At 71.0% G+C, this 111,851-nt stretch carries 109 protein-coding genes, 1 tRNA gene and 1 pseudogene (1 of these 111 only partly in view); 51 read left to right on the top strand and 60 right to left on the bottom strand.

Annotated features, from left to right (window positions below):
* Positions 1–254 carry the end of a DUF11 domain-containing protein gene (locus SSMG_RS20550; RefSeq protein WP_009079060.1) on the top strand. The gene continues 4,354 nt to the left of window position 1, outside the view, so the window shows 254 of its 4,608 coding nt (coding positions 4,355–4,608); the start codon falls outside the window, past its left edge; its stop codon occupies positions 252–254.
* Between the two features lie 91 nt (positions 255–345).
* Here SSMG_RS20550 and SSMG_RS20545 read toward each other — a convergent pair whose 3' ends face one another.
* From SSMG_RS20545 to SSMG_RS20530, 4 genes are all read right to left on the bottom strand, one after another.
* Positions 346–876, bottom strand: coding sequence for a hypothetical protein (locus SSMG_RS20545; RefSeq protein ID WP_037714318.1), 531 nt, complete (start codon positions 874–876; stop codon positions 346–348).
* Between the two features lie 94 nt (positions 877–970).
* On the bottom strand, positions 971–2,122 hold the full coding sequence (locus SSMG_RS20540; protein ID WP_009079056.1) for a sulfotransferase: 1,152 nt from the start codon (positions 2,120–2,122) through the stop codon (positions 971–973).
* A gap of 10 nt (positions 2,123–2,132) precedes the next feature.
* Positions 2,133–2,912, bottom strand: coding sequence for an SDR family oxidoreductase (locus SSMG_RS20535; protein WP_009079053.1), 780 nt, complete (start codon positions 2,910–2,912; stop codon positions 2,133–2,135).
* A gap of 4 nt (positions 2,913–2,916) precedes the next feature.
* Entirely contained in the window at positions 2,917–4,086 is a 1,170-nt protein-coding gene (locus SSMG_RS20530; RefSeq protein WP_037714316.1) for a DUF1214 domain-containing protein, read from the bottom strand.
* Positions 4,087–4,171: 85 nt separating this feature from the next.
* Here SSMG_RS20530 and SSMG_RS20525 point away from each other — a divergent pair, with 85 nt between their 5' ends.
* Positions 4,172–5,059 carry a helix-turn-helix domain-containing protein gene (locus SSMG_RS20525; protein ID WP_009079050.1) on the top strand — a complete coding sequence of 296 codons (888 nt, stop codon included), beginning with the start codon at positions 4,172–4,174 and terminating at the stop codon, positions 5,057–5,059.
* A 9-nt stretch (positions 5,060–5,068) separates the two neighbouring features.
* Here the strand turns inward: SSMG_RS20525 and SSMG_RS20520 are convergent, their stop codons facing one another.
* A complete protein-coding gene (locus SSMG_RS20520) occupies positions 5,069–5,542 on the bottom strand; it encodes a nuclear transport factor 2 family protein (protein WP_009079048.1) in 474 nt (157 codons plus the stop codon).
* A gap of 82 nt (positions 5,543–5,624) precedes the next feature.
* On the opposite strand from SSMG_RS20520, the gene cysD reads away from it, so the two are divergent.
* Positions 5,625–6,542 (top strand): sulfate adenylyltransferase subunit CysD, encoded by a 918-nt coding sequence (cysD, locus tag SSMG_RS20515; protein WP_009079046.1) that lies wholly within the window; start codon positions 5,625–5,627, stop codon positions 6,540–6,542.
* Positions 6,542–8,371: an adenylyl-sulfate kinase gene (gene cysC, locus SSMG_RS20510; RefSeq protein WP_037714313.1), complete on the top strand. Its 1,830-nt coding sequence runs from the start codon at positions 6,542–6,544 to the stop codon at positions 8,369–8,371. Before cysD ends, cysC begins: the two co-directional genes overlap by 1 nt.
* A 69-nt stretch (positions 8,372–8,440) precedes the next feature.
* Here the strand turns inward: cysC and SSMG_RS20505 are convergent, their stop codons facing one another.
* On the bottom strand, positions 8,441–9,022 hold the full coding sequence (locus tag SSMG_RS20505) for a hypothetical protein (protein WP_009079042.1): 582 nt from the start codon (positions 9,020–9,022) through the stop codon (positions 8,441–8,443).
* Between the two features lie 286 nt (positions 9,023–9,308).
* Here SSMG_RS20505 and SSMG_RS20500 point away from each other — a divergent pair, with 286 nt between their 5' ends.
* Together SSMG_RS20500 and SSMG_RS20495 are read left to right on the top strand one after the other, a co-directional pair.
* Positions 9,309–15,026 (top strand): type I polyketide synthase, encoded by a 5,718-nt coding sequence (locus SSMG_RS20500; protein ID WP_009079040.1) that lies wholly within the window; start codon positions 9,309–9,311, stop codon positions 15,024–15,026.
* Positions 15,023–16,231 (top strand): cytochrome P450, encoded by a 1,209-nt coding sequence (locus SSMG_RS20495; RefSeq protein ID WP_009079039.1) that lies wholly within the window; start codon positions 15,023–15,025, stop codon positions 16,229–16,231. The genes SSMG_RS20500 and SSMG_RS20495 overlap by 4 nt, the downstream gene beginning before the upstream one ends.
* Positions 16,232–16,244: 13 nt before the next feature.
* On the opposite strand, the gene SSMG_RS20490 is transcribed toward SSMG_RS20495, so the two are convergent.
* Genes SSMG_RS20490 through SSMG_RS20475 form a run of 4 tightly spaced genes read right to left on the bottom strand, consistent with a single transcriptional unit; the run spans position 16,245 to position 22,165 of the window.
* A complete protein-coding gene (locus SSMG_RS20490) occupies positions 16,245–17,426 on the bottom strand; it encodes an alkyl sulfatase dimerization domain-containing protein (protein ID WP_009079037.1) in 1,182 nt (393 codons plus the stop codon).
* Complete coding sequence (locus SSMG_RS20485) at positions 17,426–18,748, bottom strand: MFS transporter (protein ID WP_009079035.1); 1,323 nt, start codon at positions 18,746–18,748, stop codon at positions 17,426–17,428. Before SSMG_RS20485 ends, SSMG_RS20490 begins: the two co-directional genes overlap by 1 nt.
* 56 nt (positions 18,749–18,804) lie before the next feature.
* Positions 18,805–20,124, bottom strand: a complete 1,320-nt coding sequence (locus tag SSMG_RS20480) for an alkyl sulfatase dimerization domain-containing protein (protein WP_009079033.1) — start codon at positions 20,122–20,124, stop codon at positions 18,805–18,807.
* A complete protein-coding gene (locus tag SSMG_RS20475) occupies positions 20,117–22,165 on the bottom strand; it encodes an acetate--CoA ligase family protein (RefSeq protein WP_199785944.1) in 2,049 nt (682 codons plus the stop codon). Before SSMG_RS20475 ends, SSMG_RS20480 begins: the two co-directional genes overlap by 8 nt.
* Positions 22,166–22,245: 80 nt before the next feature.
* Here SSMG_RS20475 and SSMG_RS20470 point away from each other — a divergent pair, with 80 nt between their 5' ends.
* Positions 22,246–23,415 (top strand): helix-turn-helix domain-containing protein, encoded by a 1,170-nt coding sequence (locus SSMG_RS20470; RefSeq protein WP_009079032.1) that lies wholly within the window; start codon positions 22,246–22,248, stop codon positions 23,413–23,415.
* Here SSMG_RS20470 and SSMG_RS47045 read toward each other — a convergent pair whose 3' ends face one another.
* Positions 23,416–23,538: a hypothetical protein gene (locus SSMG_RS47045; RefSeq protein ID WP_255409760.1), complete on the bottom strand. Its 123-nt coding sequence runs from the start codon at positions 23,536–23,538 to the stop codon at positions 23,416–23,418.
* Between the two features lie 245 nt (positions 23,539–23,783).
* Positions 23,784–26,942 carry a BTAD domain-containing putative transcriptional regulator gene (locus SSMG_RS20465; RefSeq protein ID WP_009079027.1) on the bottom strand — a complete coding sequence of 1,053 codons (3,159 nt, stop codon included), beginning with the start codon at positions 26,940–26,942 and terminating at the stop codon, positions 23,784–23,786.
* A gap of 188 nt (positions 26,943–27,130) precedes the next feature.
* Here SSMG_RS20465 and SSMG_RS20460 point away from each other — a divergent pair, with 188 nt between their 5' ends.
* On the top strand, positions 27,131–28,336 hold the full coding sequence (locus SSMG_RS20460; RefSeq protein WP_037717608.1) for an MFS transporter: 1,206 nt from the start codon (positions 27,131–27,133) through the stop codon (positions 28,334–28,336).
* An 8-nt stretch (positions 28,337–28,344) separates the two neighbouring features.
* Positions 28,345–29,145: an alpha/beta fold hydrolase gene (locus SSMG_RS20455; protein ID WP_158688056.1), complete on the top strand. Its 801-nt coding sequence runs from the start codon at positions 28,345–28,347 to the stop codon at positions 29,143–29,145.
* Positions 29,146–29,352: 207 nt separating this feature from the next.
* Here the strand turns inward: SSMG_RS20455 and SSMG_RS20450 are convergent, their stop codons facing one another.
* The 9 genes from SSMG_RS20450 to SSMG_RS20410 are packed head-to-tail and all read right to left on the bottom strand — an operon-like array spanning position 29,353 to position 39,049.
* Positions 29,353–30,834, bottom strand: a complete 1,482-nt coding sequence (locus SSMG_RS20450) for an amidase family protein (protein WP_037714309.1) — start codon at positions 30,832–30,834, stop codon at positions 29,353–29,355.
* Positions 30,831–31,352, bottom strand: a complete 522-nt coding sequence (locus SSMG_RS20445) for a nuclear transport factor 2 family protein (RefSeq protein ID WP_050788235.1) — start codon at positions 31,350–31,352, stop codon at positions 30,831–30,833. Before SSMG_RS20445 ends, SSMG_RS20450 begins: the two co-directional genes overlap by 4 nt.
* Entirely contained in the window at positions 31,349–32,878 is a 1,530-nt protein-coding gene (locus SSMG_RS20440; RefSeq protein ID WP_009079020.1) for a cytosine permease, read from the bottom strand. The genes SSMG_RS20445 and SSMG_RS20440 overlap by 4 nt, the downstream gene beginning before the upstream one ends.
* A complete protein-coding gene (locus SSMG_RS20435; protein ID WP_009079018.1) occupies positions 32,875–34,185 on the bottom strand; it encodes an MFS transporter in 1,311 nt (436 codons plus the stop codon). The genes SSMG_RS20440 and SSMG_RS20435 overlap by 4 nt, the downstream gene beginning before the upstream one ends.
* Positions 34,182–35,000 carry an acetoacetate decarboxylase family protein gene (locus SSMG_RS20430; RefSeq protein ID WP_100266835.1) on the bottom strand — a complete coding sequence of 273 codons (819 nt, stop codon included), beginning with the start codon at positions 34,998–35,000 and terminating at the stop codon, positions 34,182–34,184. Before SSMG_RS20430 ends, SSMG_RS20435 begins: the two co-directional genes overlap by 4 nt.
* Positions 35,001–35,016: 16 nt before the next feature.
* Positions 35,017–36,000: an alpha-ketoacid dehydrogenase subunit beta gene (locus SSMG_RS20425; protein WP_009079014.1), complete on the bottom strand. Its 984-nt coding sequence runs from the start codon at positions 35,998–36,000 to the stop codon at positions 35,017–35,019.
* Positions 35,993–36,949: a thiamine pyrophosphate-dependent dehydrogenase E1 component subunit alpha gene (locus SSMG_RS20420; protein WP_009079012.1), complete on the bottom strand. Its 957-nt coding sequence runs from the start codon at positions 36,947–36,949 to the stop codon at positions 35,993–35,995. The genes SSMG_RS20425 and SSMG_RS20420 overlap by 8 nt, the downstream gene beginning before the upstream one ends.
* 38 nt (positions 36,950–36,987) lie before the next feature.
* Positions 36,988–37,809 (bottom strand): IclR family transcriptional regulator, encoded by an 822-nt coding sequence (locus tag SSMG_RS20415; RefSeq protein WP_009079011.1) that lies wholly within the window; start codon positions 37,807–37,809, stop codon positions 36,988–36,990.
* Positions 37,802–39,049: a M20 family metallopeptidase gene (locus SSMG_RS20410; RefSeq protein WP_009079009.1), complete on the bottom strand. Its 1,248-nt coding sequence runs from the start codon at positions 39,047–39,049 to the stop codon at positions 37,802–37,804. Before SSMG_RS20410 ends, SSMG_RS20415 begins: the two co-directional genes overlap by 8 nt.
* Positions 39,050–39,231: 182 nt before the next feature.
* Here SSMG_RS20410 and SSMG_RS20405 point away from each other — a divergent pair, with 182 nt between their 5' ends.
* Genes SSMG_RS20405 through SSMG_RS20395 form a run of 3 tightly spaced genes read left to right on the top strand, consistent with a single transcriptional unit; the run spans position 39,232 to position 42,004 of the window.
* Entirely contained in the window at positions 39,232–40,533 is a 1,302-nt protein-coding gene (locus tag SSMG_RS20405; RefSeq protein WP_009079007.1) for an aspartate aminotransferase family protein, read from the top strand.
* Complete coding sequence (locus SSMG_RS20400) at positions 40,533–40,937, top strand: RidA family protein (RefSeq protein ID WP_009079006.1); 405 nt, start codon at positions 40,533–40,535, stop codon at positions 40,935–40,937. Before SSMG_RS20405 ends, SSMG_RS20400 begins: the two co-directional genes overlap by 1 nt.
* Complete coding sequence (locus SSMG_RS20395) at positions 40,934–42,004, top strand: aminotransferase class V-fold PLP-dependent enzyme (RefSeq protein ID WP_009079004.1); 1,071 nt, start codon at positions 40,934–40,936, stop codon at positions 42,002–42,004. The genes SSMG_RS20400 and SSMG_RS20395 overlap by 4 nt, the downstream gene beginning before the upstream one ends.
* Before the next feature lie 9 nt (positions 42,005–42,013).
* On the opposite strand, the gene SSMG_RS20390 is transcribed toward SSMG_RS20395, so the two are convergent.
* Positions 42,014–43,960: a YhgE/Pip family protein gene (locus tag SSMG_RS20390; protein WP_009079002.1), complete on the bottom strand. Its 1,947-nt coding sequence runs from the start codon at positions 43,958–43,960 to the stop codon at positions 42,014–42,016.
* Positions 43,957–44,634: an ATP-binding cassette domain-containing protein gene (locus tag SSMG_RS20385; RefSeq protein ID WP_009079000.1), complete on the bottom strand. Its 678-nt coding sequence runs from the start codon at positions 44,632–44,634 to the stop codon at positions 43,957–43,959. The genes SSMG_RS20390 and SSMG_RS20385 overlap by 4 nt, the downstream gene beginning before the upstream one ends.
* A 114-nt stretch (positions 44,635–44,748) precedes the next feature.
* Here SSMG_RS20385 and SSMG_RS20380 point away from each other — a divergent pair, with 114 nt between their 5' ends.
* A complete protein-coding gene (locus SSMG_RS20380) occupies positions 44,749–45,147 on the top strand; it encodes a PQQ-binding-like beta-propeller repeat protein (RefSeq protein ID WP_009078998.1) in 399 nt (132 codons plus the stop codon).
* 186 nt (positions 45,148–45,333) lie between these two features.
* Here SSMG_RS20380 and SSMG_RS20375 read toward each other — a convergent pair whose 3' ends face one another.
* From SSMG_RS20375 to SSMG_RS20350, 7 genes are all read right to left on the bottom strand, one after another.
* Complete coding sequence (locus tag SSMG_RS20375) at positions 45,334–45,630, bottom strand: DUF1905 domain-containing protein (protein WP_037717599.1); 297 nt, start codon at positions 45,628–45,630, stop codon at positions 45,334–45,336.
* 55 nt (positions 45,631–45,685) lie between these two features.
* A complete protein-coding gene (locus SSMG_RS20370; protein ID WP_158688055.1) occupies positions 45,686–46,165 on the bottom strand; it encodes a hypothetical protein in 480 nt (159 codons plus the stop codon).
* Between the two features lie 44 nt (positions 46,166–46,209).
* The gene (locus SSMG_RS45460; protein WP_158688054.1) at positions 46,210–46,359 is read right to left on the bottom strand and encodes a hypothetical protein; all 150 of its coding nucleotides are present in this window, start codon (positions 46,357–46,359) and stop codon (positions 46,210–46,212) included.
* A gap of 79 nt (positions 46,360–46,438) precedes the next feature.
* Positions 46,439–46,924, bottom strand: coding sequence for a bacterioferritin (gene bfr, locus SSMG_RS20365; RefSeq protein WP_009078992.1), 486 nt, complete (start codon positions 46,922–46,924; stop codon positions 46,439–46,441).
* A gap of 78 nt (positions 46,925–47,002) precedes the next feature.
* Positions 47,003–47,191 carry a bacterioferritin-associated ferredoxin gene (locus SSMG_RS20360; RefSeq protein ID WP_037717597.1) on the bottom strand — a complete coding sequence of 63 codons (189 nt, stop codon included), beginning with the start codon at positions 47,189–47,191 and terminating at the stop codon, positions 47,003–47,005.
* A gap of 257 nt (positions 47,192–47,448) precedes the next feature.
* Entirely contained in the window at positions 47,449–48,261 is an 813-nt protein-coding gene (locus tag SSMG_RS20355; RefSeq protein WP_009078988.1) for an NAD(P)-dependent oxidoreductase, read from the bottom strand.
* Positions 48,262–48,319: 58 nt separating this feature from the next.
* The gene (locus tag SSMG_RS20350) at positions 48,320–48,895 is read right to left on the bottom strand and encodes a PadR family transcriptional regulator (RefSeq protein ID WP_009078986.1); all 576 of its coding nucleotides are present in this window, start codon (positions 48,893–48,895) and stop codon (positions 48,320–48,322) included.
* Positions 48,896–48,963: 68 nt separating this feature from the next.
* On the opposite strand from SSMG_RS20350, the gene SSMG_RS20345 reads away from it, so the two are divergent.
* Entirely contained in the window at positions 48,964–49,353 is a 390-nt protein-coding gene (locus SSMG_RS20345; RefSeq protein WP_009078984.1) for a nuclear transport factor 2 family protein, read from the top strand.
* Positions 49,350–50,108: an SGNH/GDSL hydrolase family protein gene (locus SSMG_RS20340; RefSeq protein WP_009078983.1), complete on the top strand. Its 759-nt coding sequence runs from the start codon at positions 49,350–49,352 to the stop codon at positions 50,106–50,108. Before SSMG_RS20345 ends, SSMG_RS20340 begins: the two co-directional genes overlap by 4 nt.
* A 57-nt stretch (positions 50,109–50,165) precedes the next feature.
* On the opposite strand, the gene SSMG_RS20335 is transcribed toward SSMG_RS20340, so the two are convergent.
* The 3 genes from SSMG_RS20335 to SSMG_RS20325 all read right to left on the bottom strand — a co-directional run bounded on the left by SSMG_RS20335 (position 50,166) and on the right by SSMG_RS20325 (position 53,198).
* Positions 50,166–50,525, bottom strand: a complete 360-nt coding sequence (locus tag SSMG_RS20335; RefSeq protein WP_050788233.1) for a hypothetical protein — start codon at positions 50,523–50,525, stop codon at positions 50,166–50,168.
* A 92-nt stretch (positions 50,526–50,617) separates the two neighbouring features.
* Positions 50,618–52,414: a gamma-glutamyltransferase gene (ggt, locus tag SSMG_RS20330; protein WP_009078977.1), complete on the bottom strand. Its 1,797-nt coding sequence runs from the start codon at positions 52,412–52,414 to the stop codon at positions 50,618–50,620.
* A gap of 148 nt (positions 52,415–52,562) precedes the next feature.
* Complete coding sequence (locus SSMG_RS20325; protein ID WP_199785943.1) at positions 52,563–53,198, bottom strand: TetR/AcrR family transcriptional regulator; 636 nt, start codon at positions 53,196–53,198, stop codon at positions 52,563–52,565.
* Positions 53,199–53,276: 78 nt separating this feature from the next.
* On the opposite strand from SSMG_RS20325, the gene SSMG_RS20320 reads away from it, so the two are divergent.
* Positions 53,277–56,462: a carboxyl transferase domain-containing protein gene (locus tag SSMG_RS20320; protein WP_037714306.1), complete on the top strand. Its 3,186-nt coding sequence runs from the start codon at positions 53,277–53,279 to the stop codon at positions 56,460–56,462.
* 14 nt (positions 56,463–56,476) lie between these two features.
* Positions 56,477–58,168, top strand: coding sequence for an AMP-binding protein (locus SSMG_RS20315; protein ID WP_009078971.1), 1,692 nt, complete (start codon positions 56,477–56,479; stop codon positions 58,166–58,168).
* A gap of 11 nt (positions 58,169–58,179) precedes the next feature.
* Here the strand turns inward: SSMG_RS20315 and SSMG_RS20310 are convergent, their stop codons facing one another.
* A complete protein-coding gene (locus tag SSMG_RS20310; protein ID WP_009078967.1) occupies positions 58,180–58,995 on the bottom strand; it encodes an MBL fold metallo-hydrolase in 816 nt (271 codons plus the stop codon).
* A gap of 37 nt (positions 58,996–59,032) precedes the next feature.
* Between SSMG_RS20310 and SSMG_RS20305 the strand changes: the two genes are divergently transcribed.
* Positions 59,033–59,602, top strand: a complete 570-nt coding sequence (locus tag SSMG_RS20305; protein WP_050788232.1) for a TetR/AcrR family transcriptional regulator — start codon at positions 59,033–59,035, stop codon at positions 59,600–59,602.
* A 268-nt stretch (positions 59,603–59,870) separates the two neighbouring features.
* Here the strand turns inward: SSMG_RS20305 and SSMG_RS20300 are convergent, their stop codons facing one another.
* From SSMG_RS20300 to SSMG_RS20290, 4 genes are read right to left on the bottom strand one after another with little or no spacing between them, the layout of a single operon-like run.
* A complete protein-coding gene (locus SSMG_RS20300) occupies positions 59,871–60,140 on the bottom strand; it encodes a metal-sensitive transcriptional regulator (protein ID WP_009078965.1) in 270 nt (89 codons plus the stop codon).
* 41 nt (positions 60,141–60,181) lie between these two features.
* Positions 60,182–60,349, bottom strand: a complete 168-nt coding sequence (locus SSMG_RS46255; protein ID WP_086024897.1) for a hypothetical protein — start codon at positions 60,347–60,349, stop codon at positions 60,182–60,184.
* A 2-nt stretch (positions 60,350–60,351) separates the two neighbouring features.
* Complete coding sequence (locus tag SSMG_RS20295; protein WP_009078962.1) at positions 60,352–60,936, bottom strand: hypothetical protein; 585 nt, start codon at positions 60,934–60,936, stop codon at positions 60,352–60,354.
* Entirely contained in the window at positions 60,933–61,286 is a 354-nt protein-coding gene (locus SSMG_RS20290) for a DUF302 domain-containing protein (RefSeq protein WP_050788453.1), read from the bottom strand. Before SSMG_RS20290 ends, SSMG_RS20295 begins: the two co-directional genes overlap by 4 nt.
* A gap of 222 nt (positions 61,287–61,508) precedes the next feature.
* Between SSMG_RS20290 and SSMG_RS47040 the strand changes: the two genes are divergently transcribed.
* Positions 61,509–61,853 carry a DUF1259 domain-containing protein gene (locus SSMG_RS47040; protein ID WP_009078958.1) on the top strand — a complete coding sequence of 115 codons (345 nt, stop codon included), beginning with the start codon at positions 61,509–61,511 and terminating at the stop codon, positions 61,851–61,853.
* Here the strand turns inward: SSMG_RS47040 and SSMG_RS20280 are convergent.
* The 4 genes from SSMG_RS20280 to SSMG_RS20265 all read right to left on the bottom strand — a co-directional run bounded on the left by SSMG_RS20280 (position 61,850) and on the right by SSMG_RS20265 (position 65,190).
* Complete coding sequence (locus SSMG_RS20280; RefSeq protein ID WP_009078956.1) at positions 61,850–62,860, bottom strand: YncE family protein; 1,011 nt, start codon at positions 62,858–62,860, stop codon at positions 61,850–61,852. The genes SSMG_RS47040 and SSMG_RS20280 overlap by 4 nt on opposite strands.
* A 396-nt stretch (positions 62,861–63,256) precedes the next feature.
* Positions 63,257–63,330: transfer RNA gene (locus tag SSMG_RS20275), tRNA-Pro, on the bottom strand.
* A gap of 202 nt (positions 63,331–63,532) precedes the next feature.
* Positions 63,533–64,303 (bottom strand): enoyl-CoA hydratase/isomerase family protein, encoded by a 771-nt coding sequence (locus tag SSMG_RS20270; RefSeq protein WP_037714302.1) that lies wholly within the window; start codon positions 64,301–64,303, stop codon positions 63,533–63,535.
* The gene (locus SSMG_RS20265) at positions 64,300–65,190 is read right to left on the bottom strand and encodes a PaaX family transcriptional regulator C-terminal domain-containing protein (protein WP_009078952.1); all 891 of its coding nucleotides are present in this window, start codon (positions 65,188–65,190) and stop codon (positions 64,300–64,302) included. The genes SSMG_RS20270 and SSMG_RS20265 overlap by 4 nt, the downstream gene beginning before the upstream one ends.
* Before the next feature lie 122 nt (positions 65,191–65,312).
* Between SSMG_RS20265 and SSMG_RS20260 the strand changes: the two genes are divergently transcribed.
* Entirely contained in the window at positions 65,313–66,950 is a 1,638-nt protein-coding gene (locus SSMG_RS20260) for an ABC-F family ATP-binding cassette domain-containing protein (RefSeq protein WP_009078950.1), read from the top strand.
* Between the two features lie 56 nt (positions 66,951–67,006).
* Here the strand turns inward: SSMG_RS20260 and SSMG_RS20255 are convergent, their stop codons facing one another.
* The gene (locus SSMG_RS20255; RefSeq protein ID WP_009078946.1) at positions 67,007–67,954 is read right to left on the bottom strand and encodes a methionyl-tRNA formyltransferase; all 948 of its coding nucleotides are present in this window, start codon (positions 67,952–67,954) and stop codon (positions 67,007–67,009) included.
* Positions 67,955–68,089: 135 nt separating this feature from the next.
* Here SSMG_RS20255 and SSMG_RS20250 point away from each other — a divergent pair, with 135 nt between their 5' ends.
* The gene (locus SSMG_RS20250) at positions 68,090–69,427 is read left to right on the top strand and encodes a lysine N(6)-hydroxylase/L-ornithine N(5)-oxygenase family protein (protein WP_009078944.1); all 1,338 of its coding nucleotides are present in this window, start codon (positions 68,090–68,092) and stop codon (positions 69,425–69,427) included.
* Between the two features lie 35 nt (positions 69,428–69,462).
* Positions 69,463–69,657, top strand: a pseudogene (locus SSMG_RS20245) (MbtH family protein); the annotation flags it as partial.
* A gap of 5 nt (positions 69,658–69,662) precedes the next feature.
* Here the strand turns inward: SSMG_RS20245 and SSMG_RS20240 are convergent.
* The 3 genes from SSMG_RS20240 to SSMG_RS20230 form a co-directional block, all read right to left on the bottom strand.
* Positions 69,663–71,423 (bottom strand): ABC transporter ATP-binding protein, encoded by a 1,761-nt coding sequence (locus SSMG_RS20240; RefSeq protein ID WP_009078940.1) that lies wholly within the window; start codon positions 71,421–71,423, stop codon positions 69,663–69,665.
* Positions 71,424–71,989: 566 nt separating this feature from the next.
* Positions 71,990–73,666 carry an ABC transporter ATP-binding protein gene (locus SSMG_RS20235; protein WP_009078938.1) on the bottom strand — a complete coding sequence of 559 codons (1,677 nt, stop codon included), beginning with the start codon at positions 73,664–73,666 and terminating at the stop codon, positions 71,990–71,992.
* 420 nt (positions 73,667–74,086) lie between these two features.
* Positions 74,087–74,974 carry a hypothetical protein gene (locus SSMG_RS20230; RefSeq protein ID WP_037714297.1) on the bottom strand — a complete coding sequence of 296 codons (888 nt, stop codon included), beginning with the start codon at positions 74,972–74,974 and terminating at the stop codon, positions 74,087–74,089.
* A 43-nt stretch (positions 74,975–75,017) separates the two neighbouring features.
* Here SSMG_RS20230 and SSMG_RS20225 point away from each other — a divergent pair, with 43 nt between their 5' ends.
* The 7 genes from SSMG_RS20225 (at position 75,018) to SSMG_RS20195 (ending at position 80,444) form a co-directional block, all read left to right on the top strand.
* Positions 75,018–75,518 (top strand): DinB family protein, encoded by a 501-nt coding sequence (locus tag SSMG_RS20225; protein ID WP_009078937.1) that lies wholly within the window; start codon positions 75,018–75,020, stop codon positions 75,516–75,518.
* Positions 75,519–75,542: 24 nt separating this feature from the next.
* Complete coding sequence (locus SSMG_RS20220; protein ID WP_037714295.1) at positions 75,543–76,253, top strand: MBL fold metallo-hydrolase; 711 nt, start codon at positions 75,543–75,545, stop codon at positions 76,251–76,253.
* Between the two features lie 72 nt (positions 76,254–76,325).
* Positions 76,326–76,487 carry a hypothetical protein gene (locus SSMG_RS45455; protein ID WP_158688052.1) on the top strand — a complete coding sequence of 54 codons (162 nt, stop codon included), beginning with the start codon at positions 76,326–76,328 and terminating at the stop codon, positions 76,485–76,487.
* A gap of 304 nt (positions 76,488–76,791) precedes the next feature.
* A complete protein-coding gene (locus tag SSMG_RS20210; protein ID WP_009078931.1) occupies positions 76,792–77,607 on the top strand; it encodes an ABC transporter permease in 816 nt (271 codons plus the stop codon).
* Positions 77,592–78,296 carry an ABC transporter ATP-binding protein gene (locus tag SSMG_RS20205; protein WP_009078930.1) on the top strand — a complete coding sequence of 235 codons (705 nt, stop codon included), beginning with the start codon at positions 77,592–77,594 and terminating at the stop codon, positions 78,294–78,296. Before SSMG_RS20210 ends, SSMG_RS20205 begins: the two co-directional genes overlap by 16 nt.
* Entirely contained in the window at positions 78,283–79,293 is a 1,011-nt protein-coding gene (locus tag SSMG_RS20200) for an ABC transporter substrate-binding protein (RefSeq protein WP_009078928.1), read from the top strand. Before SSMG_RS20205 ends, SSMG_RS20200 begins: the two co-directional genes overlap by 14 nt.
* Positions 79,290–80,444: an LLM class flavin-dependent oxidoreductase gene (locus SSMG_RS20195; protein ID WP_009078926.1), complete on the top strand. Its 1,155-nt coding sequence runs from the start codon at positions 79,290–79,292 to the stop codon at positions 80,442–80,444. Before SSMG_RS20200 ends, SSMG_RS20195 begins: the two co-directional genes overlap by 4 nt.
* A gap of 17 nt (positions 80,445–80,461) precedes the next feature.
* Here the strand turns inward: SSMG_RS20195 and SSMG_RS42505 are convergent, their stop codons facing one another.
* The 3 genes from SSMG_RS42505 to SSMG_RS43630 all read right to left on the bottom strand — a co-directional run bounded on the left by SSMG_RS42505 (position 80,462) and on the right by SSMG_RS43630 (position 83,542).
* Complete coding sequence (locus SSMG_RS42505) at positions 80,462–81,139, bottom strand: GntR family transcriptional regulator (protein WP_050788231.1); 678 nt, start codon at positions 81,137–81,139, stop codon at positions 80,462–80,464.
* 48 nt (positions 81,140–81,187) lie between these two features.
* Entirely contained in the window at positions 81,188–82,450 is a 1,263-nt protein-coding gene (locus SSMG_RS20185; RefSeq protein WP_050788230.1) for an alpha-hydroxy acid oxidase, read from the bottom strand.
* A gap of 141 nt (positions 82,451–82,591) precedes the next feature.
* Entirely contained in the window at positions 82,592–83,542 is a 951-nt protein-coding gene (locus SSMG_RS43630) for a LuxR C-terminal-related transcriptional regulator (RefSeq protein ID WP_009078920.1), read from the bottom strand.
* Positions 83,543–83,695: 153 nt separating this feature from the next.
* Between SSMG_RS43630 and SSMG_RS20175 the strand changes: the two genes are divergently transcribed.
* On the top strand, positions 83,696–85,141 hold the full coding sequence (locus SSMG_RS20175; RefSeq protein WP_009078918.1) for an amidase: 1,446 nt from the start codon (positions 83,696–83,698) through the stop codon (positions 85,139–85,141).
* Here SSMG_RS20175 and SSMG_RS20170 read toward each other — a convergent pair.
* Entirely contained in the window at positions 85,119–85,973 is an 855-nt protein-coding gene (locus SSMG_RS20170; protein ID WP_009078916.1) for an alpha/beta hydrolase, read from the bottom strand. The genes SSMG_RS20175 and SSMG_RS20170 overlap by 23 nt on opposite strands.
* On the bottom strand, positions 85,970–87,187 hold the full coding sequence (locus SSMG_RS20165) for an amidohydrolase family protein (protein ID WP_037714293.1): 1,218 nt from the start codon (positions 87,185–87,187) through the stop codon (positions 85,970–85,972). Before SSMG_RS20165 ends, SSMG_RS20170 begins: the two co-directional genes overlap by 4 nt.
* Positions 87,188–87,239: 52 nt before the next feature.
* On the opposite strand from SSMG_RS20165, the gene SSMG_RS20160 reads away from it, so the two are divergent.
* Positions 87,240–87,806, top strand: coding sequence for a TetR/AcrR family transcriptional regulator (locus tag SSMG_RS20160; RefSeq protein ID WP_009078913.1), 567 nt, complete (start codon positions 87,240–87,242; stop codon positions 87,804–87,806).
* Here SSMG_RS20160 and SSMG_RS20155 read toward each other — a convergent pair whose 3' ends face one another.
* A complete protein-coding gene (locus SSMG_RS20155) occupies positions 87,807–88,562 on the bottom strand; it encodes an IclR family transcriptional regulator (protein WP_037714291.1) in 756 nt (251 codons plus the stop codon). It lies immediately after the preceding gene.
* Positions 88,563–88,601: 39 nt separating this feature from the next.
* On the opposite strand from SSMG_RS20155, the gene SSMG_RS20150 reads away from it, so the two are divergent.
* Entirely contained in the window at positions 88,602–89,504 is a 903-nt protein-coding gene (locus tag SSMG_RS20150; RefSeq protein ID WP_009078908.1) for an acetaldehyde dehydrogenase (acetylating), read from the top strand.
* Positions 89,501–90,526, top strand: a complete 1,026-nt coding sequence (gene dmpG, locus SSMG_RS20145) for a 4-hydroxy-2-oxovalerate aldolase (RefSeq protein ID WP_009078906.1) — start codon at positions 89,501–89,503, stop codon at positions 90,524–90,526. Before SSMG_RS20150 ends, dmpG begins: the two co-directional genes overlap by 4 nt.
* Here dmpG and SSMG_RS20140 read toward each other — a convergent pair.
* Positions 90,520–91,125: a TetR/AcrR family transcriptional regulator gene (locus SSMG_RS20140; RefSeq protein ID WP_037714289.1), complete on the bottom strand. Its 606-nt coding sequence runs from the start codon at positions 91,123–91,125 to the stop codon at positions 90,520–90,522. The two genes, dmpG and SSMG_RS20140, sit on opposite strands and share 7 nt — an antisense overlap.
* A gap of 91 nt (positions 91,126–91,216) precedes the next feature.
* On the opposite strand from SSMG_RS20140, the gene SSMG_RS20135 reads away from it, so the two are divergent.
* The 5 genes from SSMG_RS20135 (at position 91,217) to SSMG_RS20115 (ending at position 96,787) form a co-directional block, all read left to right on the top strand.
* On the top strand, positions 91,217–92,143 hold the full coding sequence (locus tag SSMG_RS20135; RefSeq protein WP_037714286.1) for an oxygenase MpaB family protein: 927 nt from the start codon (positions 91,217–91,219) through the stop codon (positions 92,141–92,143).
* 67 nt (positions 92,144–92,210) lie between these two features.
* Entirely contained in the window at positions 92,211–93,236 is a 1,026-nt protein-coding gene (locus tag SSMG_RS20130) for an LLM class F420-dependent oxidoreductase (RefSeq protein WP_009078902.1), read from the top strand.
* Positions 93,237–93,421: 185 nt separating this feature from the next.
* On the top strand, positions 93,422–94,729 hold the full coding sequence (locus tag SSMG_RS20125) for an MFS transporter (protein ID WP_037714284.1): 1,308 nt from the start codon (positions 93,422–93,424) through the stop codon (positions 94,727–94,729).
* Entirely contained in the window at positions 94,726–96,141 is a 1,416-nt protein-coding gene (locus SSMG_RS20120; protein ID WP_009078899.1) for an aminotransferase class V-fold PLP-dependent enzyme, read from the top strand. Before SSMG_RS20125 ends, SSMG_RS20120 begins: the two co-directional genes overlap by 4 nt.
* Before the next feature lie 79 nt (positions 96,142–96,220).
* Positions 96,221–96,787: a hypothetical protein gene (locus tag SSMG_RS20115; protein WP_037714283.1), complete on the top strand. Its 567-nt coding sequence runs from the start codon at positions 96,221–96,223 to the stop codon at positions 96,785–96,787.
* Between the two features lie 11 nt (positions 96,788–96,798).
* On the opposite strand, the gene SSMG_RS20110 is transcribed toward SSMG_RS20115, so the two are convergent.
* Positions 96,799–98,487: an MFS transporter gene (locus tag SSMG_RS20110; protein WP_009078894.1), complete on the bottom strand. Its 1,689-nt coding sequence runs from the start codon at positions 98,485–98,487 to the stop codon at positions 96,799–96,801.
* Between the two features lie 133 nt (positions 98,488–98,620).
* Here SSMG_RS20110 and SSMG_RS20105 point away from each other — a divergent pair, with 133 nt between their 5' ends.
* Positions 98,621–99,682, top strand: a complete 1,062-nt coding sequence (locus SSMG_RS20105) for a zinc-binding dehydrogenase (protein WP_009078892.1) — start codon at positions 98,621–98,623, stop codon at positions 99,680–99,682.
* Between the two features lie 13 nt (positions 99,683–99,695).
* Here SSMG_RS20105 and SSMG_RS20100 read toward each other — a convergent pair whose 3' ends face one another.
* The 4 genes from SSMG_RS20100 to SSMG_RS20085 are packed head-to-tail and all read right to left on the bottom strand — an operon-like array spanning position 99,696 to position 102,446.
* Positions 99,696–100,790, bottom strand: a complete 1,095-nt coding sequence (locus SSMG_RS20100; RefSeq protein ID WP_009078891.1) for a GTP-binding protein — start codon at positions 100,788–100,790, stop codon at positions 99,696–99,698.
* Positions 100,787–100,945 (bottom strand): 50S ribosomal protein L32, encoded by a 159-nt coding sequence (rpmF, locus tag SSMG_RS20095; RefSeq protein WP_009078889.1) that lies wholly within the window; start codon positions 100,943–100,945, stop codon positions 100,787–100,789. Before rpmF ends, SSMG_RS20100 begins: the two co-directional genes overlap by 4 nt.
* Positions 100,945–101,208 (bottom strand): type B 50S ribosomal protein L31, encoded by a 264-nt coding sequence (locus SSMG_RS20090; protein ID WP_009078888.1) that lies wholly within the window; start codon positions 101,206–101,208, stop codon positions 100,945–100,947. The genes rpmF and SSMG_RS20090 overlap by 1 nt, the downstream gene beginning before the upstream one ends.
* Positions 101,205–102,446, bottom strand: a complete 1,242-nt coding sequence (locus SSMG_RS20085; protein ID WP_009078887.1) for a GTP-binding protein — start codon at positions 102,444–102,446, stop codon at positions 101,205–101,207. The genes SSMG_RS20090 and SSMG_RS20085 overlap by 4 nt, the downstream gene beginning before the upstream one ends.
* 78 nt (positions 102,447–102,524) lie before the next feature.
* Between SSMG_RS20085 and rpmB the strand changes: the two genes are divergently transcribed.
* The 8 genes from rpmB to SSMG_RS20045 all read left to right on the top strand — a co-directional run bounded on the left by rpmB (position 102,525) and on the right by SSMG_RS20045 (position 107,192).
* A complete protein-coding gene (rpmB, locus tag SSMG_RS20080) occupies positions 102,525–102,761 on the top strand; it encodes a 50S ribosomal protein L28 (protein ID WP_009078885.1) in 237 nt (78 codons plus the stop codon).
* Positions 102,762–102,929 carry a 50S ribosomal protein L33 gene (rpmG, locus tag SSMG_RS20075; RefSeq protein ID WP_009078884.1) on the top strand — a complete coding sequence of 56 codons (168 nt, stop codon included), beginning with the start codon at positions 102,762–102,764 and terminating at the stop codon, positions 102,927–102,929.
* A complete protein-coding gene (gene rpsN, locus SSMG_RS20070) occupies positions 102,929–103,234 on the top strand; it encodes a 30S ribosomal protein S14 (protein ID WP_009078881.1) in 306 nt (101 codons plus the stop codon). Before rpmG ends, rpsN begins: the two co-directional genes overlap by 1 nt.
* A gap of 5 nt (positions 103,235–103,239) precedes the next feature.
* Positions 103,240–103,476, top strand: a complete 237-nt coding sequence (rpsR, locus tag SSMG_RS20065; RefSeq protein ID WP_199785942.1) for a 30S ribosomal protein S18 — start codon at positions 103,240–103,242, stop codon at positions 103,474–103,476.
* A gap of 230 nt (positions 103,477–103,706) precedes the next feature.
* Positions 103,707–104,933, top strand: coding sequence for a uroporphyrinogen-III C-methyltransferase (gene cobA / locus SSMG_RS20060; RefSeq protein ID WP_009078879.1), 1,227 nt, complete (start codon positions 103,707–103,709; stop codon positions 104,931–104,933).
* Positions 104,934–104,971: 38 nt separating this feature from the next.
* Positions 104,972–105,730: a PIG-L deacetylase family protein gene (locus tag SSMG_RS20055; RefSeq protein ID WP_009078877.1), complete on the top strand. Its 759-nt coding sequence runs from the start codon at positions 104,972–104,974 to the stop codon at positions 105,728–105,730.
* A 53-nt stretch (positions 105,731–105,783) separates the two neighbouring features.
* On the top strand, positions 105,784–106,380 hold the full coding sequence (locus tag SSMG_RS20050; RefSeq protein ID WP_009078875.1) for a TetR/AcrR family transcriptional regulator: 597 nt from the start codon (positions 105,784–105,786) through the stop codon (positions 106,378–106,380).
* A 77-nt stretch (positions 106,381–106,457) separates the two neighbouring features.
* Positions 106,458–107,192 carry an SDR family NAD(P)-dependent oxidoreductase gene (locus SSMG_RS20045; RefSeq protein WP_009078873.1) on the top strand — a complete coding sequence of 245 codons (735 nt, stop codon included), beginning with the start codon at positions 106,458–106,460 and terminating at the stop codon, positions 107,190–107,192.
* 7 nt (positions 107,193–107,199) lie between these two features.
* Here the strand turns inward: SSMG_RS20045 and SSMG_RS20040 are convergent, their stop codons facing one another.
* A complete protein-coding gene (locus SSMG_RS20040; protein ID WP_009078871.1) occupies positions 107,200–108,096 on the bottom strand; it encodes an alpha/beta fold hydrolase in 897 nt (298 codons plus the stop codon).
* A 109-nt stretch (positions 108,097–108,205) separates the two neighbouring features.
* Here SSMG_RS20040 and SSMG_RS20035 point away from each other — a divergent pair, with 109 nt between their 5' ends.
* Together SSMG_RS20035 and SSMG_RS20030 are read left to right on the top strand one after the other, a co-directional pair.
* Positions 108,206–109,048 (top strand): crotonase/enoyl-CoA hydratase family protein, encoded by an 843-nt coding sequence (locus SSMG_RS20035; RefSeq protein ID WP_009078869.1) that lies wholly within the window; start codon positions 108,206–108,208, stop codon positions 109,046–109,048.
* A gap of 35 nt (positions 109,049–109,083) precedes the next feature.
* Entirely contained in the window at positions 109,084–110,790 is a 1,707-nt protein-coding gene (locus SSMG_RS20030) for an AMP-binding protein (RefSeq protein WP_009078867.1), read from the top strand.
* A gap of 21 nt (positions 110,791–110,811) precedes the next feature.
* Here the strand turns inward: SSMG_RS20030 and SSMG_RS44340 are convergent, their stop codons facing one another.
* Positions 110,812–111,042 (bottom strand): hypothetical protein, encoded by a 231-nt coding sequence (locus tag SSMG_RS44340; protein WP_037714276.1) that lies wholly within the window; start codon positions 111,040–111,042, stop codon positions 110,812–110,814.
* Between the two features lie 13 nt (positions 111,043–111,055).
* Between SSMG_RS44340 and SSMG_RS44335 the strand changes: the two genes are divergently transcribed.
* Both SSMG_RS44335 and SSMG_RS20015 read left to right on the top strand, forming a co-directional pair.
* Complete coding sequence (locus tag SSMG_RS44335) at positions 111,056–111,250, top strand: hypothetical protein (RefSeq protein WP_037714274.1); 195 nt, start codon at positions 111,056–111,058, stop codon at positions 111,248–111,250.
* Between the two features lie 351 nt (positions 111,251–111,601).
* Entirely contained in the window at positions 111,602–111,835 is a 234-nt protein-coding gene (locus SSMG_RS20015; protein WP_009078864.1) for a hypothetical protein, read from the top strand.
* Positions 111,836–111,851 lie beyond the last annotated feature (16 nt).

The following is a 111,851-nucleotide window of genomic DNA, read 5'->3' as shown; positions in this document are numbered from 1 at the left end:
TGGTCTCGCCGAATCCGGGGACCAACTGCGTCACCGGCGCCGAACCCGGCTGCGGCACGACCACTCCGGTGACCCCGCCGACCGGGCCGCCCGGAACTCCGCCGACCACTCCGCCGGGCGTCCCGCCGACCGGCCCGGGGCCGCTGGCCTCGACGGGCACGCCGCTCTGGAACCTCCTGCTCGGCTCAGTCTTCAGCTTGCTCACCGGCTTCGCGTTGCTGGTCGCCGCCCGGCGCAGGAGCCGGCGAAGCTGAAAAGCGTCGGCGGACCCGCCGTGAGGAAGGCAGGGTGCCGGGTTCGCCGTGGTGCGGCACGACGTCGTGCTCGGCGAGCTTCTGACCGGCCTCAGTTCGGCGGCTGCTGAGGACCTTCGCCGGGGGTGGCCTGAGGCGGCTGCGAGTACCCGGACTGCTGACCGGGATCCGCCTGCGGATAGCCAGGTTGCGGCTGCCCGGGCTGCGGATACCCCGGCTGGCCGTACCCGGTCTGCGGATACCCGGGCTGCCCGCCCGTCGGGTAGCCGCCCGGTGCGAAACCGGGCTGCGGGGCGCGGCCGCCCTTCGCCACCGCGAGCACGACCAGCAGCCACGACAGCACTTCGAGAAGGCCGAGCGGGATGCCCACGGCCAGGAAGATCGCCGACATCTCGTCGCTGCTCAGGTGATCCGACGCCATCCACGACGCGACGTTCGTCAGCATGAGCCGCCAGGCGATGTTCAGCGCCGTGGTGACCAGCATGACCACGAAGGCGGCCACCATCATCCCGGAGCCGCCCCGCGAACGTCGGCCGAGCGCGAGGATCAGGCCGAACAGCCCCACGATCAGCAGCAACGCCAGCGGGAGGACCTGGAGGATCGTGTTGGTGAAGGTCGTCATACCTGCTCTCCGCTCAAGGAAGGTCAGGCAGATCCTAGGGGGCGGGCCGACGCCCCGGGGCCGGTTCGCCGAAGACGCCGGTCTCGAAACGGCTTCAACTCGGGTGTGCCGCACCGAACCGCTCGTCGACCTCTTCGGCGGTCAGGCCGAAGTCGGCGAGGTCGTAGCGGTGCCTCGGTTTCGCGTCCCCGGTGCGGCTCCGCTCGTGCAGCACGGTCATCGCGTCGCGCGCTCGCGGGGTGAGGCCCAGTCCGAAATGCCGGTAGACCCCCTCGACGGTGCCGATCGGGTCGGCGACGAAGTCCTCGTACCGGACGTCGCAGAACTGCGCGGGATTGTGCCGGGCGCGAGCGGCCGCGAACCGTTCCGCGCCGCGGGCCCACAGGTCGAGCTGGCTGCGTCCGACGACCTCGCCGCGGAACGTGTCCGACCAGCCTTCCGAAGCCTGTTCGGTCAGGCTGCACACCGACGCGATGATCGTGCTGGGCGCGCGATGGGTCTGCACGACCAGCGCGTCCGGGTAGACCTCCAGCAGCGCGTCGAGGGCGAACAGGTGGCTGGGGTTCTTGAGCACCCAGCGGCGGCCGGCGTCGGGCAGCCCGATGAGCTGCAGGTTGCGCCGGTGCCTGCGGTAGGCGTCGGTCCAGTCCTGGCCGTCGAGCCAGCGCGAGTAGCCGGGCACGTGCGCGAGGCATTCGTACGACACGGATTTCATCGACTGCCGCAGCAGCTGCCAGCATTCCTCGACCTGGTCCGCCGACATGTGGTGCAGGCCCATGAACTCCGGATGCTCGACGTGGTGCTGCTCGTATCCGGCCTGGATCGCTTGGAAGACCGGGTTTTCCGGCCAGGTCTCGCGCGGCGGGCGCGGCTGCGGCATTTCGGTCAGCCATACCTCGAGGCCCTGGTGCGCCGGGTCTTCGGTGAGCAGCCGGTGCAGCGCCGTGGTGCCGGTGCGCGGCAGGCCGGTGACGAAGATCGGCCGCTCGATGGGGACATCGGCGTACTGCGGGTGCTGCTTCCACGAGGCTTCGCTCAGCAAGCGCGCGACCAGCGCCCCGCGCAGGAAAGCACGGTGGACTTTGTTGCCGTACGGGGTCAAATCGGCTTCATGGGTGTAGGAATCGAGCAGGACGCGCAAGCCTTCGAGGTGTTCGTCGCCGCCGAAATCGTCGAGGCCGGTGAGTTTCGCGGCGGACGCGTGGAGGTCTTCGACCGTGCCGACGCTGTCTCGTCCTGGACGCATGCTCTTCCCCTCAGTGGTGGTATTCGCCGGCGTTGACGTCGAGGCATTGCCCGGTGACGCAGCGGGCGAGCGCGGACGCGAGGAACACGACGGTGTCGGCGATCTCGTCCGGTTCCGGGAGGCGGCGCAGATCGATGGTCTCCGCCGTTTCCGCGTACACCTGTTCCGCGGGCACGCCGCGTTCCTTGGCCAGGTAAGCGAAATACCACTTGAGCGAGTCCGCCCAGATGTAGCCCGGCGCGACGGAGTTGACCCGGATCCCCTGCGGTCCGAGTTCCGACGCGAGGCTTTGCGCGAGCGCGAGCAGACTCGCCTTCGCCATTTTGTACGCGCCGAAAGTGCGTCGGGAATGCCGCAGCACCGCCGAATTGATCATTACGACCGAACCGGCGCTCTCGGCGAGCGCTGAGGTGCACAGCCGGGTCAGCCGGAGTGCGGCAAGCACGTTGGTTTCGAAGCCGGCGCGCACCGCGTCGAGATCGACGTCGGCGAGATCGGTGATCGGCGGAATCGCGAAAGCGTTGTTCACCAACGTGTCCAGCCGTCCGAACTCGCTCAGCGCGGTCTCGACGAGCTTGGTCGCCGAGGCGTCGTCGGTGATGTCGGCCGGCACCGGAACGGCGCGGCGGCCGAGTGCCTCGACCTCGGCGGCGACCTCGGCGAGCCGGGATTCGGTGCGGGCCGCGAGGACGACGTCGGCCCCGGCGGCGGCGGACCGCAACGCGATGGAGCGGCCCAATCCCGGGCCGATTCCGGACACGAGAACGACTTTGCCGGTCAGGAGGTCCATGGTTTCAGCCCAGCATCCTGGCCGCGACCGCGGCCTGTCGCGCGGCGATCCGCTGTGCCCATTCCTCCGGGGTCACGCGGGCCTCGGAGTGGTAGGGCAGCCGGCCGGGCAGTTCGTCGAACTTCACGACCTCGACCTCCGGCCCGTCGGCCGCGGTGAGTTCGCGGGAAAGCCGCTGCCAGCGGATCTGGACGTAGCCGCGGTCGTGCCCGGTGCGTTCGAGCCAGTTCGCGACGCCGGGGTCGCGTTCGCTGATCACGAACCGCAGCTTGCCGTCCGGGTCGGCCCGCGCCTGGTCGGCGGTGAGGCTGGTCTGGTGGTGCACGTAGTCGAGCGAGACATACCAGGTGCTGCCGAGCTGAATGCCCTGGTACGGCGCGTCCGAACGGGGCACGGTGACGATCATGACCTCGTCGTCGGCGAGTTCGTAATGCCCGGCCGAGGAGTACTGCGTGGGCAGGCCGCCGGGCGTGCTGCGCGGTTCGGTCATCGTGTTCACCGGCAGGTTCAAGTAGAACCACTTCGGGAAGGCGAGGAACGTCCGCAGCCGGCTGAGCAGGATTTTTCCGGTGACGCCGTACCGTTTCTCCATCGCGGTGCGGGTCAGCGCGGGCGGGGCCTGGCCGGTGGTGTCCGCGCAGCGAAGCTGGATCGTGCCGCGCCGTTCGGTGGCCCAGTCGCTGTAGACCTCGCGGACGACGAGCATCGACGACCCGGGGCCGAGCACGAAATAGCCGGGCCCGGGATCGGGTTTCGCCGGGCCGAAGCGGATCTCGAAGGAACCGTCGGCGGCGACGGGGATGTCGCGGTCGTCGAACGCGGTCACGCTGTCGGGCACCTCGACCGGCGTGTAGTCCCCGTTGAGGACCTGGAAGCTGAGGTCGGCGGTGGTGCCGCGGGTGCCGGTGACGACGTATTCGCGGTCCTCGCGGATGTTCGCGTTGAAGTACAGGGTGTCCGGGTTGTCCAGGCCCATTTTCGTGTACGGGCCGGTGGAGAGGGTGAAGTACGGGAAGTCCCGGTCGTAGGCCCACGCCGTCTGGACGGACGCCCGGATGCTGCCCGCGAGGTAGTCGTAGCCCTCGATCAGGTCCTGTTCGGTGCGCACGTGCGGGGCCTCGGCGATGATCTTTTCGGCTTCGGCGATCGCGCCGGCGAGCGGTTCGGTCAGCACCGGAGACTCCTCACTGGTCCAGATCTGTACCGGAGTGGTACGTTCGACGGGTACCGAGACTAGAACGCGTTCTAAGGACGGGTCAATGGCGGTATCCCGGCGCTCGCCGCCGACCGAACGGGTCGTGCGGTTGCTGGACTATTTCGCGGCGCGGCCGGGGCAGCGGTTCGGGCTGTCCGCGCTGGCCCGCGAACTGGGCCTGAGCAAGCCGACCTGCCTCGGCATCCTGACCGAGCTGACGGCGAGCGGATACGTGGTCCGCGACCCCCGGACCACGACGTATCGCCTGGGCCCGGCGACGATCGCGGCCGGACGCGCGGCGGCGGAAGGCTTCGGCGCCAGCGAGATCGCCCGTGCGCACCTGGAAGAGCTGAGCGCCCGGTACCAGGCGACGTGCACCGCGTCGGCGGTGGTGGACGGGCGCATCCTGATGCTGCAGAGCGCCGGGCCGGGCAAGGTGCGGCTCGGCGAGACGTATCCGTTCGCGCCGCCGGTCGGGCTGATGTACGTGCTGTGGGACGCCGACTCCGCCTTCGACGCCTGGCTCGCGACGCCGCCCGCGGTGCCGGTCCGGCTGGACGAGGCGTACCTGCGGCGGGTGGTCGCGGAGTGCCGGGAACACGGCTATCTGGTGGAAAGCCTGACGTCGGCGGGCCGCCGGCTCTACACGCTGATGGCGGGCGTGGCCGCGGGCGACCTGCCGCCCGAGGTGCGCGGGCTCGTCGGCGAGCTGGTGTCGAGCCTGGGGGAGCGGGTGTACCTCGGCGCGGACCTGGAACCGCGGAAGAAGCACGCGGTGAGCCTGCTGGCCGCCCCGACCGTCGACGCGTCGGGGCGGCAGGAACTGGTGCTGACGTTGTCCGTCGGGGAGCCGATCACCGGTGCGGAAATCGCCCGCCGGGGCGCGGCTTTGGCGGCCGTCGCGGACGCGGTGACGGCGGAGGCGGGCGGCGTCCGTCCTGCTCGGCGCTGACCGCCGGGGTCAGGCCGGCTGGCCCCACATGTTCGCGGTCAGCTTCCAGCCCGGCTGGTCCTTCATCGTGGCCAGCGTTTCGTACAGCCGTTCGTACCCCGTGCTGCTGATCCGCCACCCGCCGTCCTCGCGCCGGTACGTGTCCTCGTAGTACGCGGCGCCCTCGATCACCACCCGGTGCTCGGCGACGATCACCTTGTCCTGGAACAGCCACCGGCCGGTCGCGGTGTCGCCGTCGATCTCGATTTCCGGGTGCCCGGCGAAGTGCATTGTCGTGATGCCGGGGCCGACGGTGGTGCGCAGGAACTCCATGAGCGCGTCGCGGTTGTGGAAGTTCAGCGGTTCGCCGTAGGCGGGCGTGCCGTAGTGCACGCGGGCGTCGGCGGTCAGCGTCTCCGCCATCTCGTCCCAGCGCTTCAGGTCGAGGCACCGGAGGTAGCGGAATTTCACGCGGCGGATTTCTTCGAGCGCGGCCAGATCCATCCGTTCAGCGTCCTCCGCCGCTTGACCGAGCGCAAGAACCTGTTCTACTTTTCTGGTCTCGAACCTCGGAAGGGCGGATCCGATGGCGACCCAGGCACCCCCGGCGTACGAGCTGAGCCACCTCGGTGCGCTCGAAGCCGAAGCCGTGCACGTCTTCCGCGAGGTCGCGGCGACCTTCGAACGGCCGGTGCTGCTGTTCTCCGGCGGCAAAGACTCGATGGTGATGCTGCACGTCGCGGCGAAGGCGTTTTGGCCCGCGCCGCTGCCGTTCCCGGTGATGCACGTCGACACCGGGCACAATTTCGACGAGGTCATCCAGTTTCGTGACGAAGTCGTCGCGCGCTACGGCTTGCGATTGCTGGTCGCGAGCGTCCAGGACGACATCGACGCGGGGCGAGTCGTCGAAGACCCGAAGGCGGGCCGGAACCGGCTGCAGACGGCCACGCTGCTGCGCGGCATCCGCGAGAACGGCTTCGACGCGGTGTTCGGCGGCGCGCGACGCGACGAGGAGAAAGCCCGGGCCAAGGAACGCGTGTTCAGCTTCCGCGACGAGTTCGGGCAATGGGATCCGCGGCGGCAGCGTCCGGAACTGTGGAATCTCTACAACGGCAGGCATCGCAAGGGCGAGCACATCCGGGTGTTCCCGCTGTCGAACTGGACCGAGCTGGACATCTGGCAGTACGTCGAAGCGGAGGGCGTGACCCTGCCGTCGCTCTATTACGCGCACCGCCGGCCGGTGGTCCAGCGCGACGGAATGCTCCTCGCCGAAACCCGGTTCCTGACCGTGTCCGAGGGCGAAGTTCCTTATCCGGCAACGGTGCGCTTCCGCACGATCGGCGACGCGACTTGCACCGGGTGCGTCGAATCGACTGCTTCCTCGCCCGCGGAAGTAGTGGCCGAGGTCGCCGCGACGCGGGTCACCGAACGCGGCGCGACCCGGGCCGACGACCGGATTTCCGAGGCCGGGATGGAAGACCGCAAAAAGGAAGGCTACTTCTGATGGGCGGGGTTACGACGGTGCGGCTCGCGACCGCGGGCAGCGTGGACGACGGCAAATCGACCCTGATCGGCCGGTTGCTCTTCGATTCCAAGACGGTCTTCACCGATCAGCTCGAAGCGATCGAACGCACGAGCCGGGACCGCGGCGACGCGTACCCGGATCTTGCCCTGCTGACCGACGGGCTGCGCGCGGAACGCGAACAGGGCATCACCATCGACGTCGCGCACCGGTATTTCGCCACGCCGAAGCGGAAGTTCATCATCGCCGACACCCCGGGGCACGTGCAGTACACCCGGAACATGGTCACCGGAGCGTCCACTTCGGACGTCGCGCTGATCCTGGTCGACGCGCGCAAGGGCGTGCTCGAGCAGTCGCGCCGGCACGCGTTCCTGGCCAGTCTGCTGGGCATCCGGCACCTCGTGGTGTGCGTGAACAAAATGGATCTCGTCGGTTGGTCGCAGGAACGGTTCGAGGAAATCCGCGAGGAGTTCCGTCGCTTCGCGATGAAGTTGCAGACCCCGGATCTGACCTTCGTGCCGATGTCCGCGCTGCACGGCGACAACGTGGTGCACCGGGGCGCGAGCATGCCTTGGTACGAAGGCACTTCGCTGCTGCACCATCTGGAGCAGGTGCACGTGGCCTCCGATCGGAATCTGGTCGACGCGCGGTTTCCCGTGCAGTACGTGATTCGCGAGCACAGCCGGGATTTCCGCGGCTATGCCGGGACCGTGGCCGGTGGCGTGTTCAAGCCCGGCGACGAGGTGACCGTGCTGCCGTCCGGGTTCACCACGACTGTGCGCGCGATCTGGGGTCCCGGCGGGGTCGAGGTGCCCGAGGCGTTCGCGTCGCTGGCGGTCACGATCGAGCTTGCCGACGAGCTGGACCTCAGCCGCGGCGACCTGATCTGCCGCCCGGGCAACCGTCCGCACGTCGGCCAAGACGTCGACGCGATGGTGTGCTGGTTCTCCGAACAGGCGGCACTCGTTCCGGGCGCGAACTACCTGGTCCGGCACACGACCCGCGAGACCAAGGCCGAGGTCCGCTCCCTCGACTACCGGCTCGACGTCACCACGCTGCACCGCGACGAGACCGCGGAGTCGTTGTCGCTCAACGAGATCGGCCGGATCCGGTTGCGGACCCGGCAGCCGCTGCTGTTCGACCCCTATGCCCGCAACCGGCCGACCGGCGGCTTCCTGCTGGTCGACGAGCACTCCGGCGACACCGTCGGCGCGGGCATGATCACCGGCCCGAGCGCGACCGCGCCGAACGTGGTCTGGCATCCGGCGGCGGTGTCGAGGGACGAGCGCGCGACCCGCGGCCGGACGGTGTGGCTCACTGGGCTGTCCGCCTCGGGCAAGTCGAGCGTGGCCGTGGAGCTGGAGCGCAGGCTGGTCGCCTCGGGCCGCCCCGCCTACCTGCTCGACGGCGACAACCTCCGGCACGGGCTCAACGCCGACCTCGGATTCGCCCCGGCGCAGCGGGCCGAGAACATCCGCCGTGTCGCGGAGGTCGCCAAGCTGTTCGCCGACGCCGGGGTCGTGGCGGTGGTGTCGCTGATCAGCCCCTACCAGGCAGACCGCGAACTCGCCCGGGCCGTGCACGAAGCCGCGGGTCTGCCGTTTCTCGAAGTTTTCGTCGACACCCCGCTCGAAGTGTGCGAGGACCGCGATCCGAAGGGCATGTACGCGAAGGCGCGCGCGGGCGAAATCACCGGGTTCACCGGAGTGGACGCTCCGTACGAACGGCCCGTGTCCCCGGACCTGGTGCTGCGCCCGGAAAACGGCGACCCGGCCGCGATGGCCGCATTGGTGCTCGCCGCTCTCGAGTGACGCCAAGCCGGATCTGGCGCGGCTCACCGTCGAGGCAGCCGATGCCCCGGCGGTGAGCCGACGGTCTAGCTAGCGCGACAGGGCCAGGCACCGGATGCCGAAGCGGTCGCCGTAGCTGTTGAAATAGGAGACCAGGCTGAAGCCTTTGGCCACCCAGGCCGGATTCTGCCAGCGGCACGCGGCGTGGAAGTCGATGGGCACCGACGTTCCGTGCCCGACACACCGCCAAGACGCGACATTGTCGCCGACGCTGGCGTCGGAATAGCCGAGAGAGTTGCAGTATTGGTTGACCGCGATTCCGCCGACATCCGCGTACGCGGACGGATTGGCCCAGCAGCGGCCGCCGTTGTTGGTCACGGTGAATCCGGCCGCCACCAGGTCGGAGAATTGCCACCGGCAGGCGGCCGTCAGCGGCACGGCGGTGTCGATTTTGTGGTTTCCGACGCAGAACCAGACGTCGGAGCGCCGGGTGACGTCCGCGAAGCCGTTCGCCTGGCAGAACTCGCGGAGCAGCATGCCGCCGAGGTCGCCGACCGTGGCCGGCGAAGCGGGCTTCGCGGGTGCCGCGGACGCAGCGGGGGAAATGAGCAGGAATGCGAGGAACGCGCCGCCCAACGCGGCCAATAGCGAACTCAACCGTGATGTTTTCATCGGAATCCGTCCGTCTCTGTCCGGAAGTATCGCTTTGGGTGCGCCTCGCGAAGCGGTCCGGGTATCGTTGCGCGCCGGGACGGGTGAGCACAATCAGCCTATGAGCGTAAGGCGTGGCGTCATTCGCGCCGCCTCCCGTCCTTCCTCCCGCGACCACGGCGATCCGGCCCCGACCCCGGCAAACGACCGCTAATCGGACTTCCGGGGCGGTATTAGGGGGTGGCAGGGATCTTGCCGGTGCGTAACGTCGGGCCGGTCACGCTGCACATCTAGCCCTGGGGGGCCGTTGAGCGAGTCGGAACGCACTCTGGTCGCCGCACTGCGTACGTCGTTGAAGGAGAATCATCGGCTCAAAGACGAGAACCGGCGGCTGCTCGGGGCGGCCGCGGGAGCGGAACCGGTCGCGATCGTCGGCGCGGGGTGCCGGCTGCCGGGCGGGATCGAGACGCCGGACCAGCTGTGGCGGCTCCTCGCGCGCGGCGGCGACGCGATCGGCGGGTTCCCGGACGACCGCGGCTGGGACGTCGAGCGGCGGTACGACCCCGAAGGCGCCCGGCCGGGCTCGATTTCCGTGCGGGAGGGCGGGTTTCTCGCCGGAGCGGGCGATTTCGACGCCGGGCTGTTCGGGATCAGCCCCCGCGACGCGCTGCTGATGGACCCGCAGCTGCGGCTCCTGCTGGAGACCGGGTGGGAATCGCTGGAGCGGGCCGGGATCCCGCCGCGTTCGCTGGGCGGCAGCCGGACCGGCGTGTTCACCGGCGTGATGTACCACGACTATCCGGGCAGCTTCGCCGCGTCGGGCATGGTGTCCGGCCGGGTGGCCTACACGTTCGGGCTGCAGGGGCCGGCGATCACGGTGGACACCGCGTGTTCGTCGTCGCTGGTCACCGTGCACCTGGCAGCTCAGGCACTGCGCGCGGGGGAGTGCGAACTCGCGCTCGCGGGCGGCGCGACCGTGATGTCGACGCCGCGCACCTTCGTCGAATTCAGCAAAGACGGCACGCTGTCGCGTGGCGCGCGGTGCCGGAGTTTCGCCGAATCCGCAGACGGCACCGCGTGGTCCGAAGGCTCGGCAATGGTGGTGCTGCAACGGCTTTCGGACGCTCGCCGATCCGGTCGGCCGATTCTGGCCGTGGTGCGCGGAAGCGCGGTCAACTCCGACGGCGCGTCGAACGGCATCACCGCGCCGAACGGTCCGGCGCAGCGTCGCGTGATCCGGCAGGCATTGGCGTCGGCCCGGTTGTCGGCCGCGCAGATCGACGTCGTGGAGGCGCACGGGACGGCGACGCCGCTCGGCGATCCCATTGAGGCGCAGGCGCTGCTGGCCACTTACGGCGCGGACCGGGGCGACGGGGAGCCGCTGCGGCTCGGGTCGTTGAAGTCCAATCTCGGGCACACGCAAGCCGCGTCCGGCGTCGCGGGGCTGTTGAAGCTGGGGCTCGCGTTGCAGCACGAACTGCTGCCGAAGACCTTGCACGTCGACGCGCCCAGCAGCCGGATCGAGTGGTCCTCCGGCGAGGTCGAATTGCTGACCGAGGCGACGCCATGGCCGCGCGGTGCTCGGCCGCGGCGAGGGGCGGTGTCCAGTTTCGGGTTGAGCGGGACGAACGCGCACGTCGTCGTGGAGGAAGCCCCGCTCCTCGCGGAACGAGCGGCGGACGATGGGGTGGCGGTGCCGGTGGTGCTCAGCGGGCACGATCCGGCGGCGCTGCGGGCACAGGCGGAACGGCTGGCGGAGCGGTTGCGCGCGCAGCCTCATCTCCGGCTGGCGGATGTGGCTCGGACTCTCGCGACCGGACGCACGCATCTCGAGCATCGGGCGGTGGTCGTCGCGCGGGATCGCGAGGAACTGCTGGCCGCACTGGACGATCCGCCCGCCCGGGTGGCGCGTGGCGAAGGAGCGTTGGCGTTCCTGTTCTCCGGGGGCGGCTCGCATCGGAGCGGCATGGGCGAGGAACTTGCCGCCGCGTATCCGGTGTTCGCGGCGGCGTACGCCGCGGCTTGCGCGGAACTCGACCGGCATCTGGACCGTCCGCTGCGGGAAGCGATCGGCGGTGCGCTCGACGAGTTCCGCTACAGCCAGGCAGCGCTGTTCGCGATCGAGGTCGCGCTGTTCCGGCTGGCCGAATCGTGGCAGCTGCTTCCCGACGTCCTTTGTGGACACTCCGGGGGCGAGCTGGCCGCCGCGCATTGTGCGGGCGTGCTGTCGCTCGCGGACGCGGCGGAGCTGGTCGTTTCGCGGGCGACGCTGATGCAGGCCCAGCCGCGCGGCGCGATGGCGGCGATCGAAGCCGAGCCGGAGGAGTTCGCCGGGGAAGCGGTCGACGTCGCGGTGGTCAACGGCCCGCGCGCGGTCGTCGTCGCCGGGGAGGAGGCGGCGGTGCTGGCCGTCGTCGCCCGGTTTTCCGCCGAGGGGCGGCGGACGAAGCGGCTGGCACTGGCGGTCGGTTCGCATTCGCGGCTGATGGACCCGGTGCTGGAGCCGTTCCGCGCGCTCGCGGCGCGGGTCGAGTACGCCGCGCCCGCGGTGCCGATCGTCTCCACGGTCACCGGCGAGCCGATCGGATCCTTCGACGCGGACTACTGGGTGCGCAACATCCGGCGCACGGTCCGGTTCGGCGACGCGGTCCGCACGCTGGAGAGCCAAGGCGTCACGCGGTTTTTCGAACTCGGCGCGGACGGGCCGTTGACCGCGCTGCTGCCGGACGCGCCACTGGCGGTCGCCGCCTTGCGCCGAGACGCGCCCGAGGACGTCGCGATCGCCGAGGCGATCGGGCAACTGCACGCCGACGGCGTCGCTCTGGACTGGGCCGCGGTTCTCGCCCCTCGCGCGGCGGCGCTGATCGACCTGCCGACGTACCCCTTCCAGCGCGAACGCTACTGGCTGTCCGCTTCGGACGAGGCCGGAGACCTGTCCGCGACCGGGCTCGAAGCCGCCGGGCACCCGTTGCTCGGCGCCGCGGTCCCGCTCGCCGACGGCGACGGATTCCTGCTGCACGGCCGGATTTCGACCGCCGCACAGCCGTGGCTGGCGGGGCACGCCGTCGGCGGCTCGGTGCTGTTCCCCGGCACCGGTTTCCTGGAACTCGCTCTGCGCGCCGGCGAGGAGACCGGCGGCGCGCGGGTCCAGGAGCTGACCGTGCACGCGCCGCTGGTGCTGGACGCCGACGGGGTCCGGATTCAGGTCCGCGTCGGTGCCGGTGACGAGGCTGGGGTACGGCCGGTGAGCATCCACGCGCAGTCCGGCGACGGGCCGTGGGTGCGGCACGCGGACGGTGTGCTGGCTCCGCCCGGTCCATTACCGGACCCGGTGCTGGCTTGGCCGCCTGCCGGAGCGGAGGAGATCGATCTCGACGGGATGTACGAGCTTCTGGCGGAGCGCGGCGTGGAGTACGGGCCGTTGTTTCAGGGACTGAAGACCGCTTGGCGGCGCGGGGACGAGGTGTTCGCCGAGGTTTCCCTGCCGGAATCCGCGGTGCTGGACGCCGCGGCGTTCGGCCTGCATCCTGGGCTGGCCGATTCGGCGCTCCACGCGATCGGCCTCGGACCGTCGACCGGGGCGGGGACGCTCCTGCCGTACTCGTGGTCCGAAGTGGACTTGTGGGCGGCTGGCAGTTCCGAACTTCGGGTGCGGGTGACGCCGCTGGCCGAGAACACAGTTTCCCTCTTCTTGACGGACTGTTCGGGCAATCCGGTGGCCACCGTCGGCTCGCTGGCGTTGCGGCCGGTCACCGGCGTACGGCGGGTTCCCCGCTCCGGGACGCTGCTCCGTCCGGAATGGACTGAGTGCACCCTCGCCGACGGGGGCGCGGAGGACGTCCAGACCTTGGTGGTCGAGCCAGGTGCGGACGCCGCCGCGGCACAGCGCGAGCTTCACCGGATTCTGCCCGCGCTGCGCACTGCGCTCACCGGCGAGCGTCGGATTGTGGTCGTCACTCGCTACGCGGCTGGGTTGCCTGGCGAACCGGTCGATCTGGCCGGTGCGGCCGTGGCCGGGCTGGTCCGTTCCGCGCAGACCGAACATCCGGGCCGGATTGTGCACCTGGACACCGACGCGTCACCGCCCGAGGAGTTGATCGCCGCCGCTCGTGAGCCCGCTGTCGTCATCCGCGGCGAGCGGACGCTGGCCCCGCGCCTGGTCGCCGTCGAAGCCGCCGAGAGCGCGGAATGGGGCCTGGGACCAGTGCTGATCACCGGCGGGACCGGGCAGCTCGGCCGGTTGGTGGCCGAACACCTCGTCCGTGAACACGGCGTCCGGGAGCTGGTGCTGGCGAGCCGAACGGGCCGAGGCGGCGATGATCTCGTTGCTGAACTGGCCGCTTTGGGCGCGCGGGTCGAGGTGGCGGTCTGCGATCTCGCCGACCGGTCCGCCCTCGCCGCGCTGCTGGCCGCGCACCCGGTCACCGCGATCGTGCACGCGGCGGGCGTCCTGGCCGACGGGATGCTCGCGTCGCTGACCCCGGACCAGCTCGACGCCGCATTCGAGGCCAAAGCCACCGCCGCCTGGAACCTGCACGAACTCGCCGGGGACGTGGACAAATTCGTCCTGTTCTCGTCCGCCGCTTGGATCCTCGGCGCGCCGGGCCAGGCCAACTACGCGGCGGCGAACGCGTTCCTCGACGCCCTCGCCCAGCACCGCCGCGCGCTCGGGCTGCCCGCGCAGTCGCTGGCCTGGGGATTGTGGAACTCCGACGAACGCACCGGCGGCCTCACCGCTGAGGCAGGCTTGGCGCTGTTCGACGCCGCCCTCGCCGACCCGGCACCGGTACTGGCCCCGCTGCGACTCGACACCTGGCGCGGCGACGACGTCCCGTCGCTGCTCCGTGCCCACGTGCGGACACCCCGGAGGGCAAGCGGTTCTGCCGCCGCCCGACTGCGCCGGACCCCGCCAGGCGAGCGTCGCGAACGGCTGGCGGAACTGGTCGGCGCGCAGGTCGCGGCGGTACTGGGCCATGCGGAGACGGTCGAACCCGGCCGCGCGCTGCCCGGCCTCGGTTTCGACTCGCTCACCGCGGTCCAGGTGCGCAACCGGCTGTCCGAACTGACCGGCCTGACCCTTGGCGCGACGCTGGTGTTCGATCACCCCACCGTCGCGGACCTGGCCGAATTCCTGAACGAGTCCTTTTCGGACACTCCTGCGGCACCGGCGGTCTCGACACCGGCAGACCCGGTCGCGCGGTTGTTCGCCGAGGCAGTGGCGGCCGGGCGGGTACCGGAAGGCGTCGCGCTGCTCGGTGCCGCGGCGAACCTTCGCCCGTCCTTCCACCAAGCGCCTACCGGATCGCGGCCGATCCGGTTGGCCGACGGACCGCGGCGGCCCGCACTGCTCTGCGTGCCCTCGCCAGCGGCGATGACCGGTGCCGTCCAATATGGACGCTTGGCCGCGCCGTTCCGCGGCGACCGGCGGTTCTCCGTGCTGTCCCTGCCCGGCTTCACGGTGGACGAGCCGCTTCCGGCCGACCTCGCCACGCTCGTCGCGGCACTCGCCGAGCAGGCCCGCGAAGCTGCCGAAGACGAACCGTTCGCCTTGCTCGGCTATTCCTCCGGCGGCCTGCTGGCCGAAGCCGTCGCGGCGGAACTGGCGCGGACCGGCCGTGCGCCGGCGGGGCTGTGCCTGCTGGACACCTACGAAATCGGCGGCCCGGCCGAGCGCGCGGTCCACGCGATGGCCGGGGAAGTGCTGACCCGCCAGGACGACGGCGGATTCGACCGCGCCCAGCTGACCGCCATGGGCCGCTACCTCGGGCTGCTCGCCGCCGCGGGGCCGCCGGACCTCCGGGTCCCGACCGTGCTGCTGCGCTCCGCCCGCAGCTTCGGGGACGGGGCCGGGGCGGCTTGGCAGACGACGTGGTCGCGGGCCGACCGCGTGGAAACCGTGCCCGGGGACCATTTCAGCCTCGTCGCCGAGGACGCGGAGAGCACCGCCTCGGCAGTCGGGGCATGGCTGGAATCCGTGGCAGAACCGATCGTCGAAACCGTTACCGGACTTGGGAGTTCGTCGTGAACCGTGGAGTGTGCCCGTACCCGTTCGAACCGTCGGCGCTGACTGTCGACGCGCGGTACGCCGAGATGCGCGAGCAGCAGGGGATGAGCCGGGTGCGGCTGCCGTTCGGCGGGGAGGCGTGGCTGGCGACGCGGTACGAGGACGTGCGGGCCGTGCTGGTGGACCGGAGGCTGATGCGGAGCCTGACGGTCGGCAAGGACGCGCCGCGCGGGACCGAGGCGATCGAGAGCGAAAGCTCGATCATCACCATGGACCCGCCGACGCACTCCCGGCTGCGGCGGCTCGTCGCGGCCGCCTTTACGCCGAAGCGGGTGGAAACGCTGCGCCCGCGGATCCAGGAAATCGCCGACGGCCTGATCGACGGGATGATCGAGCAGGGCCCGCCGGCGGACCTGGTGTCGTCCTTCTCGATCCCGCTGCCGATCACCGCGCTGTGCGAGCTGCTGGGCGTGCCGCAGGAGGATCGCGACAAGGTGCACACGTGGACCGACACGATGCTGATGCTCAGCGGCGAGGGCCTGGACCACACCTCGATCATGACCGCGCAGAGCGAATTGTGGGGCTACATCGCCGGCCTGGTCGCGGAACGCCGCGAGACGCCGACCGACGACCTGATCGGCGCGCTCGTGCGGGCCCGCGACGACGAGGGCCGGCTGACCGAGGGCGAGCTGATCGACCTGTCCGGCGGAATCCTCGCCGTCGGCCACGAGACGACCGCGAACCACATCTCCAACCTGCTCTACACGCTGCTCACGAATCCGGACCAGCTGGCCCGCCTGCGCGCCGACCCCGGCCTGATGCCGTCGGCGGTCGAGGAACTGCTGCGGTTCGTCCCGCTCGGCGCGAGCGCCGGGTTCGCGCACATCGCGAGCGAGGACGTCGAAATCGGCGGCCAGCTGATCCGCAAGGGCGAGGCGGTGTTCGCCGACCTGGAGGGGGCGAACCGCGACGCGACCGTGTTCGAGTGCCCGGAGGATTTGGACTTGGCCCGGACGCGCAATCATCACGTCGGTTTCGGTCATGGTCCGCATCATTGCCTGGGCGCCCAGATGGCGCGGTTGGAGCTGCAGGTCGCGTTGGGGACGTTGCTGGCGCGGTTCCCGGATCTGGAGCTCGCGGCGGAGGTGCCGTGGCTGACGGCGCGACGGCAGCGGGGGCCGGAGCGGCTGGAGCTGACCTGGACCACTGCGTTGCCTGCGCAGTGATCGGGCTAGGCGCTCACCATCCGCTGCGGTAGAAACTCCGCGACACAAAACTGCTCGCCTCCGCAGCCCGCGCCGCGCACAGTTCCTCCTTCACTGCTCGCGCCTGCTTCACCAGCGGATCGTCGCCCGGCGCGAGTGCCAGCAGATCGATGACGTGCAACGCCTCCTGCACCCGTCCCTCCCCGCGCAGTCGGTCGGCCTGGTCGAGCACTGCCTGCTTGTCCGTGATCGCCTCGGCCCGGACCGCGGCCGCGACGTCTGGGCGGGACGGGTGCAGCGTCGTCGGATTCCCGTCCCACCAACCGGTTTCCGAGCGCACGACGTCGCGGACGATGTACTCCCGGTGGCCGTAGTGCTCGCGCATCCACGGCACGTCGAACAACTCGGCCGGATACCGCAGATCGTGCACGATGTCGTCGACCCGCCGGCCGCGGTTGAGCTGGTCCACGACCGCGCCGCGCAGCCATCGGAGCGCAGCGGCGGTCATGGTGAGCTGCCGGACCGGATCCTCCCGGACTACCGGACCGAACTCCGGCACCAGCACGGCCGGGTTCAGGGCGGCGAGCCGGTCCAGCGTGTCGGCCCAGCGGACGGTGTCGCGCATGGTCCGCATCGGCGTCCCGATGTTGGGGATCCCGTTGATCACCGCGGCACTGCCGTACAAAACCCGCTGGGACGGCAACCACACCGCGGTCACGTCGTCGGTTTCCGAGGGCGCCCACAGCAGCCGGACGTCCGGCGCGAGCGTCATCGCTTCCCGGTAGGTCTGGTCGGGGAAAGTGACCGGCGGCGGCGCCGTCAGGTCGGCCATCGGGCGGCGGAACTGCCGGGTGTTGATGTGGTTCTGCAATCCGGCCGTCTCGAGGTACCGCTGGTAGCGCCGGACGACGTTCTCGTGCGCCACGACGGTCGGGCGGCGTTCTCCGTGCGCGGCGGCGTACTCGAAGAAGCCGGGCACGCCGTAGTTGTAGCCCAGATGCCCGTGGCTGTAGACAATCCACCGGACCGGCTCGTTCAGCTGGTCCAGCACCGGCGCGACGAGGTCCGGAGACGGGCCGGTGTCGACCACGACGACACCCGAGGCCGTTTCCACCGCGAGGCTGTTGCCCTGCAGGCCGATCGAGCGGACGCCGGGCGCGACCTCGGTGATCTCGCCGGTGCCGTACAGCGGGTTTTTGGTGTCCTGGAAAGGCATCAGCCGACCACCTCGGTGCGGAGTCCGAGCCGCCGCGCGGTGCGGTCCGGGTTGACGAAGAACACGGCGAGCAGACCCCCCGCGACGGACAGCAGGCCGCTGATCGTGAAGGCGAGCGTGAACCCGGCCCCGGGCGACGACGCGGCCTGGATCAGCCGTCCGGTCAGGTACGGGGCGAGTAGTCCGGCGGTGGTGACCAGGCCGACGGTGATCGACAGCACCGCGCCGCGCTGCCGGGTCGGGCTGATCTCGGCGTTCATCGTGACGCCGAGAGCGAACACCACCCCGCCGAGGCTGAACGCGACGGTGAGCAGCGCGATCTGGAACCAGCCGCCGGTGTGCGGGAACAGCAGCATCGCGAGACCCGAGACCAGCACCGCGACGCCGCCGAGCACGCCGCGGGCCACCCGGCTCGACACGCCGCGCCGCATCAGCCGGTCGCTCAGCGCGCCCTGGGCGAGGTTGAACACGACCGACGCGATCCACGGCAGCGCGACCAGCGTCCCGGTGGTCACCGTGCTGTAGTGCAACGCCGTTTCGAGGTAATGCGGCACCCACGCGACCAGCACGGCCAGCGCCCAGTACGCGGCGAAACCGGCCAGGAAACCGCCGAGCCAGGTGCCGTTGAGCAGGATCCGCCGGTAGGGCACGCGCGGTTCGTCCGCTTCCGACTTGACCGCGGTCGCGTGCACCGAAGCGGTTCCGGCGACCTTGCCCTCGCGGCCGAAGATCGCCCACAGCAGCGACCACACCAGCCCGACGACGAGCAGCGCGAAGAAGGCCCACCGCCAGCCGTATCCGACGATCAGCGCCGTCAGCAGCGGCGACGCCAGCGCCACGCCGATGCCGGAACCCGCGTTGAGCAACGCGCTGGGCAGGCCGCGTTTCTCGTTGGGGAACCATTTGTACGCCGCGTGCATGGCCAGCGGATTCGCCGGGCCCTCGGCCGCGCCCAGGACGATCCGGCTGACCAGCACCGCGCCGAAGCCGACGGTGCCGAGCATCGGGGCCTGCGTCAGCGCCCAGACGACGCCGAGCACCAGCAGGATCCACTTCGTCGGCACGCGGTTCGACACGAAGCCGACCACGATCGCGGAAATGCTGAACAGGAAGTAGAACCCGCTGCTGATCAGGCCGTACGCCTCGGGCGACAGGCCGAGATCGTGCATGAGCGGTTTCGCGGCGAGGCCGAGCACGGCCTTGTCCGCGAAGTTGATCAGCATGAACACCAGCAGCAGCCCGGTGACGACCCAGCCGCGCGCGCTGGTGCCGCGGGTGCGCCGGTGCGCAGTGGTTTCGGCGGGGAGAGCGGGAGCGTTCATCGTGGGTCCCCATTTCAACGTCGTTGTCGGACGGGGTGGGCGGGCGGGTCAGCGGTTCAGAAGGCCCAGCGGGTGCGGCCCTCGGTGCGGGTGCGCAGCTGTTCGGCGCGGTCGGTGCCGTCGAGCACGGCCTGGGATTCGGCGGCGGCCCAGGCGTAGACGCCCTTGGCCATCGTCGAGGTCGCGGCTTTTTCCAGCGCGGTGAACACTTCCGCGCGGGCGGTGTGCGCGGTCTCGTCCTCCGGTGCCGCGTCCACCGCGAGCTGGGCGAAGTGCCCGGCCAGCCGGTGTTCGCCGGCGGCGAGCAGTTCCCGGGCCCGCGCGGCCAGCCGGTCGGGGCCGCCGGACAGGTCGGCGAGTTCGCGGGACAGGTCGGCGCGGCGGGCGGGTTTGAGGTTGGCCGGGTTGCCGTCGTACCAGCCGCCGTAGAGCCGCCAGACGTTGCGCACGACGAATTCCGGTTCGTCGTAAGAGGGTTTGAGATACGGCTTGGCCAGCAGTTCGGCGGGCGCGGTGACGCCGTGCACGACCTCGTCGAGCGTGGCTCCCGCGTTCATCGCGTCCACCGTCTGGTCGTGCAGGGTTTCGAGGAACTCGGCGGTGTCGGACAGCGCGGTCCGGATCCGGTCGGCGCCAGCGATCGGCACGCCGTGCCCGGGGAGAAGGAGTTCCGCGCCCAGACCGGCCATCCAGCGCAACGCCTGCGCCCACTCGGCGGCGTAACGTTGCACCTTCTGCGGGTTGCCCGGGTTGGGGGAGGACCAGATGAAAAAGTCGCCGCAGCACAGGATTTTCCGGTCGGGCAGCCAGGCGATCGTCGCGTCGTCCGTCTCGCCGCGGCCGTGCTTGAGCTGGACGTCGAGGTCGCCGACTCGCAGCGTCGTGGTGTCCCGGTAGGTGACGTCGGGGTGCCGGTACCGGTCGGGCCAGCGGAAGCCGGGCGACTGGAACTGCCGCTGGTTGATCACCGTGTTGTAGCCGCGGGTGCGCTCGTACCGCGCGAACCGCGGCGGCGTGTTTTCGTGCGCCAGCACGGACGGGCGCCGCCAGCCGCGCTCCTCGGCTTCGAGATCGAACGGGCCGACGCCGAAGACGTGGTCGATGTGGCCGTGCGAGTAGACGGCGGTGTGCAGCGGAGCGTCGGTGCGGGCGCGGGTCGCGCCGAAAAGGTCCTTCGCGGTGCGGCGTTCGCCGGTGTCGAAGCAGAACAGGCCGTCGGCGGTGGGGAAGAGGAAGACGTTGCCGAACGCCGGCCACATCCAGACGCCCTCGGCCAGCTCGTGCAGACCGTCCTTGCGCAGCGTGCCGGTGTGGTAGACGCGGGTGTCGGCCTCGCCTCGCCAGACCTTGTCGGCGTAGTCGAGCAGGTCAGTCACGGGATGCCTCCTGAGCGTTCTCGGTGAACAGGGCGTCGACGGCGACCAGGTCGTCGCCGGTGACGCAGAGCGGGTTGAGGTCGGCTTCGGCGAACTCCGGATGGTCGCCGAGGATCTGGATCAGTCCGTCGATCGCGGCGGCGACGGCGGTTGCCGGGGCGGCGAGGACGTCACCGGCCCATTCGGCCAGTTCCGCCCGCTGCTCTGGGGTTGCCGGGAGCAGCAGCGCACGGCGGGGTGCGGTGGGGTCTTCGGCGCGGTCGCCGCCTGCGCCGAGGACGACGGCGGTGCCGTACAACGGATCCCGCGTCGCGCCCAGGGCGAGTTCGGCGGTGTGCGGCAGCAGCGGCTGCACGACGAGGGTGCGATCCGGGTCGGTGGAGACCTCGTCCAGCCGCGCTTGGAGCGTGTCCAGCACGGCAGGCAGTTCGGCTGCCGTGACGCCGACACGGACCAGCTCGGCCCGAGCCCGGTGCGGCACGTCGGCGGCATCGCCCTTGACGACGTACGGCTCCGGCCAGCCGTGTTGCGCCACGGCCGCCGCGAGATCGGTTCCGGCGACGGTGTCCACGTGCGGGATGCCAGCCGCTTCCAGCAGCGGAACGGACCGCAGTTCAGTCCACACTGGACGGTCCTCGGCCGCGCTGCGATGTGCGGGTTCCGGGACCCGGTCCGGGACCAGCACCCGAAGGCGGCGCACGAGAGCGCCGATGCTGGGCAGCACGGTGTCCGGCCGTCCGACGTTCGCCAGCTCGCCGGGCGGCGCGCAGGCCCAGACGAACCACGTCGGTGTCCGCATCGCGGCGGCAGCGGCGGCCAGCCGGTGGTACGCCTCGCGGAACCGGTCGCCGAATGTCAGATAGAGCACGACGCCGTCCAGTTCCGGGTCCTCGTCGAGCGCGCCGAGCAGATCGCCGACCCGGTCGAGCCAGCGGTCGATGTTGCCGCCGAGGTCGACGGGGTTTTCGTCGGCCGCCTCGACGCCGCCGATCTCCGCGAGCTTCGCGCGGGTCGCGCCGGACAGCGGCGGGATGCGGACGCCCAGCGCGGTCAGGTTGTCGGCGAGGATTCCGCCCGCGCCGCCGGACATCGTGAGCACGGCCAGCCGCGGAGCCGGAGGAAGCGTCGTCCCTTTGCGGGCGCAGAGCACCGCGTCCACGAGCTGGTCGTCGTCCGTGACCAGGTGAATGCCTTCCTGGCGGCACAGCGAGGCGAGCAGGAAGTGGTCACCGGCGACGGCGGCGGTGTGGGACAGCGCGGCCTGCCGACCGGCGGCGCTGCTGCCGACCGCGAGCGCGACCACGGTCTTGCCCGCCGCCCGGGCCTGCCGGCCGAGCGCTCGAAGGCCGTCCGCGTCGCGCACGCCTTCGAGATAGAGCACGAGCACCTCGACGTCGGGCTGCTCGAGCAGGTCGCTGCCGATTTCGTGACTGGACAGGCAGGCTTCGTTCCCGACGCTCGCGTAGTACGAGTACCCGATCCCGGCCTGTTCGAGCAGGTCAGCGAGCACGAACCCCATCGCGCCGCTCTGCGTGACGATCGCGATCGGACCCGGCGGCACGCGGTCGCGGTCGAGGAACACGGTCGTCGACAACTGCACGCCAGCGGGGTGGCTCACCACGCCGAGGCAGTTCGGGCCGAGCACCGGCAGGTCTCCGGCGGCCTCGCGGAGTTCGTCCTCCAACACGGCGTTGCCGCCCTCCGCGAAACCCGACGCGAAGACGATGACGGCACCGGAACCGAGGTCGCGCGCCTGCCTGACCAGAGCGGGGACGGTTTCCGCCGGGGTCGCGAGGACCACCAGGTCGGGGCCGTAGCCGATCTCGGCGAGCGAGCCGACCGTGCGCACGCCGGGCAGGTCGAGCGGGCCGCGGGAGACGGCGAAGACCTCGCCGCCGTAGCCGCCGCGCAGCAGCCGGTCCAGAGCGATCCGTCCCCAGGACAGCGCGGTCGTCGCGGACACGCCGACCACGGCGACCGACTTCGGGCGGAACAGCGGCTCGCAGCGCATCGGTGCGGGACCTCCTGTGATCGCGGTCATGGACACAACCCCAACTGTCGCCGCTGACCTGTCCAGCTGGTAGCGCACATTGCCCAGGTTTTCGGCTACCGTGCTGTGACATGTCACAACTGTCGTGGCGCAGCTTCGAGCACCGGCTGCCGAAGCTGGGCGAGCGGACGATCCGCCGGTACGTCGAGACCTCGCCGCACTACCGCGGCACGGCGCCCGCCCACCTGCACCTGCACATGGCGCACACGGTCCGCGAGTTCGGCCGGATGTTCGCGCGCGCGGCGCGGGAGGGGAACGACCCGCGCGAGGACGAGCTGGAGCTGTTCCGGCAGCGGGGCCGCGAGCGCGGCGCGGAGGGGCTGCCGGTCAGCGAGTTCGTGCACGCCTATCTGCTGGCGGCCGAGGAGATGTGGACCGAGATCGACGACCTGTCCGGCGGCGCTCCGCCCGCGGAGACGACCGCGGTGCTGCTGAACTGCCTGCACCGGGTCTTGAACGTGGCGGTGCAGGCGCACCAGAAAGAATTCCAGACCGCGGACCACGAACAGCGCGAGGCGGCGCGCGCTCTGGTGCGGCGGCTGGCCGCGGGGGAGGTGGTCCCGGAACCGGCGGACGTCCGGCTCGCTCCCGCGTACGGCGTGCTGGCGCTGCGGTTCGCCGCCGACCCGGCGGATTCCGTCGGCGACGCGGTGGGCCGGCACTTGGCCGGTCAGCGGAAGGCGCGGTTGCTGCTGCAGCACCTGCATCGCGAACTGTCCGGAGACGTGCTGGCCGCCTTGGACCCGGACGGCGGCCTGCTGCTGCTTCCGTCCACTTCGGACACTCCGGACGCGGCACTGGCCGAGGCCCGGCTGGCGGTGCCGCGAGCGCACCAGACGACGGGCGTGGAGATCACCGGCGCGTTCGCCCACGCCGCCGAGCTGGCGGAAATCCCGGCGGCAGTCGCGGAGGCGGAGCGGCTCCTGCGGCTGAACTCCGTCCCCGGCACCGTCGCGGTGCTCGCGGACCACCTGTTCGAATACCAGCTGAACCACGACAGCGCGGCGACGCCTCAGCTGCGTGCGCTCGCGGCGCGGCTGAGCGGCGAACCGGATCTGACGACGACGCTCCGGACGTATTTCGACACCGACTTCAACCGTCGCGAGACCGCGCGCAAACTGCACGTACATCCGAACACAGTGGACAATCGCCTGTCCCGCATCGCCAATCTGACCGGTGCGGATCCGCGGACGGCGAAGGGGCTGTTGCTGCTCGGCGCTTCGCTGGGCTTGGCGGGGTGATCATCCGGCGAGCGAGGCGCTGCCGAAAGGCGGCACCTGGACCTCGGCCGGGGCGAAGACGAACGACAGCCGGTGATCCTGGACGACCGCGGTGAGCGGCTTCGAGACATCCGTGCTCTGCAACGATTGATCCGGGCCGGCGTCGACCGTCGCGGAGCCGGAGAAGGTCGGGCGCTCCAGAGTCTCAGCACCCGCTGGGCCGCGCTGAGAGACCGCGGATCGACGCGGCCGTCCGCCCTGCTTGCGCCGGACGGACTCGGTTGCACGGCAAGCGGGTTACCGCCCCGCACGAGCACTCGCGCCGAGGAAATCAGGTCTCCGGCCAGACTTCTCCCGAATGCAGTGCGGCGACGCGCGATCACGCAACCTCAAGCGCGCTCCGGTGTCGCGACGGACAAGGCCGACCCCGCTGCCACCGCCGCCTCGGCAGACATCTCCGCGCCCCGCGCGAAGGCCCCCGCAAAACCAGCTTCGCCAAGAACAGCCCGCACGGCCGCCGTGATCCGATCCACGTCACCGCGTTCGGCCGGGGGGAGGGGTGCCTCGACCCCGCGCCGGGCGGCGTCGGCGGCGCCCAGCAGGAGGGCGGCGCACTCGGCGGCCTCCTTCCCGCCGTACCGGGCCGCCGCTCCGGCCAGGCCTTCCAGGGACAGCGCCAGCGCGCGCGGTTCGTCGAGGGCCCGGGCGACGTCCAGGCTCTGGAGGTGAAAAGCCGTCGCCTGCGCGGCATCCCCGCGCAGTTCGGCGACGAAACCGAGTTCCGCGTACAGCAAATGGTCGCCAGCCAAGGAAGACAGGCCCGCGTAGCTGTCGCGGATGTGCCGCAGGTGCTGCTCGGCGGTGTCCAGCTCGCCGGAGCGGCGTGCACCGAGGGCGAGGCCCATCTCGGCGTGGATCTGGCCGTAGGTGTAGCCGTGTTCGGCGGCGATGCGGTGCGCCTGCTGGTGCAGGTCCCGCGCGCGGTCCCAGTCGCGTTCGAGCAGCGCCAGCCTGCCGAGTCCGGACAGGCGCGCGGCGACTTCCGCCTGCAGGTCCAGTTCGCGGGCGATCGCGAGGCCGGCGCGCTGGCGGTCCGCCGCGTCCTCGTAGTCGCCCTTGATCTCGGCCAGGGCGGCCAGCGGCGGGATGGTCTGCATTTCGCCCCAGCGGTCGCCGAGGGCACGGAAGAGTTCCGCGCTGCGGGTGCCGTCTCGGCCAAGGGCGGCGAGGTCGCCGCGGACCAAGGCGAGCATGGCCCGCAGGCCTAGCGCCGCCGCGATGCCCCACTGGTCGTCTTCGGCGGTGAAGAGGTCGAGGGCGAGAGCGGTCGCCTCGGCGCTGGCAGTCGCGTCGCCGACGCTGAACAAGCTGTAGGCCCGCAGCCACAGGGCACGGCCGCGGCGGATCGGGTCGCGAACCGCGTCGGCGTCGGCGGGAGCGGCAGTCTGATCGCCGGTCAGCAGGGCGAAAGCGTGGTGCAGGACAGCGAGTTCCGCGTCCGGAACCCCCGCGTTGAGGACGGTCGACAAGGCACGGCGGCCTTCGGTGAGACGGCCGCGCAACAGCCACCACCACGAGAGCGCGGTCGCCAACCGGGCCGCTTCGTCCGCGGCACTGGAGGTAAGAGCCTCGTCGAGTGCCGCGCGCATGTTCCCGGCTTCCGCGTCGAGACGCGCGAGCCAGGCCCGTTGTTCGTTGCCGCGCAAGCGGGTTTCGGCCTGCTCGGCGAGCGCGAGGTAGTGCCGCAGGTGCCGTCGGCGCACCTCGGCGGCGTCCGACCGCTCGTGCAGGCGTTCCGTGGCGTAGGCGGCGACCGATTCCAGGAGCCGGTACCGGATTCCGGCGGGCCCGTTCGCGACGACGACGAGCGAACGGTCCACGAGCCGCGTCACGAGGTCGAGCACCTCCTCGCGCCGGACGCCGTCTCCCGCGCACACCGCCTCGGCGGCTTCCAGGTCGCAGCCGTCGCGGTGGACGGCCAGCCGCCGCAGCACGATCCGCTCCGGCTCGCTCAGCAGTTCCCAGCTCCAGTCGATCATCGCGCGCAAGGTCTGCTGGCGGGCCGGGGCGCCGCGCTTTCCCCGGGTCAGGACCGCGAACCGGTCGCTGAGCCGCGTCGCCAGCTCGCGGACGCCGAGGCTGCGCACGCGGGTGGCGGCGAGTTCCAGCGCGAGCGGGATGCCGTCGAGGCGGCGGCAGATTTCGGTCACCGCCTCGAGGTCGGCGGGCGGGCATTCTCCCGGGCTCCGCGGGAAGCCGGGCGCGGACGCGGCGGCCCGTTCGACGAACAGCTTCACCGCTTCCGCCGTCGGCAGCGGTTCCACCGCGAAGACGGCCTCGCCCGGCAGCCCCAGAGGTTCCTGGCTGGTGACCAGGATGCGCAGGCCGGGCGCGGTCTGCAGGAGCAGTTCGCCGAGTTCGGCGGCGGCGTCGACAACGTGTTCGCAGTTGTCCAGCACGAGCAGCGCGCGCCGGTCGCGCATGACGGCGGCGAGCCGCTGTGCAGGTCCGGCGCCCGGCGAGGTCGCGGAGGAATCGTCGCGGATGCCGAACGCGGCGGCGGCGAGATCGGCGAGATCGGCGGCCGTCCCGTCGCGCACCCCGGCGAACTCGACCAGCCGAACGCCGTCCGGGAACTGCGCCGCGGTCGCTTCGGCGGCGGCCGCCACGGCCAGCCGCGATTTCCCGACCCCGCCGGGTCCAGTGAGGGTGACGAGCCGTGTCGTGCGCAGCAAACCGGTCAGCTGCGCGAGTGCTTGTTCCCGGCCGACGAGCGGGGTGAGCGCGCTGGGCAGGTTGCCGGGCGGTCGCGCTCCGGCGGCGCCGAGCCCAGGATCTTGCCGGAGCATCGATTCGTGCAGGGCGCGCAGCTCCTGGCTCGGATCGACGCCCAGTTCCTCGGCGAGCCGAGCGCGCAATTCCGCGTACGAGGCGAGGGCCTCGCCTTGCCGCCCGCTCAGGTACAGCGCGCGCATGTGGACTGCGCGCAAGCTTTCCCGCAGCGGGTGCTGCGGCACGAGAACAGCGAGTTCGTCGACCGCGGCGGCGTGGTCCCCGGCTTCCAGCCAGGCCTTCGCGCGTTCCTCCGTCGCGGCCAGCCGCAGCTCGGTCAGCCGATGCGCATCCGCGCGGGCGAACTCCTCGTCCGCGAAATCCGCGTAGGCCGCTCCCCGCCACAAGTCCAGCGCCTCGGTCAGCAGCACCGCCCGGCTCCGCGGATCCGGCGTCGACCTCGCCTTGGCGACGAGTTCGCGGAACTGCCCGGCGTCGATGTCCTCGATCCGCAGCCGGTACCCGGCGGGCTGACGCTCCAGCCGGTCCCGGCCGACGATCCGGCGCAGCTGGGACACCTTCGCCTGCAGCGCGCCGGCGGGTTTGCCGGGCAGTTCGCTGCCCCACAGGTCGTGCACGAGCCGGTCGGCGGTGACCGGTCCGCCGTCGCGGGCCAGCAACGCCGCGAGCAGCCGGCGCACCTTGGCCTCCGGTACGGCGACCGGTCGTCCTTCCTCGTCCCACACCGCGAGCGGGCCGAGAACCCCTAACCGCATGCGTCGCCCCCCGCGCTGTCGTCAGATCGCCGTCAGCCGATCGTAAGCAAACCCGAAGCACCGGTCCGCAGAGTGGTCCTCGTGAAGCGGAACCCGATGACGCGTATGTGTTCACCGGTCCCGCTGCCGAGGAGAAGGCCCGCGCCCGGCAGTCCCTGTTCACCCACGTCCGCAAGAGAAACCGGAGCATGAGCACTACATCAGAAACCGCCGCGGAAGAAGCCAGTGGCGAACAGCGGTTTCCGCTGTTCGCGTTGCTGGCCCTCGCCACCGCCGTGTTCATCACGAGCCTCACCGAGACCCTCCCGGCCGGCCTGCTTCCCGCGATGAGCGGTTCGCTCGGCGTGAGCGAGTCCGCGACCGGCCAGACCGTCACGATCTACGCGCTCGGCACGGTGCTGACCGCGATCCCGCTCTCCGGAGCCACCGCGGGCTGGCGGAGGAAACGGCTGCTGCTGACCGCGATGGCCGGTTTCGCCGTCGCCAACACCGTCACCGCGGTGTCGTCCGAGTACTTCCTGACGATGGTCGCGCGGTTCGTCGCGGGCGTCGCCGCCGGGCTCGCCTGGGCGCTGCTCGCCGGATACGCGCGGCGCATGGTCTCCGCCCAGTTGCAGGGCCGGGCGATCGCCATCGCGATGGCGGGCATCTCGGTCGCGCTGTGCCTCGGCGTGCCCGCCGGGACCTTCCTCGGGCAAGCCGCGGGCTGGCGCACGGCTTTCCTCGCCATGACCGCCTTGACGGTGCTGCTGCTGGTCTGGATCGCCGCCGCGGTGCCGGACTATCCGGGCCACCGCAGCGGCGAAAGGCCGAAGCTCCTGCCGACGCTGCGCGTGCCGGGGGTCGTCCCGGTGCTGTTCGTGACGCTGGTCTTCGTGCTGGCGCACACCATCCTGTACGCCTACATCGCCACTTTCCTCGCCGGGCTCGGCATGGGCGGCAGCACAGATCTCGTCCTGCTCGCCTTCGGTCTCGCCTCGATCGTGAGCATCTGGCTCGTCGGCGCGCAGATCCACCGCCGGCTGCGGTTGCTGACGATCCTCAGCTCGCTGCTCGTCGCCGCCGCCGCGCTGCTGCTGGCCACGATCGCGCGCGATCCGGTGCTGGTCTACCTGTCGGCGGTGCTGTGGGGCTTCGGCTGGGGCGGCGTGCCCACCCTGCTGCAGACCGCAGCGGGCGAGGCGGGCGGCGAATCCGCCGACGCCGCGCAGGCGATGCTCGTGACCCTGTGGAACGTCGCGATGGCGGCGGGCGGCGTCGTCGGCGGAGTGCTGCTCGGCCTGGCGGGCAGCGGCTCGTTCCCGTGGACCGTGCTGCTGTTGATGCTGCCGGTGATCGTGGTCGTCGTGGCCGCCCGCAAACACGGTTTCCCGGCCCGCTCCTCCGCGTCGTGACGTCCTCGATGGCTGAACACTCGCTCCACCACGTCGAACACGGCAGCGGGACCCCGGTCCTGCTCCTGCACGGTTACACCGTCGACCACCGGCTCTTGCTTCCGCTGGAACCGGTCTTCGCGGCCCGAACCGGTTGGCACCGCCTCTACGTCGACCTGCCCGGCTCCGGGCTGTCGCCGAGGCTGACCGGACCGGTCACCTCCGACGCCATGGCCGAAGAAGTCCTGCGATTCGTGGATGCCGTGATCGGCGACGAACCGTTCGCGGTCGTAGGCATCTCCTACGGGGGCATGCTCGCCCGACACCTCGTGGCCGAACGCGGCCCGCAGGTGCTCGGGACGGCGTTGCTCGCACCGCTGGTCAACCGCGCCGGCGAACGGACCTTGCCGGAACGGGAGGTACTCGCCCGGGACGAGCGCCTCTTGGCGTCGCTCGACCCGGCCGACCGGGAGGCCTTCTCGGCGATCGCGCTGCACCAGGACGAAGCGGGCTGGCGGGCCTTCCGCGACCACGTGCTGCCGGGGATCCGCGCGCACCACCGGGAGGACGCCGCGGAACTGCTCAAGGCGTATCTGCTGAGCAGGAATCCGGAGTCGGTTTTTGGTGTGCACCGCGGAAGGCACCTGATGGTGACCGGGAGACAGGACCACCTGGTCGGCTGGCGCGACCAGCTCGCGCTGCTGGACCACTACCCGCACCTGACCTTGGCCGTCCTCGACGGCGCGGGCCACAACGTGCACCTCGACCAGCCAGCCGCCGTGCACGCCTTGCTCGGCGACTGGCTGGACGGGTTCGCCCGGCCCGCCTGAACGCGGACCGGGCTGGCAGCGCACTAACTCGGCCGGACGCCAAGCTCCCGTTCGCAGACCGCGGCGATCCGCAGCAGCCGGGCGTCGTCGAAGTGGCGTCCGGTCGGCAGGGCACCGACCGGACGCCGGGCGGCAGCGGTTCGGTGAGCGCGGGATGGTCGCCGGGGTGGGCGGAGGGACGTGCCAGTTCGGCCAGTCGGCAATGCGCTAGCCCGGCCGGATGCCAAGCTCCCGTTCGCAGACCGCGGCGATCCGCAGCAGCCGGGCGTCCTCGAAATGCCGTCCGGTCAGCATCACGCCGACCGGCAGTCCGGCGGCTTCCGCGAGCGGCATGCTCAGCGCGGGGTGCCCGGTGAGGTTGGCCGGCGCGGTGTTGGCCAGCACCGCCCAGCCTCGCCGGACCCGTTCGATCGGGGACGCGACCTCGACCGGATGCGGCAGTCCGGGCGTGGTCGGCGCGAGCAGCGCGTCGACGCCGTCGAGGGCGCGCACGTATCCCCGCACCAGGCGGCCCCGGGCGTTCTGCGCGATCGCGTACCACTCGCCGCGGTAGGTTTCCTGCAGGTAGGAACCGGCGAGCAGGACGGCTTTCGCGGCCAGTCCGAGGTCCCCGGCCCGTTCGCGCCAGCCGCGCGCGAGACCGTTCGCCAGTTCCGGCCAGTACTGGCCGAGCCACTGGTATCCGTTGCCGCCGGACGCGAGCAGTGCGGCCGTGCCTTCGACGGTGGTGCCGAAGCACAGTGCACCCGCGTCGGCGAGTTCCGGCAGGTCCACCGGGACGACGGTCGCGCCGAGTTTCGTCAGCGCGGCCACCGTCAGTTCCAGTGCGGTTTGCACTTCGGGCGTCGTGCCGGGAAGCCGGACCAAGCCCAGCCGGACCCCGGCGAGCGAAGCCGGGGCCTCCGCGACGGCGGCGGAATAGTCGACCGGCTCCGGCAGGCCGACCTGCCGGGGATCGGCGCCGTCCGGACCGGCGAGCACGTCGAGGACCCGGGCGAGGTCCGCGGTCGTGCGGGCGAGCGGGCCGAGGTGGTCGACGGTGTGGTCGATCCCCAGCGAACCGGTCGCCGGAACCAGGCCGCGCGTCGGCTTGAGCCCGAAAAGACCGCACCACGCCGCCGGAACGCGGACCGAACCGCCCTGGTCGGCGCCGACCGCGACGTCGACTCCGGGATAGTGCAGCGCGGCCGCGCATCCGGCCGACGAACCGCCCGCGGTGCGCGCCGGGTCGAACGGGTTCCGGACCGCGCCGCCCGGTCCGGTGTCGCCGCCCGCGGCGAGGCCGAGTTCGTCCATCCGCGTGGTCGCGACGATCCGCGCCCCGGCGGCCCGCAACCGGGCGACGACGGTGCTGTCGGCGTCCGGCCGGAAGTCGGCGAGCAACGCGGAACCGGCGGTCATCGGGACGCCGGACACCGCGACGCAGTCCTTCACCGCGACCCGGAACCCGTTCAGCGCACCGGATCCGGTGGGTTCGGCGTCCGTCCACCAGGACACCGCGTGGAGCGGATCGTCCTCTGTGGACGGTGCGCGCACCGTCCGGGGCGCCGCGGCCGAAGGCTCCGGCCGCGGCAAGGAGCCGACCGTCTCAAGGATTTCCGCGAGTAGCTCCTGCACCTCGGGCAGTTCGGCCGGGCTGACCGGCAGGCCGAGGCGTTCGGCCTGCCGCCGGCTGTCGGGAACCTTCACCGCAGCGCCCGTCCGGCCGCGACCACGAGCGGGTCGCCCCCTCGATGCGGTTCGCGCACCCAGCCCTCGTGCCAGCCGGACATCTGCTGCATGGCGATGTCGATCGTGCGGAAATACCACCGACCGTCCACCTTGCGGAACTCGTCGGTGTACCAGCCGGTCATCAGCACCGGCTCGTAGCCGTCGGTGCCCGTCATCGTGGCGAATTCCAGCAAATCCCACCGGCCGTGCGCGGTGTCGCCGGACGGGGCGACGTCGATCACCGGGTTGACCATGAAATGCGCGGCCCACGGCATCATCCCGGCCACACCGGAGAACCACTTGCGGATCGCGTCGTGCCCGCGGTGCTCGCCGAACACGTTGCTGCGCCACACGACCTCGCCGTCCGGGGCGAAGAGCGCCATCAGCGCGTCGGGGTCCGCGCCGAGGTCGCAGGTGCGCGCGTAATCGCTTTTGAGCCGGCGGATCGCTTCGAGGTCTTCGAGCCGCTGGACGCGGGCGAGCAGGTCGTCGTTCATGCCGGGGTCCTTTCCAGGGCAACGGATGCGGTCTTGCAGACGGAACGGCAGGCGCGTTCGGCGGCGCAGCACACCGAACAGACGCTGCCGCGATGGAACGGGCAGGAGACGAAGTCCGCGCTGGCGTGCGGTTCGGAGCACACCACGCACTTCACGAGGTCCTCGGCGACGATGTCCCCGGCGGTCGAGGCGACGGTGTAGTACCGGCCCTTCGTGGCGAGCGCGATCGCGGGCACCAGCACAAATGCGGCAGCCGCGGCGATGAACGGGGCCAGCGTCATGCCCAGCGGCCCGAACAGCCCGAAGGCCGGGGGAGCCGAGACGATCAGCGCGCCGGCGATGGCGCCGAGCCCGACCGGGTTGAACGCGGGCAGCCGCGAACGGCGGTACTCGAAGTGCGGGGGAGACAGCCGCAGCAACCGCTTGTTGATCGTCATGTCCGCGACCACGCAGGCGATCCACGCGAGCATGAACACGCCGCCGAAGGTGAGCACCGCGTTGAGCCGGCTGTAGAGGTCGCCGAACATCGCGGCCGCGCCCAGGACCACGGTGAGCACCACGAACCAGTGCCGTCCGGGCGTCACGCCGAACACCCGGCAGAAGAACCCGGCGAACTGCAGCGAGCCGGAGTAAGCGTTGCTCAGGTTGATCCGCAGCTGCGTGGTGACGACGAACAGCACGCCCCACACGCCGAACACGTCGGGCAGGTACTTGCCGGGGTCGGTTTCGCCGAACCGCAGCGACAGCCACGCGCCCAGCAGCGTCGGGCCGAGGAAGGTCACCGCGGCGAACACCGGGCCGACCACAAAGGACCCGAGACGGCGGCGTTTCGCCGGGATGAACCGGCCGAAGTCCGCGGCGACCGGGATGGTCCCGGCGACGCCGAACGCGGCGGCGAGCAATTGCAGCACCGGCGGACCGGCCGTCGCATCCGCGCCGCCGGCCGGGCGGTAGGACCAGAAGCCGACGTCGACCGGCGTGTGCGCGGCGTGCCAGACGGTCAGCGCCATGAACACCGCGAACACCGGCAGCGTCACCCACATCAGGATGTTCACCAGCCGCAGGCCGTACCAGGTCAGCGGGATGAACACCGCGCCCGTACCGGCGTACACGACCCACGGCGGCACCGACGGCCACTGCGCCATCACCGCGTTCGCCATGATCGAGCCCTCGAAGGCGAAGAACAGCACCGAGTTCACCGCGAAGATCAGCGACGTCACGGTCGAGCCGAGGAAGCCGAACCCGGCGCCGCGGGTGAGCAGGTCGGACCCGAGCCCGCTGCGGGACGCGGCGCTGGTCCACAGGTAAGCCAGCGCGCCGACGATGACGGTGGCGATCACCAGCCCGATCACGAGATTCGCGGTCCCGTAGGCGCGCACCAGCGTGCCGCCCCAGGAGAAGAAGAACATCGCGGTGGTGATGCCGAACATGACGCCGAACAGCGACGGCACGCTCCACTTCTGGTAACTCGACGGCACCGGGCGCAGCGCGTAGTCCTCGCGGTTTTCGGCCCACGCTTCGGTCATGGCGTTCCTCCCTGGAGGGAGTTGTGCCGGGTCTCGGGCGTCAGGAACGCCGCGACCAGGCTGATCAGCGCGCCGCCGGCGAGGTACCAGGCGGGCGCGTAGGTGCTTCCGGTCGCTTCGAGGATCGCTGTGGCGACCAAGGGTCCGGCGCCGCCGAAGAGGACGACGCCCGCGTTGTAGCCGATTCCGACCCCGCTGTAGCGGCGGGCGGTGGGGAACAGCTCGGCGAACAGCGCCGGCTGCGGTCCGAGCATCAGCGCCTCGCCGACCACCATGACGCCGAGGCCGGCGATCAGGAAGCCGAGCGAAGCGCGGTGCAGCAGGAAGAATCCGAGCGGAGCGGTCACGAGGACCCACGCCGCCCCGGCGATGAGGAACGGCTTGCGGCCGATCCGGTCGCACATCCGCGCGAAGACGACGGTGAGCACGATCAGGATCGTCATCGCGGCGAACCCGGCGATCTTGGCCCGGCCCGGCGGCACGTGCAGGACGGTGGCCAGGTAGGTGGGCCCGTACACGAGCAGCACGTACGTGCACATGGTGGGCGAGCAGACGAGCGCGGCGATGCGGACCATCGAGCGCCAGTCGTGCCGCAGCGTCGCCCGCAGCGGCGCGCGCTCGTGCTTGTCCTCGGCGGCGAGTTCGGTGTACGCCGGGGTTTCGCCGAGCCGCAGCCGCAGGTACAGCCCGACCAGCCCGAGCGGCAGCGCCGCCAGGAACGGGATCCGCCAGCCCCACGACTGGAGGTCCGCCGGGCTCAGCAGTTCGGTGCACAGCAGGCTGGACAGCCCGGCGACCATCATGCCGAGCACGATCGTGATGGTCTGCCAGCTGCCGTAGTACGCGCGTTTGCCCGGTGGCGCGCTTTCGATGATGTAGGAGACCGCGCCGGTCCATTCGCCGCCCGCGGACAGGCCCTGGGCCAGCCGCAGCACGAGGATCAGGATCGGGGCGGCGACGCCGATGGACGCGTACGGCGGCACCACCGCCATGAGCGCGGTGCCCAGCGAGATCAGCAGGATGATCGCCGACAGCGCGCTGCGGCGGCCGTACCGGTCGCCGATGTAGCCGAACACGACGCCGCCGAGCGGGCGCACCACGAAGCTGACGCCGAACACCGCGAAGGTCAGCAGCAGCCCGGCGGCCGGGTCGGCGACCGGGAAGTAGAGGACGGCGATCGTGGAGGCGAGGTAGCCGTAGAGGACGAATTCGTACCACTCGATGAAGTTCCCGATGCACGCGGCGATGATCGACGTGCGCTGGGCGCGGGTGATCGTGGTCCGGGCCGGGGCCGCCGCGGTGGTCATCGGACGCTCGCTTTCTCCGCCGCGGCGCCCCAGTCCGGGGTGCCGAGGACCGGGATCCGGTCGACGTGGTCGAGGTATGTGCCGAAGCCGACCTCGAGCCGGACCCGGCCGTACCGGGCGCGGACGACTTCGGTGCGGGGCAGGGTGCTGATCGGGTCCGAAGTGGACGGTCGCAGTACGACGTCGGCGGTGCCTTCCCAGCCTTCGCCGGGCTGCGAGGTCCGGAACGGGACGCGCACCAGGCGGCTGATGTCGTAGCCGGTGCCTTCGGCGCTCGGGATGAGCTTCAGGGGGAAGTGGCTGGCGAACCAGTCCGGGATCGGATCGATCTCGGAGTGCCGCCGGGCAGCCTGCGCGGTGACGGTGACGACCTCGATGCCGTTCGCGGTCACGATCCGGCCGGTTGCCGAGGAACCGTCCTCGTCGAGCGTCACGGCACGGGCTTGTTTCTTGGGCAGCCCGAAGATTTCCCGGCCGAGCGTGCCGTGGTTGAGGCCTTCGATGAAGAACGTGAGCGGATACGCGCCCACCTCCTCGTGGCGGCGGCACTGGACGCAGACGCCGGCCTGCAGATACGGCGGACGTCGTTCCACCGTGCCGTCGGGCAGGCGGAACTCCGCGCCGAGGAACTCGGCGACCCAGACGGCGACGCGCGGATCGTCGGTCGGCGCAAGCGGCGCGGGGAGGACTTCGGCGAGCACCTGGGGATCGGTGCGGTATTCGACGGTGAGCCAGCGCAGGTCCACCGATTCCGCGCCGACGCCGTACAGCGGCGCGAACGCGGGCATGGACACCGCGGGAAGAACAGGGGGCATGGGGAGTCTCCGGAGGTCAGGCGCGGACGGTTCGGGCGATGGCTTCGGCGATCACGTCGGCGGTCGGGATGACCGCGCCGGCGAGGACCGGGGCGGCGGGGATGCGGGCGTCGGGCGCGCCGACCCGCACCGGCGGGCTGTGCAGCGGCACGCCGGATTCGGCGACGGCGGCCACCACCTCGCCGCCGAATCCGCCGACCGTGTGCGCCTCGTGGGCGACCACGAGCCGGCCGGTGCGGCGCACGCTTTCCAGGACCGCGTCGAGGTCGAGCGGACGGACCCAGCGCGCGTCGACGACTTCGGCGTCGATGCCGTCGGCGGAAAGCCGTTCGGCGGCTTCGAGAACCCGGTGCTGCATGGCGCCCCAGGTCAGCACCGTGACGTCCCTGCCGGGCCGGCGCACGGCGGCACCGCCGATTTCCGGGATCGGGCCGCCGATCTCGACCTCTTCCTTGCCCGCGTGATACAGCGTGCGATTCTCGATCACGACTACTGGATCGTCGCACCAGATGGCGGAAAGAAGGAGGTCGTAGGCGTCCTGGTGGGTGGCGGGCAGGCAGACGCGCAGACCCGGCACGTGCGCGAAGAACGCTTCCAGGCTCTGCGAATGCTGCGCGCACGCGCCCGGCGCGCTGCCCTGCTGGGTGCGGACGGTGATCGGCGCGGACAACGCCCCGCGCGACACGTAGCGGACATTCGCCGCCTGGTTGACCAGCTGGTCCAGCGCGACCAGGGAAAAGTCGACCCACATGATCTCGACGATCGGGCGTCGCCCGAACATCGCCGACCCGACCGCGCCGCCGAGGATCGCCGACTCCGAGATCGGAGTGTCGAAAACGCGCTCGCCGAATTGCTTGTGCAGCCCCTTGGTCACGCCGAACACGCCACCGGGCTTGCCGACGTCCTCGCCGAACAGCAGCGCTTCGGGCCGCTCGTCGAGCGCGCGGCGCAACGCGGCGTTGACTGCCTCGGCGTAGGACAGTTTCTTGGTCTCAGGCATAGAGGAGCTCCAGAACGGTTGCGGGGTCGGCGATCGGGTCGGCGAGGGCTTGGGCGGAGGCGTCGGCGATCTCGCGGTGGACGCGTTCGACGATGGTGTCCACTTCGGACTGTGCGACGCCGACCGAGAGGAGTTGCCATACCAGGGCACCGATGGGTTCCGCGGCGGTGGCCGCTTCGAGTTCCCCGGCGGGCCGGTAGTGCTGGGCGTCGCCGATGTAGTGGCCGACGATGCGCTGGGTCATGGCTTCGAGCAGGACCGGACCTTCGCCGTCGCGGGCGCGGCGGACCGCCTCGGCGACGGCGGAGCGGACGGCTTCGGGGTCGTTGCCGTCGATCCGCGCGCCGGGCATGCCGTAGGCGGACGCGCGCCGGAAGAGCTTGTCGATGCGCACCATGTCGGCGATGGGTGTCAGTTCGGAATAATGGTTGTTCTCCACCAGGAAAATCACCGGCAGGCGGCGTACGGCGGCGAAGTTCATCGCTTCGTGCACCGCGCCCTGGTTGAGCGCGCCGTCGCCGAACGCGGCGAGTGAGACCCGGCCGGAACCGTCGAAGGTGGCGGCTAGCGCGGCTCCGGCGGCGATCGGGGCACCGGCGCCGACGATCGAATTCTCGCCGTACATCCCGTGCGACGGAGCGGTCAGGTACGCGGAACCGCCGCGGCCGCCGTTGATTCCGGTTTGGCGGCCGAGAAGTTCGGCGAACAATGCGCGCGGCGGGGCACCGCAGGCGAGCGTCCAGCCGTGGCCGCGGTAGGTGGGGAACACCGCGTCGCGTTCGAGGTCGAGCGCGGCGCAGGCTCCGACGTAGACGGCCTCCTGGCCGTTGCACAGGTGGACCGACCCGACGATGTCGCCGGTCCCGCGCAGGCGGGCGACTTCCTCTTCGAAGGAACGGATGCGCTGCATCGCCTCGAAATGGCGCAGCAGGGCGGCGGTTTCGGGCATGGGGGTACCCACTTTCGTTTTCCGGAACGGGAAAAAGGTCAGGAAACGTCGCGGCCGGACCACGCCGACTGTTCGGGCGTGGGCACGACCAGCCGTCCGGTGCGCAGCAGGCCGCTGGCCATCACGGCCGCCTCGCGCACTTCCTTGACCAGCCACGCCTGGCGTTCGACAAAACGGGGCTGGGGAACGGAAACGGTGAACGCGCCCGCCGGGACGCCGCCCTCGCCGAAGAACGGGGCGGCGACGCAGCACACCCCGGCGCTGAATTCCTCCAGGTCCAAGGCGTAGCCGCGGCGGCGGATCGCGGCGAGGTCGGCCGCGAGCGCTTCGTAGTCGGTGATCGTGTTGGGCGTGACCGGTTCCATCGGCACGCCGTCGAACATCGCGGCCACCTGCTCCTCGGGCAGGAAGGCGAGCACGGCCTTGCACGACGCGCGGGCGTGCATGCTGCCGGTGTAGCCGACGTCGAGGTTGCCGACGTTCAGCGTGTGCAGGCCGGACAGGAAGTGCTGCAGGGTAAGCGTTCCGTGGTGCCAGCCGGCGACGTACGACGTTTCCTGGGTCTTGTTGTGCAGCCGGGTGAGGATCAGCGCCAGCTCCGGCGACGGGCCGGACCGCCGCTGCAGATGGCGGCTCAGCGACGCCGCCCGCGGACCGACGTCGTAGCGCCCGCCGGGCAGGCGCAGCAGGTAGCCGCCCGCGACGAGGGTGCGGAGCAGGTGGTAGCAGGTGCCGATCTTGATGCCGAGCTGGCGGCTCAGCACCTTCGCCGTCGCCGAACCGTCGGCCGCCGCGACCGCTTCGAGCACTTGCAGACCGCGCTCCAGCGTGTGCAGGACCGTGGCCGAGCCGTCAGCCATCGCCCACCTCCAGGCGGGCCAGCGCCAGGGCGAGCACCTCCGCTGCCGCCACGACCTCGCGTTCGGCGACAGACTCGTCGGGTGCGTGCGCCTTGGTCACTTCGCCGGGCCCGAAGATCGCCGTCGGAATCCCGCGCGAGCCGAAGAACGCCGCGTCCGAACCCGCGGTGAAACCGGTGAGGAGCTCCGCGCCGGCGGACTCCTTCTGCGCCGACCGCAAAGCGGCGACCAGCGGACTGTCCATCGGAGTTTCCCAGCCGGGCAGGCCTTCGTGGTCCCAGCGGACAACGGGCGGATGCTCGCGCAGCCAGTCGTCGGTGGCCGCGAACTGCGCCAGGACCCGCTCGACCTCCCGGCGGACCGCGTTCGGGTCCTCGCCGGGTTTGAGCCCGATCCGGCCGGACATCGTCGCGAAGTCGGGCACGGCCGCGCGCCAGCTCCCGGCGCGCGCGGTGCCGACCGCGAACGGGATGGCGGTCGGCACCCCGTCGAACAGCGGATGGCGATAGGAAGCGGATCGCTTGCGCGCGAACTCCGCCAGCGCCTCCCGCACCCGGATCAGCAGCTCGAACGCGTCCACGCCCCGCCAAGGCGCCGAGGTGTGCGCGGCGACGCCGGTGACGTCCACGGTGAAGAACAGCAGCCCGGTGCTGATCGGCACGATCGCGCCGTCGGTCGGTTCCAGCACGAGCGCCGCGACCGGGTCCGGCACCTCCAGCGCCGCGGCCCGGGTGCCGACCCCGGTGGTCTCTTCGGCGACCACGAGCTGGACCGCGACGTCGAACGGCAGGTCGACGCCCAGGTCTTCGAGCACCGCGAGGGCGTAGAGACCGGCCGCGATGCCGCCCTTCATGTCGACCGAGCCGCGGCCGTGGACGTGCCCGTCGCGGCGCAGCCCGGAGTACGGGGGATGGGTCCACTGCTGCTCGTCGCCGGCGGGAACGACGTCGAGGTGCCCGTTGAGCACCACGCACGGAAGCCCGCGCCGCCGCGGATACCAGGCGACGAGGTTCTCGCGCGCCTCCGGCCGGGGTTCGCCCTCGGCGAGGCCGGTCGGGCCGATCAGCTGCCTCGTCACCGGCCAGCCGCGGCCGGCGAACCAGTCGGCGTACACCCCGGCGACCCGGTCCTCCCAGCCGCTTTCGCTCGGCGCGCGCACCGTCGCGGCCAGCAGCTCCAGCATGTCCTCAGCCACCGCGTCGACGCGCGAGCGCACGTCGTGCCCAGTCGGTCGAGGCATCGTCACCTCCAGTTCGCCGTCCCCGTTGTCGGACCGGCAGACTCTGCGCCGCCGGCCGGGCCCGGTGCAGCAAACTGAACCCGTTTTTCGATTATCTGAAATTCGGCGCGCGGACGGAAGTGGCGCGGCCCGGCGGGCGCCTACGGTCCGCGGGACCCCGTCGCCCCGCCCGAGGAGGCCCCGTGTCCCACGCCGAGCTGCTGCAGCGGCACCGTCAGGTGATGCCGAGCTGGCTGAACCTGTACTACGACGCCCCGATCGAACTGGTCCGCGGGACCGGCCGCCGCGTCACCGACGGCGAGGGCCGCGAGTACCTGGACTTCTTCGGCGGGCTGCTGGCCACCATGGTCGGCCACGACATCCCGGAGATCACCGCGGCGATCCGGGAGCAGGCCGGGCGGCTGCTGCATTCCTCGACGCTGTACCTGATCCGCAACCAGGTCGAACTGGCCGAGCGGATCGCCCGTCAGTCCGGGATCGCCGATCCGCGCGTCTTCTTCGTCAACTCCGGCACCGAGGCGGTGGAGGCGGCGTTGCTGCTCGCCACCCAGCGCCGCCGGTCGCACCAGGTGCTGGCGCTGCGCGGGAGCTACCACGGCCGTTCGTTCGGCACCGTCGCGGCGACCGGCATCCGAGGCTGGTCCGCGACCGCGCTCAGCCCGCTCGCGGTCACCTACGTGCACAGCGGCTACCGCTACCGCAGCCCGTTCCGGGACCTCGACGACGCCGGGTTCGTCGCCGCCTGCACCGAGGAATTGCGGACGATCCTGGAAACCTCGACGTCCGGGGACGTCGCCTGCCTGCTGGCCGAGCCGGTGCAGGGCGCGGGCGGATTCGCGACGCCGCCGGAGGGCTTTTTCCCGGCGATGAAGGAAGTCCTGGACGAGTACGGCATCCTGCTGGTGTCCGACGAGGTCCAGTCGGGCTGGGGGAGGACCGGGCGGTCGTTCTTCGCGATGAACGGCTTCGGCGTGGTTCCCGACGCGATCACCTTCGCGAAGGGCCTCGGCAACGGCGTCGCGATCGGCGGGGTGGTCGCGAGCGCGTCCCTGATGGACTGCCTGACCGCGAACTCGATCTCCACCGCGGGCGGCAACCCGCTCGCCACCGCCGCCGGAGTGGCCACTGTGGACTATCTGCTGGACCACGACCTGCAGACCAACGCGGACAAGGTCGGCGAACACCTGATGTGCGGCCTGCGCGCGATCGACAACCCGCTGATCGGCGAGGTACGCGGGATGGGCCTGATGATCGGCGTCGAACTGGTGCTCCCGGGCACCCGCGAACCCGCCGTCGCCGCCACCGGGGCGGTGCTCGAAGCCGCGCGGGAGCGGGGCTTGCTGATCGGCCGCGGCGGCCTGCTCGGCAACGTGCTGCGCGTGACGCCGCCGATGACCGTCACCGTCGCCGAAGCCGACGAAGCCCTGTCGGTGCTTCGGGATTCCCTGGCGGCAGTGCACTTCTCGCTGAAGGAGGACAACTGATGAAGCGCTGGAATCCCGACACCGTCGGCGCCCCGGTCGGCCGCTACAGCCACGTCGCACGCGTGGAGGCTGGCCACGAACTGGTGCTGATCTCGGGCCAGATCGGCGCACTGCCGGATGGCACTCTCGCCGGACCAGACGCGGAAGCGCAGACCCGCGAAGTGCTGGCGAACATCGAACGCGTGCTCGCCGCCGCGGGCGCTCGGCCGGAACACCTGGTGAAGGTGTTCAGCATGGTCGCAGGCACCGAGCACCTGGCCGGTTTCCGCGCCGCCGTCGGCGAGGTATTCGCCAGGTGGTTCCCCGCCCAGGACTGGCCGACGCAGTCGATGGTCGTCGTGTCGGCCCTGGCCCGGCCGGAAATCGTCGTGGAAATCGAGGCGACCGCCGCGGTGCCGCGATGACGCCGGGGGAGTTCCGCGCCCTGTTCCCCGCGCTGGCAGACCAGGTCTGGCTGGACACCCCCGGCGCCCCGCCCGGTGCCGCGCCGGTCGTCTCGGCGCTCTGGGAAGCTCTGGACAGCTGGTCGTCCGGCACCTTCGACTGGCTCGCGTGGGACGGCGCGTCCGCGCGAGCCCGTTCTCTTTTCGCGGACTACGTCGGAGTGCCCTCGTCGACGGTCGCCGCGGTCTCGTCCCTCGCCGAGGCCGCCGCGACGGTCGCGAATTCCTTGCCCCGCAGCAAGGTCGTGGTAGCGGAAGAGGAGTTTCGCAGCAACCGGTACCCGTGGCTGGCCCGGCACGACGTGGTGAGCGTCCCGGCGCGCGGGGTCGAGGACCTGATCGCGGCGCTGGACCCGGAGGTCGCGCTGCTCGCGGTAAGCGAGGTGACCAGCCGCGAAGGACAGCGATTCGACCTTCCCGCGCTGCGTGCGGCGACCGACGAGGTCGGGGCGCGGCTGTTCGTGAACCTGACCCAATCGTTAGGCGCGCTGCACTTCGATTACGCCGCGGTCCGCCCGGATTACCTCGCCGTGCACGGGTACAAGTGGCTTCTCTGCCCGCGTGGCACGGCCTGGCTGGTGGCGCGTCCGGACCGGGCGGCCGAGCTGACGCCGCTCGCGCCGGGGTGGAAGTCGACCTCGCCGCCGCACGGCTATTTCGGCGGCCCGCTGGAACTCGCCGCCGAGGCGTCCCGGTGCGACGCGTCCCCGGCCTGGTTTTCGTGGGTCGGCGCGTGCGCCGCGCTGACCCTGTTGTCCAGCCTCGATCCGGCGGCCGTGGAACGACATGTCGTGGGGTTGGCGGGAATGCTGCTCGACGAAGCCCAAGCGCAGGGCTACCGGCGGGTGACGGATGGGCCGTTGTCGCAGATCGCCGTGGTGGCAACGGATCGCGCGCCCGAACTGGCGGCAGAGCTGACGAAGGCCCGCGTGCGAGCAACGGCCCTCGGCGACCGGGTGCGGTTCGGATTCCACTACTTCAACACCGAGGAGGACGTCGCCGCGGCGGTGCGGATTTTGGCGCGGTAGCGGGTCCCGTCAAAGCTCGATTTCGGGATGCAGCCGGGCGACGGTCCATCTCCGTTGCCGGTTGGCGGCGAGACTGGTGCCCACGAGCGCCACGACCGCGAAGCCGGCCAGGACCGCGAAGTCCCGGACGAGGTGCGTGCCGAGGCCGCCGGAGACGGTGACGCGCAGGCCGTCGACGAGGTAGGTCATCGGCAGCAGGGGATTCAGGAACTGGAAGAACCCCGGGGTCGTCGGCATCGGGTACAGGCCGCCGGACGACGTCAGCTGGAGGATGAGCAGGACCAGCGACAGCACGTCGCCGGGAGCGCCGAGCGCGGTGCGCAGGAAATGGTCGATCGCCACGAACGAGGCCGCGCCGACGAGCAGCAGGAGCACGGTCAGCACCGGGTGAAGCGGATCGAGCCCGAGCCCGAAATCCACGACGGCGTACAGGACCAGCGCTCCGACGCAGCCGAGCATCGCCCCGGGGAGCCAGCCGGCCACGGCGACGGTGGCGGCGGACACCCGGGAGGCGAGCGCGCGTTTGTTCAGCGGACGCAGGAGCAGGTAGGCGAAGAGGCCGAACACCCACAGCGCGATCCCGAAGAAGAAGGGCGCGAAACCACGCCCGTACACGCCGGCCGGGTTGAGGTTCTGCCGGTCGACGTGCACCGGGTTGCCCAGGACCTCGGCGGCGTGGGCGATCTGGGCGGGGTTGGTCTGCGGGATGCGCTTGAGGCTGTCATCGATGACGCCGGAGACGTCGGCCGCGCCGCTGTGCGCCTGGTCGGCGGCGGTCTGCGCGGTGGTCGCGCCCTTGGTCAGCGTGGTCAGCCCGGCGGTAAGCGTGCGCGTGCCGGCACTGATGTCCTGCGCACCGTTGTCGAGCAGCACGGTAGACCCGCTGAGCGCGTTGATGTTCTGCTGGGCGGTGCCGACGTTCGCCTGCAGCGCCTGTGCCTGCTGGAACGCTTGCTGTGCGGTGCGATCGGCCGCCGCGGTGTCCCCGTCCACTCGCGCGGTCGCGTCGCTGAGCTGGTGCGCATCCGCGAGCGCACGCTGGTACGCCGGATCGCCCCGAAGCTGCGGGAAGGTGTCGCCGAGCTGCGTGAGATCGGCGGTGCCGCGCTGGGTGTACTGGCTGATCTGCGCCGTGCCGGTGTGCGCGGCGGCGAGTCCTCGTGCCGTGACGCCGGTGACCCCGCTGAGAGTGGCCGCGGCGCCCGGCAGCTGATCGGACACGACCTGGCCGACTTTCCGGGCCTGACCGCCGAGCGTGTGCACGGCTTGGGAAACGCGGTCCGCGCCGCTGGAGATCTGCGCTGTGCCTTGGCGCAACGTGTCGGTGCCCGAAGTGAGAGCGGTGGCTGCCTGCTGCCCGACCGTGGTGGCGTCGACCAGCCGGTGCGCGCCGTCGGAAGCGGTGGTGAGCTTGTCGCGTACGTCGGACAGTTCGCCGTAGATGCTGCGCACGTACGCGGCGTGGGCGGCGGCGTTGATCTGGTCCTGCAGCTCCGGCTGTACCACTTCGGTCATGATGCCGACCACGTAGTTGTTGGCGTCGTTGAGTTCGATGCCGATCCCCGCCTGCTCGGGGCGCGTGTTCGCCGCGGTGGCCAGCTTGCCGCTGAAGTCCGGCGGAACGGTGATCGTGAAGTAGTAGCGGCCGTCGGTCAGCCCGGCCCGGGCTTCGCCGCTGTCGACGAAATGCCAGTCGAACGTGCCCGCGGCCTTGAGCTGCTGGACGAGCTGGTTTCCGGCGTCGATCGGCTCGCCCTGCGGCCCTTGCGCCGGACGGTCCTCGTTGACGACCGCGACCGGGATGCTGCTCAGCTTGCCGTACGGATCCCAGTTGGCCCACAGGTACATCGCGCCGTAGAGCAGCGGAACCAGGCACAGGACCACGGGGACGAGGCGGCGCAGCGGGCTGCCGCGGAAGCGCCGGAGTTCGAGGAGCGCGAGCCGTACCGCCTTCATCGGGCTTCCTCCGGTGCCGAGTCGTCGGGCAGCCGGTCGGTGCTGAGCGCCGGCAGGGCGAGCCGGACCGTCTCCAGGTCCGGGGGCGCGGGACGGACGGAACTGGCGAGCAGGGTGACCCCGGTCGCGGCGACCCGCCCGGCCGCCGCCCAGACCTCCCGGCGCTGGTCCGGGGTGCAGTCCCGGTCGAGATCGTCGAGCACGATCGCGCCCGGCCGTTCGGCGAGGGACAGCGCCAGCGCCAGCCGGGCCGAACCGGCCGTGCCGAGTTCCTCCGCCGTCGCTTTCCCCGGAACGTCGAGACCGACCAGGTCGAGCGCGTCCCGCACGGCGGCGGTCGTCACGCGCGCCAGCCAGGTGCGTTCGGCGATCAGCTCGTCGACCCGCAGCCGGGGCTCCAGCGAGAGCGCCGGACCCGCCGCGGCGACCGCCACCGTGCGGCGGACCTCCTGGTGGTCGTCGGGCAGAAGATGAGCACCGACGCGCACCGCGCCCGAATTGAGCCGCATCCGGCCCGCGAGAGCGAGCAGCAGGCAGGTCCGCCCGGTCCCGGCCGCGCCGTGCACGGCCAGGATCGCGCCCGCGGGCACGTCCAGATCGACGTTCTCGAACACCGGCCCCCTCGGTCCGCGCACCCCGAGCCCGCGAGCGGTGACTTGCACACCTGACAACATGACCGGACGGTAACCGCGCAACCCCGGTACGCGCACGATGAGGCGCGCTGTCCCTCCGGCGGCCGACGCTGAAAGCGGTTGCCCAGGATCGGACGATCGTGGTGGTCTGGCGCGGTGATCGAAATCGGGTGGGAGCGGCCGTTGCATCAACGCGGCGTTGCCTCGGTCCTGGCGGTGACGCGCGATCACCTCATCGTTCACGAGCGCAGCACCAGACTGGTGAGCCTCGACCCGGCAAATGGCTCGGTGCGATGGGACGCTCCCGTCGGCACCTGGCCGCGCGCGATTGTCGTCGCCGGGGACCGCTGCCTGGTGATACCGCGAAACACCCCGCGACTGTCCTGTTTGGACCTCGCGACCGGGCGACGGCTCTGGTCCGCGGACGTTCCCGCTTTCACCGGACATCTGGCCGTTTCCGCGAACGTGGCGCTCGTCGGCGGCTGGCGCGGGATTCGTGATCTCAGCGATCGGCCCCGCCGCTTCCTGCTGCGCTGCGGGCCGCGCACTGGCTGAACTCGGCCTGGCCGCCACCACTGCCCGTGCGTTCGTCCGAGCCGAGACCGACCTGGCGGCTACCGCACCGGACCATGCCGGAGGATCGCTGTGGCTGCCCGAACCCGGCGGCGGTTACCCGGTGGCGGATCCCGTCACGGGACGCGTGCAGTGGCGCAAGGCACGGGTGGACCTGCTTCGCCGACCTCAGAGGTCGAGCACCGTGACGGTCACCCGGGCGACGTCGCCGGGATCGAGCTTCTCCGCTTTGCGCACCGCGCGTTTCACCGGCAGCACGTAGCCGCGCGTGCTGTCCGGGAAGATCGACGTCCGCCACGTCGTGGCGCCGACCCGGACCTGCACGCGCCTCGATCCGAAGCCGCGGCGCGGGCCGCCCAGTTCGCGGATCTCGTCGGAGATGTCGCGGGGCAGGCTGACGAAGGTCCAGGTTTCGGTCCGCCGTGCGTCCCAGATCCACAGTTCAGCGTCGAAGTGCACTTCCACCCCGCCAGCTTCGCACGCGGCACCGACAGTTTCCGGAGCGAGCCGCACCACCCGATCAGGCCGAGACGAGGCTCGTGACGGCCCAGGTGACGCACGCGACCCCGGCGATCTCCAGAACGATCGCGACGAGCAGGGTCCGCGCGGTGCTGATGTTGATCGCCCGCGAGTTCTGCAGCACCGTGAGCCGGGTTTTGGCGACTTCCCTTTCCGCGTAGCTCGACGGCGCGTTCCAGTATTGGTCCTCGGCGATCAACGGGGTGAGGTTTTTCAGCGCGATCGCGTCGCTTCTCCGGGGCGCGTTGGTGAAGATCCCCGCGGCCGCGGCGAGCACCAGCAGCGCGGCCGCCAGGTACAACGGAAGCTTGACCGCGTCCGGGAGCACGAAGTTCTGGGCTTTCGTCGACAGCGCGGAGAGCCCGAAAAGCAGCGTGACCAGCGTTCCGGAAGAACTGATCACCGCCAGTCCCCGGACCTGCAGGGAACTCGCGTTCGCGCGGGCGTTGTCGATCTCTTTGTCTATCAGGCTCGCGATCACGGGCCCGGATTTCCTCGCGCTGTCCGCCGGTTCGGGCCCGGCGGTCATTTGTCGCGGTCTTCCGCGGGGTCCGGAAGAATGCCTCCGTCGAGGACTTTCTCGGTCCCGATAGTCGGGTAGGCGAATTCCGACGGAGGGGACGGCGGCTCGGCCGGGAGCGGCAGGGTCGTCTCTTCGCGGTCGTCGTCGGACACGGCGTCCTCCGGGGTTCGGCAGTGCCGGTGGTGTGACAGTGAGTCGCCGTGCCGTGGTGTTTCGTTACCCGGGCGGAGGTCAGCCCGCGGTGGGCGGTTGATCCACGAGCTGCGCCAGGTACAGCTGCTCGCCGAGTTTGTCGATCAGCTCCAGCTGCGTTTCCAGGTAATCGACGTGGTGCTCCTCGTCGAGAAGGATTTTCTCGAGCAGGTTCGCGCTGCCCGCGTCGCCGTGGGCGCGGCACATCGGGATGCCGGGCCGGAGCCGGTCGAGCACGTCGATTTCGATCGCGAGGTCCGAGGAGAACATCTCGGGGATCGTCTGGCCGACGTTGATCGGCAGGAGCCGCTGGTAGTTCGGGAGGCCGCCGAGAAGGAGGATGCGGTCGGTCAGCCATTCGGCGTGGTGCATTTCCTCGATCGACTCGGCGCGGGTTTTGGCGGCCAGCTTCGTGAACCCCCAGTCGGCCTGCATCCGAGCGTGCAGGAAGTACTGGTTGATCGCGGTCAGCTCGCTGGTCAGCTGCTCGTTGAGCAGCGCGAGCACCTCGTCGTCGCCTTGCATCGTCCGCACCTCCGGCCTCGACCGGACCGGATGCTACCCACGCGTGATGCGCCTCACAACCGGAGCGGAGCGTGCTGGTCAGGCGCTGTGCGCGAGGTCCTGCGGGGCGGCGCGTTCGAGGAGGATCCGGTTCAGCCGTTCGTGACAGGTTCCGCAGCCGGTCCCGGCGGCGCAGCGCTCGCCGATCTCCTCGACGCTGCGGGCTCCGGCCATGACGGCGGCCTCGACCTGCGGCATCGTCACAGCCGCGCAGACACATGCGTACATCGCCGACGACACCCCTTTGCCGGTCCGGGTGATTAGGTAAGGCTAAGCACAACAGATCAACTGGGGTCTGGCAAGGAGCGGGTCGAGTGGCCGCGGTCACTCGGGCGGGCCGCTGCGGCACCAACCGGACGTTTTGCTCGCGGGCGCCGCCCGGGGCCGCCGGGAATCCGCGTCTGTCGCGGGTGGACAGTGTGCCGCGGGCACAAGCCAAAACTCAGTTCCGGGACGTCGCCGGGCGAGATCACGGCCCGGCCCGGTCACTCGCGGTGCAGGTGGCGCAGCGTGGCCGGAAGGTCGAGGTCGAAGTCGTCCTTGTCGTCCGCCCAGCGCGACATCACCTCGGCCGCGCCGGTGGCGAGGGCGTCCGGGAGACCGAGCGCCCGGGCGGTTTCGGCGACCTCCAGCATTTCGGGTGCCCATCGCCAGGCGCGCGCAGCCGCGGACGGCAGTCCGGCGGTGTCTGCCAGCGCGTTGCCGCCGAAGGCGTTCGCTTCCTTGCGGAGGTGCTCGCCGACACCGTAGTCGTCGGCGATCGCGTGGCTGACCGCGGCCAGCGCACGCGAGGCCTTCTGGAACGACCCGTAGGCCATCTTCACCGCGCTCGCCGCGCCGATCCGTCCGCCCAGCGGCACCGGTTCCGCCCTGCTGCCGGCCAGCAGTCCCCGCACCAGTTCGACGGCTTCGTCCGGGCCGGAAAGGTAGACGCGGGCGGTCGAGCGCTCGTCCGGGGGAGGACCGATGATCGATCCGTCCACCACGGTCGCGCGGACCCGGTCGGCGATCGCGGCTGTCCGATGTGGACTGATGGCGTTCGCCTCGACGTAGACCCCGCGGTAGTCCCCGAGACATCCGGCGACCTCCTCGGCCGCGGCGGGCGGGCAGATCGAGAACACGACCGCGCTCCGCTCGAGGAGCTGGGGAATCGTCTCCGCCGCGGTCAGCCCGGTCTCCGCGGCTCGTCGCGCGGTTCCCGCCGACCGCCCGGCCGGGCACCACAACACCCGATGCCCGCCCGCGATCAGTTGCGCCGCGATCGCCGAACCCATCCGGCCCGGATGCAACAGTCCCACCGTCGTATCCGCCACAGCACGGGTATACGTCAACGAGGACGGCTCCGCCACCTCCGCGCTAGGCGGGCCGGGAAACGCCCGATTCGGCGCGCTGCCGCAGGATCCGCGCGGCGTGCTCGCCCCACTGCAAGTTCTCCTTTTCGAAGGAGATTCCGCGCAGCAACGTCAGATAAGGCCCGACGCGGTCGTTCTCGCGCAGGTAGTCGCTTTCCGACCGGCCGTCCAGCATGCGCTCGCGCAGCCGCTCGAACCGGGCGAGTTTGGCGCGGCTCCACTCCATGCGTTCCTCGACGGCGGCGAGCACCGCTTCGGCGTCGCCCGCGTCGCTTCCCTGCACCTTGACCAGGAGGTCGTCCCGGATCGTGGTGGGCTGGACCGGCGTCGCGGTGAACTCGTGCAGGGCGCGCCGCCCGTCGGCGGTGAGGCGGAACACCCGCTTGTTGGGCCGGCGTTCCTGCTCGACGACGCGCGCCGCGATCATGCCCTCGGCCGAGAGCCGTTCGAGTTCGCGGTAGAGCTGCTGCGGGGTCGTCTGCCAGAAGTTGGCGACCGACGCGTCGAACGACTTGGCCAGGTCGTACCCGGAGAACTCGCCCTCCAGCAGGGAGGCGAGGATCGCGAACTTCAAGGACACCTGGACACGGTAGCACTCCGGTGATTAATCTCGGCTGCACTTAATCAACAAAGTTAGTAGGAGGCAGCGTGCACCCGTTCCGGAAGGCCGTCGAGAGCGGCGACCACACCGCCGTCGAAGCGCTGCTCGCCGACGACGTGACGTTCACCAGCCCGGTCGCGTACCGGCCGTACCCCGGCAAGCCGATCACCTCGGCCATCCTGCGCGCCGTGAGCCAGGTTTTCGCCGATTTCCGCTACGTCCGGGAGATCTCCAGCGCCGACGGGCACGACCACGCCCTGGTCTTCACCGCGAAGGTGGGGGACAAGGAGATCAACGGCTGCGATTTCCTGCACACCGACGAAAACGGGCTGATCGACGATTTCGTGGTCATGGTGCGCCCGCTCTCCGCGGCGACGGCGCTCAGCGAAGCGATGGCCGCCCGGTTCGAGCAGATCAAACAGGAGGCCGGTGCGTGACGATCCGTTACGTGGCCTTGGGCGACAGCCAGACCGAGGGCATCGGGGACGGCGACGAGGCCACTGGCTACCGCGGCTGGGCGGACCGGTTCGCCGAGCATCTCGCCGCGGCCGGCGAGCCGGTGGAGTACGCCAACCTCGCCGTCCGCGGACGCCTCGCCGGTCAGGTGCGTGCCGAACAGCTCGCCCCGGCGCTGGCTCTGCGTCCGACACTGGCCACCGTGGTCGCCGGAATGAACGACGTGCTCCGCCCCGGCTACGACGCCGACGCCGTGGAAGCGCACCTGACGGCCATGTTCGCCGCACTCACCGCTGCCGGTGCCGAGGTAGTCACCCTTGCCTTCCCCGACCTCGGGCGAATCGCCCCGATCGCGGCCCCGTTGCGCCCGCGAGTCGCCGACCTCAACCGCCGAATCCGTTCCGCGGCCGCCCGATACGGGGTCACGGTCGTGGACTGCGACCGGCACGAAGTCGCCAGCGACCCGCGTCTCTGGTGCGCGGATCGCTTGCACGCCAACCCGATCGGACACGCCCGCATCGCGGCGGCCGTCGCGCACCGCCTCGGCCTCCCCGGCAGCGACGACAGCTGGAGCGCTCCGCTGCCGCCTGCCGTCCGCAAACCGGCGTGGCGCAAGGTCGGCGCGGAACTCCGTTGGCTAGCGGAGTTTCTCGGCCCTTGGCTGGTCCGACGGTTGCTCGGCAGGTCTTCCGGGGACGGCCGCAGCGCGAAACGTCCAGTGCTGCTTCCCGTGTGAGCGCGAGCAAGTTGCGATCTGCGACGGCTCCGCACTTGGAGCGGTATCGGCGGACAGTCAGGCCAACAGCTTGGTGAGCCGATCCAAGAGCTGGCCGAATTTCGCGAGGTCGAGCGGGTCGCCCCACCCGGGTGCCTCGTCGGTGACCGGACCGTCGGCTTCGCCGTTCCAGTAGAAGAAATCCGCCCAGCCGCCCGTGAACAGCACGACGCTTCCCTCCTGCGAGCCTTTGGCGAGCGCAACGCCGATCGAATCGGCATCGACGACGGCCGCGCGATCGGTGACGATCCGGTGCGGCCAGACATCGGCCTGGTCCCGCCAAGTGGTCTCGCCCGCGGTGATGCCGAGACGGTGCCACTCGCCGCGCCGCTGAGCGATCTGCCGCGCGGCGGCGTCCAGGTCGATGAGGTTGTCCACGGGACGAGTATCGCGGGTCGCGCAAGCTTGATTCTCAAGACTCCGCACGGTCCTGTCCCGCCGCCCGGGAAAGGCGGCGGGACGTCCCGAGGTCAGTGCTTCCGGTCCACCACGGCCGCGGAAGTGCCGCCGCGCCGGGTCGGTTCCCCGGCGGCCAGCAGTTGTCCGTGCGGCAGGAATTCGATCCCCGCCGCCACGCCGATGGCGCCCGCGTTCTTGAACTTCTGCCCCAGCGCTTCGAGCCCCTGCACGACGGGCAGGGCGAGGAAGGCCGGTTCGGCGTCGGTGGTCGCGGCGTTCCGCTGGGAGGCGCGCGGGGCGGCGATCGCGTCCGGCAGGGTCATGCCGAGGTCGAGCCGGTTGACCAGGATCTGCAGGACGGTCGTGATGATCGTCGCGCCGCCGGGCGAACCGACCGCGAGGAACGGCTTGCCGTCGTGCAGGACGATCGTCGGCGACATGCTCGACCGCGGCCGCTTGCCCGGCGCGGGCAGGTTCGGGTCGGGCGCCGAACCCTGCGTCGGGGCGAAGTTGAAGTCGGTCAGCTCGTTGTTCAGCAGGAAGCCGCGTCCGGGCACGGTGATGCCGCTGCCGGCCAGCTGTTCGATCGTGTTGGTGTAGGACACGATGTTGCCCTGCTTGTCGGTCACGACGAAGTGGTTCGTGTGCTGCTCGTTGCTGTCCGACGACGCCGCCGGAGCGGTCGCGCAGCCCGGGCCGGGGGCGTACGGATCGCCCGGGGCGACGGGGCTCGACCCGGCTTTGTTCGGATCGATCAGGCACGCGCGAGACGCCGCGAAACGCTTGGAGAGCAGCTGTTGCTGCGGCACGTTCACATAGCGCGCGTCGCCGATGTAGCGGTTGCGGTCGGCGAACGCGAGCCGGCTCGCCTCCAGGTAGTGGTGCAGCGCCTGCGTCTGGTCCATCGTGGACAGCGGGAAGTTGCCCAGGATGTTCAGGGATTCGCCGACGGTGATGCCGCCGCTGGAGGACGGGGCCATGCCGTAGACGTCGTAGCCGCGGTAGTTGATGTGCGTCGGCGTGCCGTCGAGCGCCCGGTACGCGCGCAGGTCGGACAGCTGCATCGGGCCGGTCAGCGGGCTCGCGGTGCCGGGCGCGGCAGGCGGGTTCTGCACCGTCCGCACGAGGTCCCGGCCGACCGAGCCGCCGTAGAACGCGCCGATGCCCTCGCGTTCGATCTGCCGGTAGGTCGTGGCGAGATCGGGGTTGCGCAGCACGGAACCGGCCTTCGGGGCGGCTCCGCCGGGCAGGAACAGCTCGGCGCTGGGGGAGAAGTGGGCCAGCTTCGCCGCGACGGACTGCGTCTGCCGCTCGAACTCCGGCGTGACGACGAACCCGTGCTGCGCGACCTTCTCCGCGGGCTTCAGGTTGTCCGCGAGGCTGAACTTGCCCCACCGCTGCAGGGCGCGCTGCCAGGTGGCGAGCATCCCCGGCACGCCGACGGAACGGCCGCTCTCGACGGCGGTCTCGAACGCGTACGGCTTGCCGGTGGCCGGGTCGAGGAACATCGACGACGAGTCGCCCGCCGGGGTGGTCTCGCGCCCGTCGATAGTGGACACGGTCTTGGTGCGGGCGTCGTAGTAGACGAAATACCCGCCGCCGCCGAGCCCGGCGACGTACGGGTCGGTCACGCCGAGCGTCGCGGCGACGGCGACCGCGGCGTCGGCTGCGGTGCCGCCGTGGCGCAGCACGTCGATCCCGGCCTGGGTGGATTCGACGGTGTCGGAGACGACCGCGCCTCCGGAGCCCTCCGCTACCGGAGTCGGCGGCGGGGCCGGTTTCGCCGAGGCCGCGGGCGCCGCGCCCAGTGCGCAGACGGCGGCGAGCCCGGTGGCCATCGTGGCGGTGAAGAAGCGCTTCACAGGCATGGCAACCCTTCCTCGGCGGCGCGCCCGTAGCCCCGGGCCGGGCGCACCGGGTAAGACTGCGGTGAAACCAGGGGAGGTCCTGTTTAGCACCCGAAGTGCCGAGAGGACAGTCTTTCCGCGGCGGCGCGGGCGATCCGCGAGAGCGGATTCAGCGCGGTCCGGCGGGTTTCTCCGGCGGCAGCCCGAGCAGCCGCAGGTACATCCGGGTGAGATCGGCGAGGAGCTGGTCCCGGCGTTCGGGGTGCCGGGCCAGCACGGGGGCGAGGACCGCGACGAGGCCGCCGCCGCCGAGCGAGACCGTTTCCGGATCGGCGGCCGGGTCGGCCAGCCCCCGCTCGGCGAGCCGCCGGATGTAGCGGGCGCCCCGTTTCGTGGGCAGCTCGTGGATCTCCTCGCGCAGTTCCGCCATCGCCGGGTCCGCGATCGCCTGGTGGTCGAGGACGGTCAGGAAGGACAGGTTTTCCGCGTACGCGTCGAGGTACGCGGTGGTGGTCGCCGCGGCCACCGCCCACGGGTCGTCCGGGTCGAGCCCGGTCAGCTCCTGCGCCTGCACCAGCTGGTCGCGCACCTGGCGCGCCAGCACCGCGAAGACCTCCTCCTTGGCGGCGAAGTACACGTAGAACGTGGCGCGCCCGACGCCCGCCTCGCGGGTGATGTCCGCGACGGTGGTCAGCGCGAAGCCCTTGGTTTCGAAGACGCGCCGCGCGGCGGCGAGCAGCACGTGCCGGGTCGCGCTGTCGGCGCGGTCGAGCTTCTCGCGCACGGCCCAGGTTCCGGATGCCATGGACGTCAGCATACCTATTGACGTTGACGTCAATGTCAACGCAGGATGAGGGCAGCGCACGTCCCGAAGGAGCAGCCCTTGCCTTCCGTCCTCATCGCCAACCGCGGCGAGATCGCCCTCCGCGTCCTGCGCGCCGCCCGCGCTCTCGGCTGGCGCGCGGTGGCCGTCAAAGCCGCCGAGGAAGCCGACGGCCCGGTGCACCGGCTGGCCGACGAGGTCGTGGTGCTCGCCGGGGACCGGCCGTACCTCGACGCGGACCAGCTCGTCTCCGCCGCCGAACGCACCGGATGCGAACTGCTGCACCCGGGCTACGGCTTCCTGTCCGAAAGCGCCGAGCTGGCCGAGCGGTGCGCGGCGCGCGGGATCCGGTTCGCCGGGCCGGACGCGACGGTGCTGCGGACGTTCGGGGACAAGGCCGACGCGCGGCGGCTGGCGGAAAAGCTCGACGTGCCGGTGCTCCGCTCGACCTCGGACGTCGCCGAGGCGGGCGCGTTCCTCGCGAGCCTCGGCGCGGGGCGCGGGGTGATGGTCAAGGCCGTCGCGGGCGGCGGCGGACGCGGGATCCGGCGGGTCGTCGACCCGGCCGAACTGCCGGGGGCGATCGACCGATGCCGGTCGGAGGCGTTGCGGGCGTTCGGCGACGACACCGTGTTCGTGGAGGAGCTGGTGCCGCGGGCGCGGCACCTCGAGGTGCAGATCGTCGGCGACGGCACCGGGGCGGTCAGCCACGTCTGGGACCGGGAGTGCAGCCTGCAGCGACGCCACCAGAAGGTGGTCGAGGTCGCGCCTGCCCGCACCGTGCCCGACGAATGCCGGGCTCGCCTGCGCGAAGCGGCGACGAGGATGACAGCCGCGGTGTCCTATCGCGGACTGTGCACCGTCGAATTCCTGGTCGACGCGGACGATCCCGCGCGGTTCGCGTTTCTGGAGGCGAACCCGCGGGTCCAGGTCGAGCACACCGTCACCGAGGCGGTCACGGGGCTGGACCTGGTCGTCGCCCAGCTGCGGATCGCGGCGGGCGCGACGCTCGCCGAACTCGGGCTCGCGCAGGAGGAAATCCCGCCCGCGCGCGGCACGGCCGTGCAGTGCCGGGTCAACCTGGAGGAGCTGCGGCGGGACGGCACTGCGCACGCCACAGCCGGGCGGATCGAGGTGCTGGATCTGCCTGGTGGGCCGGGCGTGCGGGTCGACACCGCCGCGCAAACCGGGGCGGTCGCGACCACGACGTACGACTCGCTGCTGGCGAAGATCGTCACGCACGTTCCGTCGGCGGACCTGCCGGCGGCGATCGACGCTGCCCGCTCGGCGCTGGCGGAGGTGCGGGTCGACGGACCGGGCACGAACGTCGAGTTCCTCCGGAAGCTGTTGTCCCGCGACGAAGTCCGCCAGGGAGCGGCGACCACGTCCTTTGTGGACGAACACCTCGCCGAGCTGGTGCCCGAACACCGTCCGGAGGCCGCGGCGGGTGACGGGATCGCGGCCGACTTCGCCGGTTCGGTGGTGTCCGTGGCCGAGCCGGGCGCTCGCGTCGCGGCCGGTGATCCGGTCGTGGTGCTCGAAGCGATGAAGATGGAACACGTGCTGGCGGCACCGTTCGCGGGCGTGGTGCGGTCTGTCCACATCGGAGTCGGGGATCTCGCCCGTCCCGGGCAGCCGCTCGTGGAACTGACCGCGGACGCCGACCAGCACGACGCGAGCACCGGGCCAGCCGAACCGGACCCGGCGCACATTCGGCCGGATCTCGAAGAAGTGCTGGAGCGGCATCGGATCGGTCTCGACGAGGCACGGCCGGAAGCAGTGGCGAAGCGCCGCCGCACCGGCCATCGCACCGCGCGGGAGAACATCGCGGATCTGTGCGACGACGGCAGTTTCATGGAGTACGGCGCGCTCGTGATCGCCGCGCAACGCCAGCGCCGCACCGAAGCGGACCTGATCGCCGCGACTCCGGCTGACGGTCTGGTCGCGGGAATCGGCACGGTCAACGCCGAGCACGCCGCCGACGCGCGCTGCGTCGTGCTCTCCTACGACTACACCGTGCTCGCCGGCACCCAGGGGTTCATGAACCACGAGAAGACCGACCGGATGCTGGATCTCGCGGCGCGGCAACGGCTTCCGCTCGTCCTGTTCGCCGAGGGCGGCGGCGGACGGCCGGGGGACACCGACGTGGTGACCGCGGGCGGCCTCGACCTCGACACGTTCGCCGCCATGGGCCGGCTCAACGGGCTCGTGCCGACCGTCGGCATCGCGTCCGGCCGCTGCTTCGCCGGGAACGCGGCGCTGCTGGGGGTGTGCGACGTGGTGATCGCGACGGAGGACGCGAACGTCGGCATGGGCGGACCGGCGATGATCGAGGGCGGCGGGCTCGGCGTGTACCGGCCGGAGGAGATCGGCCCGGTTTCGGTGCAGGAACCCAACGGCGTGCTCGACCTGGTCGCCGCGGACGAGGCCGAGGCCGTGGAGCTGGCGCGGCGGTACCTGTCGTACTTCCAGGGCGACCGTCGCGAATGGACGGTCGCGGACCAGCGCCGGCTGCGGCACGTGGTCCCGGAAAACCGGGTCCGGGTCTACGACGTGCGGCGCGCGATCGAGCTGCTGGCCGACGAGGATTCGGTGCTGGAGCTGCGCCGCGGCTTCGGGGCGGGCGTCGTCACGGCGCTGGTGCGCATCGAGGGCAGGCCGATGGGCTTGCTGGCCAACAACCCGCGGCACCTCGGCGGCGCGATCGACGCCGACGCCGCGGACAAGGCCGCCCGGTTCCTGCAGCTGTGCGACGCGCACGGGCTCCCGGTCGTCTCGCTGGTGGACACGCCGGGGTTCATGGTCGGCCCGGACGCCGAGCGGACCGCGACGGTGCGCCGGTTCGGCCGGATGTTCGTCGAGGGCGCGCATCTGGACGTGCCGATGATCGGAGTGGTGCTGCGCAAGGCGTACGGGCTGGGCGCGATGGCCATGGCGGGCGGCGGGTTCCGGGTTCCGGAAGCGATGGTCGCGTGGCCGACCGGCGAGGTCGGCGGGATGGGCCTGGAAGGCGCGGTGCGGCTGGGCTACCGCCGCGAACTCGACGCGATCTCCGACCACGCCGAGAAACAGCGCGAGTTCGACCGGCTGCTGGCCGAGAGCTACCGGCGCGGCAAAGCGCTGGCCGCGGCGACAGTGTTCGAAATGGACGACGTGATCGACCCGGCCGACACCCGCGCGTGGATCACCCGGACCCTGCCGCGCGAGCGGACGGCCGGTCCCCGCAAGCGCATCGACACCTGGTGACGAAGGAGCCCGAAATGGACCTCGAGACCTACCTCGACGACGTCCGCGCACGCCAGGCCCGGGTGCGCCCGGCGAACACGCCGGACCACGTCGTGCTCCCGCTCGGCGAACTGAGCCTTCCCGGACACGCCGACCACTGGGCGCGGGAACGGCCCGACCAGCCCGCGATCGTCTACGAAGGCCGGACGCTCGCCTATCGCGAACTGGCCGGCCTGGTCGCCCGGGTCGCCGGATGGCTGACGGACGCCGGGGTGCGGCCGGGGGGCCGGGTCGCGGTGGACCTGCCGAACTGCCCGCAGTTCACCGTCGCGATGCTGGCGATCCTGCGGCTTGGCGCGGTGCACGTGCCGGTGAACCCGATGTTCCAGCAAGCAGAACTCGTCTACGAACTCGCCGACAGCGGCGCGACGGTCCTGGTCGCGGCCGACACCGTGCTGCCGGTCGTGCAGGCCGCGCTGCCGGAGACTCAGGTGCGGTGCGTGCTCGTGACGGCGCTGGGGGAGTTGTCGGCGGCAGGCGGTTCCCCGGTGCTGCCCGCCGGTTTCGCCGCCACCGCCTGGGCGGAAGCGGCGGCGCATCCGCCCGCGCCGGAGCACCCGGCCGACTTGGACGCGTTGGCAGCCTTGAACTACACCGGCGGGACGACCGGCTTGCCGAAGGGTTGCCAGCACACGCAGCGGCACATGCTCTACACCGCCGCGACGGCCGCGGCGGCGACCGGGCACACCGTCGAAACCGGGTACGTCCCGTTGTGCTATCTGCCGGTTTTCTGGATCGCCGGCGAGGATCTGGGCATCCTGAACCCGATCGTGCTCGGCGGCACGTCGGTGCTGATGACCCGGTGGGACGCCGAAGCCGCGCTGACGGCGATCGAACGGCACGGCGTGACGTCGATGGTCGGCACGGTGGAGAACTACCTCGAACTGCTGGAACGCCCCGACCTCGCGGAACGGGACCTGTCCAGCCTCCGGATGCCGATGGCGGTTTCGTTCGTGCGCAAGCTGACCCAGGACGTGCGCGCGGCGTGGCGCGAGGCCGTCGGTGCGCATTCGGTGCTCTGCGAAGCGGCGTACGGGATGACCGAGACGCACACCTTCGACGCGACGCCGTACGGCATGGCAGAAGACGACCAAGATCTGCTGGCGGAACCAGTGTTCTGCGGTGTCCCGATGCCCGGCACGGACATCGCCGTGGTCCGCTTCGGCACCCTCGACCCGCTTCCGCTCGGCGAAGCGGGCGAGATCGTGGTGCGCAGCCCGTCGGTGATGACCGGCTACTGGAACCGTCCCGACGCGACGGCCGCGCAACTGACCGGCGGCTGGCTGCACACCGGCGACAACGGCCGCCTCGACGAGAACGGCTGCCTGCACTATCTGGGGCGGGACAAGGATTTGATCAAGGTGAAGGGAATGAGCGTGTTCCCGGCCGAGGTGGAACTCCTGCTGGCGCGGCACCCCGCGGTCCGGACGGCCGCGGTCGTGCCCGCCGCGCATCCGGAGTCGGGACAGGTGCCGGTGGCCTTCGTGAGTCTCTCCCCGGACGCTTCGCTGACCGCGTCGGACCTGCGTGCGTGGGCGAAAACCGCGATGGCGCCGTACAAAGTGCCGCTGGTGGAGGTGGTCGGCGAGTTCCCGATGACCGCGACGGGCAAGATCCGCAAGACCGAGTTGTCCGACCGGGCCCAACGCGTGGCCGACGAACACTGAACCCTGCTCGGTCAGGGCGCGACCAGCCGCCCCTTTTCGTCGTGCCGGAGCGCCCACCGGCCAGGTTTGGCCGGAACGAGGCGAGACCGGATCCCGGCTTCGGCGAATTCTCGTTCCAGGTCGGCGAAATTCTCGCTGTAGATGGACCAGCCCTCGTGATGGACCGCGACGACGTGGCTGGCATCGAGCAAGGCAGCCACGTCAGCGGCTCGCGCCGAGGTGAGAGTCAGCGCCCGCCCGGCGTTCTTGCTCGGCACCCTCGCGGCCCCGGCGTGCAGAACCGCGACGTCAATGCCGGGAAACGCGGCCGCGATCGCCTTGACCGGCCCGATGCCCGCGTTGTCGCCGCTGACGTACACCGTGGGCAGTCCGGCGGATTCCAGGACGAAACCGTGGACTTCGGTGTTGATGTTGCCGGCGTCGTCGCGCTCCCCGTCGAGGGGTCCGTGCTGCGCCGGAACCACGTGCACGCGGACCTCCGCGATCCGGTGCGCCTCGAAATCGCCGAGCCCGATCGCCGGACCCCCGAGGCGCTCGGCGCTCTGCCTGCCGGTGACGAGCAGCGGAACGCTCTGGGCGAAAACCCGGCCCTCGCGGTCGAAGTTGTCCCAGTGGAGGTCGTGGCTGAGCAGAACCGCGTCCACCCTCCCCAGCGCTGCCGGCGAAACCGCCGGGCCCTCGGTCTTCCGGTACGCGCCGTAATCGCCGGGCGGATCGAACGTCGGGTCGGTCAGGAACCGCAGCCCGCCGTAGTCGATGACCGCCGTCGGCCCTCCGACCGGGCCGATCGCGAAACGGTGCCGATCCGAACTGATGTCGTCGCTCATACTGCCAGCATACCTAGAGGTAGGTATGCTGTCTCGTATGCGCGACAACCGCACCAAACTGATCGAGACGGGCGCGGACCTGATCTGGCAGTTCGGCTACACGGCGACGAGCCCCCGCCAGGTGATGGCCGCCAGCGGGGTCGGGCAGGGCAGCTTCTACCACCACTTCCCGGCGAAGACCGACCTCGGAGCGGCCGCGATCGCCGCGAATGCCAGTGCCATCGTCGCAGCCGCGGAGGCCGCCCTCACCGGGCCGGAACCGGGTCTCGTCCGGGTGCGCCGCTACCTGCTGAACGAACGGGACGCCCTCGCCGGGTGCAAAATCGGCGGTCTCGCCTACGACCACGCGGTGCTGGCCGACCCTCAACTGCTCGGCCCCATCGGACAAGCGTTCGGCCGGGTCGCGGAACTGCTCGAATCCGCGCTCCGAGAGGCACAGGAGACCGACACGGTGCGGTCCGACCTTCCGGCGTCCGATCTTGCGGCGATGGCGATCTCGGTAATCCAGGGCGGCTATGTCCTGGCCCGCGCCCGCTCCGACGCGGGTCTGCTCCGACGGGCCGCTTCGGCGGCGTACGCGCTGCTCGATCCGAGCGACGGTCGCTGAGGTCAGCCGACCTCACGGGGTTGTTTCCGCTGGCCTGCCTGCGCGGCTGTCTCGAGGTCGGTGATCTCGCCCGCGGAGTCGGACTGGTCGCCGTGGCGTGGGGGAGCGCGCACTGGAGTCGCACAATCGTGGTCGTGCTTCGAAACCGCATGGTGTGGTCGCGACCGGCGGGTCCCGGCAGGCGTGCACGGGTGGCCGGGGCGAGGGGAATCGTCATGCGCCGCCGGCACCGCTTGAGGCTCCTCCAGAGCAACCTGACCGGGACGGCTCAGGCGAGCGTGAGGAAGAGCTTCTCCAGCTGTTCTTCCGTCATCGCGGCTTCGTTGCCTTCTCCGCCGCCGGACACGCATTCGCGCAAGCCGCTGGCGATGATCTTGAACCCCGCCCGGTCGAGTGCCCGGGAGACGGCGGCGAGCTGGGTCACGACGTCCTTGCAGTCGCGGCCTTCGTCGATCATCGAGATGACCCCGGCGAGCTGGCCCTGTGCGCGGCGGAGCCGGTTGCGGACCTGGGTGACGGTGTCCTGGTCGCCGATCATGGCTGGTCTCTCCCTGTGTGGCCGGTGGAATTCGCGAGCGGTCAGGCGCCGCGCTTGCGCCACGGCCACGAGCGCGGCGGACGCGGTTCGGCGGGATGTCCGGGACACCACTGTCCGGCGGGGACGGCGGCTTTGACCTGGTCGACGTGCTGGCCGCAGCCGGCCCAGGTGGTTTTGCCGCAGGTGCGGCACGGAACGGGGCGGCACATGGTCATCCTTCCGGGATCGTGGGCGCGCCGGCGCGCGGGCGGCGAAGTTCGGCGAACGCCGGGACCGCGGCGGCGGTGCGCAGAGCATCGAACAAAGCGCGTCCTTCGGCGGGGGCGGGCAATGCGGTGAGCACCGGGCCGAAGAACGCGCGGCCGTCGATCTCGGTGATCGGGCTGCCGCCGGTTTCCCCGAGCGCGTCCTGGCTGGCCTGGTGCGCGTCGTGCACGGCCGAGTCTGTGGCAGTCGAATTCGCTTGGTCTGCAAGGTATTCCGGCAATCCCGCCTCGCTGAGGGATGCGCGGAGCACTGCGTCGCTGACCGGTTGCCGCTGCTCGTGAATGCGGCGGGCGAGCGCGAGGTGGAATCGGGCCGCGGCGGCCGGGTCCTCGATCGCGGCGCGGACCCGGCCCGCGTGCAGCGAGTCCTCGACGCGCTGCCGGTGCGACTCCGGCACGGTCTGTCCCTCGTTGAGGACGGCGAGGCTCATCGGCCGCACCGAGAACTCCGCCTCGGCGTCGGCGAGCCAACGGTAGGCGAGCCAGGCGAACGGGCAGACCGGATCGCCGTAGAGCACCACGTCGGTCATGCCAGCTCCCGGTCGAGCGCGTCGAGTGCGGATTCGAGCCGCGCGGCCGCTTCCGCGGCGACCTCGGCTACGCCCGCCTCGGGTGCGACGTCGGCCATCACCGCGGGATTGATCGCCTCGACGACCGTGCCGCCTGCTCCGCTCTCGCGGACGACGACGTTGCAGGGCAACAGCAATCCGATCTCACGGGTCGCGCTCAGTGCGCGGTGGGCGAGCGGCGGATTGCACGCGCCCAGGATGGTGTAGCGCTCCATCGCCTCGTCGAGCTTCTCGCGCATGGTCGCTTGCACGTCGATCTCGGTCAGCACCCCGAAACCGGCCCCGGCAAGCGCGGTTCGCGTCTTGGCCATCACGTCGTCGAAACCCGCGCCTTCGTAGGTGCGGGACAAACCCAGCTGCACGGCGACTCCTTTCCTCGCGGTCCAGGATACCCCCGGGGGCATTGGCCATGCCCCTGGGGGTATCTGTCAAGCCGCAGTCGGCCCGGCCGGGCGGATGTTCGAGCCGGTGCCGACCGAGGGAAAGATGTTCTACAGCAACGGTTCTGGTCACGCGCCGGGCTCGCGCAGGGTTTGAAAGCCGCGCTCATCGACAATGCCTTAGGGCGCAAGGGAACCGCCGACGGCGGCAGTTACAAGCTCACCATCGCCCGCGACGAGCCCGTCACCGGCGAGGGACACGTGCTCCTGCCGACGTTCGGCGTCACCACTGGCCGCAACTTCCAGCCCGTCGGCGGCGGCAAGGCCACGGTCAACGGCGACTTCGTGATGACCTCGCCCAAGGTGCAGCTGGTGATCCAGGCTTTGCGCGCGGGCGGCATCGCCCTGGGCGAGCTGCACAATCACAGCTTCACCGAGCGGCCGCGACCGACGCGAAACCCGCGAACTGACCACAAAGGACTGGCCGCCCCGCCTTAGCGGACCGGCTGCTGCTCCAGCAGCGCGGGACGGCCGCCCGTCCCGGCGGGCACCGGGAAGAAACTGCGGTGGCTGCCCGGATCGACCGCGACCACGTGCGCCCCGTCGGCCAGATGCCCGGCGCCGGTCACGGTCATCGCGCGGCCGTGCAGTTCCAGCACGGTGACGGTGCCGCTTTCGGCCGCGACGAACAGCCGGTGCGCCCCCGGGTCGTAGGCCAGCACGTCCGGATCCTGCCCGACCGGGTTCTGCCCGAGCACCTGCCCGGTGTTCAGGTCGACGGTCAGCAGCGCCGCATTGCCGTCGCAGGCCACAAACCCCAGCCGCGCCACCGGATCCAGCGCCAGCCCGTGGTCGTGGTCGCAGCCCGGCAGCGGCCACCGCCGCGTCACCGCCAGCGTCGCCGGGTCGATCACCGCGAGTTCATTGCTGCCTTGCACGTCGGCCAGCATCCGGTCGGCCGCCGGGTCGTAGGCGACGTTGCCCGCCTCGCCGCCCAGCGCGACCGTGCCGCGCACCGCCCCGGTCGCGGCGTCGAGCACCGTCTCGGAACCGCCGGTCTCGTTCGTCGTCCACACCGCGCCGCGGCGGGGGTCGAACGCCAAACCGTCCGGATAGTCGCCCGTCGGCGACCGGTTGAGCACGGCACCGGTGTCCTCGTCGAGCACGGCCATCTGGTTGTCGCCGGTCGCGGTGGCGAACACCCGGTGCAGCGCGGGAACCGCCAGCACCCCGTGCACCTGCGACAGCCCGCCGATCGTGCGCACCACCCGATGCGCCCGCACGTCGACCTCGATGACTTCGCTCGCGCCCAGATGCGCGACGAACAGCAAGCCGCGCCCGACGTCCAGGCTCGCGTAGTCGAACCGCGATCCGTCGCCCGGCAACGGAATCTCCCCGTCCGCCCGCAACGGAAGCGGCGGCTCCGGCGGCGACTGCCCGCCACCGCACCCGGCCAGCGCCAGCGCGGTCGCCAGCAGGACCGATGCGCGCCGCGCCAGTCTCATCGCACCCCGCCTTCCCGGGAGGCAACCGAGGCTACAGTGCGCCGAGCACAACGGCAGGACACCCAAAGGCCAGGCGTGCTCCGGTTTCGCCGAACAGCCGGATGTCGCGGCGCTTGCGGCGGTCGCGGAAGGGTTTTCCTTGCAGGTGTCGAGCAGTTCGTCATCGACGACGGGAGTGATTTCGTCGTCCCGCCGTGGAGCGAGGAGGCTAGGTCAACTGCGCGGGCAAGCAACGTCGCACGGTCGAACTAGCTAGGAACGCGAGCGATGGGTGAAGGGGTGGTCCCCAAAGGTCCCCAAGCCTCCACGCTGCCCCTCGGCCGCAAGAGCAAACCCCGGAAACAAAAAGCCGCCCGACCTGGGCTTCCACCCAAGCCAAGCGGCTCGTTCGTCCGGTCGGGCTGACAGGATTTGAACCTGCGACCCCTTGACCCCCAGTCAAGTGCGCTACCAAACTGCGCCACAGCCCGGACTCCGCACTCCCCGAGGAACCCCTCGTGAACTGCGATGCGACTACTCTAGCGGGTCCCCCAACCGCCCCTGCAACGAGGTCTCCATTACCCCCTGACCTGCGAAAATCCCGACACGACGCGAAGATCAACCGAGAGGCGGGAGCGGCCAAAGAAAACCGGCCCTGATCCCGCACAGGGGACCAGGGCCGGACAAAAGGCCTCAGCGGCCGGTGAACCGAGCCTTCCCCGGGCCGTCCGCGAGGAACGACTTCACCGCGCCCCGCAAGTCCTCGGTGTTGTACAGCTCCGAGGCGATAGCCGTGACGTGTGCGTTGGCCTCCGGCACTCCGCCGTGCTCGAAATGGGCCAGGATCTGCTTCGTGGCGGCATGTGCTTGCGTCGGTCCTTCGGCGAGCTGGCGCGTGAACTCCCGCGCGGCCTCGTCGAAACCCTCGGCCGGAAGCACCCGGTTGACGACGTTCCAGCGTTCCAACGTGGCCGCGTCGAAGGGCTCGCCGGTGAAGACGAACTCCTTTGCCCGGGCAACCCCGGCGCGCGCGGCGAGGCGTTGCGTTCCGCCCATCGTGGGGGTCAGGCCGACGACCTTCTCCACCAAGCCGAATTTCGCGCGAGACGAGGCCAGCAGCAGATCGCAGGCCATCGCGACTTCGAAAGCCCACGTCAAGCACAAGCCGTGTGCGGCGAAGACCGTCGGGAACGGCAACGCGGCAAGGCGATCCGGGACGGTGAGCAGCTCGTCGAAGAGCACCTTCGCCTCGGCCGCGGACGACTGGGCGTCGAAGAGCGCGACGTCGACGCCTCCGCTCACGACCTTGCCCTCCGCGCGGATCAGGAGGGCGCGGGCGGGCGTTTCCTCGAGCGACGCGATCGCGTCCAGAAGCGCGTCCTGAAGCGGCTTCGTGTACAGGTTGAGCGGCGGTTCGTCGATGGTGAGCACGGCGAGCCCGCCGTCGCGTTCCAGCCTCGTCATGCTTGCTCCTCGTTCGCGGTGAGTTGGTCCCAGTACGCCTGCGCGGCCGGCCGCCATTCGACGTGCTTGCGGTGGAACAACTCCGCCGCCTTGGTTCCGCTCCAGCTCGCGGGCAGCAGTTCCGCGGGCAGTTGCGGGTCGAGGAACGGGAAGCGGCGCCATTCGTGCACCAGTTCGGTCTGCGCACGCAGCACCGCTTGGTCGCCCGAGGGCGACACGCCGGTGAAGCGGTCGATGAAGTCCTCGTACCGGTCGGTCAGCTCGGACAGGTCCCACGACCGCGCGACCATGCTTTCCTGGTCGCCGATCGCGCCGTACTCCGAGGTGAAGGACATCGCCTGCGCTTCGAGGCCGAGTTCGGCGACGATCTTCTGCGCCTCGGGCTCGCGGCTCGGATCGGGGCTCACCCAGACGCCCGCCACCGGCGAACCGAAACCGGCCCAGGTGAGGCGCGTGCGCAGGCGGTGCCGGAGGTCGCGTTTCGCTTCCGGGACCGACACGATCAGCATCAGCCAGCGGTTTTCCCAGGGGCGCGCGTCGCGGCCGAAGGCGTATATGCGCTCCGCGCCCTCGGTGAGCAGCCGCCTTCCCGGCGGGGTCAGCGACCAGCGGACGCGGCGGCCGATGCGCTCCGACACCAGCCAGCCCTCGCCCGCGGACCGGGCCAGGGCCTGGCGCGCGGACTTCTCCTCGATGTCGAGCATGCGGAGGGATTCGACCAGGATCGACGTCCACACCGGACGGTCGCGGGGCAGCACGTACTCGCCCAGCACGGTCATCAGCAGCGACCGCGCGCTGGCGTGGCTCACCTCGCGCCGTCTGCTGACGGTCGGCCGGGGAGCCCGCTGCTTCCCCCGTCCGAACGGGACCGGGGCGGGTTCCGCCATCGCTTTTCACCGACCTCACTGCTCTTGTTGGACCCGGAGAACCCGCCCAGAGTACCCACTGGGAGTGACGGAGCCGACACGCGGCACGCGGCGCGCGGGCTCCCCGTAAACTCGGCTCCGATATGAGCGCCACACTCGTCGCGAAGGACCTGGCCGCGGGCCACGGTGACCGCGTCCTCTTCTCCGGTCTCGATCTCGTCGTCGCCCCGGGCGAGGTGATCGGCCTGGTCGGCGTCAACGGCGCCGGGAAGTCCACCCTGCTCCGCACGCTGGCCGGGCTGGCCCGCCCGGAATCCGGCGAGGTGCGGCTGAACCCGCCGACCGCCACCGTCGGGCACCTGCCGCAGGAACCGGAGCGGCGCGAGGGCGAGTCGGTGCGCGCCTTCCTCGCGCGGCGCACCGGAGTCGCCGCCGCGCAAACCGCACTCGACGCGGCGACCGACGGGCTTACCGCGGGCGAGGACGGCGCCGACGACGCATACGGCAGCGCGCTGGACCGCTGGCTCGCGCTCGGCGGAGCCGACCTGGACGACCGCGCCGGCGAGGTCGCCGCGGACCTCGGGCTTGCCGTCGACCTCGACCAGCCCATGGTTTCGCTGTCGGGCGGGCAGGCCGCGCGCGCCGGGCTGGCCTCGCTGCTGCTCAGCCGCTACGACATTTTCCTGCTCGACGAGCCGACGAACGACCTCGACCTCGACGGGCTCGCCCGGCTGGAGCGGTTCGTCACCGGGCTGCGCGCGGGAACCGTGCTGGTCAGCCACGATCGCGAGTTCCTGGCCCGCACGGTCGACCGCGTGGTGGAACTGGACCTGGCGCAGCAGCAGGTCCGCGCGTACGGCGGCGGGTACGAGTCCTATTTGGAGGAACGGGCGGTCGCGCGGCGGCACGCACGCGAGGACTACGAGGAATATGCCAATACCCGCGCGGCACTCGAAGCGCGGGCGGGCATGCAGCGCGCGTGGATGGAGAAGGGCGTCAAGAACGCCCGCCGCAAGGCGACCGACAACGACAAGGTCGGCCGCAAATTCCGCAGCGAGGCTACGGAGAAGCAAGCGTCGAAGGCGCGCCAGACGGACCGGATGATCGAACGGCTCGAGGTCGTCGAGGAGCCGCGCAAGGAGTGGGAGCTGCGAATGGAGATCGCGGCCGCTCCGCGTGCGGGCGCGGTGGTCGCGACGCTGCGGGGTGCGGTCGTGCGGCGCGGCGGTTTCACGCTCGGGCCGGTGGATCTGCAGATCGACTGGGCGGACAAGGTCGCCATCACCGGCGCGAACGGGGCGGGCAAGTCCACGCTGCTGGCGGCGTTGCTCGGCCGGGTGCCGCTGGACGAGGGCGCCGCGGCGCTCGGACCGGGCGTGGTGGTCGGCGAGGTCGACCAGGCCCGGCGGTTGTTCCTCGGCGACCTGCCGCTCGCGGACGCGTTCGCGCAGGAGGTCCCGTCGCTGCCGGACGCGGAAGTCCGGACGCTGCTGGCGAAATTCGGCCTGAAGGCCGCGCACGTGCTGCGCCCGGCGGCGACGCTTTCGCCCGGCGAGCGCACCCGCGCGGCGCTGGCGCTGCTGCAGGCGCGCGGCGTGAACCTGCTGGTGCTGGACGAGCCGACCAACCACCTGGATCTGCCCGCGATCGAGCAGCTCGAGTCCGCTTTGGACAGTTACCCGGGCACGTTGCTGCTGGTGACGCACGACCGGCGGATGCTGGACGCGGTTTCGGTGACGCGGCGGCTGGAAGTCGACGGGGGCAAGGTTTCCGAGCGCTGATCGGGCCTCGTGAGTTCCTCCGCCGGTGCTGACCGGCAGAGGAGCTCACGAGCTGCTCAAGGACGGTCGGTGAGATACCCGCCCATCGTGGTGAAGTACTCCGCCGCGGGCAGTTCCCGGTCGTCCGCCGTCCGGACCCGTTCGATCCGCAGTCCCGGCGACTGGCCGCGCCGCGCCTCCCGGCCGGCGACGATCACCACGCCCTCGCCCTCGCGGATGAAGATGCGGCCGGGCGTCCCGCCGTAATGACCGTCCGAGACCGAAGCCCGCACGATGCGCAATTGCTCGCCTCGGTGGTAGGTGAAGGCGTTGGGGTACGGGTCGGATTGCGCGCGCACCAAGCGGTCCAGCTCCTCGGCGGACCACGTCCAGTCGATGAGGCTGTCGCGCGGCGCGCGTTTGTGGAAGAAGCTCGCCTTCGTCCGGTCCTGCGCGATCGGCACCACCGTGCCGGATTCGATCAGGCCCAGGGCTTCCGTCACGAGCGGTTCGATGAGGTCCACGGTGCGGTGGAACAAATCCGTGGCCGTGTCGCGCGGGCCGACCGTTACGGCGCGCTGGGCCACGATGTCGCCCGCGTCCAGTTCGTCGTTCATCATGTGCGCGGTGACGCCGACTTCCGGCTCGCCGTTGATCAGCGCCCAGATGATGGGGGAGAAGCCGGCGTAGGCGGGCAGCAGCGAGTCGTGCACGTTGAGCGTGCCGTGGCGGGGCAGATTGAAGATCTCCGGCGGCAGCCAGGTGCGCCAGTTGTTCGCGACGATCAGGTCCAGGTCCGCCGACTTCAGTTCTTCGAGCAGTTCGGCGTCGTCCGGGCGGGCGCGCAGCAGGGTGCGGATCCCGTGCTCTTCAGCCAGATCGGCGACCGAATCGCTCCAGATCCGTTCGTACGCGTGGTCGCTCGGCGGGTGGGTGACCACCAGCCGCACGTCCTGGCGTGCGTCGAGGAGGGCCTTGAGGGTGCGGTGTCCCCAGGTCTGGTAGCCGAACATGGCCACGCGCATCGGCGGTGCACCTTTCGTGGTCGGGACGAACATCACCCAGACAGTACTAGCTGAGGCTTACCTAAGTTAGGTTAGGGTTTCTTGCATTGATCAGTCGGGAACGGCGATGCGGCAACGCCGCGCTAGGGGACTTACATGTCACGAGCAGGGGCCGAGGGTGGCCAGGTGCCGGTGTACGACGTGGTCGGAGTCGGGTTCGGGCCGTCCAACCTGGCGCTCGCGATCGCCCTCGCCGAGCACAACGCGGGCTCGGGGGAGACGGTCACGGCGCACTTCCTGGAGCGCCAGCCTCGCTTCGGCTGGCATCGCGGGATGCTGATCGACACCGCGACCATGCAGGTGTCGTTCCTCAAGGACCTGGTCACGATGCGAAACCCGGCGAGCGCCTTCACGTTCCTGAACTACCTGCACGCAAAGGGACGGCTGGTCGATTTCATCAACCACAAGACCCTGTTCCCGCTGCGCGTCGAGTTCCACGACTACTTCGAATGGGCCGCGGCGAAGGTCGACGATCTGGTGTCCTACGGCAGCGAGGTCGTCTCGGTCGAGCCGGTCCGCGACGGCGGCGAGATCGCGTTCTTCGACGTGCGTGCCGAGGTGGATGGCGAGATTACCGAGCTGCGGGCGCGGAATCTCGTGCTGGGCACCGGATTGCGCGCGAAGCTGCCGGACGGGGTCGTTGCGGGGGAACGGATCTGGCACAACAGCGAGCTGCTGCACCGCGTCGAGTCGTTGCGCGGCACGGACGCGCGGCGGTTCGTGGTGATCGGCGCTGGTCAGAGTGCGGCCGAGGTCGCCGCTTTGCTGCACGACGAATTCCCGCGCGCCGAGGTGTGCGCGGTGTTCGCGCGTTACGGCTACAGCCCCGCCGACGACAGCGCATTCGCCAACCGGATCTTCGACCCCGCGGCGGTCGATTCCTTCTACGCGGCAAGCGAACCGGTCAAGGAACGCCTGATGGGCTACCACGGCGCGACGAACTACTCCGCGGTCGACCTGGACCTCATCGACGAGCTGTACCGGCGGTGCTACCGGGAGAAGGTGCTCGGTGCGGAACGGTTGCGGCTGTTCAACGTTTCGCGTCCGGTCGAGGTCGCCGACCAGGGCACGCACGTACGCGCGACGATCGAATCGCTGGCCACCGGCGAACGTTCGGTGCTGGACGCCGACGCCGTCGTCTACGCGACCGGCTACCTGCCCGCGGACCCGACACCGCTGCTCGGCGAACTGGCCAGCCAATGCCGACGGGACGACGAGGGCCGGTTGAAGGTCGAGCGGGACTACCGGATCACCACCGGCCCGGCGGTGCGCGGCGGGCTCTACCTGCAGGGCGGTACTGAGCACACGCACGGCATCACGTCGTCGCTGTTGTCGAACACCGCGGTGCGGGTCGGTGAGATCCTGCAGTCCATTGTGGACCGGCGGGCCGCGGAAGCGGATCCGGTGGAGTACGCGGTCAGCGGCATTCGCTGAAGCACGAAAAGGGCTGAACCACGACGAATCCCTTCGAAAACCCCGACGGCATCTACCGGGTCCTCGTGAACGAGGAGGGCCAGCACAACCTGTGGCCGGATTTCCTAGCAGTGCCGGAGGGCTGGCGAACCACTTTCGGTCCGGACGCGCGGCACGCCTGCCTGGACTACCTCGAGCAGGCCTGGGCCGACCTGCGCCCGCTCTCGCTTCAGGCGCGAGACGAGTCCTAAGCCCGTCAGGATTGGTGGCGGCGGAGGCCGGACCAGGCGGTCCACAGCGTCGCGTACCGGCCGCCCGCGGCGACGAGTTCGTCGTGCGTCCCGGATTCCATGACGACCCCGGCGTCCAGGACGACGATGCGGTCCGAGGCCGCTGCCTGCGTCAGGCGATGCGCCACGATCAAGCCGGTGCGGCCTTCGAGCGCGGCAGTCGCGGCGGATTCCAGCGTCTTCGCCCCGGCGCTTCCGGCCTCCGCGGTGGCCTCGTCGAGAATCGCCACGGGCGGGTCGGCCAGCACCAACCGTACGAGCGCCAGTTGCTGAGCTTGCGTGACCGTCAGCCGATGCCCGCCCTCGCCGACGACCGTCGCGAGTCCGTCTGGCAACGCTTCCACCCACTCGGCCGCGCCGACCTTGGCGAGTGCGGCCCGGAGTTCTTCATCGCTGGCGGCGGGAGCGGCAAGCCGGAGATCGTCCGCCAGCGGTCCGCTGAAGACGTGCACTTCCTGGCTGATCAACGCCACCGCGCGGCGGGTGGCGGCCGGGCCGAGCTGGTCGAGCGGGACGCCGCCGATCGATACCGTGCCGCTGCTGGCCTGGTGAATCCCGGCGATCAGCTTGGCCAGCGTCGTCTTCCCGGCTCCGCTCGCGCCGACCAGTGCGACACGCTCGCCCGGCGCGACTTCCAGGTCGACGTCGCGCAGCACTGGGTGTGTGTCCACATAGGAGTGTCCAATGCCGACTGCTTTCACCGAGGCATCGACTGGACGGCCCACGTGCGTCGGTTCGGCTGGCACGGGCAGGTCTGCCACGCCGATTAGCCGGGACAGGCTCGCGGTCGCCGCTTGGGCGTCGTCGACCAGCGCGAGCGCGGTGTTGATCGGTCCGAAGAGACTGTGGAAGTACAGCGCGGCCGCCGTCGCGACGCCGGCCGTCGCGAGATTCGCGCCCACCAAGAGGAATCCGGCGGCGAGCACCGCGGAAAGGCCCACGAATTCGGCGAGATTGAGCCGCCCGTAGAACCGGGTGGCGAGGCGGACCCCGCGCAAAGCCAGCTCGACCGCGCCGTTCGAGCGTTCGCGGACGCGGTCGACGTGCGCGTCGGCGAGCCGGAACGCGCGGACGGTCTTGGCTCCGCCGATGGTGTCGAGAAGCTGTTGCTGCTGCGCCCCGACGGCGGTGCGCTGGGCGGCGTACAGCGGGGTCGCGCGGCGGACGTACCAGCGGACGGTGTGCAGCTGGATCGGGACCGCCAGCAGAGCCGCGGCGAGGAAACGCCAGTCGAGGATCGCCATCGCGACGAGGGTCAGCACGATCGTCAGCACCGACCGGGCCAGGGCGGGCAGCGCTTGCCGGACGGCGTCGGCGACCACCGATACGTCGTTGGTGACGCGGGTGGTCAGGTCGCCGGAGCCGGCTTTTTCGACCTGCTCCAGCGGCAGGCCGAGCGCGCGGTCGACGAACCGTTCGCGCAGGTCGGCGAGCATGGTTTCGCCGAGCCGGGCGAGCATCGAGACGCCGAGCGCGGTGGCGATCGCGGACGTGGCGGCGACGAGGACCAGCCCGGCGACCGGGTAGATAAGCGCGGAAGCGGGTTGCCGGGTGGCGACGAGGTCCACGACACGGCCGAGCAGGGGAGCGGTGAGCAGGCCGATCGCGGTCGCGCCGACGACGAAGGCGAAGGACCCGATCGCGCGGCCCTTGGCTTGCCGCAGCAGGTCGAGCAGGACGGCCCGGATGCGCGGTCCGGTGGCGAGGGGGAGGAGGTGGTGGGTCATGGGAGGGCTGCCGCTCGGTGGGGTGCTTCGGCGTGGGCGTGGTTGGGGTGGGTGCCTGTGGTGGTGATTGGGGTGTGGTTTCGGCGGGGTTGCGTGACTGCGGTGGCGGTGGGGAGTGGGTGGCGTGGGGTCATGAGGGGGGCTCCCGCTCGGTGGGTTGGTTCGGCGTGAGCGAGGTTGGGCGTGGGTGCCGTGGTGCTGATTGGGGTGTGGTTTCGGCGGAGTTCTGCGATTGCGGTGGCGGTGGGGAGTGGTTGTCGTTGGGTCATGAGGGGGCTGCCGCTCGGTGGGTTAGTTCGGTGCGGGCGAGGTTGGGCGTGGGTGCCGTGGGGGTGTGGTTTCGGCGGGGTTCGGTGATTGCGGTAGCGGTGGGGAGGAGGTGGCGTTGGGTCATGAGCGGACCGCTGCTCGGTCGGCCGGTACGGCGTGGGTGCCTTGGGCCGTGATGCGTCGGCCTTCGATGAGTGCGAGCCGGTTGGTGAGGGTGGGCAGGGCTGGGCTGGTGACGCCAGTGGTGTGGTTTCGGCGGAGTTCTGCGATTGCGGTGGCGAGTGGGTGGCGTTGGGTCACGAGAGGACTGCCTCTCGGTAGGCCGGTTCGGTGCGGACCAGGTCGGCGTGGGTCCCTTGGGCGGTGAGGTGTCCGTCTTCGATCAGGACGACGCGGTCGGTGACGGTGAGCAGGGCTGGGCTCGTGGTGAGGAGGATCGTGGTGCGGGTTCGGCGAAGGGCTGCGACTCCGGCGGCGATGCGGGCTTCGGTGACGGTGTCGACGGCGGTCGTCGGGTCGTGGAGGACCAAGACCGGGGCTTCGGTGGCGAGGGCGCGTGCGAGGGCGACTCGTTGGCGTTGTCCGCCGGAGAGGGAGCGGCCGCGTTCGGTGATGGTCGTGGCGGTGCCGGTGGGGAGCGTCGCGGCGACTTCGTCGGCGGCGGAGGCGGTGAGCACTCCGTCGGGGATGGCGGGCATCCGGCCGCGAACGTTGTCTTCCACGGTTCCTTCGAACAAATCTGTGTCGTGCGCGGCGACGAGGACGACGTCGCGGACTCGGTCGGGGTCCACAGTGGACAGGTGCGCCTCATCGACGTGGACGGAGCCGGTGCGGGGGTCGGCGAAGCGGCCGAGGCAGTCGAGGAGATCGGTGGCCGCGGCGGGGTCGGTGGTGACGACGCCGAGCAACTCGCCGGGCGGGACGGTGAGGTTTAGTTCGCGGAGTTTTCCCTGGGATACGGCGGAAAGCTCGACGCTGCCGCGGGCTGGGGCGGGGAGTGCGCCGGTTCCGTCGGGGACGGCTGGGGGAGCGGCCAGCACCGCGGCGACCCGGCTGGCGGAGGCGCGGCCTTGGGCGAGCTGGCCGTTGACCCAGGCGAAGATGGTGAACGGCGTCTGCAGGAACTGGGCGAGCCCGACCGCGGCCACCAGGTCGCCGACGGAGATCTCGCCGTTCGCGGCCAGCGAGCCGCCGGCGAGGGCGACGATTGCGATGAAGACGCCGGTGAGCGCGAGCAGCGCGCCGTTGTGCCACGCCTGGGCGCGGGCCGCGCGGATGGTCGCCTGCAGGGAATCCCGGCTGGTGCGCCGGTACCTCGCCGTCGCCGCCGGTTCCGCGCCGATGCCTTTCAGCACCCGCAATCCGCTGACCAGGTCGGCAGCGACGCCCGAGGCGTGCGCGGCGCGTTCCTGCTCCAGTTCGCTGCGCTTTTCCAGCGGTTTGCCGACGAGGTGGGCGAGGAACAGCAGCGGCGGGGTGCCGAGGAGGACGAGCAATCCGAGCGGCACGGACATCCGCAGGAGCACCACCGCGCTGACGGCCAGTCCGGCGAGCGCGGCGATGCCGAACGGAAGCACCGCGTTGACCATGCCGACGCGGCGGGCGTCCGAGGTTCCGACGCTCACCAATTCCCCCGCGAGCGAACCGTTCTCCGCGCCGCCGCGAGGGTGCAGGACGCGCCGGGTGACCGCGAGCCGGATCTCGTGCGCGGCCCGCTCGGCGGCGCCTTCCGCGGCCCGCGCGCCGAAGCGGTAGCTGGTGGAGAGCACGAGGAAGACGATCGCCAGCACGGCCAGCCAGCCGAGGAGTGTGAAGGCGGAGCTGTCGGCGACGGCCCGGTCCAGCACGACGCCGATCACGACCGGGACGAGCGCCTCGCCGCCCTGGTGCCCGGCGGCGAGGACGGCCGCCGCGACGACGGATTTCCGCTGTCCGGCGAGGGCATTGCGCAGGACGTCCCGGCCGGTGGTCATCGGCGCCTCCGTTCGTGCGGAGGGTCCGGTCGGGTTGCCGGTTCCTCCCTTTCGTCCACTAGAGAAGGCTAGCCTAACCTTTGATCGGGTGGTGCCGGGAGCCTCGGTGGGTTCCGTCTCCGGGCAATACGACGGTCGGTTCGGGCGCTGGTGGCGGGCGTCGACTGCGGGGACGAGTCCGATCGGCGCGGTGAGGGCGGTCGCCGAGCAGGAGGACGTCGACGGGCTGCGGTCGAGTCTGGTGTTCGGTGGGCGAAGTTGCCCATGGTGTCGCGGCCCGCAGGCTCGGCTGCTGGCGGCGGGTTCCCGGTGGTGAGGGCGAATCCGGGCGCGGGCTGCTGGAGGCGGGTTCTGCGGCGAACCCGGTCACTGAGCAGCGGGACGCCGGTGCGCGTCGGCGAGGGTGGGGTCTGGGGCTAGTTACCGGTGGGCGTCGGGGGCCGCGGGCTCGGTCTCCGGTGGTTCTCCTGCGGAGACGACGGCTGGTTCGGGTTCGCCGAATCGGGCCAGTGCCAGGGCGGCGGCGACTGCGAGGACGAAACCCAGCACCGCGACGACGGCGAACCCGGGGCGGGTTCGGTCGCCGAGCAGCAGGACGCCGATCAGCGAAGGCATGACCGTTTCGCCGAGCACCATCATCGCCGTGGCGGTGGTGACGCTTCCGCGTTGCAGGGCGGTGGCGAAGTACAGCATGGCCAGCGCACCCGCGACGGCGACGACGTACAGCGCCGGGTCGCGCAGCAGGTCCAGCGGCGCGAGGCTCGGGATGACCCGGCCCGCTACCGCGACCAGGCCGAAGCACAGGCCGGCGACCAAGCCGAGTCCGGCGGTGCGGACGCGGTCGCTGGCGCGTCCGACGAGAAGCCCGGCGATTCCGAGGACTACGGCGGCACCGGCCAGTGCCAGCCGGAAGCCTAGGCCGACTTCGCTGGAGCCCTCGCTTTCCGCGGAGGAACCGAGCAGCGCGAGTCCGGCGACCACGACGCCGACGGCCGTCCATTCGCGCGCACCGAGGCGGACTCCGAATACCCGCACCGCCACGGCGGTCACGGCGAGGCTCGCGGCTTGCGTGGCCTGCACGAGAAACAGCGGCAGGACGTGCAGGGCGGCGATCTGCGCGACGAAGCCGACCCCGTCGAGCAGCAGCCCGACGACGAACTTCCACTGCTTCAACACCCGCAGCAACAGGCGTGGGTCGACCCTGGCGGCACCCTCGTCGGGCGCTGCCTTCGCGGCCACTGCCTGCATCACCGAAGCGACGCCGTAGGCCACCGCGGACAGCAGCGCGCACAGAAATCCCCACACCATGACACCGAGCGTATTCCTCCCCGGGACCAGTAGGGTCGGGGCCATGGCGGAGGCAGAGCGCGTCTGGCCGGATCCGCTCGACGGCGACGAGATGACCGTGCAGACGCGGTTCCTCGATTTCCTGCGGGCGACCGCGGTGCAGAAGGTCGCCGGGCTGACCCGGGAGCAGGCGGCCGCGGCGCCGCTGCCGAGTTCGCCGCGGACCAGCGCGCTGGGCGTGGTCAAGCACCTGACCGCGGTCGAGCGGTGGTGGCTGGTGATCGAGGCGGGCGGGTCCGCCGAACCTTCGCTGTGGCCGGGCTCTCCGGATCCGAGTTGGGATCTGACACCGGAGGACGACGTCGCGGCGGTGGTCGCGGCCTATCGCGCCGAGTGGGAACGATCGGCGGCGGCGTTGGCCGGGCTGGTTCCGGAGGACCGGACGCGGCGGTCTGGGAAGTTCACCGTCCGCTGGGTGCTCGCGCACGTCGTGCAGGAGACCGCTCGGCACGTCGGGCACCTCGACGCGCTGCGGGAACTCGCCGACGGCTCCGTGGGCGAGTGACCGGCGACCGTTAGGCTGCGGGGCATGGCAGACCAGCTTTACTTCCGCCAACTGCTCGCCGGCCGCGATTTCGCCGTCGGGGACCCCGTCGCGACCCAGATGGTGAATTTCGCTTACCTGATCGGGGACCGCGAAGCGGGCGAGGCGGTGCTGGTCGACCCGGCGTACGCGGTGGGCGACCTGGTCGAGACGCTGGAAGCCGACGGGATGCGGCTGACCGGCGTCCTCGCGACGCACCACCACCCCGACCACGTCGGCGGCGACATGATGGGTTTCTCGCTCCCGGGCATCGCGGAACTGCTCGCGCTGCGGCCGGTGCCGATCCACGTCAACGCGCAGGAAAGCGAGTGGGTGCGCCGGGTGACCGGCGTGTCGGACACCGACCTGCGCGCGCACGAGCACGACGACGTCGTGACCGTCGGCTCGATCGACATCCGGCTGCTCCACACGCCCGGGCACACGCCGGGAAGCCAGTGCTTCCTGGTCGGCGACAGGCTGGTCTCCGGGGACACGCTGTTCCTCGAGGGCTGCGGCCGGACCGACTTCCCGGGCGGCGACGCGGACGCGATTTTCCGCAGCCTGCAATGGCTGGCGACCCTGCCCGGGGATCCGGTGGTGTACCCCGGCCACCAGTATTCGCCGGAATCTTCGGCGTCGCTGTCGCGGGTGAAGAGCTCGAATTTCGTGTTCCGGCCCCGGTCTCTCGAGGAATGGCGGATGATGTTCGGCGGCTGAACCGGGTTTCGGTTCGGGCCGCCGCGGGTGCGTTCGGCGCGGTGCGGGCTCGTCGCGCCGACGGGTCGCGCGGTGAAGGGTACGGGCGAGGAACGCTTGCAGTGCCTGGAAAATGGACATGGTGATCTTGTACCGCACCGCACCGACAATTTCGTGCCGCCGGTGCTCAGCCGGGTGATCGAGGCCGCAGCGGCGGTCCGCGGCGAGCGCTCGCGCACGCGGTCGCTGCCTTAGCTGGAGCAGCGGTTTAGCCGCTCATGTTCGGCAGCGGACCGGGAAACCAGTCCCGCATTCCGGGCATCCCCGTGCCTGAGAGGGGAACAAACCCCGTACACCGCCGCCGGGGTTCCAGTGCGTGAGAGCCGTCCGGCACGTCATTGACTTCACCCGTCCGGGGATCGAAGCTCGGGGGCATGAAGCGCGGCGTCCTCCTCGTGTGCCGCCTGCACGTCGACCTCCGGCAGCAGGCGAGCGCGGTCTGTCTGTCCCGCCGCTGAATTCCCTTCCCCGCACCGAAAACCCCACCCGGGAGAAATCCGTGTCGATTTCCACCACGGGCGTGCTGCCGCGCGCCGAAACGGCCGCGCCGAAGCGCGCGCAACGGCGGCGGCTGCCGTCGCTGCGCCGCTGGATCAGCCCGGTCGCGCTGGTCGCGGCGTGGCAGATCGCCAGCTCGACCGGCGCGCTGCCGCCGGACAAACTCAGCTCGCCTTGGACCGTCCTGCAAGCCGGAGTCGATGTCGCCCGCAGCGGCGAACTCGGCAGCGCCTTCGTGGTCTCGCTGGGCCGCGTCGGCGCCGGATTCGCTCTCGGAGCGCTCGCCGGGCTGCTGCTCGGAGCCATTTCGGGGTTGTCGCGCTGGGGCGAAGCACTGGTCGACCCGCCGGTGCAGATGCTGCGCACCTTGCCGTTCCTCGGGTTGATCCCGTTGTTCATCCTGTGGTTCGGGATCGGCGAAGAGACCAAGATCTTCCTGGTCGCGCTGGGCGTGGCGTTTCCGCTGTACCTGAATGTCCACTCGGGAATCCGCACCGCCGATCCGCAGCTCGGGGAGGCCGCGCGGGCGCTGGGATTCACCCGCGGCGAACGGCTGTGGCACGTCGTCCTGCCGGGTGCGCTGCCGCAGGCGCTGGTCGGGCTGCGGCAGTCGCTCGGGGTCGCGTGGCTGGCGCTGATCGTCGGCGAGACGGTCAACGCGGACGCCGGGATCGGTTACCTCATCAACAATGCCCGCGAATTCCTGCGCACCGACGTCGTGGTGGTCGGGCTCGTGGTCTACGCCGTGCTGGGCCTCGTCACCGACGCGCTCGTCCGGCTGCTCGAAAGGAGGGCCCTGCGATGGCGAGCCCGGTAGTCGAGGTCCGCGACCTCACCAAGAAATTCGGCGACCGCACTGTCCTCGACCGGCTGGACCTGGACGTCGGCCGCGGCGAGTTCGTCGCGTTGCTGGGGCGGAGCGGATCGGGGAAGTCGACGCTGCTGAAGGTGCTGGCTGGGCTCGACGAGGAGATCGAGGGCACCGCGAGTATCGACGGGACGGTGTCCGTCGCCTTCCAGCAGCCGCGGTTGCTGCCGTGGCGCAAGGTCTGGCGCAACATCGTGCTCGGGCTGCGGCAGGACAACGACCGCGCCGTCGCCGAGAAGGCACTGGCCGAGGTGCGGCTGGCGGAGCACGCCGACAAGTGGCCGCTCACGCTCTCCGGCGGTGAAGCGCAACGGGTTTCGCTGGCCCGCGCCTTGGTCCGCGAGCCGGATCTCCTGCTCCTGGACGAACCGTTCGGCGCGCTCGACGCGTTGACCCGGCTGGCGATGCACCGGCTCGTCGAGGACCTGTGGCGAACGCACCAGCCCGCGGTGCTGCTGGTGACTCACGACGTCGACGAGGCGCTCGTGCTCGCCGACCGGATCCTCGTCCTCGGCGAAGGGCACATCGTCGCCGAACACGTACTCGGCCGGCCGCGTCCGCGGAAGGCCGCCGACAATGCCGAGGTGCGCAGCCGCGTCCTGGCCGACCTGGGAGTGACCGAAGGTGCACCTGCGTAACGTCCTGGCCGCGGCGCTTCTGCTGACCGGGCTCGCCGCCTGCTCGTCGTCCACTTCGGACGGTCGCGCGCCGGTTCCGGCCGCGGTTTCGCCCGCGGAGCTGAAGAAGGTCACGCTGCGCGTCGGCGATCAGAAAGGCGGCGTGAAATCCCTGCTCACCGCCGCCGGGCAGCTGACCGGCACGCCGTATCGGATCGAATGGTCCACGTTCACTTCCGGGCCGCCGTTGCTGGAGGCGGCTTCGGCGGGCGCGATCGACGTCGGCCGGGTGGGCAACACGCCGCCGATTTTCGCGGCCGCGTCGAAGGCGAAGATCTCCGTGGTGAGCGTGGCGAAGAGCAACGTGGAGCGGGAAACCATTCTGGTGCCGCCGGATTCGCCGTTGACCGACGTCGCGTCCTTGCGGGGCAAGACGGTCGGGGTCGCGAAGGGGAGTTCGGCGCACGGGCAGCTGCTCAACACGCTGAAGAAGGCCGGTCTGTCCACGAAGGACATCAAGATCTCCTTCCTGCAGCCGTCCGAAGCGTTCGCCGCGTTCACCCAGCACCAGATCGACGCGTGGTCGATCTGGGATCCCTACACCGCGCAAGCCCAGATCGACGCGCACGCCCGCGTGCTCGCCGACGGTCGGGGCGCGTCCAACGGGCTCGCCTTCGAGACCGCGAGCACGACCGCGCTGGCCGATCCGGGCAAGAACTCGGCGATCAAGGATTTCGTGCAGCGCGTGGTGAAAGCGCAGCTCTGGTCGAACTCGCATCCGGACGAATGGGCGCGCGCCTGGGCGGCGGAAACCGGGTTGAAGCTCGAGGTGGCGAAGAAGGCCGTCTCCGCCGGGCGGGACCGGCCGGTCCCGCTGGACGATTCCGTCGTCGCGTCCGAGCAGCAGCTCGCCGACGCGTTCGCGAACGAGGGCACGCTGCCCGGGAAGGTCGACTTCGCGGCGTTCGTCGACCGCCGTTACGGGCCCGACATCGAGGCCGCGAGGAGGAACGGATGAGCGTGAAACTGCACTGGTTCCTGCCGACCACCGGGGACGGCCGGACGATCGTGGAACGCTTCCACGCCAACAAGTCCCAGGGCCCGAGCGCGCAGCGGCCGGCGGACCTGGACTACCTCGCGCAGGTCGCGCGCGCGGCCGAGCGGCTCGGGTTCGAGGGCGTGCTGACCCCGACCGGGACCTGGTGCGAGGACGCCTGGCTGACCACCGCCGCGCTGATCCGCGAGACGAGCCGGCTCAAGTTCCTGGTCGCGTTCCGGCCGGGCGTCATCTCGCCGACGCTCGCCGCGCAGATGGCCGGCACGTTCCAGCGGCTGTCCGGCGGCCGGGTCCTGCTGAACATCGTGACCGGCGGCGACGCGATCGAACAGCGCCGCTTCGGCGACTGGCACGACCACGACGCGCGCTACGCCCGGACCGACGAGTTCCTGTCCATCGTGCGCGGCGTGTGGTCGGGCGAGCCGTTCGACTTCGCCGGCGACCACCTGCGCGTCGAAGGAGCCACGACGCTCGCCGCGCCGGATCCCGTTCCGCCGTTGTACTTCGGCGGTTCCTCGGCGGCGGCGCTCCCGGTCGCCGCGCGGCATGCCGATGTCTACCTGACCTGGGGGGAGCCGCCCGCGCAGGTCGCGGAGAAAATCGGGAAGGTGCGCGAACTGGCGGAACAGGCCGGTCGGAAGGTGCGGTTCGGGGTCCGGCTGCACACCATCGCGCGCGACACCTCGGCGGAGGCTTGGGCGGAGGCGCAGAAGCTGCTGGACGCGTTGAGTCCGGAGCAGATCGCCAAGGCTCAGTCGCAGCTGGCGGCGAGCGAGTCGGTGGGGCAGCAGCGGATGGTCGCGCTGCACGGCGGCAAGGCGGGGACGACGGCGCGGGACCTGGAGATCCATCCGCATTTGTGGGCTGGGATCGGCCTGGTGCGCGGGGGAGCCGGGACTGCGCTGGTGGGGAGCTATGCGGAAATCGCGGATTTGATCGAGGAGTACCACGACGCGGGCGTGTCGGAGTTCGTGCTGTCCGGGTATCCGCATCTGGAGGAGGCGTACTGGTTCGGCGAGGGCGTGCGGCCGGAGCTGGCCCGGCGCGGGTTGCTGGACGAGGTCCCGGCGGTGCGGGCGGTTCCGGGGGAGCGGGCGGTGGCTGCTCAGTAGCGTTCCGCGGATGACCCTCACGAGAGCAGGTAGGGCACCTCGATCCGGCGGCGCAGCGCGAGATGCATCATCGCGCGGCCGCCGAGTTCGAGGTCGTCCTCCAGCGCCTTCAACGCGGTCTCCCCGCCGACCCGGAGCTGGTCGACGAGGTGCCGGTGGGTCGTCGCCAGCTGGGCGGCGGACGATTCGGCCCGGATCGTCGCGAGCATGCAGTTCAGTTCGTTCGCGCAGGCCCGGTGCGCCGCCAGCACGCGCGGGTTGCCGCTGGCGGCCACGATCTCGGTGTGCACCGCGCTGTGCGCCTCGATCACGTGCCGCCACGGGGTTTCGGCGGTCATCGACTCGAGCCGCCGCACCGCCTCGTCGACCGCGTCGAAGCCCGCGTTCTGGAGCAGGGCCAGCCGCAGCGCGCCGAGTTCCAGGATCGAGCGGTACGAGCACATCGCGTCGATGCGTTCGGCGGTCACCGCGGGGACGACGATCCCCTTGTTGCGCTGGTGTTCGAGCAGGCCCTCGGACACCAGCGTCTGCAGGCCGGACCGGACCGAATGGCGGCCCGCCCCGAAGCGAGCGCTCAGAGATTCCTCCGTGAGCCGCGTGCCGGGTTCGAGGAGACCGTCCAGGAGATCGTCGCGAAGCGCCTGCGCGATGCTTCCCGGCGTACTGCCCGCCTGTTCGCGCACTTCGCCACTCATTTCAGCAGAATTTCCCACCGCCGCTGCCGATCTTAGCCGAGGCCACCGTCAAATCCGGGCGGGCAGCCGAAGGGAGGCGTGTTCGCCGGTGATCTCGTCGGTGCGCCTGACGCCGAGAAGCCGCAACGTCCGCACGTACTCGGCGCGGAGGATGTCGATCGCGCGCTCGACGCCTTGTTCTCCCGCTGCCATCAGGCCGTACAGATACGCGCGGCCGACCATCGCCGCCGACGCGCCCAGTGCCCGTGCGGCCACCAGGTCCGCGCCGGTCCGGACGCCGGTGTCGAGGATGACCTCGCAGTCGTCCCCGACCGCGTCCACGACACGGGGCAGCAGTTCGAGCGGGGTCGGCGCGCGGTCGAGCTGGCGCCCGCCGTGGTTCGAGAGCACGAGCGCGTCGACGCCGGAAGCGGCCATCTCCTTGGCGTCCGCGACGCTCTGAATCCCTTTGACAATCAGCTTTCCCGGCCACCGGCCGCGCAGCCACCGCAGGTCTGCGACGGTCAGGGACGGGTCGAACATCGTCCCGATCAGTTCTTCGACCGTGCCGTCGAAGTTGTTCAACGCGGCGAACTGCAGCGGTTCGGTGGTCAGGAGGTTCATCCACCAGGACGGCCGGACCGCGATCCCGGCGAGGGTGCGGACGGTCAGCGTCGGCGGGATCGTCAGTCCATTCCGGACATCGCGCATCCGCGCCCCGCCGATCGGGGTGTCGACGGTCAGGACGAGCGCCTCGTACCCGGCTTGAGCTGCGCGTTCGACCAGCGCTTCGCTCGCGGCGCGGTCCTTCCAGAGATAGAGCTGGAACCACTGCCGCGCGGACGGCGCGCAGGCCCGGACGTCTTCGAGATCGGTGGTTCCCATCGTCGAGAGCACGTACGGGATCCCGGCGCGGGCAGCCGCGCGGGCGACGGCGATCTCGCCTTCGTGGTGCATCATGCGGGTGAAGCCGGTGGGCGCCAGCACGAGCGGCAGCGCGGACTGTCCACTGAGGACTGACGTGGCCGGGTCCACCTCGGTGACGTCCTGCAGCACGCGCGGGTGCAACTCGACGTTCTCGAAGGCCCGCCGGGCCCGGCCGAGGCTGATTTCCTGCTCCGCCGCGCCGTCGACGTAGTCGAAGACCGGCCGGGGCGTGCGGCGGCGCGCGATGGTGCGCAGGTCGTCGATGGTGTGCGCGGCGGCGAGGCGGCGCTCGCGGACGTCGAACCGCGGCTGCCGGAACTTGAGCAGCGGCCGGATCTCCGACGGGCGGGGCAGCCGTCGCCTGACCGGCCGCCGGGGCAGGTGCTCGGGTTCGAACGTGGTCATCCGCTGCCTCCTGGCCGCCGGGAAATCGGTACACAATCCTCGGTCGATCAAAAGGGTGCTGCACCGAGGTTTTCGCACTCATGGGCAGGAGGAGTGAAGCATGGCACGCATCTGGAGCGCAAGGATTGTGACACAATCTCGTCAGCGCTGGGCGGCCGCCAACGCGCCGAGCGTGTCGAGGTCGTGTTCGAGCGCGTGCCGGGCCAGTGCGGTCCGGTTCGGACAGTCGAGCTTCACCAGCGAAGACTCGACATGGCTGCGCACCGTCCGGACCGTGATCCCGAGCGCCGACGAGATCCGTTCGTTCGACCACCCACGCGAGACCAGTCCCACGACGTCCAGTTCCCGCCCGGTCAACGGCCCGGGATCGGGCACGCGGGAGATCCGCAGCAGCACTCCGTCCGGACGCCGCGCCCGCGCCAGCACCCGCCACCAGACGCCGTCCGCGTCCCGGTGGCGGAATCCGGTCCGCCCGGCTGTGGCGCACCGCGCGGCGAACCGGACCTCGTGCTCGCTCAGCGGCAGTTGCCCGACCGCGGCCGAACGCACCTCGGCCTTGCCCTGCGAAACGAGCAGCACAACGTCCGCGGCGGGATCGCCCGGCTCGGCGCCGGGATCGGCCAGCGCGGCGAAATCATGCGACAGCATCGTGAGCGCCAGGCGGGATTCGTCGTCCAGCGGCCGGTCGTGCGTCGAACTCAGTGCCACGAAGCCCGGCGCCTCGCCCGGGGCCGCCCGCAGCGGCAGCGTCATCCCTTCGCGGAACCCGTGCGGTTGAATGACTTCCTGGTAGGTCCGGGTTTCGTGGACTTCTGGCACGTCGACGAACCGCAGCGGCAGGCCCAGCCGGATCGCGCGCTGGTGGATCGGGCATTTCCAGCGGTAGGTCGTCGTGATGTAGCCGAGTGCGTCCGAGGGGTAGCCGAGGTTGACGGTCGCGGTGTGCTGCCGCCCGCCGGTGACCAAGGCAGCGCAATCGAAACCGAGTTCGTCGCGCACGGTCCGCAACGGCGTCTCGACCGGCAGGTCGCCCCGGCCCGCCGCGCGCACTTCCCGAGCGAGCCGGGCCCACCACTGCACATCTGCGGCCATTTCCGAACCTCCGCTGCCGAACGGAGCATGAACGGCCGCCGTCCGGAATGTCAACGGGCGCACGTCCGCGGCGGGAGCGGAACGGCTTTTCGGCCGATGCCGCCGTCCGGGCCCGTTCGTAACGTTCTGGGCCCCCGGCTGAAGGAGCACTCGATGAACCTCGACGAATACGCCGCCCTCGACGCGACCGCGCTGGCCGCGGTCCTCGCCTCCGGAGAGGTCACCGCCGACGAGGTCGCCGCGCTGGCGGCGGAGGCCATCGGCAAGGTGAACCCGGAGCTGAACGCGGTCGCCGACGGCCCGTTCGAGCGCCCGCTCGACTACGCGCGCGACGGCCGGTTCGCCGGGGTCCCGTTCGCGATCAAGGACCTCGTCCTGCACGCCGCCGGGGTGCCGACCCGGATGGGCACGCGGCTGCTCGGCAAGGGCGTCGTGCCGCCGGAGGACACCCATCTGATGGCGCGCTTCCGCGCGGCGGGCCTGGCGACGCTGGCCGTCACGACCACGCCGGAGCTGGGCTTCAACGGGAACTCCGAAGCGCTGGCCTACGGTTCGACGCGCAACCCGTGGCACACCGGGCACAGCGCCGGCGGGTCCAGCGGCGGTTCCGCGGCCCTCGTGGCGGCCGGGGCGCTCCCGATCGCGCACGCCAACGACGGCGGCGGGTCGATCCGCGTGCCGGCGGCCTGCACTGGCCTGGTCGGCCTGAAACCGACCCGCGGCCGGGTCCCCGCCGGGCCGGACTTCGCCGATCCGCTCTACGGAATGGGCGTCGAACTCGCGGTCTCGCGGACGGTCCGGGACACCGCCGCGCTGCTCGACGAGGTCGCGGTGAGCTATCCGGGCGACCCGTACGTCCTCGCCCCGCCCGCGCGCCCGTGGCTCGACGAGGTCGGCGCCGACCCGGGACGGCTGCGCATCGCCCTGCACACCGAATCCTGGGCGGGCAGCTACGTCGACCCGGAGGTGGCGCGCGCGGTCGAAGCCGTGGCCGAGGTGCTCGAAGCGGCCGGCCATCACGTCGAGCGCGCGACGCCGGTCTTCGACTGGGAAGCGTTCCTGCACGCCAATCACGTGCTGTGGTCCGGATTCCTGGCCGGCTCGGTGGCCGGGATCGAAGCGATGACCGGGGTGGCGGCGGGTCCGGAGAACCTCGAACGCACCTCGTGGGCCTGCGTCGAGTACGGCCGCTCGATCAGCGGGATCGAACTGACCGCGGCGCTGGGCGCGATGAACGTCGTTTCCCGCGAGGCGGGCCGGTTCTTCACCGAGTACGACCTGTTGCTGACCCCGACGATGAACACCCCGGCCCTGCCGCTGGGCCGCCTCGACGCGAACGCCGAGCTGACTGCGACCGAGTGGACGAGGCAGCTTTTCGACGCGTGCTCGTTCACGCCGTTGTTCAACCAGACCGGCGCACCCGCGATCAGCCTCCCGCTCGGCGAGTCCTCGCAGGGGTTGCCGATCGGGGTCCAACTGGGCGGCCCGGTGTGTTCGGAGTCGTTGCTGCTGCGGGTCGCGGCGTTCCTGGAGGAGGCGATGCCGTGGGCGGCCCGGCGGCCCGCGGTCCACGTCGCTACTGGGACCGGCAAGTCCTGAGGTAGCTGAGGAACGACGCCTGCAACCCGGTCACGTGCGTTTCGCGCAGGACCTCGCTGGTGACAATCGCGTCGCGCGAGGTGAGGCGGTGCAGGAGCGTGGCCGTGTTCTTCGCGAGATTCTGGTACACAGCCAGTTCGCCGAAAAGCTCTCGGTCGTTGACGGTGACGTGCAGCTTGGCGGCGGGCAGGCCGTCGCCAAGCTCGCGGAGCCGGGCGAAAACCTGGCTGTCTTCCCCGACGACGCCGGGGCTGCCCGCTCCGATGCTTTCGAAGAGCGGGTTCCCGCTGAGCCAGGCGTAGAGGCTGAAAAGCCCGCCGTAGGAATAGCCGAAAAGGCCGTGCCCGCTCGCGGCCGTGCCGTAGTCGCGTTCGATGCGCGGGTGCAGTTCTTCGGTGAGGAAGGCCAGGAACGCGTCGGCGCGGGTGTCGCGCAGTTCGGCGAGATAGGCGTCGGCTTGCTCGCGGGTCATCCGGCCCGTTCGCACTCCCATCTCCACGGCGTCGACGAACTCCGCGCCGACGGGCTCGCCGGGCGGTACGAGGTCGCGGTTGCGCAGCCGGGTCCACTGCTCGGCTTCCTCGCCCGCGTAACCGACGCTGACCTGGAGGTACGGCTGGATCTGCTGCATGGGATCCGCCTGGGTGACGATGAGCGGAGCCGTCTGGCCCACGGTCCAGTTGCCGTCGAGCACGTACAAGGCAGGCGCTCGCGTCGTGGCGGGGTCGTAGCCCGGCGGCGTGGTGACCCAGACGCCGTAGTCGTATCCGGCGCTGGAACGGGTTTCGAAATAGCCGGTGTCGGCGAGGCAGCCTTGCCACATGGCGGTCATCGGAGGTCCTTCACTGTTCGGCCGCCCTGAACGACCACGACCGCGTTGGCCGGGTCGGAGAACAGCTGGGGATTCTCGAGCGGATTTCCTTTCCAGAGCACGAAATCCGCCCGCAGGCCGGGAGCGAGCACGCCCACCTCGCCGGACAGGCCGAGGATCTCGGCGTTGGTTTTCGTGGCCGCGACGAGAGCTTCCATCGGGGTCTCGAGAGCGGCCCGCAAGGCGAGTTCTTCGCCGCGGCGCTCCTGGGCCGGGCCGATGAGATCCGAACCCAGCCCGATCCGCACTCCGGCTTCCTTGGCGCAGGCGAGCGCCGCGGCCATCCGCTCGCGAACGCCCAGCGCCCGGTCGCGGATCGACTCGTCGAGGCCGGTGCTCGCGGTGTCCCGCAGCAGGTGCTCCACGACCGCGAACGTGGGGACCAGGGCGACGTCGTGAGCGGCCATCAAAGCGGCCGTGGGCTCGTCGATGTCAGTGCCGTGTTCGACACAGCGCACCCCGGCCTCGATCGCGTTCCGGATGCCTTCGTTGTTGTGCGCGTGCACCGTCACGTAGGTGCCGCGCGCGGCGGCTTCTTGCACCGCGACGGCGATTTCTTCGACGGTGAACTGCGTGTCGGTCAGCTGATCGTGCGCGCTGACCACGCCGCCGGTCACGCAGAGCTTCAGGAACGAGGCGCCGCGCCGGAAGGTCTCGCGCACGTTGCTGCGCAGCTCGTTCGCGTTGCCCGACTGCAGGGACAGGGCGCACAGGCCCGGGATGTGGTGACTGGTCCACAGCTCGGTGGGCTCCCATTCGGCTCCGTAGTAGCCGTGCCCGCCGGTCTGGCACTGCACCGGTCCACACGACAGCACGCGCGGTCCCCGGACCTTGCCCTTGGCGATCGCGGTGACGACGCCGCCGTCAATCCCGCCGGTGTCCCGGACGGTCGTGAATCCGGCGTCGAGCGCGGCACCGGCCGTGGCGAAGATATCCGCCGCGATCTCGGCGACGCTGAGCCGGAACGAGAACTGAGGCTCGATCGGGCTCGCCAGGCCAAGGTGGACGTGGGCGTCGATCAGGCCGGGGGTCATCGTCAGCCCGTCGGCGTCGAAGCGTTCGCCTCCCGCGCCGGGCTGGGCGATCAGCCCGTCTTCGACCGCGACGACGGCTTCGGCGGGATCGCGCCCCGACCCGTCGACGACCGTCGCGCCGACTACCTGAAAACGTCCCACGAGCCGTCCCTCCGCCGTTGCACCGGTCTTTTCCAATGGATAAACTGCGGAGGTGACCTTGTCAAGCACGGAACCCTCCGGCGACGCCCGCGAGCGGCTCCTGGCCCGGCTTCTCGACGCCTTCGACGGGACGCTTCCCTCGCCGGACGTTTCGCTGCGGGAGGTCGCCGCCCGGGCCGAGACCAGCCATGCCCTGCTGCGCTACCACTTCGGGTCGTTGCCGGGGGTGCTGGCGGCGATGCTCAAGGCCCAGCGAGCCCGCGACAACGAGGTTCTGTTCGAGACCGCGAAGCAAAGCACCTTCGACGACTTCGTGCGGGCGATCTGGCGGACCTACACCCGCCCGGAGCAGCTGTCGCGGGTCCGCGGGTTCTTCCACGTCGCGGGGCTGGCGGCGTACCGGCCGGAGGACTTTCGCGAGCTGTTCGACTCGCTGGACGACCTGACGAAGATGCTGACCTCGCTCGCGGAAGGCGAAGGGCGCGGGGCCGAGGAAGCGCGGACCATGGCGACCGTCGCGGTCGCCGCGATTCGCGGTCTGTTGTTGCGGGAAGTGCTGACCCCGGAGGGGCATTCCGAAGACGCGGTCGAGTTGCTTCTCCGGATGAGCAAGGGCTGATCAGGTCTCGGACACCGTCCGCGACAACGCCAGCGCAACGGTCCGCACCGCGGGCGCGACCCGTTCGGTGCGCATCCGGGTCGCCCATCCGGAGATCGACACGGCGGCCACCGCCAGCCCGTTCGCGTCGACCAGCGGGCTCGCCGCGCACACCACGCCGACCCCGGATTCCTCGCGCTCGAAGGCGATTCCGTCCTCGCGGATCCGCGCGAGCTGGCGGCGCAGCAGCCCGGGCGCGGTGATCGTCCGCGGGCTGACCCGGGGGAGTCCGGCGTCGATCACGCGGTTCACGACGTCGTCGGGGGAGCAGGACAGGATCGCCTTCCCGACGCCGGTCGCGTGCGCGGGGAAGCGCCCGCCGGTGCGCGAGGGCAGATCCGGCGCGTCCGGTCCGCGCAGCACGTCCAGGTACACGACCTCGGTGCCCTCCAGGACCGCGAGATGCACCGTGTTCCGCGTGGCCTCCCGCAGGTCCGCCAGGTACGGCCGGGCCGCCTCCACCAGGCCGCGGCGGCGCACCGCGAGCTGGCCGATCTCGAACAGCCGCAGTCCTAACCGGACGGACGTGCCGTCGCGTTCGAGCAGGCCGGTGTCCGCGAGATGCCCGGCGAGCCGGTGCACGGTCGTCTTCGCGAGTCCGGTCCGGCGCGCCAGTTCGGAGACGCCCAGCGCGTCGTCGCCGGGGCGGAAGGCTTCCAGCACGGCGGCGACGCGCGCGGTCACAAGCCCGTCGCTGTTCCGTCCAGTGGTACGCATGGGTTGAGTGTGCCCTATCCCGGCGAGCACCGTGGCGGCATGGCGGAACGCAAGGTGACGGCCGCGATCGTCGGCCCGGGCAACATCGGTACGGATTTGCTGGCAAAACTCCAGCGCAGCGAGCACGTGGAAGTGCGCTACATGGTGGGCGTGGACCCGGCGTCGGACGGGCTCGCCCGCGCCGCGAAGCTCGGCCTCGAGACGTCCGCCGAGGGCGTCGACTGGCTGCTTTCGCGGGCGGAACTGCCGCAGCTGGTGTTCGAATCGACGTCGGCGAAAGCGCACAAGGCCAACGCGCCGCGGTACGCCGAGGCCGGCATCCGCGCGATCGACCTGACGCCCGCGGCGGTCGGCCCGCTCACGTGCCCGGCGGTGAACCCGCCCGACCAGCTGACCGACCGCAACGTCAACATGATCACCTGCGGCGGCCAGGCGACCATCCCGATCGTGCACGCGGTTTCGCGCGTGACGCCGGTGTCGTACGCGGAGATCGTCGCGTCGGTGTCGTCGCGGTCGGCCGGTCCCGGCACGCGCGCGAACATCGACGAGTTCACCGAGACGACCGCGCACGCGATCGAAAAGGTCGGGGGAGCGGACAAGGGCCGCGCGATCATCATCATCAACCCGATGGACCCGCCGATGATCATGCGCGACACGGTTTTCTGCGCCGTCGACCCGGACGCCGACTTCGACGCGATCAGCGAATCCGTGCACCGCATGGTGAAAGACGTCCAGCAGTACGTGCCGGGCTACACGCTCAAGGCCGACCCGCAGTTCGACCCGCCGCGCCCGGACTGGAGCGGCAAGGCCCGCGTGGGCGTGTTCCTGGAGGTCGCGGGCAACGGCGACTACCTGCCCAAGTACGCGGGCAACCTCGACATCATGACCGCCGCCGCCGCGCGCGTCGGCGACCTCTTCGCCGCTCAGGAGGTGGCCGCGTGAACAACACCGACGTCCGGCTGGTCGACACCACTCTGCGCGACGGCAGTCACGCGATGGCGCACCAGTTCACCGAAAAGCAGGTGCGCGACACCGTCCGCGCGCTCGACGACGCGGGCATCTCGCTGATCGAGGTGACCCACGGCGACGGCCTCGGCGGCTCGACCTTCAACTACGGCTTTTCCTTGGTGGACGAACGAAAGCTGATCGCGGCCGCGGTCGACGAGGCGAAGCAGGCGAAGATCGCCGTGCTCCTCCTGCCCGGCCTCGGCACGGTCACCGACCTGCGCGCGGCGGCCGACCTCGGCGCGGGCGCGGTGCGGATCGCGACGCACTGCACCGAGGCGGACGTGTCCATGCAGCACTTCGGCGCGGCGCGCGACCTCGGCCTGGAAACCGTCGGATTCCTGATGCTGTCGCACATGTCGTCGCCGGAAGACCTGGCGAAGCAGGCGCGGATCATGGTCGACGCGGGCTGCCAGTGCGTGTACGTCGTGGACTCCGCGGGCGCGCTGATCCTGGACGACGCGTCCGACCGCGTCGCCGCGCTCGTCGCGGAACTCGGCGACGAGGCACAGGTCGGCTACCACGGACACCAGAACCTGAGCTTCGGCGTCGCCAACTCGGTGCTCGCGTACCGCGCGGGGGCTCGGCAGATCGACGGTTCGCTCGCCGCGCTCGGCGCGGGTGCGGGCAACTCGCCGACCGAAGTCCTCGCCGCCACCTTCGAACGGCTCGGCATCAAAACCGGGGTGGACAAAGACGTTCTGCTGGAAGCCGCGGAGAACGTCGTGAAGAAGTACCTGACCCGGCTGCCGGTGATGGACCGGTCGTCGATCATCCAGGGCTTCGCCGGCGTGTACTCCAGCTTCCTGCTGCACGCCGAGCGCGCCGCCGAACGCTACGGCGTCCCGGCGCACGAAATCCTCTACAAGGTCGGCGAAGAGCGCTACGTCGGCGGCCAGGAGGACATGATCATCGACATCGCGCTGCGGCTGCGCGACGAGCGGGCAGCCGCTCAGTGAGCCCCCGAGTCGAAAGCGTCCGCGCCGAGCACCAGCTGCACGCAGTGCTCGACGAGACGCTCGCGGCTCACTTTCAGCGTGCCGTCGAGGTACGCGATGAACACGTTGCTGAGCGCGCCGACGAGACCGATCGCCACGAGCTGGCGGCCGGTTTCGTCGCCGCGCGACAGCTGTTCCCCGACCAGCGCGGTGAACGCCGGGAGCAGGTGGAGCCCGCGTTGGGTCAGCGCCGGATCGGTCAGCGGCGCGAGCAGCAGCACCCGGCCCTTGCGCGGGTCGTCCAGCATCAGCTCCACGAACGCGGTGACGGCGCGTTCGGCGCGGCGGGCCGGATCGGCCTCGCCGGACACCGCGTCGGCCAAGGCTTTCCGGGCCTGGTCCCCGACGTCCTCGTAGACCGCGGCGACCAGGCTTTCCCGGTCGGCGAAGCTTTCGTAGAAGTACCGCTCGGTCAGCTTCGCGGACCGGCACACCGCGCGGACGCTCACCGCCGCACTGCCTTGCGCGCCGAGCAGGTCGAGCCCGGCGGCCAGCAGCTGAGCGCGGCGCTGGGCCTTGCGGTCGTCCAGCGTCGTGCCCGCCCACGTGCGGCCCGGCATGCTCGCTCCCGTCCCGAGTTGACCACAGATGTTGTCACATCCTAACCTGACAACAGCTGTAGTCACTTCGCCGACCCGCCGAGGAGCCGCGATGAGGGACACGCCGGAACCGCTGGGACCGGACTCGCTGACCTGGAAGTACTTCGGCGACTGGCGCGGGCTGCTGATCGCGCTGTGGGCCGGGTCGATGCAGAACATGCACCCCGGCCTCGGCGCGGGCGTCGAGGAGCATTCGAAGTTCTTCGCCGAACGCTGGCAGCGGCTGTTCCGTTCGCTGTACCCGATCGGCGGCGTGGTCTACGACGGCCCGCTCGCGCACCGCACGGCGCTGGAGGTGCGCGGCTACCACGACCGGATCAAGGGCGTGGACAAGAAGGGCCGCCGCTACCACGCGCTCGACCCGGACACGTATTACTGGGCGCATTCGACGTTCTTCGTCAGCACCATCCTGATCGCCGACAATTTCATGGGCGGCATCGGCGAAGAGGAGAAACGCACGCTGTTCGACGAGCACGTGCGCTGGTGGCGGATGTACGACATGACGATGCGGCCGGTGCCGGAATCGTGGGAGGACTTCCAGCGGTACTGGAAGCACATGTGCACCGAGGTGCTGGAGGACAACAAAGCCGCGCGCGACGTCCTCGACCTCCGCGGCATCGCGAAACCGCCGTTCCTGCCGTGGTTGCCGGATCCATTGTGGAAACCGGTCGCCAAGGTGATCGCGAAGCAGTTCGTCTGGCTGACCGTCGGGATGTACGACCCGGAGGTGCGCGAACTGCTCGGCTACCGCTGGACCGAGCGGGACGCCCGACGGCACCGCCGCGTCGGCAAGCTGATCAACGCGGCGTTTTCGCTGCTTCCGCACGACCGCCGCTACCATCCGCGGGCACGGGCGGGCTGGCGGCGCGCCCGCGGCGAACTGGCCCCGGGGACGCCGCCGGTCGAAACCCCGCGCCGCAATCTTCCGCCGCTCGCCGAGCGCGGGAAACCGGAGCACTACTCGCCGGACGTGCCGTGAAGGACTCCTTCCGGGAATCTGATTCCGGGAAGGAGTCCTTCACGGGCTTCGAGATCAGGAGGGCTGGATGAAGCTGGGCTTTCACCTCGGGTACTGGGGGAGCGGGCCGATCCCGGGCGCGCAGGAGAGCGTGCTCGAAGCCGAACGGCTCGGGTTCGACTCGGTGTGGTCGGCCGAGGCGTACGGGTCGGACGCGTTCACGCCGCTGGCCTGGGTCGGCGCGGCGACCAGCCGGATCAAGCTCGGCACGAACATCGTCCAGATGGCGGCGCGCACCCCGACCGCGACCGCGATGAGCGCGCTGACCATGGACCACCTGTCCGGCGGCCGTTTCGTGCTCGGGCTGGGCGCGTCCGGGCCGCAGGTGGTCGAGGGCTGGTACGGCCAGCCGTATCCGAAGCCGCTGGCGCGCACGCGCGAGTACGTCGAGATCGTGCGCAAGGTGCTGGCCCGCGAGGAACCGGTGACTATCGACGGGCAGTTCTTCCAGTTGCCGCTCAAGGGCGGCGCCGGACTGGGCAAACCGCTCAAGCCCACCGTGCACCCGCTGCGCGCCGACCTGCCGATCTACCTGGCCGCGGAAGGCCCGAAGAACGTCGCGCTGGCCGCGGAGATCTGCGACGGCTGGCTCCCGCTGTTCTTCTCGCCCAAGTCCGACGGTTTCTACCGGGCCGCGCTGGAGGAGGGTTTCGCCCGCCCGGGCGCGCGGCGCAGCCTCGCTGATTTCGAGGTGGCCGCGTCGGTGCCGGTGATCGTGCACGACGACGTCGAGGAGGCGGCGAGCTTCATCAAGCCCGCGCTGGCGCTGTACATCGGCGGGATGGGCGCGAAGAGCGTGAACTTCCACCACGACGTGTTCGCCCGGCTCGGGTACGCGGACGTGGCGGACAAGGTGCAGGAGCTGTACCTGGCCGGGCGGAAGGAAGAGGCGGTCAAGGAGATCCCGACGTCGCTGGTCGAGGACACGTCGCTGATCGGGCCCGCGGAGAAGATCCGGGAAGAGCTGGCGGCGTGGGAAGACACGGTGGTGACGACGCTGCTGCTGCGCGGGGACGCGGGGTCGCTGGCCAGGGCGGCGAAAGCGCTGTCCTGAAAGCGAAGCCTGCCCGCCTCGTGAGCGGCGAATCCGGTTAGAACCGGCTTCGCCGCGCACGAGGGCGTAGTCGGCCCGGTACTGCCGGTGCATCACGACGGTGGCACGATTCCTCCCGACCACTACCGGGGACCGGCGAAGATCCATTAGGCATGCGTTCGTCGTTCCGCCTTCGAGGAGGACCTTTGGCGTCGCTGTCCCGCCGCACGAGATTCCGCTACTCGCTCGGCTCCTTCGTCACCGGCGGGTTCGGCACCGTGCCGGGACTGCTCCTGCTGCCGTACCTCACCGACACCATGGCGGTGCCCGCCGCGGCGGCCGGGATCATCGTGTTCGTGCCCAAGGCGTGGGACGTGGTCTTCAACCCGGTCGCCGGACGGCTGTCCGACGCCGACCTCGCGCGCACCGGCAGCCGGCGGCGGTTCCTGCTGCGCGGCGGGATCGGCGTGGCGATCCTCTTCTTCGCGTTGTTCGCGCATCCCGGCTTCGGCACGCCGGTGTGGGACGCGACGTACGTCGTCGTGATGTTCTTCCTGTGCGCCACCGCGTACGCGTTCTTCCAGGTGCCGTTCAACGCGCTTCCGGCCGAGCTGACCGATTCCGCCGAGGAACGCACGAAACTCACCAGCGTCCGGATCGGCGTGCTGGCGGTCGCGGTGCTCGTGTCCGGCGGCGGCGCCCCGGCGATCACCGACCTGCTGCCCGGCGTGGCGGGCTACCGGGTGATGGGCCTGGTGATGGCGGTGATCATCCTGGCCGCCACGCTCGGCGTCTACTTCGGCCTGAAGGGCGCGCCGGTCGGCTCGCTGCGGCCCAACACGGTGCGGCTCAAGGAATTGGCCCGCACCATCGCGCGGTGGCGGTCGTTCCGATGGCTGCTCGGCGTCTACTTCATCCAGGCGCTCGGCATCGGCACCGTGCTGGCCGCGATCCCGTACTTCGCGCAGCACGTCCTCGGCGACCCGAGCTACCGCACTTACCTGTTCGTCGGATTCGTCGGGCCCGCGCTCGTCACCATGCCGCTGTGGCCGCGGCTTGGCGCGCGCTGGGGCAAGCTCGCCGGATTCCGGGTCGCCACCACGTCGTTCTTCGTCGGACTGGTCGCGATGTACTTCGCCGACCGGCTCCCGTTCGCCGCGACGCTGGTGTTCGTGGCGCTCGCGGGCGTCGGCTACGCGGGCATTTCGGTGTTCCCGCTGGCGATCCTGCCGGACCTGATCAGCGCCGAGGAGGAGCGGACCGGCGAGACCCGGGCGGGCGTCACCGCCGGGGTGTGGACCGCGTCCGAAACGCTCGGGCTCGCGCTCGGGCCGGGTCTGTTCGGGCTGGTGCTGCAGGCCGGGAGCTACGTGTCGAGCACCGGCACGACCGCCGTCCCGCAGCCGCCGTCGGCGATCACCGCGATCGTCATCGGCGCGTCGGTGCTGCCCGCGGTGCTGATCGCGCTCGGCATCCCGCTGCTGCGCCGTTCGGTACTGGAGAAGCAGGCGTGAACGACATCCTGGCGCGGCTGCGCCAACTCCGCTCCGGCGACCTGCCGACGCACGGCGGCCGCACGCTGGCCTACGTGTACGACAGCGGACTGTCCGAAGTGGACGAAATCGCCGCCGCCGCGCACGCGCTGGCCAGTTCCGCCAACGGGCTCGACCCGACCGCGTTCCCCAGCCTGCTGCGGATGGAGAACGACCTGGTCGCCCGCGCGGCCGGACTGCTCGGCGGCACGCCGGAAACCGTCGGCACGGTGACCTCCGGCGGCACCGAATCGTGCCTCCTTGCGGTGCTCGCCGCCCGCGACTCCCGGCCGGAGCTCGCTTCGCCGTCGATCGTGCTCCCGGAAACCGCGCACGCCGCGTTCCACAAGGCCGCGCACCTGTTCGGCGTACGGAAGATCGTGGTCCCGGTCGATCCGGAAACCTTCCGCGCCGACCCGGCGGCGATGACCGCGGCGATCGACGATTCCACGGTGCTCGTCGTGGCGAGCGCGCCGTCGTACGCGCACGGCGTCGTCGACCCGATCGAGGAAATCGCCGCCGCGGCTTCGGCGCGCGGGGTGCGCATGCACGTCGACGCGTGCATCGGCGGCTGGGTGCTGCCGTACTTCGCGAAGCTCGGCGCGGAGTTGCCGCTGTTCGACTTCCGCGTTCCAGGCGTCACCAGCATTTCGGTGGACCTGCACAAATACGCCTACTGCGCCAAAGGCGTCTCGGTGCTGCTGCACGCCTCGGCGGAACTCCGGCGCACGCATTTCTTCGCGAGCGCGGCCTGGCCCGGCTACACGATGCTCAACCCGACGCTGCAGAGCACCCGCTCCGGCGGTCCGCTCGCCGCCGCGTGGGCCGTCGTGCACCACCTCGGCGAGGACGGCTACCTCAAGCTGGCCGCTCGCGCGCGGGAAGCCGTGGACCGGATCCGGGCCGGCGTGGCGGAGATTCCGGGGCTGCGCGTGCTGGGCGACCCGGTGTCGACGCTGGTGGCCTTCACCGGTTCGGACGGTTTCGACCTCTTCACCGTCGCCGACGAGATGAAGGCGCGCGGCTGGTACGTCCAGCCGCAGTTCGCGCACGGGACCTCTCCGCTGAACCTGCACCTCACCGTCACCGCCGCGAACCACGGCAGCGAACCGGAATTCCTGGCCGATCTGGCGGCTTCCGTCGAGGCGGCGCGGGCGGAGGGCCCGGTGCGGGTCGATCCGGACGTCGCCGCGTTCGTCGCCGCGCTGGACCCGGAAACGCTGACGTCCGAGCAGTTCGGCGGCTTGCTGGCCGCGGCGGGCCTGACCGGCGGCGACGGGCTGCCGGAACGGATGGCTCCGATCAACGCGCTGCTGGCGGCCGCGCCGGAACCGTTGCGCGAGCGGCTGCTGGTGGAATTCCTCGGCGCGCTGTACACGCCGTCCCGGGACTGACGCAACCAGAGCGTCGGCGGGCCGTCTTCGGAGCATGGGGAGTTCCGAAGAAGACCGAGAAAGCCGAAGACCGGGTCTGGTGCTGCCTGCCGTCGTCTTCCTGTTCGGCTGGCTGGTCGCGGCGGCGGTGCACTACTTCGCCCTCTACGCCAGTTGGATCATGTCGGTGTCGGTCGCCGTGGGCGGAGCGTGGCTGTTCGCCGCGGCGGCGACCGCGCTCAGCGCCTGGCTGGTGTGGCGGCGACTGCGGTGGGCGGGCCTGGCCGGAAGCGCGGTCGTCACCGCGGCGGTGGTGCTGCTGATGGTCAGCACCAACTGGGTGCACTTCTTCGCCAAGACCTGGTACGCGACGCACCGGCCGGCCTTCGCCGACGCGCTGCGCGTGATCGGCGAGAGCGACCCGCACACGGGTTTGCCCTTGTTCGTGCAGAGGATCGACACCGAGCCCGGCCAGCCGGTGTGGTTCGTCGCCTTCTGGTACGGGGCTCGTGACTGCGCAGCGGGTTACGCGCACTTCGACAGCAGTCCCGAGCCGTACCTCGACCGCCTGAAGGCCTCGGGCTGCGCCGTCCGCCCCACCGTCGAAGCCGGCGACGGCTGGTGGTGGGTCGAACCGCAGGGGCGGCCCGACTTCGCGCTGCCCTGACCCCTGCGCACTCAGCCCTGGTGGAAGTACCGCTTCCCCCGCGCCGCCGAAGCCAGCGCGGCGACCAGCGCCATCGCCGCGGCCGCGACGAACACCGTGACCAGTCCGTCGTGGAACGGCCCGGAAATGAGGTTCGGGAAGAACTCCTTGCCGGTCAGCGCGGCGGAATCGGCGGGGGAGAGCCGGCCGAGCACCCCGGGGCCGACCAGGTGTGCCACCGGGTTGCTGCCCAGGAACGCGGCGAAGAGAGTGCTCACCGGCGGCAGCTGGGCGATGTTCGCGGCGACGTCCGCCGGGACGCCGTGCGCCCGCAGCCCGCCGGTGAGCGTCGCGGGGAGCGATCCGGCGAGCCCGGCGATCATCAAGGAGAAGAACACGCCGATCGACAGCGACGTCCCGGAATTCTGGAACGTCGAACGCATGCCGGACGCGACGCCGCGCTGGTTGTCCGGCACGCTGCTCATTATCGCCGAGGTATTGGGCGCGGAGAACATGCCCTGCCCGATCCCGCTCAGCACGAGCAGGAGCGCGAACGCCGGATAGCTGAAGTCCACCGGCAGCGCGAGCAGTCCGAGGAAGGACCCGGCGACCAGCAGCAGTCCGCCGGTGGAGAACAGCCGCGAGCCGAAGCGGTCGGAGAGGAAGCCGGACACCGGACCGGCGATCAGGAACCCGGCGGTGAGCGGCAGCAGGTAGATCCCGGCCCACAGCGGGGTCTGCTCGTAGTCGTAGCCGTGCAGCGGAAGCCAGATGCCCTGCAGCCAGATGATCAGCATGAACTGCATCCCGCCGCGCGCGATCGCGGTGAGCAGCGCGGCGAGGTTTCCGGCGGTGAACGCGCGGACGCGGAACAGCGAAAGCTGGAACATCGGCGCCGGCACCCTGGTCTCGATCACGCAGAACGCCGCCAGCAGCGCGATTCCGGCGCCGAACCCGCCGAGCACCCACGGGTTGCCCCAGCCGGTCGCCGCGCCTCCGTAAGGCTGGATGCCGTAGGTGATCGAGGCGAGAATGACCGCGGTGCCGAGTGCGAAGGTGACGTTGCCGCCCCAGTCGATCCGCGACCGGTGCGGCGTGCTGATCTCGCGCAGGCTGCGGATCGACCAGACAGTGCCGAAAAGTCCGAACGGCACGCTCACCCAGAACACCGCGCGCCAGTCGAGTTCGGCCAGCAGCCCGCCCGCGACGAGGCCGAGGAACTGTCCGGCCAGCGCGGTGATCTGGTTGACGCCCAACGCCATTCCGCGCTGTTCGCGCGGGAAGGCGTCGGTGAGGATCGCCGCGGAGTTCGCGGTGAGCATCGAGCCGCCGACGGCCTGCACCACCCGCCAGCCGATCAGCCACAGCGCCCCGCCGCCCGCGCGGAACGGGTCGAACGACAGCGCGACCGAGGCGACGCTGAAGATCACGAAGCCGGCGTTGTACATCCGGACGCGGCCGAACATGTCGCCGAGCCGCCCGAGCGTCACCACCAGGACCGCGGACACCAGCAGGTAGCCGAGGATCATCCACAGCAGGTAGCCGATGTTGGCCGGGGCCAGCGGGTCCAGCCCGATGCCGCGGAAGATCGCGGGCAGCGAGATGATCACGATCGACCCGTCGAGCGCCGACATCAGCACCCCGAGCGTCGTGTTGGAAAGCGCGACCCACTTGTAGCGCCCGCCGTGCCGGGTCTGGGGGTCGATCGTCCGGTCCGCCATTATCGACAGCCTAGACTGATAAACCTAGCCTGTTCAACTCTCGCGAAACGGACGAACCATCCTGGTACCGGCGGACTCCTGGCTGCCTTCGCCCCGCTGGCCGAAGATCGGCGGCGAGACTGAGGAGGATTCGGTGAAAGCTGCTGTGCTCAAGGAATTCGGGCGGCCGCTGTCGGTCGAGGAGGTCGCGGAACCGGTGCCGGGCACCGGGGAAGTGGTGGTGGACGTCGTCGCGGCGCCGGTGCTGCACTACACCGCCGAAGTGGTCAGCGGCGCCCGGCGGTACTCGCTCGACCTGCCCGCGATCCTGGGCACCGGTGCGGTCGGCCGGGTGCGGTCGGCCGGGCCGGACGCGACGAAACTCCGGTCCGGCGATTGGGTCCGCTGCGATCCGACAGTCCGCTCGCGCGACGACGCGGTGACGCCGGACGTCGTCTTGCAGGGCTTGACCGCGCGCGGCGACGGAGGATTGGCGCTGCAGCGGCATTTCCGGCACGGCGGGTTCGCCGAGCGGATCATGGTCCCGACCGAGAACGCGGCCCCGCTGGGCGATATCGACCAGGCCGACGCTGGCCGCTGGGCGGCGCTCGGGATTTGCCTGGTGCCGTACGGCGGCCTGCTCGACGGCGGCCTGCAGCCGGGGGAGACGGTGCTGGTGAGCGGCGCGACCGGCACCTACGGCGGCGCGGCGGTCGCGGTAGCGCTCGCGATGGGCGCGGGCCGGGTGATCGCGCCGGGGCGCAACCGGGCCGCGCTGGCCGACTTGGAGCGGCGCTTCGGCCATCGGATCCGGACGGTGGTGCTGTGCGGCAGCGAAGACGAGGACCGGCTGGCGATGCAGGCGGCCGGGCCGGTGGATTTGGTGCTGGATCTGCTGCCGCCGTCCGCTTCGGCCGGTGCGGTTCGGGCGGCCGCGATGACAGTCCGGGAGTTCGGCCGCGTGGTGCTGATGGGCGGGGTCCGGGAGGACGTGGCGCTGCCGTATCCGTGGCTGATGCTGAACAGCGTGACGGTGCGGGGCCGGTGGATGTATCCGCGCGACGCGGTGCCGAAGCTGATCGCGCTGGCGCGGTGCGGACTGCTGGACTTGACGCAGTTCGAGGTGGACGAGTTCGCACTGTCCGCGGCCGGGGAGGCGGTGGAACACGCGGCGGAGGTCGGCGGGCGGTTCCGGCTCACGGTGCTGCGGCCGTGAGCCGGAACTGTCCTCAGTGGACGTGAACCGGTTCCCATTCCGGGAACGGGTCGTCGGCGGCGACGGCCTCGGACAGGCAGGTTCCGAGCGCGTCGAGCAGCGCGGCGTGGTCGAGCCCGACGCCGATGAACACCAGTTCCTGCCGGGGTCCGTCCGCGACGCCCTGCGGTTCGAACCGTGCCACGCTGCCCGCCTGCGACCACAACCCGAGCGTGCCCGGACGGGTGCTGAGGCTGAAGAACCCCTTCGACCGCAGCACAGTGCCGAACTCGCCGGAGTCCAGCCGCGAGGTGACGAACTCCCACAACCGCGCCGGATCGAACGCGCGCGCGGAGCGGAACACGACGCTCGAAATGCCGTACTCCTCGGTCTCCGGCACGTGGTCGCCGTTCAGTTCCGCCACCCAGCCCGGCGCTTCCTGTGCGCGTTCGGCGTCGTACCGGCCGGTGCCGAAGACCCGCTCCAGCGGCACCCGGCCGAATTCGGCGGACACCACGTCGGCGGCCGGGTTGAGCCGGCGCAGCGACGCGAGCAACCGGTCCCGTTCGGACGGCGTGACGAGGTCGGTTTTGTTCAGCAGCAGCACATCCGCGAACTCGACCTGGTCCATCAGCAGATCGCTGACCGTCCGCTCGTCGCCCTCGTACTGGTCCAGCCGCCGCTCGACGAGACTGTCGCCGCGGGCCAGTTCGCGGGCGAAGTTCGCCGCGTCCACCACCGTCACCATCGTGTCCAGCCGCGCCGACGACAGCACCGGGGACCCGTCGTCGGCGGGGAAGGAGAACGTCGCGGCCACCGGCATCGGCTCGGAGATCCCGCTCGATTCGATGAGCAGATGGTCGAACCGGCCGTCCTCGCACAGCCGGGCGACCTCGTCGAGCAGGTCCTCGCGCAGGGTGCAGCAAATGCACCCGTTGGTCATCTCGACCAGCCGCTCCTCGGTCCGCGACACGCTGTCCCGCACGAGCGCGGCGTCGATGTTGACCTCGCTCATGTCGTTGACGATCACCGCGACGCGCAGGCCCTCGCGGTTGGCCAGGATCCGGTTGAGCAGCGTGGTTTTCCCGGCGCCGAGGAATCCGGAAAGGACAGTGACCGGAACGCTCACCGCTCGAGCCGCTGGAAGTGCTTGATCAGCTTGCGCGGCACCAGTTTCCGCTCGCCGTCCACGACGATCGGCACCAGGTCCGGGACCGCCGCCTTCCACTGCGAGCGCCGGGACCGGGTGTTGCTGCGCGACATTTTCCGCTTCGGGACGGCCATCAGCGCGCACCCCCGCTCCGGCGCTGCCCGTAACGGCGGTGGAACTTCTCGACCTGGCCCGCGGAATCGAGGATCCGCTGGGTGCCGGTCCAGAACGGATGCGACCACGCGCTGATGTCGACGACCACGAGCGGATAGGTGTTCCCGTCGGACCATTCGATCGTCCGGTCGGAGGTGGCGGTGGAGCGGGTCAGGAACGCGTCGCCGGTCGACGAGTCCTTGAAGACCACCGGGTGGTAGTCGGGGTGGATGCCGGGTTTCACAGGGTTTCGTCCTTCTGGTTGGCGGCGCTGGCGTGCCGGTCGGGTTCTTCGGTTTCTTCGCAGGGGTCCTCGTGCCAGTTCCCGAACGGGTCGGGGTACTCGCGCCAGGCCGCTTCGCCCTCGGCGAGCTCGGCGTCGGTGAGCAGGGCGGCCTGCAACGCGGCCTCGATCTCCGCCGGAGCGGCCTGATCGGCGACGACCACCAGTTCCTGCGCGCGGTCGCCGTGCACCGGGTCCCAGCGCAGCGAGGCGAGCGTGCGGCGTTCGGGGGAGACGTCGGCCCAGTCCGGACCGTCCGGCGAGGCGAGCCACGGCCCGGCGTGCCCGATGCCGAGCCCGCCGCCCGCCGATTCGATCCAGAACGCGACGTCCGGCTGGCTCGCCACCCAGGCCCGTCCGCGGGTGCGGACCACGCCGTCGAGCAGCAGGTCGATCGCCTCGTGCAGCCGCTCCGGATGGAACGGACGCTGCGCGGTGAACCGCAGCAGTTCGATGCCGCAGTCCGGGTGCAGCGGCGGCGCCCCGCGCAGCAACGCGCCGTGCAGGTCGGTGACCTCGCCGCGGCGGGCGTCGGCCGGGATCGCGGCGAACAGCCCGGCGGCGTCGGTGCGGGCCAGTTCGACGCGCGGGACGGACGGCGCGACCCGGTCCAGCACCGCGGAGGACTTGGCCGCGCTCCAGGCGTCCTGCGCGGCACCGGCCAGCACGAGCACGTCCGCGGATTCCACTTGGGACAGTGCGACCTGGGCGACCGTCCGCTCGTCTTCGGGGCTGCCTTGCAGTCCGCGCTCGGCGAGGAGGTCGTCGCCGGTGACGTCGGCGAGCCAGGTCGCGCAGTCCAGGACGGTGAACACCGCCTCGAGTTCGACGTCGTCGCTCACCGGGCGGTCGCCGACCAGGACGTTGCGGATCGCCCAGCTCACCGGCTCCGGCTCCATCGCCTCGTCCAGCCGCACCACGATGCGGTCGACCTGCGGCATCCGGGCCAGCCGGCGCAGCAGCGGCAGCAGGTCCTCGCGCAGCGTGCAGTTCACGCAGCCGTGCGCGAGTTCGAGCGGCGTCAGCTCGTCGCGCCCGCGCAGCCGGATCCGGCGGCGGACGACGCCCGAGCCGATGTCGCGCAGGTCGTGGTGGACGACGGCGGTGCCGGGGCTCGCGCGGAGCAGGAGCGCGGCAAGGGCGTCGGTGCGGGCGATCCCGCTGCACAGCACGAGCGGGACACGCGGACGTTGGGGCACTGGATCTCCAGACGACGGGGCGGGGTACGGTGACGAGAGTAGTTGAACATGAATGTCACTATCAACTTGGGAGGGTCCGTGTCAGCCGTGTGCCAGGTCACCGGCCGCAAGCCGGGCTACGGCAAGCAGGTCTCGCATTCGCACCGCCGCACTTCGCGCCGGTGGGAGCCGAACCTGCAGACGCGCCGCTACTACGTGCCGAGCCTCGGCCGCACCGTGCGGCTCAAGGTGTCGGCGAAGGGCATGAAGACGATCGACAAACGCGGCATCGACGCCGTCGTCGCCGACCTCGTCGCGAAGGGAGCGAAGTTCTAAATGGCGAAAAGCACCGACATCCGGCCGGTCATCAAACTGCGGTCGACCGCGGGCACCGGCTACACGTATGTCACGAAGAAGAACCGCCGCAACAATCCGGACCGGATGGTACTGCGCAAATACGACCCGGTGGCGCGCAAGCACGTCGAATTCAAGGAAGAACGCTGATGGCGAAAAAATCGAAAATCGCGAAAAACGAGCAGCGGAAGGTGATCGCCGCGCGGTATGTCGAACGCCGCCGCGCGCTCAAGGCGGTGATCGCGTCACCGTCCGCGTCGCCGGAGGAGAAGGCCGACGCAGTCGTTGCGCTGCAACGCATGCCGCGCGACGCCAGCCGCACGCGAATCCGCAACCGCGACGCCGCCGACGGCCGCCCGCGCGGATACCTGCGGAAATTCGGGCTGTCCCGGGTGCGGATGCGGCAGATGGCGCACAACGGGGAACTGCCCGGCGTCTCGAAGTCGAGCTGGTGACCGCGATGCCGAAACCAGATCGCACGCCGCGCCGCCGCCCGAACGCCTTCCACGCGGCCGGAATCACCAGGGTGGACTGGAAAGACGTCGACCTGCTGCGGAAATTCATCTCCGACCGGGGCAAGATCCGGGCCCGCCGGGTCACCGGATTGACGCCGCAGCAACAGAAACAGGTGGCGACCGCGATCAAGAACGCGAGGGAGATGGCGCTGCTGCCGTATCCGACCGCGGCGCGGAGCTGAAACCGCAGGCACGGCTGGGCGGACGCGGGGCCCGCCCAGCCGCGCGCAAATTGACCGATATCCCCGTTCTGGCGCCGAACAGTCGCGAGTTTCCGCGAAGCGTTGACCGCGGTTCGACCGCTTCGATGTCTACGTCGATCAGGACGCGGGTCTGCCCCCGGGCGGCGCGGGGGCGTGGCATGACCCACGCTCGGCGTGCGAACAGACGCCCCGCCCATAAACTTCCGCGCATGGACGACCCGCACTACCTTTCCGGCCTCAACCTGACCGGCCGCCGCGTCGTGGTGTTCGGCGGCGGTTCCGTTGCCCAGCGCCGGCTGCCCCGGCTGATCAGCGCGGGCGCCCGCGTCGAGGTGGTGTCGCCGCACACCACGCCGTCGGTGCAGGGGATGGCGGACGCGGGCGAGCTGGTCTGGCATCAGCGCCGCTATGCCGAGGGCGATCTGCGGGAAGCCTGGTACGCGCTGGCCTGCACGAACGACCCGGAGGCCAACGCCGCGATCTGCGCCGAGGCCGAGCGGGAACGCGTCTTCTGCGTCCGCGCCGACGAGGGCGAGTCCGGCTCCGCGGTCACCCCGGCGACCGGACGGCACGGCGGGCTCCTGTTCGGCGTCTTGTCCGGCGGCGAGCCGCTCCGCTCGGCCGCGGTTCGCGATTCGATGCTGGACGGCTTGCACGCGGGCACCATCGAGGACGGCCGCCAGCCGCATCCCGAAGGCACGCTGCCCGGGGTCGCGCTGGTCGGCGGCGGGCCTGGCGACCCGGACCTGATCACCGTCCGCGCCCGGCGGCTGCTGTCGCGGGCGGACGTGGTGGTCGTCGACCGGCTCGGCCCGCGTGATCTGCTGGACGAACTCGCGCCCGAGGTCGAGGTCATCGACGCGGCGAAGATCCCGTACGGCCGCGCCGCCAGCCAGGACGTGATCAACCGGACGCTGATCGAGAAGGCCAAGGAAGGCAAGTTCGTCGTCCGGCTCAAGGGCGGCGACCCGTACCTGTTCGGCCGCGGGTTCGAAGAGGTCCAGGCGTGCGCCGAGGCCGGGGTGCCGGTGACGATGGTCCCGGGCATCACGTCGGCGTTCGCGGTGCCCGCGGTGGCGGACGTCCCGGTGACGCACCGCGGGGTCGCGCACGAGGTGGTCGTCGTGTCCGGGCACGTGGCGCCGGGCGACGAGCGGTCGCTGGTGGACTGGTCGCTGCTGGCCCGGATGCGCGGGACGATCGTGCTGATGATGGGCGTCGAACGGCTGCCGAAGTTCGCCGCCGCCCTGCTCGAAGGCGGCCGGCCGGGCGACACGCCGGTCGCGGTGATCGAGGACGGGACCATGCGGACTCAGCGGGTGCTGCGGTCGACGCTCGCCTCGGTGGCCGAGGAGGCGGCGGCCGCCGGAGTCCGGCCGCCCGCGGTGATCGTCTTCGGCCCGGTGGCCGGATTGGACCGGAATCAGGCCGGATAACGCAGACAGCGCGCCGTCCGCGCGCGAAGATGGCCCGCATGACACTGCCTGCTTTGCCGGAAGAGTCCTTCCAGCGCGTGCTCTGCGTCGTCGCGCACCCGGACGACATGGAGTACGGCACGTCCGCGGCCGTCGCGCGCTGGACGGCACGCGGCATCGAGGTCGGCTACCTCCTGCTCACCCGCGGCGAGGCAGGCATGCCGAACCCGCCCGAGGAGACGGCCCGGCTGCGCGTCGCTGAGCAGCGCGACGCCTGCGCGGCCGTCGGCGTCGAACGCCTGACCGTCCTCGAACACCCGGACGGCGTGCTCGTTTACGGCCTCGACCTGCGCCGGGACATCTCCCGCGAGATCCGCCGGTTCAAGCCCGACGTCGTGCTCGGCTGCGGCTTCGACGTCGAAACGCCCTACGGCTTCGACCAGGCCGACCATCGCGCCGCCGGGCTCGCGACGCTCGACGCCATCCGCGACGCGGGCAACCGGTGGGTCTTCCCGGAGCAGATCGACGACGAGGGACTGGCCCCGCATTCCGCGCGCTGGTACCTCGTCCCCGGCCTTCCCGGCTCCGGGGCGACCCACGGCGTCGACGTGACGGGGGAGCCGCTGCGGCGCGGCATCGCGTCCCTGGAGGCGCACGCCGCGTACCTGGCCGCGCTCCCGGACCACCCCGCGCCCGCGGACTTCATCCCGCAGTTCGCGGCGATGAGCGGCAAGGCCATGGGCGTTGAGCACGCTGTCCTGTTCCGCGCCCACGACCTGCAGGCCCCGCCCGCGTTCCCCGAGCCCGACGAGGACTGACCCGGCCCGACCGCATTGTGGCCTGTCCGGTCCAGAACCACTATGGTCAGGCCATGGCCCGGCCTCGCGAGTTCGACGAAGACCGCGTGCTGGTCGCCGTCCGCGACGAGTTCTGGGACAAGGGCTACGCGGCGACGTCGCTGGAAGACCTGCTGCGCGTGAGCGGGCTCGGCAAGGGCAGCCTCTACGGGGCGTTCGGGGACAAGCGAAGCCTTTTCCTGCGAGTGCTGCGCGATTATGACGACGCCAACCTGACGAAACTGCGCGAGAGCCTGGAATCCGCGGCGCGGGGGATCGACGCGGTGCGGGCGTTTCTGCTCAGCCCGACCGTCGACCCGACCGGAGCGGTCGCGCGTCGAGGGTGCTTCCTGGCCAACAGCAACGCCGAGCTGGCCGCCCGCGCCCCGGATGTGGCCGCCGAGGCGCGGCGCAGCTACGACGCGATCACGGCCACCCTCGCCGAGGCGCTGGAGCGCGCTCAGCGCGAAGGCGACCTCGATCCGGACGCCGACCCTGCGGAGACCGCCCGCGCCGTCCTTGTCGCCCAGCTCGGCCTCGTCGCGCTCGGGCGCACCGGCATGGACGTCGACGTGCTCGCCAAGGCGGCCCAGTCCTCCCTGGCGCGGCTGCTTCCTGCTCCGCCGCGGTAGTCGCCCGGTTGTTGACCGATCAGTCCAGATCTGCCAGGGTTATGGACCATAAGGTCAATAACCGAGGAGGGGGCGGCATGGCCGTTCTGGCAGGCAAAATCGCCGTGGTCACCGGGGGCAGCACCGGGATCGGATTCGCGACCGCTCGTGCGTTCCGCGACGAGGGCGCCCGGGTCTTCGTGACCGGTCGCCGCAAGGACGCGCTCGACGCCGCGGTCGCCGAGCTCGGGCCCGCCGTGACCGGCGTGGTCTGCGACGTTTCGGTGCCCGCGGAACTCGACGCGTTCTACGGAACCGTGCGCGACCAGGCCGGCCGCATCGACGTACTGGTCGCCAACGCGGGCGTCGGCGCCGTGGCTCCTCTCGGCGAGGTGACGGAGGAGCTGATCGACTCGGTGTTCGGCGCCAACGTCAAAGGCACGATCTTCACCGTGCAGCAAGCGCTGCCGCTGCTCAGCGCGAACGCTTCGGTGATCCTCACGGGTTCGACCGCCACGACCCGGCCCAAGGAGGGACTGGAGGTCTACGCGGCGTCGAAGGCCGCGATCCGCAACCTCGCCCGGGGCTGGGCGCTCAGCTCGCGCACGCACGGCTTCCGGGTCAACGTCGTGTCCCCAGGCGGCACCCGCACCCCCGGTCTCCTCGATTTGGTCCCCGCCGAGGCGCTCAAGCAGGCCGCGGGCGAAGTCCCGCTCGGGCGGCTGGCCGAACCCGAGGAGATCGCCGCCGTGACGACGTTCCTCGCCTCGGACGCGTCGAGTTACGTCAACGGCGCGGAATTCTTCGCCGACGGCGGTTTCGCGCAGGTGTGAGCGCTCGTCACCGCCCGCGCTCGCCGGGCACGGCGGGGTAGCAGCGGAAGGCGAAGTCCCGGATCGCCGCGCTGAGCCGTTTCGGGTCGAAGCGCAGCTCGACGGGGCTGCGGGCCTGGACGAACTCGGCGTTGGGCAGGTCCTCGGCCAGGCTTCCCGCATCGCCGAACGGGTGGATCGGGTCGCCCTCGTGCCCGATCACCAGCGTCGGCATCGTGATCGTGCCCCGGACTGACTTGGGCGGCGCGATCCGGCCGAACAGCACGCCGTGCAGCAACGCGGCCATCGGCGCCGGTTCCTGGCTCAGCGTGTCCGTGACGACGTCCACCCACTGGTTCCCGTGCGGCACGAGATGCGCGGCCAGGGCCACCCCGCGCACCGTCGCGGGCAGGAAGCGCGCGGCGAACAGCAGGGGCGCGAACGTCAGGAGCCCGGCGATGATCGCGTTGTCCAGCACCGGCATTTCGACCATCAGCCCGCGCACCCGCGACGGGGCGGCCACCGCCACCTCCAGCGCCACGTTCGCGCCCAGCGACGTGCCGCCGACCACCGCGTCGTCGATTTCCAGGTGGTCGAGCAGCGCGACGGCCTGCTCGCCGAACGCGGGCATCGAATAGCGCCACGACTGCGTCGGCCGGTCCGAATCGCCGTGGCCGAGCAGGTCGAGGGTCACCACGCGGAAGCCCGCGCGGGCCAGCCGCCGGGCGAGCGGCGCGTGCATCCGGCGGGTGAACATGATCCCGTGCATCAGCACCACGACGCGGTCGCCGCTGCCGTATTCGGTGTAGCACAGGCGCTGGCCCTCGTGCCGGAACGAGCCGGACAGCTCGATCGGCCGGGTCTTGCGGGCCGCCGCGGGTTCCGCCGGCGGGGCGTCGGCGACGGGCACGGGTGCCGGGTCCATACAGGCGCCTCCCTCTCCACCTCGGGTCTCCAGGAAAGCATCTCGCGGCTGTGTTGGCACAGTGTCAACCGGATGGGCTGGGGTCGGCGCGATGAGTCAAGATGACCGCATGACCGAACCAGTAGCCGCCCTTCCCGAACTCGCCTCCCTCCGCGTCGCCCTCGACGGCCCGGTCGCCGAGGTCACCCTGCTCGGCCCGGGCAAGGGCAACGCGATGGGCCCCGACTTCTGGCGCGAGCTGCCGCTGGTGTTCGCCGCCCTCGACGCCGACCCGCGCGTGCGCGCCGTCGTCCTCGCCGGAAGCGGCAAGCACTTCTCCTACGGCCTCGACCTGCCCGCGATGATGGGCGGCTGGGCCCCGCTGCTGGCCGGCGACGCGCTGGCCGGGCCGCGCACCGAGTTCCACCGCGAGGTCCAGCGGCTGCAGCAGGCGGTCAGCTCGATCGCCGAATGCCGCAAGCCCGTGGTCGCGGCCGTGTCCGGCTGGTGCATCGGCGGCGGCGTGGACGTCATCACCGCCGCCGACATCCGCCTGGCCAGCGAGGACGCCAAGTTCAGCGTCCGCGAGGTCAAGGTCGCGATCGTCGCCGACATCGGCAGCCTGCAGCGGCTCGCGCCGATCATCGGCGAGGGCCACGTCCGCGAGCTGGCCCTGACCGGCAAGGACATCGACGCCGCACGGGCGGAAAAGATCGGCCTGGTCAACGACGTGTACCCGGACCAGGAGACGCTGCTGGCCAAGGCCCGCGAACTGGCCGCGGAAATCGCCGCGAACCCGCCGCTCGTCGTCCAGGGCACGAAGCAGGTGCTGTCGACCAACACCGAACGCCAGGTCGCCGAGGGCCTGCGCTACGTGGCCGCGTGGAACGCCGCGTTCCTGCCGAGCAAGGACCTGCAGGAAGCCGTGCAGGCCTTCCTGGAGCGACGAGCGCCGGAGTTCAAGGGCGAGTAAAACAGGCACGGGAAAGCGAGCACGAGGAGTACGACGTGAGCAACGGCGCTGAGGTCACCGGCTACCAGGCATTCCGCGCGGCGCGGGACTATCTGCAAGCCCACCGCGAGGACTACGAGACCGCCTATCGCGAGTTCGCGTGGCCGCAGCTGGACGAGTTCAACTGGGCCACCGACTGGTTCGACCGGATCGCCGCGGACCCGGCGAACGCGCAGCGGTACGCGCTGTGGATCGTGGAAGAGGACGGCGCCGAGAACCGCTGGACGTTCCCGGAGATGTCGGCGCGGTCCAACCAGGTCGCGAACTGGCTGCGCGGCCTCGGCGTCTCGCGCGGCGACCGGGTGATCGTCATGCTCGGCAACCAGGGCGAGCTGTGGGAGACGATTCTCGCCGCGATCAAGCTGGGCGCCGTCGTGATCCCGGCGTCCACGCTGCTCGGCCCGGCCGACCTCGTGGACCGGGTGGAGCGCGGCAACGCGAAGCACGTGATCGTGCGCGACGTCGACGCGGAGAAGTTCGCCGACGTCGCGGGCGACTACACGCGGATCGCGGTCGGCGAACCGGTTTCCGGTTGGCACGCCTTCGAAACCGCGTACGCCTCGGCCGCCGAATTCACCCCGGACGGGGTCACCCGCGCCGAGGACCCGCTGCTGCTGTACTTCACCTCGGGCACCACCGCGAAGCCGAAACTCGTGCAGCACACGCACGTTTCCTATCCGGTCGGCCATCTGTCCACAATGTACTGGATCGGGCTGGAACCGGGCGACGTCCACCTCAACATCTCGTCGCCGGGCTGGGCCAAGCACGCGTGGAGCAACTTCTTCGCGCCGTGGAACGCCGAAGCGACGGTGTTCCTGTACAACTACGCGCGATTCGACGCGGCCGCCCTGATGGCGCAGATGGACCGCTGCGGCATCACCAGCTTCTGCGCGCCGCCGACGGTGTGGCGGATGCTGATCCAGGCCGACCTCACCGCGCTGCGGACGCCGCCGAAGAAGGTCGTCGGCGCGGGGGAGCCGCTCAACCCCGAGGTGATCGAGCAGGTCGAAAAGGCGTGGGGCGTCACGATCCGGGACGGCTTCGGGCAGACCGAAACCAGCGTCCAGGTCGCGAACACCCCGGGTCAGGACGTCGTGGCCGGTTCGATGGGCCGCCCGCTGCCCGGGTTCGTCGTGGCCCTGGTCGACCCGGTCACCGGCGAGCGCGCGAACGAGGGCGAGATCTGCCTCGACCTCGCGCACCGGCCGGTCGGCCTGATGGCGGGCTACGCGGACGACGACGAACGCACGTCCGCCGCCTTCGCGAACGGGTATTACCACACCGGCGACGTCGGCTCGATCGACGAACGCGGCTACCTCACCTACGTCGGCCGCACCGACGACGTCTTCAAGGCGTCCGACTACCGGATCTCGCCGTTCGAGCTGGAGAGCGTCCTGCTGGAGCACGAAGCGGTCGCCGAGGCGGCGGTGGTGCCCGCGCCGGACCCGATCCGGCTGGCCGTGCCCAAGGCGTACGTCGTGCTCGCCTCCGGGCACGAGCCGACCGCCGAAACCGCGCGGGCGATCCTCGCGTACGCGCGGGAGCACCTCGCGCCGTACAAGCGGATCCGGCGGCTGCAGTTCGCGGACCTGCCGAAGACCATCTCGGGCAAGATCCGCCGGGTCGAACTGCGCGGCCGGGAGAGCGGGGAGCGGCCCGAGGGCGAGTTCCGCGAGGACGACTTCCCGGACCTCAAGTCGTGAGCCGCGGCGGTGGTGCCGGCCCTATTCCGCCGGTACCACCGCCGCCAGCACGGTCTGCTCGCCCTTGCTGCACGTGGTGCCGCCCTGCGCGGCGGGCGGGCCGGACACGCACAGCCAGCCGTCGACGGTCGCGTTGACCGGGTTGTTCGAGCCCGCCGCCTGACGGCCGTTGATCGCCTGGTGGAACTTCTTGACCAGCGCCATCGCGTCCGCGCACGGGATGGCTTTGTTGTCGTAGACGTACAACGTCATCCCGCTCGCCGCGGTGACGGTGCCGCACGTGCCCGGGGTCGACGGCGGAGCCTCCTTCGACGGCTTCGGCGCGGCCGCGGAGGTGCTGGGCGCGGCGGGCGGACTGCTCGCGCTGCCGGTCTGCGGCAGCGGCGGGGGAGCGTGCGTGCTCGGCGCGGCCGAGGCGATCGCGGAGGGCGCCGACGACACGGCAGCCGGTGGCGCTTGATCCCCCGAACAGGCGGTGAGCGCGGGCAAAACCACCACAGCCGCGCACAGCGGCCCGTACACGGCTTTCGACGGGTGCACCGCGATCCTTTCTCCGGGGTCCGGCCCATTCTGGCCCCTCGCGCCCCCGCTGAGCGGCACCGACACACCGGAACACCGCCGGTCGAGTCTATTGTGGACGGTTGTTTTCGGGTTCCGGACGGGGAAATCCGCGCCGCCGGGGCGCACCGTTCGGAGGAATCCGGCCCGCGGCGGTTAACGCCCGGCGGTCCCGCGCCGACGTAGAGGGCAGGCGCCCCGCGCGTTCCAGGTCCCCGAAGCCCGACGCCAGAGAGCACGAGTCACCGAGAACATGAGCACCGAAGCCGCCCCCGCAGCCGAAACCGACGCCCCGACCGATCCGCCGACCGAACCCTGCAGCGTGGTGTGGTGCGGCGGCCGCCCCTACGTCCTCGAAGCCGGAGCCGTGCGCCCGCGCTGGGTCGGCACCGACGGCCGCGGCCGCCCGGAAACGCTGAGCAACGCGCAGCTGCGCCGCCGCGGATGGAGCCACCGCCGGGCGGCCAGCAGGCGGCACTCCCGCTGAGACTTCCGCCGGACGG

The organism is Streptomyces sp. AA4 (genome assembly GCF_000158875.1).
Taxonomy (GTDB): Bacteria; Actinomycetota; Actinomycetes; order Mycobacteriales; family Pseudonocardiaceae; genus Amycolatopsis.
The sequence above is the reverse complement of the archived record's forward strand: the minus strand, read 5'-3'. Positions and strand labels throughout refer to the sequence as shown.

Excerpts from the sequence above, each read along its gene's own strand:
- SSMG_RS20545 (WP_037714318.1), bottom strand. The coding sequence starts at position 876 with ATGACGACCTTCACCAACACGATCCTCCAGGTCCTCCCGCTGGCGTTG.
- SSMG_RS20540 (WP_009079056.1), bottom strand. The coding sequence starts at position 2,122 with ATGCGTCCAGGACGAGACAGCGTCGGCACGGTCGAAGACCTCCACGCG.
- SSMG_RS20535 (WP_009079053.1), bottom strand. The coding sequence starts at position 2,912 with ATGGACCTCCTGACCGGCAAAGTCGTTCTCGTGTCCGGAATCGGCCCG.
- SSMG_RS20525 (WP_009079050.1), top strand. The coding sequence starts at position 4,172 with ATGGCGGTATCCCGGCGCTCGCCGCCGACCGAACGGGTCGTGCGGTTG.
- SSMG_RS20520 (WP_009079048.1), bottom strand. The coding sequence starts at position 5,542 with ATGGATCTGGCCGCGCTCGAAGAAATCCGCCGCGTGAAATTCCGCTAC.
- cysD (WP_009079046.1), top strand. The coding sequence starts at position 5,625 with ATGGCGACCCAGGCACCCCCGGCGTACGAGCTGAGCCACCTCGGTGCG.
- cysC (WP_037714313.1), top strand. The coding sequence starts at position 6,542 with ATGGGCGGGGTTACGACGGTGCGGCTCGCGACCGCGGGCAGCGTGGAC.
- SSMG_RS20505 (WP_009079042.1), bottom strand. The coding sequence starts at position 9,022 with ATGAAAACATCACGGTTGAGTTCGCTATTGGCCGCGTTGGGCGGCGCG.
- SSMG_RS20490 (WP_009079037.1), bottom strand. The coding sequence starts at position 17,426 with ATGCCTTTCCAGGACACCAAAAACCCGCTGTACGGCACCGGCGAGATC.
- SSMG_RS20485 (WP_009079035.1), bottom strand. The coding sequence starts at position 18,748 with ATGAACGCTCCCGCTCTCCCCGCCGAAACCACTGCGCACCGGCGCACC.
- SSMG_RS20475 (WP_199785944.1), bottom strand. The coding sequence starts at position 22,165 with ATGACCGCGATCACAGGAGGTCCCGCACCGATGCGCTGCGAGCCGCTG.
- SSMG_RS20470 (WP_009079032.1), top strand. The coding sequence starts at position 22,246 with ATGTCACAACTGTCGTGGCGCAGCTTCGAGCACCGGCTGCCGAAGCTG.
- SSMG_RS20465 (WP_009079027.1), bottom strand. The coding sequence starts at position 26,942 with ATGCGGTTAGGGGTTCTCGGCCCGCTCGCGGTGTGGGACGAGGAAGGA.
- SSMG_RS20460 (WP_037717608.1), top strand. The coding sequence starts at position 27,131 with ATGAGCACTACATCAGAAACCGCCGCGGAAGAAGCCAGTGGCGAACAG.
- SSMG_RS20455 (WP_158688056.1), top strand. The coding sequence starts at position 28,345 with ATGGCTGAACACTCGCTCCACCACGTCGAACACGGCAGCGGGACCCCG.
- SSMG_RS20445 (WP_050788235.1), bottom strand. The coding sequence starts at position 31,352 with ATGAACGACGACCTGCTCGCCCGCGTCCAGCGGCTCGAAGACCTCGAA.
- SSMG_RS20440 (WP_009079020.1), bottom strand. The coding sequence starts at position 32,878 with ATGACCGAAGCGTGGGCCGAAAACCGCGAGGACTACGCGCTGCGCCCG.
- SSMG_RS20435 (WP_009079018.1), bottom strand. The coding sequence starts at position 34,185 with ATGACCACCGCGGCGGCCCCGGCCCGGACCACGATCACCCGCGCCCAG.
- SSMG_RS20430 (WP_100266835.1), bottom strand. The coding sequence starts at position 35,000 with ATGCCCCCTGTTCTTCCCGCGGTGTCCATGCCCGCGTTCGCGCCGCTG.
- SSMG_RS20425 (WP_009079014.1), bottom strand. The coding sequence starts at position 36,000 with ATGCCTGAGACCAAGAAACTGTCCTACGCCGAGGCAGTCAACGCCGCG.
- SSMG_RS20420 (WP_009079012.1), bottom strand. The coding sequence starts at position 36,949 with ATGCCCGAAACCGCCGCCCTGCTGCGCCATTTCGAGGCGATGCAGCGC.
- SSMG_RS20415 (WP_009079011.1), bottom strand. The coding sequence starts at position 37,809 with ATGGCTGACGGCTCGGCCACGGTCCTGCACACGCTGGAGCGCGGTCTG.
- SSMG_RS20410 (WP_009079009.1), bottom strand. The coding sequence starts at position 39,049 with ATGCCTCGACCGACTGGGCACGACGTGCGCTCGCGCGTCGACGCGGTG.
- SSMG_RS20400 (WP_009079006.1), top strand. The coding sequence starts at position 40,533 with ATGAAGCGCTGGAATCCCGACACCGTCGGCGCCCCGGTCGGCCGCTAC.
- SSMG_RS20395 (WP_009079004.1), top strand. The coding sequence starts at position 40,934 with ATGACGCCGGGGGAGTTCCGCGCCCTGTTCCCCGCGCTGGCAGACCAG.
- SSMG_RS20390 (WP_009079002.1), bottom strand. The coding sequence starts at position 43,960 with ATGAAGGCGGTACGGCTCGCGCTCCTCGAACTCCGGCGCTTCCGCGGC.
- SSMG_RS20385 (WP_009079000.1), bottom strand. The coding sequence starts at position 44,634 with ATGTTGTCAGGTGTGCAAGTCACCGCTCGCGGGCTCGGGGTGCGCGGA.
- bfr (WP_009078992.1), bottom strand. The coding sequence starts at position 46,924 with ATGCAAGGCGACGACGAGGTGCTCGCGCTGCTCAACGAGCAGCTGACC.
- SSMG_RS20360 (WP_037717597.1), bottom strand. The coding sequence starts at position 47,191 with ATGTACGCATGTGTCTGCGCGGCTGTGACGATGCCGCAGGTCGAGGCC.
- ggt (WP_009078977.1), bottom strand. The coding sequence starts at position 52,414 with ATGCCTGTGAAGCGCTTCTTCACCGCCACGATGGCCACCGGGCTCGCC.
- SSMG_RS20325 (WP_199785943.1), bottom strand. The coding sequence starts at position 53,198 with ATGGCATCCGGAACCTGGGCCGTGCGCGAGAAGCTCGACCGCGCCGAC.
- SSMG_RS20315 (WP_009078971.1), top strand. The coding sequence starts at position 56,477 with ATGGACCTCGAGACCTACCTCGACGACGTCCGCGCACGCCAGGCCCGG.
- SSMG_RS20310 (WP_009078967.1), bottom strand. The coding sequence starts at position 58,995 with ATGAGCGACGACATCAGTTCGGATCGGCACCGTTTCGCGATCGGCCCG.
- SSMG_RS20305 (WP_050788232.1), top strand. The coding sequence starts at position 59,033 with ATGCGCGACAACCGCACCAAACTGATCGAGACGGGCGCGGACCTGATC.
- SSMG_RS20300 (WP_009078965.1), bottom strand. The coding sequence starts at position 60,140 with ATGATCGGCGACCAGGACACCGTCACCCAGGTCCGCAACCGGCTCCGC.
- SSMG_RS46255 (WP_086024897.1), bottom strand. The coding sequence starts at position 60,349 with ATGTGCCGCCCCGTTCCGTGCCGCACCTGCGGCAAAACCACCTGGGCC.
- SSMG_RS20295 (WP_009078962.1), bottom strand. The coding sequence starts at position 60,936 with ATGACCGACGTGGTGCTCTACGGCGATCCGGTCTGCCCGTTCGCCTGG.
- SSMG_RS20290 (WP_050788453.1), bottom strand. The coding sequence starts at position 61,286 with ATGGCCAAGACGCGAACCGCGCTTGCCGGGGCCGGTTTCGGGGTGCTG.
- SSMG_RS20280 (WP_009078956.1), bottom strand. The coding sequence starts at position 62,860 with ATGAGACTGGCGCGGCGCGCATCGGTCCTGCTGGCGACCGCGCTGGCG.
- SSMG_RS20270 (WP_037714302.1), bottom strand. The coding sequence starts at position 64,303 with ATGACGAGGCTGGAACGCGACGGCGGGCTCGCCGTGCTCACCATCGAC.
- SSMG_RS20265 (WP_009078952.1), bottom strand. The coding sequence starts at position 65,190 with ATGGCGGAACCCGCCCCGGTCCCGTTCGGACGGGGGAAGCAGCGGGCT.
- SSMG_RS20260 (WP_009078950.1), top strand. The coding sequence starts at position 65,313 with ATGAGCGCCACACTCGTCGCGAAGGACCTGGCCGCGGGCCACGGTGAC.
- SSMG_RS20255 (WP_009078946.1), bottom strand. The coding sequence starts at position 67,954 with ATGCGCGTGGCCATGTTCGGCTACCAGACCTGGGGACACCGCACCCTC.
- SSMG_RS20250 (WP_009078944.1), top strand. The coding sequence starts at position 68,090 with ATGTCACGAGCAGGGGCCGAGGGTGGCCAGGTGCCGGTGTACGACGTG.
- SSMG_RS20240 (WP_009078940.1), bottom strand. The coding sequence starts at position 71,423 with ATGACCCACCACCTCCTCCCCCTCGCCACCGGACCGCGCATCCGGGCC.
- SSMG_RS20235 (WP_009078938.1), bottom strand. The coding sequence starts at position 73,666 with ATGACCACCGGCCGGGACGTCCTGCGCAATGCCCTCGCCGGACAGCGG.
- SSMG_RS20230 (WP_037714297.1), bottom strand. The coding sequence starts at position 74,974 with ATGGTGTGGGGATTTCTGTGCGCGCTGCTGTCCGCGGTGGCCTACGGC.
- SSMG_RS20225 (WP_009078937.1), top strand. The coding sequence starts at position 75,018 with ATGGCGGAGGCAGAGCGCGTCTGGCCGGATCCGCTCGACGGCGACGAG.
- SSMG_RS20220 (WP_037714295.1), top strand. The coding sequence starts at position 75,543 with ATGGCAGACCAGCTTTACTTCCGCCAACTGCTCGCCGGCCGCGATTTC.
- SSMG_RS20205 (WP_009078930.1), top strand. The coding sequence starts at position 77,592 with ATGGCGAGCCCGGTAGTCGAGGTCCGCGACCTCACCAAGAAATTCGGC.
- SSMG_RS20195 (WP_009078926.1), top strand. The coding sequence starts at position 79,290 with ATGAGCGTGAAACTGCACTGGTTCCTGCCGACCACCGGGGACGGCCGG.
- SSMG_RS42505 (WP_050788231.1), bottom strand. The coding sequence starts at position 81,139 with ATGAGTGGCGAAGTGCGCGAACAGGCGGGCAGTACGCCGGGAAGCATC.
- SSMG_RS20185 (WP_050788230.1), bottom strand. The coding sequence starts at position 82,450 with ATGACCACGTTCGAACCCGAGCACCTGCCCCGGCGGCCGGTCAGGCGA.
- SSMG_RS43630 (WP_009078920.1), bottom strand. The coding sequence starts at position 83,542 with ATGGCCGCAGATGTGCAGTGGTGGGCCCGGCTCGCTCGGGAAGTGCGC.
- SSMG_RS20175 (WP_009078918.1), top strand. The coding sequence starts at position 83,696 with ATGAACCTCGACGAATACGCCGCCCTCGACGCGACCGCGCTGGCCGCG.
- SSMG_RS20170 (WP_009078916.1), bottom strand. The coding sequence starts at position 85,973 with ATGACCGCCATGTGGCAAGGCTGCCTCGCCGACACCGGCTATTTCGAA.
- SSMG_RS20155 (WP_037714291.1), bottom strand. The coding sequence starts at position 88,562 with ATGCGTACCACTGGACGGAACAGCGACGGGCTTGTGACCGCGCGCGTC.
- SSMG_RS20150 (WP_009078908.1), top strand. The coding sequence starts at position 88,602 with ATGGCGGAACGCAAGGTGACGGCCGCGATCGTCGGCCCGGGCAACATC.
- SSMG_RS20140 (WP_037714289.1), bottom strand. The coding sequence starts at position 91,125 with ATGCCGGGCCGCACGTGGGCGGGCACGACGCTGGACGACCGCAAGGCC.
- SSMG_RS20135 (WP_037714286.1), top strand. The coding sequence starts at position 91,217 with ATGAGGGACACGCCGGAACCGCTGGGACCGGACTCGCTGACCTGGAAG.
- SSMG_RS20130 (WP_009078902.1), top strand. The coding sequence starts at position 92,211 with ATGAAGCTGGGCTTTCACCTCGGGTACTGGGGGAGCGGGCCGATCCCG.
- SSMG_RS20110 (WP_009078894.1), bottom strand. The coding sequence starts at position 98,487 with ATGGCGGACCGGACGATCGACCCCCAGACCCGGCACGGCGGGCGCTAC.
- rpmF (WP_009078889.1), bottom strand. The coding sequence starts at position 100,945 with ATGGCCGTCCCGAAGCGGAAAATGTCGCGCAGCAACACCCGGTCCCGG.
- rpmG (WP_009078884.1), top strand. The coding sequence starts at position 102,762 with ATGGCGAAAAGCACCGACATCCGGCCGGTCATCAAACTGCGGTCGACC.
- rpsN (WP_009078881.1), top strand. The coding sequence starts at position 102,929 with ATGGCGAAAAAATCGAAAATCGCGAAAAACGAGCAGCGGAAGGTGATC.
- rpsR (WP_199785942.1), top strand. The coding sequence starts at position 103,240 with ATGCCGAAACCAGATCGCACGCCGCGCCGCCGCCCGAACGCCTTCCAC.
- cobA (WP_009078879.1), top strand. The coding sequence starts at position 103,707 with ATGGACGACCCGCACTACCTTTCCGGCCTCAACCTGACCGGCCGCCGC.
- SSMG_RS20055 (WP_009078877.1), top strand. The coding sequence starts at position 104,972 with ATGACACTGCCTGCTTTGCCGGAAGAGTCCTTCCAGCGCGTGCTCTGC.
- SSMG_RS20050 (WP_009078875.1), top strand. The coding sequence starts at position 105,784 with ATGGCCCGGCCTCGCGAGTTCGACGAAGACCGCGTGCTGGTCGCCGTC.
- SSMG_RS20045 (WP_009078873.1), top strand. The coding sequence starts at position 106,458 with ATGGCCGTTCTGGCAGGCAAAATCGCCGTGGTCACCGGGGGCAGCACC.
- SSMG_RS20040 (WP_009078871.1), bottom strand. The coding sequence starts at position 108,096 with ATGGACCCGGCACCCGTGCCCGTCGCCGACGCCCCGCCGGCGGAACCC.
- SSMG_RS20035 (WP_009078869.1), top strand. The coding sequence starts at position 108,206 with ATGACCGAACCAGTAGCCGCCCTTCCCGAACTCGCCTCCCTCCGCGTC.
- SSMG_RS44340 (WP_037714276.1), bottom strand. The coding sequence starts at position 111,042 with ATGACGTTGTACGTCTACGACAACAAAGCCATCCCGTGCGCGGACGCG.
- SSMG_RS20015 (WP_009078864.1), top strand. The coding sequence starts at position 111,602 with ATGAGCACCGAAGCCGCCCCCGCAGCCGAAACCGACGCCCCGACCGAT.